The organism is Streptomyces sp. NPDC030838, from assembly GCF_055572035.1.
This window is the reverse complement of sequence record NZ_JBVIED010000020.1, coordinates 53,097-166,574: the sequence shown is the minus strand read 5'-3', so window position 1 is coordinate 166,574 and position 113,478 is coordinate 53,097. Positions and strand designations below refer to the sequence as shown.

Genomic DNA, 113,478 nt, shown 5'->3' with positions numbered 1-113,478 from the left:
TGACCGCGAGCAGACCGGGTGTGGCCAGCTCCCGCAGCGCGTCCTTCGTACAGATGTCGACGACCTTCCCGTACTCCGGTTTCTCGCTGTAGTCCATGATCCCGGGATGCTCGCGGAACTGCCGCCGCACCTCGAACACCACCGAACCCGCCGAGCGCGACACGGCGTTGATGGCCAGTCCGGAGAAGAGGAAGACGACCGCCGCGCCCGCGATCAGGCCGACGAGGTTGTTGGGCTGCGAGATGTCCATCGCCAGGCTCAGCGGCGCGCCCTCGCCGGCCAGCTTCTCGCCGACGTCGCGTGCGCCGGTGGTGATGGCGTCCCGGTACGACCCGAAGAGCGCCGACGCCGCGAGCACGGCGGTGGCGATGGCGATGCCCTTGGTGATGGCCTTCGTGGTGTTGCCGACGGCGTCCAGGTTGGTGAGCACCTGCGCGCCCGCCCCGTGGACGTCGCCGGACATCTCGGCGATGCCCTGCGCGTTGTCGGAGACCGGCCCGAAGGTGTCCATCGCGACGATCACACCGACCGTGGTGAGCAGTCCGGTGCCGGCCAGCGCCACCGCGAACAGCGCCAGCATGATCGACGTACCGCCGAGCAGGAAGGCCCCGTAGACGCCGAGGCCGATCAACAGGGCGGTGTAGACGGCCGATTCGAGGCCGACCGAGATACCGGCGAGGACGACGGTGGCGGGGCCGGTGAGCGAGCTCCTGCCGATGTCCCGCACCGGGCGGCGGTTGGTCTCCGTGAAGTAGCCGGTGAGCTGCTGGATGACGGCGGCGAGCACGATGCCGATCGCCACCGCGACCAGCGCGAGGATCCGCGGGTCGCCGGCCTTCGCCAGGATCGCCTCGTCGGTCACCCCGTCCAGCTCTGAGTACTTCCCCGGCAGATAGACGAAGACCGCGACCGCCACCAGCGCCAGCGAGATCACCGCGGAGATGAAGAAGCCGCGGTTGATCGCGCTCATCCCGCTGCGGTCGGCGCGCCGCGGGGCGACCGCGAAGATGCCGATCATCGCGGTGATCACGCCGATCGCGGGGACGAGCAGCGGGAAGGCCAGGCCCGCGTCGCCGAACGCCGCGGTGCCCAGGATCAGCGCGGCCACCAGGGTGACGGCGTACGACTCGAAGAGGTCGGCCGCCATGCCCGCGCAGTCGCCGACGTTGTCGCCCACGTTGTCGGCGATGGTCGCGGCATTGCGCGGATCGTCCTCCGGAATGCCCTGCTCGACCTTGCCGACCAGGTCGGCGCCGACGTCGGCGGCCTTGGTGAAGATGCCGCCGCCGACCCGCATGAACATCGCGATCAGCGCCGCGCCGAGGCCGAAGCCCTCCAGCACCTTCGGCGCGTCGGCCGCGTACACCAGCACCACACAGGAGGCGCCCAGCAGACCGAGCCCCACCGTGAACATGCCGACGACGCCGCCCGTACGGAAAGCGATCTTCATCGCTTTGTGCGAGACGGCGGTGAGATCCTTTTCCGGCTCACCCGGCGCGGGCGTCGCCTCCCGGGCCGCCGCGGCGACCCGCACATTGCTGCGTACGGCCAGCCACATGCCGATATAACCGGTGGCCGCCGAGAACGCCGCGCCGATCAGGAAGAACACCGACCGTCCGGCACGCTGATTCCAGTCGTCCGCGGGCAGCAGCATGAGCAGGAAGAACACGATCACGGCGAATACGCCGAGCGTGCGCAGCTGCCGGGCCAGATAGGCGTTCGCGCCCTCCTGCACCGCGGCCGCGATCTTCTTCATGCTGTCGGTGCCCTCGCCGGCCGCGAGCACCTGGCGCAGCAGCGCTCCGGCGACCAGGAGCGCAGCCAGCGCCACGGCCCCGATGACCACCACTATCGCTCGGTTGCCATCGGTGAGCACCGCGGCCGCGAGGGCTGTGGAGTGATCCAGCTGATCGAGCTGATCTGGAGAAGAAAGCCCCGCCATTCGTCCTCCTTGACGCTTGGGCTGAGCTCAAGATGTGGACGGATTCTAGAGATCTGTTCCGGATCAAAACAGTACGCGGGAAACGGAATCGGTACACCCCGACGGACTCCGAGTAATGCCCCGAAAGCATTGTGGGCCATTCGGGTGATCGGAAATTGATCGTGAATTGATTCACGAATTCTCGGGCGCCTTGCGCCGTCCGTGGGAAAAACAGCGAAGGCCCTGCTCGGCAGGGCCCTCGGAGGTCGTGCGGTGAGGAGGTGCGTCAGGGGAGCACCGCGGTCGGCGGGGGTGTGGTCGGCCAGGTCATACGGATGGAACCGCCGTCCGCGCCCGTGCTGACCTCCACGTCGTCGACGAGACCGCTGATGACCGCGAGGCCCATCTCGTCCTCCTCGGCCTCCGCGTCGGGCTCGTCGGCCGCGTCGGGCGTGCCCTCGTGCACCGGATGCGGAGCCTCGTCGCCGACCTCGATGGAGAACTGTTTCTCCTCCTCGATCAGGAGCACCCGCACCGGCGCGGTGATACCGCTGTTCTGGTGCAGTCCGACCGCGCGGGAGCAGGCCTCGCCGACGGCCAGCCGCACCTCGTCGAGGACGGCCTCGTCCACTCCGGCCTTGCGGGCGACGGAAGCGGCCACCAGCCGGGCGGTCCTGACATGTCCGGGGACCGCACTGAAGCGGAGCTCAACGGTGGCCATGCATCCCCCTCGGAGCTACGGGCGTGCTGTCGAAGGTCCGGGCCGCCGAAAGCCCGGACCCCCTTGCTTCCACTCTGCGGTCCGGGCCACGGCCCGGACCGGATCAGTCGGTGGCCGCCACCGCGTCCTCGACCGAGGTGTGAATCGGGAACACCTTGGTGAGGCCGGTGATACGGAAGATCTTCAGAATGCGCTCCTGGTTGCAGACCAGGCGCAGCGAGCCCTCATGGGCACGCACGCGCTTCAGGCCGCCGACCAGCACGCCGAGCCCGGTGGAGTCGAGGAAGTCCACGCCCTCCATGTCGACGACGAGGTGGAAACTGCCGTCGTTCACCAGCTCGACCAGCTGCTCGCGCAGCTTGGGCGCGGTATATACGTCGATTTCGCCACCGACCCTGACGATCGTGCGATCGCCCACGGTCTCGGTCGACAGGGACAGGTCCACGGATCCTCCAGCACCTTGCTATCGAGCGGTCGCCCTCGGGGCATCTCGGCTGCAGCCCCCAAGACGGTTCGCCAGCCGCGATGGCATTCAATCACTTACCGGCAGGCGTGCACGACGCCTTGGTCCCATTGTCCGTCACGCCGGTGACACACTCGGTGCCGATGGCCAAGAATCACCGATCCGATCGATCCCCGGCGGACCCCGTGTCCCGCCTCGCGCCGGGCACGCTCCTGGACCGGCTCGCCTCCGGGCCGAGCCGGGCTTCGCGCATCACTCATACGGAGCACTTGCCCCCGCGCGAGGGCCGCCATGCCGTCTGGCCGGACCGGATCCGCCCGGAGGTCATCGCCGCGGTGCAGGCGGCGGGCATCGCACACCCCTGGGCCCACCAGGCACGCGCCGCCGAGCACGCCCTGGACGGCGACTCGGTGGTGGTCGCCACCGGCACCGCCTCCGGCAAGTCCCTGGCCTATCTGGTCCCGGTGTTCTCCACCCTCCTGGACGGCTCGGAGGCCCCGAACGGCCGCGGCGCCACCGCCCTCTACCTGGCGCCCACCAAGGCGCTCGCGGCGGATCAGTGCCGGTCGGTGAAGGAACTTTCACAACCTTTGAGCCATGCCGTTCGGCCGGCCGTGTACGACGGCGACACGCCGTACGAGGAACGCGAGTGGATCCGCCAGTACGCCACCTACGTCCTCACCAACCCCGACATGCTGCACCGCGGCATATTGCCGTCCCACCCGCGCTGGTCCTCCTTCCTCAAGGCGCTCAAGTACGTCGTGATCGACGAGTGCCACACCTACCGGGGCGTCTTCGGCTCCCACGTCGCCCAGGTGCTGCGCCGGCTGCGCCGCCTGTGCGCCCGCTACGGCGCCGACCCGGTCTTCCTGCTGGCCTCCGCGACCGCCGCCGAGCCCGCGGTCGCCGCCCGCCGGCTGACCGGCCTGCCGGTGGTGGAGGTCGCCGACGACGCCTCCCCGCGCGGGGAGCTGGTGTTCGCACTGTGGGAGCCCCCGCTCACCGAGATGCAGGGCGAGAAGGGCGCCCCGGTCCGCCGTACCGCCACCGCCGAGACCGCCGACCTGCTCACCGACCTCACCCTCCAGGGGGTGCGCTCGGTCGCCTTCGTCCGCTCCCGGCGCGGCGCCGAGCTGATCTCGGTCATCGCCCAGGAACGGCTCGCCGAGATCGACCGCTCGCTGGTCCGGCGTGTCGCGGCCTACCGGGGCGGCTACCTCCCGGAGGAGCGCCGCGCCCTGGAACGCGCCCTGCACTCCGGCGAACTCCTCGGCCTCGCCGCCACCACCGCCCTGGAACTCGGCGTCGACGTCTCCGGCCTGGACGCCGTCGTGATCGCCGGTTATCCCGGCACCCGCGCGTCCCTGTGGCAGCAGGCCGGCCGCGCGGGCCGCTCCGGGCAGGGCGCCCTCGCCGTCCTGGTCGCCCGTGACGACCCCCTGGACACCTTCCTCGTCCACCACCCGGAGGCCCTGTTCGACCGGCCCGTGGAGTCCACGGTGCTCGACCCGGACAACCCCTACGTCCTCGCCCCGCACCTGTGCGCGGCCGCCGCGGAGCTTCCGCTGACCGAGGACGACCTGGCGCTGTTCGGGCCCGAGGCCGCCGATCTGCTCCCGCAGTTGGAGGCCGCGAAGCTGCTGCGCCGCCGCACCAGGGCCTGGCACTGGACCCGCCGGGAGCGGGCCGCCGACCTCACCGACATCCGCGGCGAGGGCGGGCGCCCGGTCCAGATCGTCGAATCGGGCACCGGCCGGCTGCTCGGCACCGTCGACGAGGGCGCCGCGCACAGCACCGTCCACGAGGGCGCCGTCCACCTCCACCAGGGCCGCACCTATCTCGTCCGCTCACTCGACCTGGACGACTCGGTCGCCTTGGTCGAGGAGGCGAACCCGCCCTACTCCACGGTCGCCCGCGACACGACGACGATCTCCATCCTGGAGACGGACACCGAGATCCCCTGGGGCGAGGGCCGCCTCTGCTACGGCTCCGTCGAAGTCACCAACCAGGTCGTCTCCTTCCTCCGCCGGCGCCTCATCACCGGCGAGGTCCTCGGCGAGACCAAACTCGACCTCCCTCCTCGTACGCTGCGCACCCGCGCGGTGTGGTGGACGGTCACCGAGGACCAGCTCGACGAGGCCCGCGTCAACCCCGAGATCCTCGGCGGCGCGCTGCACGCCGCCGAACACGCGTCGATCGGCATGCTCCCGCTCTTCGCCACCTGCGACCGCTGGGACATCGGCGGCGTGTCGATCCCGCTGCACCCCGACACGCTCCTGCCGACGGTCTTCGTCTACGACGGCCACCCCGGCGGCGCGGGCTTCGCCGAGCGCGCCTTCCACACCGCCCGCGCCTGGCTGACCGCCACCCGCCAGGCCATCGCCTCCTGCGAGTGCGACGCCGGCTGCCCGTCCTGCATCCAGTCCCCCAAGTGCGGCAACGGCAACGACCCGCTGCACAAGAGGGGCGCCGTACGGCTGCTCACGGTGCTGCTGCGGGGGGCGCCGGAGGAGAAGCCGCCCGGAGCGGAGGGACCGGAGGGTCCGAAGGGGCCATAGCACTCGGCAGCGCCTGCCGGAGGGGCGGAGCCGGGAAGGCCGGGGCCGGGAGTCCCGGTGCCGTTCCCGCCGGGCCCGCCCGCGCCCGGACCTCCGCCGCGAACGGCTCCGATCCCGCCGCCACCGACACGTCGGAGATCTCGCCGACGAGCGCGCACCGCACGAGCCGCGTGCCCTGCGCCCGCGCCACCCGGTCCGCCCGAGCGCAGGCCTCGGCGGTGCCGCGCGCCCAGTGGTCCGCCGCCGCGAGCGCCGCGAGGTCCGCGCCGCCGGCCGCGCGGTGCCGGGCCACCACCGCCTGCCCCAGAGCGAGCACGACGCCGAACACCACGCACAGCACGGCGATCACCCCGACGCTCCACACGGTGGCCGACCCGCGATCAGCCTCCCGAGTGCGGCCCCGCCGTCCTCGATCGGCCTCATGAGCATGGCCCCGCTGCCCCCGTTCAGCCTCACCGACGCGGCTCCGGCACCCTCGATCAACCTCACGGACGCGGCCCCGCCGTGCCCGATCGGCCGCACAGACGCGGCACTGGCACCCTCGATCAGCCGCACGGACGCGGCCCCGGCACCCCCGATCAGCCGCACAGGCGCGTCCTCGGCAGCCCCGATCGGCTCTCCGAAGGCCTCCCGGCCGCCCCGCATCGGCCCCTTGAAGGCGGCTCACGACGCTCCCTCCCCGTGTGCCGTCCCCTCCACCGACGCCACGGCCTCCTCGCGCACCTCGAACGGCAGATCGCCCAGCACCGGCGGCTCGACGGCCACCACGACCCTGACCTGGTCCCCCTCCCGGGCGACCGTGACCTTCGCGCCGCGGGGCGCCGCCTCCCGGGCCACCGCGGCGACCGCGTCGGCCGGGTCCTGGCGGGCCGCCGCGCGGGCGCCGGTGCGGGCCGCGTCCACGCACTGGATCTGCGCGGCCACCACCAGCAGGCCCCACACCAGCGCCATCGCGACCGCCACCAGCACCGGCAGCACCACGGCCGACTCCGCCGTCACGAACCCCTGGTCACGGCGGGCCCGCCGCCCCTCACATACCCGCATCGAGGGCCTGCTTCACGATGCTGTGCAGCTGCGCACTGACCTGCCCGCTGGTCACCACCTTGTAGAGCAGCACCGCGAAACCCGCCGCCGCGACGATGCCCACCGCGTACTCGGAGGTGACCATCCCGGCGTCCTTCCGGACACCGCCCATCCCGCGCACCGCACCCACCAGGGCCCGCACCCACACCCGTACCACCTTGCTCATTCCAACCTCCGTGAGATTCCTCGTGCTTGTCCTCGTCCGTCCCTGGATCGCCGCCGCTCATCCACCACCCCCGCCCATCACCTCGCCCGCCATCCCGATCACCACGGGCAGCACGCCGACCGCGAGGAACGCGGGCAGGAAGCACAGCCCCACCGGCGCCGTCACCAGGACCGCCGCCCGCCGGGCCCGTACCGTCGCGGAGCGCGCCCAGCCGGCACGGGCGTCGGCCGCGAGCCGGGCGGCCGGTCCGGCGGCGGGCAGCCCCGAGACATCGGCCCGTTCCAGCAGCCGCGCCAGACCCCCGGCGCCCGGGATCGCGCCCAACGCCCGCCACGCCTCCGTGGGTTCGCCGCCCAGCCGCACCTCCGCCGCGCCCCGCGCCAGCGCCTGCCCCACCGGTCCGCCCAGCGCCTCGCCCACGGCCTGCGCGGCCGTCACGGGCGCCGCGCCGGCGGCGACGCAGGCGGCCACCAGGTCGGCGGCTAGGGGCAGTTGCCGGGTGGCCGCGCGGGCGTCGGGCACCGCGCCGGCCGCCGTCCGCCGCTGTCGTCGGCGCCACCGTCGTAGGGCCACGGCCGCCACCAGCCCCACCGGGAGCCCGGTGAGCCCGCCGACCAGCGCCCACCCGGCCCCTGCCACGGCCACCTCGGGCAGCAGACGCCGCACCGCACGAAGCACGTCCACACGTGGCCTCGCGGTCCGGGTCTCCCAGGTCCCCAGGGGGAGCAGCTCCGCCAGCCGCCGCCGTACCCGACGCCGGCGCCGCACCGCCGCCGCCCGGTGCACCAGCCACCCCAGCACCAGCGCGACCCCCAGGAGCACCCCCAGCCTGTGGACAACCTCCGCGCTCATGCCGCCTCCTCCGCTCCCCGGACGATCCGCAACACCCACCACAGCCCCACGGCCTCCAGCACCGCGCCGAGCACCAGGCAGGCCAGGCCGGGCCCCGTGTGCAGCAGCACGTGCAGGGGGTCTGCGCCGAGGGCGGTGCCCAGGAGGAGGCCCAGGGCCGGGAGCGCGGCGAGCATCGCGGCGGTGGCACGGGCACCGGCCAACTGGGCGCGCAGTTCGGCGCGTTGATCGCGTTCGGCGCGCAGGGCCGCCTCCAGCCGGTCGAGTCCGGCCGCGAGGCCCGCGCCGTGGTCCACGGCCACCCGCCAGCACGCGGCGAGTCCCAGCAGACCGTCGGCCCCCGGTTGCCGGGCCGCCACGGCGAGCGCCCCCGGCACCTCGCCGCCGAACCGGGCCGCGGCCAGCACCGCCGCGTGGGCCTCGGCGAGCCCTCTGGTGTCCCGCGCGGCCCGCAGCAGCGCCTCGCCCGGCTGCCGCCCGGCCCGCACCTCCCCGGCCAGCGCCCCGCACAGGGCGATCACCGCGTCGCCCCGGCGTTCCCGGGCCCGCCGTGCGTCCCGGGCCAGCCGCGCCCGGCGCAGCAGCGGCACCCCGGCCGCCCCCGCGACGACCGGCAGCACCGAGGAGCCCAGCACCGCCAGCAGCAGACCGACGACCGCCGCCCACCACTCGGCCCGGAACCGCCCACGCAGCCGCCGCGGTAGATCCGCCCGACGCCACCACGGCACCGGCGGCCCGGTACCCACCGTCCCGCCGCCCGCGAGCAGCAGCCGCGCCCGGCGAGCCCCTGCGTGCGGGCCACCCATCGCCCAGGCCGCGGCCCCGGCACACAGCACCGCCGCGCTCATCGCCGTCTCCCCTACCGCCATCTCACCCATGTCCCGCTCCCTCGATCCCCGCGGCGGTCTCACGCACATCCCGCTCCCTCGGTCCCTCATCGCTCGACTCGTCCCACTCACCCCACTCGTCCCGCAGCAGCTCCCGCAGCCGATCCCAGCCCCGCTCGCGGACGAATCCCCGCGCGCCCCATCGCAGCGCCGGCATCGTCCGCACCAGCCCGGTCGGGTCCCGCTCCAGCACCCGCACCTCGGCGATCCGGCGCCGTCCGGTCCGGTCGCGCACCAGGTGCAGGACGACCGACAGCGCCGCCGCCAGCTGGCTGTGCAGCGCGGCCCGGTCGAGCCCCGCGGCGGTGCCCAGGGCCTCCAGCCGGGCCGGCACATCGGCGGCGGCGTTGGCGTGCACGGTGCCGCAGCCGCCTTCGTGACCGGTGTTCAACGCGGCCAGCAGATGGACCACTTCGGCACCGCGCACCTCCCCGACGACCAATCGGTCCGGCCGCATCCGCAGCGCCTGGCGCACCAGGTCCTCGAGCGTGACCAGGCCCGCGCCCTCCTGGTTGGCGGGCCGGGTCTCCAGCCGGACGACATGCGGATGGTCCGGCCGCAGCTCGGCGGAGTCCTCGGCGAGCACGATCCGCTCGCCCGGCCCGACCAGCCCCAGCAGCGCGCTGAGCAGGGTCGTCTTGCCGCTGCCGGTGCCACCGCTGATCAGGAAGGACAGCCTGGCCCGCAGCAGCGCGCGCAGCACCCGGTCACCGCCCGGCGGCACGGTGCCCGCCGCGACCAACTCGTCGAGCGTGAACGCGCGCGGCCGGACCACCCGCAGCGCCAGACACGTGCAGCCGACCGCGACCGGCGGCAGCACCGCGTGCAGCCGGGTCCCGTCGGGCAGCCGGGCGTCGACCCAGGGCCGGGCGTCGTCGAGCCGCCGCCCCGCCACGGCGGCCAGACGCTGCGCGAGCCGTCGTACGGCGCCCGCGTCCGGGAAGGCCACGGAGGTCAGCTGCAGTCCGCCGCCTCGGTCCACCCAGACCCGGTCCGGGGCCGAGACCAGGACGTCGGTCACCGACGGATCGGCGAGCAGCGGCTCCAGCGGTCCGCTGCCGACCAGCTCGGACCGCAACCGCTCGGCCGTGCCGAGGACTTCGGCGTCACCGAGCACCCGCCCCTGTTCGCGCAGCGCCTGCGCCACCCGCGCGGGCGTGGGCTCGGCCCCGTGCTCGGCCAGCCACTGCCGTACGCCGTCCAGCAGCGGCACGGGAAGGGCCGGTGCACCGCCCGACGCCGCCCCGGAGTACCCGCCGTTCATGCCGCCCCCGCCTCGACCAGCGCCCGCTCCCAGAACTCCTTGCAGAACCGCGCCAGCGGCCCGCGTCCGCCCGCGGCGGGCGGCGTCTTGCCGTCGACCGCGCGCACCAGCCCGGATTCGACCGGGACTTCTCCGGCGAGCGGCAGTCCGAGCAGCCGGGCCACCTCGCGGTCGTCCAGGCCGGGGGCGTACGGCCCGCGGACCGCGACCCGCAGATCGCGCAGCACCATGCCGACGGCGGAGGCCACCCGGCCGGCCGCGGCGACGGCGCGCAGCTCGGCGGGGACCACGAGGATGCCGATGTCGAGCTGGGCGAGGACTTCGGCGACGCCGTCGTCGATCCGGCGGGGCAGGTCGACGACGACCGTGCCGCCGCGGCGCCGGGCGGCGGCGAGCACCGCCCGCACCGCCTGCGGGGCAATGGCCAGGCAGTCGCCCCGGTCCCAGCTGAGCACCCGCAGCGCGTGCAGCTCGGGCAGCGACTCCTCGAGGGCGCCGCTGCCGACCCGGCCGCGCGAGGCGGCGAAGGCCGGCCAGCGCAGGCCTTCGGCGGTCTCGCCGCCGAGGAGGACGTCAAGCCCGCCGCCGAGCGGGTCGGCGTCCACCAGCAGGGTGCGCAGGCCCTCCCGCGCGGAGGTGACGGCGAGGGCACACGCGAGCGTGGAGGCTCCGGCGCCGCCCCGGCCGCCGATGACGCCGACGGTGAGCGCCGGCCGGCCGACGCCCTCGGCGACGTCGGCGATGCGGTCGACCAGCCACTGCTCGCCGTCGGGCAGCATCAGGACGTGGTCGGCGCCGATCTCCACCGCACGCCGCCATACCCCGGGGTCGTCCTGGTCCCGCCCGACGAGCACCACCCCTCCTCTGCGCGAGGTGCCGCGCACCCGCCGCGCGGCGTCGTCGCCGACCAGGACGAGCGGCGCGGCCTCCCAGCCGCCGCCGCGCTCGGGTGGCCCGTGATGGACCTCGGGTGTGGCTCCGGCCGCCGCGCACAGGCGCAGCAGGTCGTCGAGGAGTTCGGCGTCCTCGGTGACGATCAGCGGCCTGCCCGGCCGCCCTCCGGCGGCGGACGGCTGGTCCTGTGTGCTGGTTCCGGCCATGGCGGATGTCCCCCTTCGCTGCCCGACTGCGTCGCTCGCGGACCCCGGCGGGCCCGCGTTTGCGACCGATGAAGAACCGGTGATGCGGCCCGCCCATATGAGCGGCCGACGGAAACCGGCCATACACGCGCCACAAACGGAACCGGCCAGGAACTAGCCGGAGCGAGGCGCGTGGGAATCACGATGCGGCGAACGCGGAAATGATGTGGATCTTGGTCGATAACTGTGGACAACTCGATGCCTGTGAATATCGCCGTCACCCATACCGGTGAGCGCCGGACGCCTCCGCACCATCTCCTGTGCGACTGCCGCAGAGCAGTCCGATGGCTACACAGCGTGACGGATCAGACGCATACGGAAGAGGCGGTCGCAGTCGCCCGAAGGCGCCGCCACCGCCGCGCTGTGAAGGGAAAAACCCACCCGGACATGCGACGACCCCCGCCGGGGGGGAGAGCGGGGGTCGTCCCCACGGCCGACTCGGGGGGGGAGGAGTCGGACCGGGTTAGCACGGTCGCGAACGATCCGTGACTTCCATGGTGTACCCGAGAGCCCTCTCAGGCAAACCCACGCGCCCCACCTTACGCCGAATGGGCTGCGCCTATGCTCAGGATCGTGGAAAACCACTCCTTGCCCCGCACAGCGGCCTTCTTTGACCTGGACAAGACGGTCATTGCGAAGTCCAGCACGCTCACCTTCAGCAAGTCGTTCTACCAAGGCGGGCTGATCAACCGACGGGCCGCCTTGCGTACCGCATATGCCCAGTTCGTCTTCCTCGTCGGCGGTATGGACCACGACCAGATGGAACGGACGCGCGAGTATCTGTCCCGGCTCGTCCGCGGCTGGAACGTCCAGCAGGTCAAGGAGATCGTCGCCGAGACCCTGCACGACCTCATCGACCCCCTCATCTACGACGAGGCCGCCTCGCTCATCGAGGAGCACCACACCGCCGGCCGCGACGTGGTGATCGTCTCCACGTCGGGAGCCGAGGTGGTCGAACCGATCGGCGAGCTGCTGGGCGCCGACCGGGTGGTGGCCACCCGGATGGTCGTAGGTGAGGACGGCTGCTACACCGGCGAGGTCGAGTACTACGCCTACGGCCCCACGAAGGCGGAGGCGATCAGGGAACTCGCCGCGTCCGAGGGGTACGACCTGGCGCGCTGCTACGCGTACAGCGACTCGGTGACCGACCTGCCGATGCTGGAGTCCGTGGGCCATCCGCACGCCGTGAACCCGGACCGCGCACTGCGCCGGGAGGCCGTCGCACGCGGCTGGCCGATCCTCGATTTCCACCGTCCGGTCCGGCTCAAACAGCGCATCCCCGCCTTCTCCGTACCGCCGCGGCCCGCCCTGGTCGCGGCGGCGGCGATAGGAGCGGCGGCGGCAACCGCGGGCCTCGTCTGGTACGCCAGTCGGCGCCGGACAGCCATTTAGGTCCTGTTTGAACCTAAAAGTAAAGAAGTAGAGCCACCACTTCCGCTTGCTCACGTGCTGGAGTACAAAGGACTCAACGGCCCGCGAGACCAAGGACATCCGAGAGGATCACCTTAGATACGCAATTGGCCCCACGGACCGAAGCATGAACACCGGGCACCCACGCGACGTCGACCCGTCGATTACGGGCCAGCCGCACCAGGTAAGGGCAAAGATCCCGACCTGATGGGCGACATTTCGAGGACGCTTGGTAACTCGGTGATCATGCCAGCGGCGGTACGAATCCTCGTACCGCCGCAACCCCGTTACCGGCCCCCTCGGGGGCCGTTTTCACGCCGCGCCGCGCTGCAGCGCCTCGCACACCGCCGTCGACTCGCGCGCGCCCAGCCCGACCGCCTTGCCGCAGTGCGCGATCCAGGCCGCCATGCCCTCCGGGGTGCCGGACAGATAGCCGTCGAACGCCGCCAGATAGGCGTCCCGCCCCAGCTCGGCGTGGCCGACCTCGGCCGGACAGACGGACTTCGGGTCCAGGCCACTGCCGACCAGGACGATCCGCTCGGCCGTGCGCGCGACCAGGCCGTTGTGGGAGACGAAGGGGCGCAGCGCGAGCAGCTCGCCATGCACGACGGCGGCGGTGACCAGCGCCGGAGCCGAGCCTCCCGCGATGATCAGCTCGGACAGCCCCTCCAGGCGCGCCGACACCTCGGCGGCGCTCGGCAGCGGCTGCTCGATCAGCGGCTCGTCGACCGGCTCGCCCTGCTGCCGCGGTCGGCCCACCTGGTCGGCGTTGTCGGCCGCCGCCACCAGGTGCAGGCGGGCCAGCACCCGCAGCGGGGACTGCCGCCAGATGGACAGCAGCTGCCCGGCCTCGGCGGTCAGCCGCAGCGCCGCGCCCATGGTGCGTGCCTCGGCGTCACCGCTGAAGTCGGTGCGTCGACGCACCTCCTCCAGGGCCCAGTCGGCGCCGGACAGCGCCGCCGAGCCGCGGGCGCCGCGCAGGGCCGCCTCGGAGGTGATCTCGTTGCTGCGGCGCCGCATGATCCGGTGCCCGTAGACCCGGTCCACGGCTTTGCGTACGGACTCCACGGACTCGGCCACCCCGGGCAGTGCGCCCAGAGCCGCGAGAGGATCGGCGGTCGCGCCTGTCGTACTCATGAGTACGACATTACGCACCCCGGGCCCGGACCCCACGAAGGAGTGGTCTTCTTCACGTCGGGCCCGCGCGCGGGGGGACCGCGCCACTACTCTTACTGAACATGAAAATTGCTTTCGTCGGGAAGGGCGGGAGCGGTAAGACCACCCTGTCCTCCCTGTTCATCCGCCACCTCGCAGCCACCGGCGCGCCGGTCGTCGCGGTCGACGCCGACATCAACCAGCACCTGGGGGTCGCGCTCGGCCTCGACGAGGCGGAGTCCGCGGCCCTGCCCGCGATGGGCGACCACCTGCCGCTGATCAAGGACTATCTGCGCGGCGACAACCCGCGGATCCCCTCCGCCGCGACGATGATCAAGACCACGCCGCCCGGCGAGGGCTCGCGGCTGCTGCGGGTGTGCGAGGACAACCCGGTCTACGACGCCTGCGCCCGGCCGGTGGAACTCGACGGTGGCGCCGTCCGTTTGATGGTCACCGGCCCCTTCACGGAAGCCGACCTGGGGGTCGCCTGCTACCACTCCAAGACAGGAGCGGTGGAGCTGTGCCTGAACCACCTCGTCGACGGCCCCGACGAGTACGTCGTGGTCGACATGACCGCGGGGTCCGACTCCTTCGCCTCCGGGATGTTCACCCGCTTCGACATCACGTTCCTCGTCGCCGAGCCGACCCGGAAGGGGGTCTCCGTCTACCGCCAGTACAAGGAGTACGCCCGCGACTTCGGCGTCGAGCTGAAGGTCGTCGGCAACAAGGTGCAGGGCCAGGACGACCTCGACTACCTGCGCGAGCAGGTCGGGGAGGACCTGCTCGTCACGGTCGGGCACTCCGACTGGGTGCGCGCCATGGAGAAGGGCCGTCCGCCGCGGTTCGACCTCCTGGAGGACGTCAACCGCCGCGCCCTGCGGACCCTTCAGGAGGCCGCCGACGCGACGTACGCCACGCGCGACTGGGAGCGCTACACGCGCCAGATGGTGCACTTCCATCTGAAGAACGCCCGGTCCTGGGGCAACGAGCGCACCGGGGCCGACCTGGCGGCGCAGGTCGACCCCGGCTTCGTGCTCGGCGAGAGCGTGGCGGCGAACGCGTGACGGCCGCGCCGACGCCCCTCCCCCAGCCGCCGGTCCTGGTCCGCTAGCCCATGTCCGCCGGTGCCCCGGGGACGCCCTTCGGGGCCGGGGCCGGGCGGCCGGAGAGGAAGGACGCCCAGCCCTGCTTCGGGGCCTCGCCGACCTTCAGCGTGCGCAGCTTCGCGAGGGTCTGCGGGTCCTGGGCGTCCAGCCAGTCGGCCAGCTGCCGGAAGGAGACACAGCGCACCTCGGCCTTGGTGCACACCTGCTCGATGACCTCTTCGACGGCGCGCATGTAGGTGCCGCCGTTCCAGGACTCGAAGTGGTTGCCGATGATCAGCGGAGCGCGGTTGCCGTCGTAGGCCCGCCGGAAGCCGGCGAGCAGGCCGTCACGCATCTGGTCGCCCCATACCTCGTACTTGTCCGGGTCGCCCTGGGTGGTGGTGCCGGACTGGTTGACCATGAAGTTGTAGTCCATGGTCAGCTGCTCATAGGAGTGCCCGGGGAACGGCACCAGCTGCATCGACAGGTCCCACAGGCCCTCCTTCTTCCCCGGCCAGACCTGGTCGTTGACCCCGCTGGTGTCGTAGCGGAAGCCCAGCTCGCGGGCGGCCTTCATGAAGTTCTCCTGGCCCTCCAGGCAGGGGGTGCGGGCGCCGATCAGCTCCTTGTCGTAGTCGAAGGGCAGGGGCGCCTCCTTGGTCATCCCGGTGTGGGTCTTCCAGGACCTCACGAAGTGCTTGGCCTGGGCGATCTCGTCCTTCCACTCCTCCACCGACCACTCGCCCACCCCGCCGCCCTTGCCGCAGAAGTGGCCGTTGAAGTGGGTGCCGATCTCGTTGCCCTCCAGCCAGGCCAGCCGCAGCTGCTTGACGGTGTCGGCGATGCCCTGCCGGTCGTTGAAGCCGATGTCGGAGCGGCCCGGTGAGTGCTGCGGCGGCCTGTAGAGGTCGGCCTTGTCCTCCGGCAGCAGATACACCCCGCTGAGGAAGTACGTCATCGTGGCGTTGTTCGCCTTGGCCACCTCGCGGAAGTGGGAGAACAGCCGCTGGCTGTCCTCGCCGGCACCGTCCCAGGAGAACACCACGAACTGCGGCGGCCGCTGGCCGGGCTTCAGGCGCTCCGGCCTGGGCAGATGCGGCTGGGCACCAGTGAACGCGGTGGAGCCGTCGCCGATCAGCCGGAGCGGGCCGTTCGGGGCCTGGGCCGCCTCCGGCTTCTGGGGCCCGGGTGCGCCCTCCTTCGCACCGTCGGGGCCGGCCGAGCAACCGGCGAGCGACACGGCGCAGACCGCGGCGACCACGGCACCCGCGGCGATCCTGTGAGTGGCGGCCATCTTCCGCCCACCTTCTTCCTTCTCTCGGGCCAACGCCGCTGCGGCGTTTCGAGCGATGTGCAGCTGGATGCACCGATGTGCCGGGAAAGCCCGACAGCGCCGCCAAGGTCGCACGGGACCGAGAAGGAATTAGTACGACAAGCCGATCAAAGGCTCAGTTCACTCTCCGGAGTGATTAAGTGACCCATTTGCCGGGATAATCCATGCCTGACCTTTACTCTGCATTACGATTCGTTTACTGAGAGTTGATTCATCCCGCCGCTGCACGCCGTGATCCACGGCCGCGACCGACCCGCCGCCCGGCGGGACCAACCTGTTCCGCGACCGCTGCCCCCGGAGGAGACGGGAAACATGTCAGCCTGCGTCCCCACGCGCCCCACCGACCCCCACCAGTCGAACCGCGACCACCAGCCGCACAGCCCGCCGGCCCGGCGCCACCGCCGCTTCCGGATCGCCGGCGCCGATGTGTCGGCCGCCATCGCGGTCTTCCTGATCGCCCTGCCGCTGTCCCTCGGTATCGCCCTGGCCACCGGCGCCCCGCTCCAGGCGGGCCTCGTCGCCGCGGCCGTGGGCGGCCTCGTCGCCGGCCGGTTCGGCGGCTCCCCGCTCCAGGTGAGCGGCCCCGCCGCCGGGCTCACGGTCGTCACCGCCGATCTCATCCACGTCTACGGATGGCGGACGACCTGCGCCATCACCGTCCTCGCCGGATTCGCCCAGCTCGGCCTCGGCTGTCTGCGCGTGGCCCGCACCGCCCTCGCGGTCAGCCCCGCCATCGTGCACGGCATGCTGGCCGGCATCGGCGTCACCATCGCCGTCGCCCAGCTGCACATCGTCCTCGGCGGCACCCCGCAGAGCGCCGTACTCGACAATCTGCGCGCGCTGCCCGCCCAGCTCGCGGACCTGCACCCCGCCGCCCTGTCGATGAGCGCGCTCACCCTGGCCCTGCTGTTCCTGTGGCCCCGGCTGCCCGGCCGGGCCGGACGGATGCTGCGCATGGCGCCGGCGCCGCTGATCGCCGTCGCCGGGGCCACCGCGACCGCCTCGCTCGCCGGGCTCACCCTGCCCAAGGTGGAGCTGCCGTCCTGGAGCAACCACGCGCTGGCCGGACTGCCGGAAGGGCCGGTGCTCGGCCTGATCGCGGCCGTGCTCACCATCACGCTGGTGTGCAGTGTGCAGTCGCTGCTCGGCGCGGTCGCGGTGGACAAGCTGGCCGCCGCCCGCCCCGGCCTGACCGGCCGGGTGCCGCGCTCCGACCTCGACCGCGAACTGCTCGGCCAGGGCGCCGCGAACATCGTCTCCGGCGGCCTCGGCGGACTGCCGATCGCGGGCGTCGCGGTGCGCAGTACGGCGAATGTGAACGCGGGCGCGGTCAGCCGGAACTCCACGATGCTGCACGGCGTTCTCGTAGTGATCGCCACGCTGCTGATGGTCCCGCTCCTGGAGCTGATCCCGCTCGCCACGCTCGCCGCCCTGGTGATGGCCGTCGGCATCCAGATGGTGTCCCTGCACCACATCCGCACGGTGACCCGCCACCGCGAGGTGCTGGTGTACGCCGTCACCACCCTCGGCGTGGTGCTGTTCGGCGTCCTGGAGGGCGTGGCGTTCGGCATCGCCGTGGCCGTCGCCGTCGCCCTGCACCGCCTCACCCGCACCCGGATCACGCACACGGAAGAGGAAGGAGTCCATCACGTCCATGTCAGAGGCCAGTTGACGTTCCTCGCGGTGCCCAGGCTGAGCCGAGCGCTGCATCTCGTCCCCCAAGGCACCGACGTCGTCGTGGAGTTGGACGGCTCCTTCATGGACCACGCGGCGTACGAGACCCTCCAGGACTGGCAGAACACGCACACCGCCCAGGGCGGCACCGTCGAACTGACCGGCCGCCGCGCCGGGATCCGCATCGCCGAGCCGGGCACTCCCACGGAGGACCCCTCCGGGACGAGTGAGGGAGACCCGGCGAGTTCCGCCGACTGCCGGTGCCGGCCCTGGACGCCGTGGCGCAACCACCAGTGCGAGTGGGACCGGCCGGGGGCCGAGGAGGCGCCGGGCGCGGGAGCGCACACGGGTCAGGGCAGCGGCTCCCACGGGCCCGAGGGCGCAGACTGCTCCGACGGCTCCGGCCACTCGGCCGAGTCCAAGGACTCGCGGAGGCCAGGGGGCTCAGAGGGCTCGAAGGGCTCGCAGAGCACGGCCACATCCACCGCAGCGACACCGGCCGACACCTCCGCCGCGCCCGGCGGCCCCGCCCTCACCCCGGGCACGACCCCGGCCACAGGTCCGAGCACCCGCGCCGGAGGTCATCAACTCGCCCGTGGCATCAGCGCGTTCCAGCGCAGGACCGCCCCGCTGGTGCGCGGCGAGCTGGCCCGGCTGGCGCGGGAGGGGCAGCGGCCGGTGCAGCTCTTCCTCACCTGCGCCGACTCGCGACTCGTCACCTCGATGATCACGTCCAGCGGCCCCGGAGACCTCTTCGTGGTGCGCAACGTGGGCAACCTGGTGCCGCTGCCCGGCGAGGAGAGCGGCGACGACTCGGTGGCGGCGGCCATCGAGTACGCGGTGGACGTGCTGAAGGTGCGGCACATCACCGTGTGCGGGCACTCCGGATGCGGGGCCATGCAGGCGCTGCTCAGCTCCGAGCCCGGCGGACCGCAGACGCCGCTCAAGCGGTGGCTTCGGCACGGGCTGCCGAGCGTGGAGCGGATGGCCGACGACAGCAGGCCCTGGGCGCGGCTCGCCGGGCGGCGGCCGGCCGACGCGGTCGAGCAGCTCTGCCTGACCAACGTCGTCCAGCAGTTGGAGCACCTGCGCGCCCACGAGTCGGTGACCCGCGCCCTGCGCGAGGGCGCGCTGGAGCTGCACGGGATGTACTTCCACGTGGGCGAGGCCCAGGCCTATCTGCTCACCGAGGCGTCCGGCGCGGAGGTCTTCGACCACGTGGCCGAGGCCGAGGATCTACGCAGCCCGGCGTAGCCCGCCGCCCCGCCCACCCGTGCCGACGCGTCGCGCACACCTGCGAGTCCCCGCTCAGCGGTGGCCGGACGGCTCCGCCGAGCGGGACTCCTGGTCACGGACGGGATTGCACGGGGCGATCTCGCCGCGGACGCCGTAGAAGCTGACGACCCGCTGGACGCTCCCGTCGGGCTGGCGCTGCCCGATCCTCTCGAAGGCCAGGGAGTCCCCGCGACGCAGGTTGATCGTCCAGATGGGCCCGTCGCCGCCGCTCCGGTCGAAGTGGCCGGAGATCGTCTCACCCCGGGGATGGGTGCACTGGTAGCCGTTCGGCACGTCGTCCACGGCCACGTGGATGCCCTGCTGCTTCAGCCGCTCGGCGAGCCCGTCCTGCAGGCCGCCGCCGAGGGAGATGTCGTTCACGGTGACGGTCACGGTGCCGTCCGGGTGCGGTTCCACGGCGTAGGCGGGCCTCTCGGCCGGGGAACCCGGCATCAGCACCCACGCGCCCGCGACGGCGGCGCAGACCAAGGCGACGAGGCCGAGCCGCGGCGCGGTGACGGCCGTACGACGGCGGCCCCGGGCGAGTGCCGGGACGGCCGCGGGGTCACTCGCCTCGCCCGCACGCCGGTCGATCTCGCGGCGCAGTTCCTCGAGCAGCCGGTCCTCGAAGGTCGTCCTGGTGGTCATGCCTCTCCCCCGGTTCCTCCGGCGACGTATGACAGGGATGTGCCGGGCGGCCCTCCGGCGGGCTCACGCGCCGCCTCCGCCCGCAGCGCCTTGCGCGCCCGGTGCAGCCGCACGCGCGCCGTCACCTGGCGGATGCCGAGCGCGGCGGCCGCCTCGGTGACCGTGAGCTGGTCGACCGCGATCAGCTCCAGCACCGCTCGTTCGCCCTCCGGCAGCCGGGCCAGCGCGGCGAGGGCGCGGCGGCCGGGCGACTCGGCGTCGAGCTTGTCCTCCAGGCGGGCGATGTCGTCGGCCTCCAGCAACCGCCGCCCGGAGATGCGCAGATCGCGCCGGGTCTCGCGGGCGCGGCGCCGGTGCTCCGAAGAGACGACGTTCCGCGCGATGCCGTACAGCCAGGCGCGCTCGCTGCCGAGCCCGGGGCGGTAGGTGTGGGCGGAGTCGAGGACCGCGAGGAACACCTCGGCCGTGAGGTCGGCAACCGTGTGGACGTCGGCGACACGCCGGGCCACGAAGGATGTCACGGCGTCGACATGGCGGCGGTAGAACTCCTCGAAGAGCTCGGGGTCCCCTACCGCCTCCGCGGGCCCGCCCCGTATGCCATCCACTGGCTGTCCCCTCTCGTCGGTTCTCGTCGGTTCTCGTCGGTCTCATCCGTCGCCTCCGATGCCGTCGGTGGCGCTTCACCCGTACTTGGCCGCGCATGTGAAAGGCGTTACAGCCGCTGAACTCGACGCCCGCCCCATCCGTGGGTACGGATGACCGCGACCGCCGTAATCGATCACCGCACAGGACCGAGCCACAGGTCTAAACCAATTTCCCGACGACCCTTGTCATCGGACCCTCGGGTCTGATGAGCTGTGGCCTGGGACACAACGGACACCCTGGGAAAGGGAGATGTCGTGAGCAACGAAAGCCTGGCCAACCTGCTCAAGGAAGAGCGCAGGTTCGCACCCCCCGCCGACCTGGCCGCGAACGCCAACGTCACCGCGGAGGCGTATGAACAGGCCAAGGCTGACAGGCTCGGCTTCTGGGCCGAGCAGGCCCGACGGCTGAGCTGGGCCAAGGAACCGACCGAGACGCTGGACTGGTCGAACCCGCCGTTCGCCAAATGGTTCAAGGACGGCGAGCTGAACGTCGCGTACAACTGCGTCGACCGGCACGTCGAGGCCGGCCACGGCGACCGCGTCGCCATCCACTTCGAGGGCGAGCCGGGCGACAGCCGCGCGATCACCTACGCCGAGCTGAAGGACGAGGTCTCCAAGGCCGCGAACGCCCTGCTGGAGCTGGGAGTTCGCAAGGGCGACCGGGTCGCCGTCTACATGCCGATGATCCCGGAGACGGCCATCGCCATGCTGGCCTGCGCCCGGATCGGTGCCGCGCACTCGGTGGTCTTCGGCGGCTTCTCGGCGGACGCGCTCGCGACCCGGATCCAGGACGCCGACGCCAAGGTCGTCATCACGGCCGACGGCGGTTACCGGCGCGGCAAGCCGTCCGCGCTGAAGCCGGCCGTCGACGAGGCGCTCGGCAAGGTGGACAACGTCGAGCATGTGCTCGTGGTGCGCCGTACCGGCCAGGAGGTGGCCTTCACCGAGGGACGGGACGTGTGGTGGCACGACGTCGTCGGGCGGCAGAGTGCCGAGCACACGCCGGAGGCGTTCGACGCCGAGCACCCGCTGTTCATCCTCTACACCTCCGGTACGACGGGTAAGCCGAAGGGCATCCTGCACACCTCCGGCGGCTACCTCACCCAGGCGGCCTACACCCACCACGCGGTCTTCGACCTCAAGCCGGAGACGGACGTCTACTGGTGCACGGCCGACGTCGGCTGGGTCACCGGCCACTCGTACATCGTCTACGGCCCGCTGGCGAACGGCGCGACGCAGGTCATGTACGAGGGCACCCCGGACACCCCGCACCAGGGCCGGTTCTGGGAGATCGTGCAGAAGTACAAGGTCACGATCCTCTACACGGCGCCCACGGCCATCCGGACGTTCATGAAGTGGGGCGACGACATCCCCGCCAAGTTCGATCTCAGCAGCCTGCGCATCCTGGGATCCGTCGGCGAGCCCATCAACCCCGAGGCGTGGATCTGGTACCGCAAGCACATCGGAGCGGACAGGACCCCCATCGTGGACACCTGGTGGCAGACCGAGACCGGCGCGATGATGATCTCGCCGCTGCCGGGTGTGACGGAGACCAAGCCGGGGTCCGCGCAGACGCCGCTGCCCGGCATCTCCGCGACCGTCGTCGACGACGAGGCCAACGAGGTGCCGAACGGCGGCGGTGGCTATCTGGTGCTCACCGAGCCGTGGCCGTCGATGCTGCGCACCATCTGGGGCGACGACCAGCGGTTCATCGACACGTACTGGTCGCGCTTCGAGGGCAAGTACTTCGCCGGAGACGGCGCGAAGAAGGACGACGACGGCGACATCTGGCTGCTGGGCCGCGTCGACGACGTCATGCTCGTCTCCGGGCACAACATCTCCACCACGGAGGTGGAGTCGGCGCTCGTCTCGCACCCGTCCGTCGCCGAGGCGGCCGTCGTCGGTGCCGCGGACGAGACGACCGGGCAGGCCATCGTCGCCTTTGTGATCCTGCGCGGTACGGCGGCGGAGACCGAGGACCTGGTCGCCGAGCTGCAGGGCCACGTCGGCGCCACGCTCGGCCCGATCGCCAAGCCCAAGCGGATCCTGCCGGTGGCCGAGCTGCCGAAGACCCGCTCCGGCAAGATCATGCGCCGACTGCTGCGCGACGTCGCCGAGAACCGTGAGCTGGGGGACGTCACGACGCTGACCGACTCCACGGTCATGCAGCTCATCCAGGCGAAGCTCCCGGCGGCGCCCAACGAGGACTGACCTCATCCCGCCCCAGGGGTGCCCGGCGCCGGGCGTGCCGGGCACCCCTGCCGCGTCTACGGTGGACGGAGGTGGCCACTGCCAGGTGGCCACTCTCATCACGTTTAGCTAAACTAAACAAATAGGTGCGCCGGGAAGTCTGGTCGGCAAGCGTTCCATGCTGCCCACCCACCGGAGGTCTCCCGTGTCCGCGCCCCCCGCCCCCCGCAAGGCCTTCGGCCGGCTGTCCCTCCCCGAGCGGACCTTCGTCGCGGACGCGCTGCGCACCGAGACGGTCGGCGGTGTCCTTCTCCTCGTCGCCGCGATCACCGCTCTCATCTGGGCGAACGTACCCCTGCTGCATGACAGCTACGAGACGGTCGCCCACTTCCACATAGGCCCGGAGTCCCTCGGCCTCGACCTCTCCGTCGCGCACTGGGCCGCCGACGGACTGCTCGCGATCTTCTTCTTCGTCGCCGGCATCGAGCTCAAGCGCGAACTCGTCGCCGGTGATCTGCGCGATCCCCGGGCCGCCGTCCTCCCGGTCGTCGCCGCGCTGTGCGGCATGGCCGCACCGGCGCTGGTCTACGCCCTGACCAGCAGCGCCGGCGGTGGCTCCCTGGCCGGCTGGGCGGTCCCCACGGCCACCGACATCGCCTTCGCGCTCGCCGTGCTCGCGGTCATCGGCACCTCGCTGCCCAGCGCCCTGCGCGCCTTCCTGCTGACCCTCGCCGTCGTCGACGACCTGTTCGCCATCCTGATCATCGCGGTCTTCTTCACCAGCACGATCGACTTCGCCGCCCTCGCCGGCGCCGTGGTCGGCCTCGCCGTCTTCTGGCTGCTGCTGCGCAAGGGCGTACGCGGGTGGTACGTGTACGTCCCGCTGGCGCTGGTGATCTGGGCGCTGATGTACAACAGCGGCATCCACGCCACCATCGCCGGTGTCGCGATGGGCCTGATGCTGCGCTGCACCACCCGTGAGGGTGAGGAGCACTCCCCCGGCGAGCACATCGAACACCTCGTACGGCCGCTCTCGGCCGGCCTCGCCGTTCCGCTGTTCGCCCTGTTCAGCGCCGGTGTGTCGCTGAACGGCGAGGCACTGGCCGGGGTCTTCACCCGCCCGGAGACGCTGGGCGTGGTGCTCGGTCTGGTGGTCGGCAAGACGCTCGGCATCTTCGGCGGCACCTGGCTGACGGCACGTTTCACCCGGGCCTCGCTCAGCGACGACCTCGCCTGGCCGGACGTGTTCGCGGTGGCGACCCTGGCCGGCATCGGATTCACCGTCTCGCTGCTCATCGGCGAGCTGGCCTTCGAGGGCGACGAGGCGCTCACCGGAGAGATCAAGGCCGCCGTTCTGACCGGCTCCCTGCTCGCGGCGGCGCTGGCCACGGTGCTGCTGAAAATACGTAACGCCAAGTACCGCAGGATGTGCGAGGCCGAGGAGCGCGACGACGACCTCGACGGCATTCCGGACATCTACGAGGAGGACGACCCGGAGTACCACCTGCGGATGGCCGCCATCCACGAGCGCAGGGCCGCCGAACACCGCCGGATCGCTCAGGAGAAGGCCGCCGCGCGCCACGCGCTTGCGGAAGTGCCGGGCGGGGCAGGCGAGGAGAACGACGGTCCGGCATGATCTGACGAGACGGTACAAAAGACGGGACCGTCACCAGTCAGGCAGGAAGAGGGAGACCCGATGAGCGCACCCGACGGCAGCCCGGTCGGCGCCGAACGCAGCATCGGCCAGCTGTTCGCCACGGCGACGACCGAAATGTCCGCGCTGGTGCACGACGAGATCGCACTGGCCAAGGCCCAGCTCCGACGGGACGTCAAGCGGGGTGTGACCAGCGGCGGCGCCTTCATGGCGGCCGGGGTGCTCCTGCTGTTCTCGCTGCCGATGCTCAACTTCGCGCTGGCGTACGGCATTCGGACCTGGAGCGGCTGGAACCTGGCGATCTGCTTCCTGCTGTCCTTCGCGGCGAATGTGCTCGTCGCGGTCGTCCTCGTGCTGATCGGCGTCGTCTTCGCGAAGAAGGCGAAGAAGGGCCGCGGCCCGCAGAAGGTCGCCGCGTCGGTGAAGGAGACCGCGGGCGTCCTGCAGAAGGCCAAGCCGCACCCGCGGCCCGAGCTGCCCGCGGACCGCGTGCCCGAGGCCATCGAGCCTGTGGCACGCTCGTCGTCATGACGGAACCCGACACTCCTTCGGCCCAGCCGGCCTCGGTCGTACGGCTCGACCTGCCCGGCGGACACGAGGTGACCCACCGGGACGTGGCCGCCAACGGCGCCCGCTTCCACATCGCCGAACTGGGCGACGGGCCGCTGGTGATGCTGCTGCACGGCTTCCCGCAGTTCTGGTGGACCTGGCGGCACCAGCTGGTGGCGCTCGCCGACGCCGGGTTCCGGGCCGTCGCCATGGACCTGAGGGGCGTCGGCGGGAGCGACCGCACCCCGCGCGGATACGACCCGGCCAACCTCGCCCTCGACATCACCGGGGTGGTCCGCTCGCTGGGCGAGCCGGACGCCGCGCTGGTCGGGCACGACCTGGGCGGCTATCTGGCGTGGACGGCGGCCGTGATGCGGCCGAAGCTGGTGCGGCGGCTCGCGGTCGCCTCGATGCCGCATCCGCGGCGCTGGCGCTCGGCGATGCTCGCCGACCCCAAGCAGACCGCCGCCGGCTCCTACATCTGGGGCTTCCAGCGGCCCTGGATCCCCGAGCGGCAGCTCGTCGCGGACGACGGGGCGCTGGTCGGGCGGCTGATCCGGGACTGGTCCGGGCCGCGGCTGCCGGACGACGAGGCGGTGCGCACGTACCAGCGCGCGATGTGCATCCCGTCCACCGCGCACTGCTCCATCGAGCCGTACCGCTGGATGGTCCGCTCCCTCGCCCGTCCCGACGGCTTCCAGTTCAACCGGCGGATGAAGCGGCCGGTGCGGGTGCCGACGCTCCATCTGCACGGCTCCCTCGACCCGGTGATGCGCACCCGCAGCGCGGCCGGCTCCGGCGAGTACGTCGAAGCCCCGTACCGCTGGCGGCTGTTCGACGGCCTCGGCCACTTCCCGCACGAAGAGGATCCGGTCGCGTTCTCCAACGAGCTGATCAACTGGCTCAAGGACCCCGAGCCCGACCGGTGAACGGCGCGTGCGCCGCGCCTGAGCCCGACCGGTGATGCCGCTGGGCGGCCTCCCTGCGTGACCGCGCCGACGCGCCCGGTATCCGGACGGGAACGGCTGTCCTACGAACGGCCACATGCCCGGCGCATAGGCCAATTGGGCGGCCCCGAGGCGGTTATCGACCTTGGGGCGGGGGCACACGTCGGGGTATGGGCTGGACGCACGACTACAGTGACGCAGCAGCACGCAATCGCCGCTCGGGCAACGCCCTGAGCTCCCACCAGCGGGGTGCGCCGCAACTCGCGGGCACCGACCCGCGGGTGGGCATTCCGCGCATTCTGCGCCGCCGGGCCCGCTGGGTCTCGGTGCGGCTGCGTCACCCCCGCGGGTGACCCGCCGCGCGCCTCACAGCGCGCAGCTGTCCGTACCCACCTGCTGATTGGCCGTACGTCCCGCGGCGATGTCCTCCCGGATCTCGTCCAGGGTCAGCGCGTAGCCCGTCTCGGCGTCGTCCAGGGACTTCGCGAACACCACGCCGTAGACCTCACCCTCCGGGGTGAGCAGCGGGCCGCCGGAGTTGCCCTGGCGGACGGTCGCGTACAGCGAGTAGACATCGCGCCGGACCGTGCCGCGGTGGTAGATGTCCGGGCCGTTGGCGGTGATACGGCCGCGCACCCGCGCCGCGCGCACGTCGTACGCGCCGTTCTCCGGGAAGCCCGCGACGATCGCGCCGTCGCCGCTCGCCGCGTCGTCCTCGGTGAACTTCAGGGCGGGCGCCCGCAGGTCGGGCACGTCGAGTACGGCGATGTCGCGCTCCCAGTCGTAGAGGACGACCGTCGCGTCGTACCGCTTGCCCTCACCGCCTATCTGCACGGTGGGCTCGTCGACGCCGCCCACGACATGCGCGTTGGTCATCACGCGGCGCTCGGCGAAGACGAAGCCGGTGCCCTCCAGGACCTTGCCGCAGCTCTGCGCGGTGCCCACGACCTTGACGATGGAGCGCTGGGCACGGGCGGCGACCGGGCTGCCCGCGAGCGCCTGGTCGGGCGGCCGGACGTCGGTGATGGGCTCGTTGGCGAACGGGCTGAAGACCTGCGGGAAGCCGTTCTGCGCCAGCACCGAGGAGAAGTCCGCGAACCAGGTGTCGGCCTGCGCGGGCAGCGCGCGGGAGACACCCTGGAGCACCTTCGAGTTGCGGACCTCCTTGCCGAGCGTCGGCAGCGTGGTGCCCGCCAGGGCGGAGCCGATCAGCCAGGCGACCAGCAGCATGGCCGCCACATTGACCAGGGCGCCGCCGGTCGCGTCCAGGGCGCGGGCCGGGGACCAGGTGATGTACCGGCGCAGCTTGTTGCCGAGGTGGGTGGTCAGGGCCTGGCCCACGGAGGCGCAGACGATCACGACGACCACCGCGACGACGGCGGCCGTGGTGCTCACCTCGGCGCTGTCCGTCAGCGCGTCCCAGATCACGGGCAGCACGTAGACGGCGACGAGGCCGCCGCCCAGGAAGCCGATCACCGACAGGATGCCGACGACGAAGCCCTGGCGATAGCCGACGATCGCGAACCACACGGCAGCGATCAGCAACAGGATGTCCAGCACGTTCACCGATTCAGGCCTCGCCTCTTCACTCTCCGGTCCTGCCGGCTCGGCCGGGGGTCCGGCCCGCCGCGACGCGGCAATCGGGCACAGCGTCCCCCGGGAGAACACAGCACGGCGCCCACCCTGTCATGCGCGCCAGTCGAGCGGGACCAGCCTGTCCCGGTCCCAGGGGCGCTCCCAGTCGGCGTAATGCAGCAGCCGGTCGATGATCCCGGCCGTGAAACCCCAGACCAGAGCCGATTCGACCAGAAATGCCGGGCCTCGGTGACCGCGGGGGTGAATGGCGGTGGCGCGGTTGTCCGGGTTCGTGAGATCCGCCACGGGGACGGTGAACACGCGCGCGGTCTCGTTGGGGTCCACGACACCGACCGGGCTCCGCTCGCGCCACCAGCCCAGCACCGGGGTCACGACGAAGCCGCTCACCGGGATGTACAGCTTGGGCAGCACACCGAAGAGCTGGACGCCGGCGGGATCCAGGCCGGTCTCCTCCTCGGCCTCGCGCAGCGCCGCCCGCAGCGGCCCGTCGCCCTGCGGATCGCCGTCCTCCGGATCCAGGGCGCCGCCCGGGAAGGACGGCTGCCCGGCGTGCGAGCGCAGCGTGCCGGCGCGCTCCATCAGCAGCAGCTCGGGACCGCGGTCGCCCTCGCCGAAGAGGATCAGGACGGCGGACTGGCGGCCCGCCCCGTTCTCCGGCGGCAGGAAGCGGCTCAGCTGGAGCGGCTCCACGGTCTCCACGGCGTGCACCACCGGATCGAGCCAGCCCGGCAGCCCCTCCTTGCTGACCACCACGGCTTCGCCCCGCGTCTCACTCGCCCGGCTCATCGCACCCCCGTCGTCCTGCCGCTTTCAACGTCCGAAGGCCCCGAGATCGTTCCGGACGCCCTCCCGGGGTGTTCCCCCGTTCGACGGCTCACCCGGCCGCCCCCAGCGGCGGGGCCGGCTTGCCGCCCGCGTCCAGGTACGACCGCGGGGGGTTCAGGCGCTGCCCGGGGAAGCCGCCCTTCTCGTACTTGAGCAGCTTCTTCGCCTTCTCCGGGTCCGTCTCGCCCTCGCCGTACGCCGGGCAGAGCGGGGCGATGGGGCAGGCGCCGCAGGCGGGCTTGCGGGCGTGGCAGATACGGCGGCCGTGCCAGATGACGTGGTGCGAGAGGTCCGTCCAGTCGCTCTTCGGGAAGAGCGCGCCGACGGCGGCCTCGATCTTGTCCGGGTCGGTCTCGTCGGTCCACTGCCAGCGCCGTACGAGCCGCTGGAAGTGTGTGTCCACGGTGATGCCGGGGTGGCCGAAGGCGTTGCCGAGGACGACGAAGGCCGTCTTGCGGCCGACGCCGGGCAGCTTCACGAGGTCCTCCAGGCGGCCCGGGACCTCACCGCCGAACTCCTCCGTCAGCGCCTTGGACAGCCCTATCACCGACCTGGTCTTGGCCCGGAAGAACCCGCAGGGCCGCAGGATCTCCTCGACCTCCTCCGGGTTGGCGGCGGCCAGGTCCTCGGGGGTCGGGTACTTGGCGAACAGCGCGGGGGTGGTCTGGTTGACGCGCAGGTCGGTGGTCTGGGCGGAGAGCACCGTGGCGACCAGCAGCTGGAACGGGTTCTCGAAGTCCAGCTCCGGGTGGGCGTACGGATAGACCTCGGCGAGTTCCCGGTTGATCCGGCGGGCGCGGCGGACCAGGGCCGTACGGGACTCCTCGCGCGGCGGCTTCGGCGCGATCGTCTTCGCGGGCGCCTTCCTGATGGCGGCGGTGGCCTTCTTGGGCGCGATCTCGACCTTCTTGAGGGTGGCTTTCCTGATCGGGCCCTTGGAGGCGGGGGCCTTCGTGGCAGGAGCCCTCTTGGCAGGAGCCTTCTTGGCAGCGGCTTTCCCGGCCGCGGTCTTCTCGGCCGTCGCCTTCTTGGCGGCGGCGGCCTTCTTGGCGGGAGCCGCCTTCTTCGCCGGAGTGGCCTTCCCCGCTGCCGTCGCCGTCTTCTTCGCCGTGGCTGTCTTCTTCGCTGTCGCCGTCTTCTTCGCCGAGGCCGACTTCTTCACAGCCGCCTTCTTTGTCGTTTTTGTCGCCTTTGCCGTTTTTCCCTCACCGCCGGAGGCCTGTTCGCCCACAGCGGAATCGCGACGTACAACCACCCGCGCAGCCCCCTCGGCCTGTGCTCTCACCGGCGATTTGGACACCCGGCCAGCCTAAGGCCCCGCACTGACATCTGCCCGGGACCCGGAAGATCGGCGCCCAATTGGACCCCTGCCGCTTACCACGGGACACCAGTGCGGCATCCTTGTGACAGATCACACTGTTTGGACCGTCCGGCAAAATGGGCACCACGGTCCCCTGGTACAAGGGGGAGCAAGATCCCCTGAGCAGGTCGACAAGGAGAGAACTCGTGGACGACGTTCTGCGGCGCAATCCGCTCTTCGCGGCGCTCGACGACGAGCAGGCCGCGGAGCTGCGTGCCTCCATGAGTGAGGTGACCCTCGCGCGGGGTGACTCCCTGTTCCACGAGGGCGACCCGGGCGACCGGCTCTACGTGGTCACCGAGGGCAAGGTCAAGCTCCACCGCACCTCGCCCGACGGCCGCGAGAACATGCTCGCCGTGGTCGGCCCCGGCGAGCTGATCGGCGAGCTCTCGCTCTTCGACCCGGGCCCGCGCACGGCGACCGCCACCGCGCTCACCGAGGTCAAGCTGCTCGGCCTCGGCCACGGCGACCTCCAGCCCTGGCTGAACGCCCGCCCCGAGGTGGCCGCCGCGCTGCTGCGCGCCGTCGCCCGCCGGCTGCGCAAGACCAACGACGCCATGTCCGACCTGGTCTTCTCCGACGTTCCGGGCCGTGTCGCACGCGCCCTGCTGGACCTGTCGCGCCGCTTCGGCGTGCAGTCCGAGGAGGGCATCCACGTCGTCCACGACCTCACCCAGGAGGAGCTGGCGCAGCTCGTCGGCGCCTCCCGCGAGACGGTCAACAAGGCGCTCGCCGACTTCGCCCAGCGCGGCTGGCTCCGCCTGGAGGCCCGCGCGGTGATCCTGCTGGACGTGGAACGCCTGGCGAAGCGCTCGCGCTGACACCGGCCTCCTGAGCCTCTACGACGACGGGGTCCCGCCTCTCACGAAGCGGGACCCCGTCGCCGTACGCGCACACCGCGCGGGGCTAGATGAGCCCGTGCTCCTCCAGGTACTCCAGCTGCGCCCGCACCGACAGCTCGGCCGCCGGCCACAGGGAGCGGTCCACGTCGGCGTAGACGTGCGCCACGACCTGCGCGGGCGTGCGGTAGCCGTCCTCGACGGCCGTCTCGACCTGGGCGAGGCGGTGGGCGCGGTGGGCGAGGTAGAACTCGACGGCGCCCTGGGCGTCGTCCAGGACCGGGCCGTGCCCCGGGAGGACCGTGTGGACGCCGTCGTCGACCGTGAGGGACCTCAGGCGGCGCAGGGAGTCCAGATAGTCGCCGAGGCGGCCGTCGGGGTGCGCCACGACCGTCGTACCGCGGCCGAGGATCGTGTCGCCGGTCACGATCGCCTGGTCGGCCGGGAGGTGGAAGCAGAGCGAGTCCGCGGTGTGGCCGGGCGTCGGGACGACGCGCAGCTCCAGGCCGCCCACGCGGATCACCTGCCCGGCGGCCAGCCCCTCGTCACCGAGGCGCAGTGCCGGATCGAGGGCACGCACGCGCGTGCCGGTCAGCTCGGCGAAGCGGGCGGCGCCCTCGGCGTGGTCGGGGTGGCCGTGTGTCAGCAGGGTCAGGGCGACACGCTTGCCGGCCTGCTCGGCCGTGTCGACGACGTGCCTCAGGTGCCCCTCGTCCAGCGGGCCCGGGTCGACCACGACGGCCAGGTCGGAGTCGGGCTCGGACAGGATCCAGGTGTTGGTGCCGTCCAGGGTCATGGCGGACGGGTTGGGCGCGAGGACGTTGACCGCCCGCGCGGTGGCCGGGCCGGCGAGGACCCCGCCGCGCGGCTGGCCGGGAAGGGCGCTTGCGTCGGTCATGCCGGGCCTCCCCCGGTCGCGGTGGGGATGTGCTTGGTGAACTCGTCGTGCCCCGGCCAGGAGAGCACGATCTCCCCGCCCTCCAGACGGGCCTGTGCGAGGACGGGAGCGAGGTCCCGGGCCGGGGCGGCGGCCAGCGCCTCGGCGGCCGTGTCATAGGGCGTCAGCTGGCGCAGGGTGGCGATGGTGGGCGGCATCATCAGCAGCTCGCCCTTGTCGTACGCCGCCGCGGCGTCCGCGGGCCGGATCCACACCGTGCGGTCGGCCTCCGAGGAGGCGTTGCGGGTGCGCTGGCCCTCGGGGAGGGCGGCGACGAAGAACCAGGTGTCGTAGCGGCGGGGCTCGAACTCGGGGGTGATCCAGCGGGTCCAGGCGCCCAGCAGGTCGGAGCGCAGCACCAGGCCGCGGCGGTCCAGGAACTCGGCGAACGACAGATCGCGGGCGACGAGCGCGGCGCGGTCCGCCTCCCAGTCGTCGCCGGTGGTGTCGCCGACGACCGTGTCGGGAGTGGGTCCGGCCAGGAGGACGCCCGCCTCCTCGTAGGTCTCGCGTACGGCCGCGCAGACGATCGCCTGGGCGCCGTTCTCGTCGACGCCCAGCCGGTCCGCCCACCACGCGCGCGTGGGGCCCGCCCAGCGGACGTGGCGTTCGTCGTCCCGCGGGTCGACGCCGCCGCCCGGATAGGCGTACGCGCCTCCGGCGAAGGCCATGGAGGCGCGTCTGCGCAGCATGTGCACGGCGGGGCCGCCGTCGGTGTCCTTCAGGAGCAGCACCGTGGCCGCGCGCTTCGGAGACACCGGGGTGAGGGTGCCGTCCGCCAGCGCGCGGATGAGCTCCGGCCACTCAGGGGGGTACCACTGACCGTTCGCCATGGCCGGAGGCTATCCCGGAACGCGTGCATGTTCGAGAGGCAAACGATCACCCTCCTCCTGGCGGCGCCTACGGCTGCGTCAGCTCCACCTGGATCTCGACCTCCACCGGCGCGTCCAGCGGCAGCACCGCCACGCCGACCGCGCTGCGCGCGTGGACGCCCTTCTCGCCCAGGACCTCGCCGAGCAGCTCGCTGGCGCCGTTGAGGACGCCCGGCTGACCGGTGAAGTCCGCGGCCGAGGCCACGAAACCGACGACCTTCACGACCCGCGCGACGCGGTCCAGGTCGCCCGCGACGGACTTGACGGCCGCCAGCGCGTTGAGCGCGCAGATGCGGGCGAGGTCCTTGGCCTCCTCGGGCGTGACCTCGCCGCCGACCTTGCCGGTGACCGGCAGCTTGCCGTCCACCATCGGCAGCTGGCCGGCGGTGTACACGTACGGGCCGGACTGCACGGCCGGCTGGTAGGCGGCCAGCGGCGGGACGACGTCCGGCAGCGTCAGGCCCAGCTCGGCGAGCTTCGCCTCGACCGCGCTCACGCCTGCTTCTCCCGCTTCAGGTAGGCCACCAGCTGCTCGGGGTTGTTCGGGCCGGGCACGACCTGGACGAGCTCCCAGCCGTCCTCGCCCCAGGTGTCCAGAATCTGCTTCGTGGCGTGGACGAGCAGCGGCACGGTTGCGTATTCCCACTTGGTCATGGGGCGACTGTAGCCGCTGTTGCCGGAGCGCCCCGCGGACGGCCACGGAGGACGTTATCCACAGCCTCCCGATTGGCTCGGGCGCGGACTGGTTACGCTCGAAGGCGTGAGCAGGCTCCAGGTCGTCAGCGGCAAGGGCGGGACCGGAAAGACGACGGTCGCCGCCGCCCTCGCGCTGGCCCTGGCCACGGAGGGGAAGCGGACGCTCCTCGTCGAGGTCGAGGGTCGGCAGGGCATCGCACAGCTATTCGAGACGGAGGCGCTGCCCTACGAGGAGCGGAAGATCGCCGTCGCTCCCGGGGGCGGGGAGGTGTTCGCCCTCGCCATCGATCCCGAACTGGCCCTTCTGGACTACCTCCAGATGTTCTACAAACTGGGGAGCGCCGGACGGGCCCTGAAGAAACTCGGCGCCATCGACTTCGCCACCACCATCGCGCCCGGCCTGAGGGACGTGCTCCTCACCGGCAAGGCGTGCGAGGCGGTCCGGCGCAAGGACAAGGCGGGTCGGTTCGTCTACGACTACGTCGTGATGGACGCGCCGCCCACCGGGCGCATCACCCGCTTCCTCAACGTCAACGACGAGGTGGCGGGGCTCGCCAGGATCGGCCCGATACACAATCAGGCACAGGCCGTGATGCGGGTGCTGAAGTCCGCCGAGACGGCGGTCCACCTGGTGACGCTGCTGGAGGAGATGCCGGTCCAGGAGACCGCCGACGGCATCGCCGAACTGCGCGCCGCCCGGCTGCCGGTGGGCCGGGTCATCGTCAACATGGTCCGGCCGCAACTGCTCGACGGGGCCGACCTGGACTTCGTACGCACCCTCCCGCGCCCCGAACTCGCCCGCTCGCTGTCGGCCGCGGGGCTCGGCGGCGCCCGCCGCGGCCAGCACGCCGAGCGGCTGGTGGACCCGCTGCTGGAGCAGGCGCGGGAGTACGCCGAGCGGTACACGCTGGAGCACGAGCAGCGGGCCGTCCTCGGCGAGCTGGGCCTGGCGCTGCACGAACTGCCGCTGCTCGCCGAGGGCATGGACCTGGCGGGCCTCTACGAACTCGCCACCGAGCTGCGGAAGCAGGGGATGACATGAGCCCGGAGCCCACCCCGCCCCACCATCACCTGGCCCCCGCGCGCGTGCTCGACGTCGACCCGCTGCTCGACGACCCGAGGACCCGGATCGTGGTGTGCTGCGGCTCCGGCGGCGTCGGCAAGACGACCACGGCCGCGGCGCTGGGGCTGCGCGCGGCGGAGCGCGGCCGCAAGGTCGTCGTGCTCACCATCGACCCGGCGCGCCGGCTCGCCCAGTCCATGGGCATCGACTCCCTCGACAACACCCCGCGCCGGGTGAAGGGCGTCGAGGGCGACGGCGAGCTGCACGCGATGATGCTCGACATGAAGCGCACCTTCGACGAGATCGTCGAGGCGCACGCGGACCCCGAGCGGGCGGCCGCGATCCTGGGCAACCCGTTCTACCAGTCGCTCTCGGCGGGCTTCGCGGGCACGCAGGAGTACATGGCGATGGAGAAGCTGGGGCAGCTGCGCTCGAAGGACGAGTGGGACCTGATCGTCGTCGACACCCCGCCCTCGCGCTCCGCGCTGGACTTCCTCGACGCGCCGAAGCGGCTCGGCTCCTTCCTGGACGGGCGGCTGATCCGGCTGCTGACCGCGCCGGCCAAGCTGGGCGGCCGCGCCGGGATGAAGTTCCTGAACGTCGGGATGTCGATGATGACCGGCACCCTGGGCAAGCTGCTCGGCGGCCAGCTGCTGAAGGACGTCCAGACGTTCGTGGCCGCGATGGACACCACCTTCGGCGGCTTCCGCACCCGCGCGGACGCCACCTACAAGCTGCTCCAGGCGCCCGGGACGGCGTTCCTGGTGGTCGCGGCGCCGGAGCGGGACGCGCTGCGCGAGGCCGCGTACTTCGTGGAGCGGCTGGCGGCGGAGGACATGCCGCTCGCCGGGCTGGTGCTCAACCGGGTGCACGGCAGCGGCGCCGACCGGCTGTCGGCCGAGCGGGCGCTCGCCGCCGCGGAAAATCTTGAGGAGCCCCGCATTGTGGATCAGGGGGGAGGGAAAGCTGGACTTCGTAACTCTCGTGACACGTACGGCAGTTCGGCTCCCGACGAAGGCTCCCCCGCCGACCCGGACGAGGCCGCCGTACCGGACGACGACGGCTCCCCCGCCGACCCGGGCCCCGAAAGCACCTCCGAGGAGGGCACCGGACGCACCTCCGAGGAGGGCACCGGCGAGGAGCGGTCCGTCGACCGGCTCACCGCACGCCTGCTGAGGCTGCACGCCGAGCGCATGCAGCTGATCGCCCGTGAGCAGCGCACACGTGACCGCTTCACCGCGCTCCACCCCGAGGTGGCGATGGCCGAAGTGGCCGCGCTGCCCGGTGATGTGCACGACCTCGCGGGACTGCGGGACATCGGAATCCGGCTGGCCACCTACCGGCCGGAGCCTGCGGACAGCGAGTGAGACGGGCGAGGGCGCGAGTGAGGCCCGAGTGAGTCAGGCGAGGCGCGAGGAACGTCGTCAGGGACCGCCCCGTACCTCCAGGAGACCCGCACCTCCAGGCCCCCTGCCTCCAGGACCCGCACCGCGAGCCCCCAACGGCCGACGGCACCGAAATCTCCGTCGGCCAGAGCCCCGCAGGGCCCCGCTCAGCTGACCGCCGCGTAGTTCTCGTACACCTGGTCGTCGTCGAGAGGCACCAGTCCGGCGCCCCGCTCGTACTCCGTACGCGCCGTCTCCAGCAGCCGGCGCCAGGAGGTCACGGTGGGCCGCCTGCGCAGCAGTGCGCGGCGCTCCCGCTCCGTCATGCCTCCCCACACGCCGAACTCGACGCGGTTGTCGAGCGCGTCGGCCAGGCACTCGGTCCGCACCGGGCATCCGGTGCACACCGCCTTGGCCCTGTTCTGCGCTGCTCCTTGAACGAACAGTTCATCCGGATCGGTAGTGCGGCAGGCCGCCTGCGCACTCCAGTCGGTTACCCAGCCCATACCGGCGCCGTCCTCTCCCGAATCGAGGCTCCCCCACGGCGGCAGCGGCATATTCACCGCCGCCAGTTGAGGACGTTACGGAAGGTGGGCACAGCGCAACACCCCCTTCGGGCCCAATCTTGAATGGCCCGAACGGACTATGCGTAAGCGGCAGATCACCCGGGGGAGTGAGCGTGCGACATGCGCGACAATCCCGGCATTTCGGGATGATTCAGTTGCGCCACAACGGACGCCAGGTGACACACAAGGCGGATTCGGACACGCACCCAACACGCCCCCGACACCCACCTGGACGAGGCTCCGGGAAGTCGCCGGGTAGGAGAGGGAACGATTCGCCATCACCGGACGTATTGATACGTGGCCCCACTGCTGTGACAGTTGAGAGCAGCTTAGGCCAAGGCATATACGCGTGTCCGGCGAATGAGAACGTAGGCTGCCCTCATGGCAAAGAAGCGCTCGGGCGGGGGTCTGTCGCCAACGCAGCAGGCCGCCAAGTTCCTCGGTGTCAGTGTGCTCGCGGGAGCCGTCATGGCCGGCATCGCGCTGCCCGCCGTGGGCGCGCTGGGGCTCGCGGCGAAAGGTTCGGTCGAGGGGTTCGACGAGATCCCCGCCAATCTGAAGACGCCGCCGCTCAGCCAGCGCACCACGATCCTCGACGCCAACGGCGACCCCCTCGCGACGGTCTACTCGCGCGACCGCACGGTGGTCGACCTCCAGAACATCTCGCCGTACATGCAGAAGGCGATCGTCGCGATCGAGGACGCCCGCTTCTATCAGCACGGCGCGATCGACCTGAAGGGCGTCCTGCGCGCCCTCAACAAGAACGCCCAGAGCGGCGGGGTCGCCGAGGGCGCCTCCACACTCACCCAGCAGTATGTGAAGAACGTCTTCGTGGAGGAGGCCGGCGACGACCCGACGAAGGTCGCGGAGGCCACCCAGCAGACCCTCGGCCGCAAGATCAAGGAGCTGAAGTACGCGATCCAGGTCGAGGAGGAGCTGGGCAAGAAGAAGATCCTCGAGAACTACCTGAACATCACGTTCTTCGGCCAGCAGGCCTACGGCGTCGAGGCCGCGTCCCAGCGGTACTTCTCCAAGCACGCCAAGGACCTCAACCTCCAGGAGGCCGCCCTCCTCGCCGGCATCGTCCAGTCGCCGAGCCGGTACGACCCGGTGAACGACGAGGCGGAGGCCACCAAGCGCCGTAACGTCGTCCTGCAGCGCATGGCGGAAGTCGGCGACATCTCCCAGGCGGACGCCGACCGGGCCAAGGAGACCTCGCTCGGCCTGAACGTCAGCCGCCCGAAGAACGGCTGCATCACCGCGGTCAAGGGCGCCAGCTTCTTCTGCAAGTACGTCGAGAAGGTCTTCCTCAACGACCCGGTCTTCGGCGAGACGAAGGAGGAGCGGGCCAAGCTCTGGAACCAGGGCGGCCTGACCGTCCGCACCACCCTCGACCCGCAGGCTCAGGAGTCGGTGCAGGACTCGCTCGCGGACCACGTGAACCAGTCGGACTCCGTCGCCGCGGCCGTCACCCTGGTCGAGCCCGGCACCGGCAAGATCCTCGGCATGGGCCAGTCGAAGCCGTTCGGCTACGGCGACAACGAGACCGAGATCAACTACTCCGTCGGCAACGACATGGGCGGCTCGAACTACGGCTTCCCGACCGGTTCGACCTTCAAGCCGTTCGTGGCGGCGGCGGCCCTGGAGGAGGGCCGGCCGGTGACCCAGGAGTACTCGTCGCCGTACGACATGGAGTACCCGAGCCCCGTCCAGACCTGCGACGGCAGGCCGTGGGTCAACACCGAGCGGGCACGCGTCGAGAACGAGGACGAGTCCGAGGTCGGCCCGTACCGGCTGAAGGAGGCCATGGAGAAGTCGGTCAACACCTTCTTCGTCCAGATGATCTCCGACATCGGCATGTGCCCGGTGATGAAGATGACCGACGGGCTGCACGTGGTGCAGGGCAACGGCGAGAAGCTGCCGGAGGTGCCGGCGATCTCCCTCGGCTCCAAGGGCATCTCCCCGCTGACGATGGCGACCGCGTACGCCGCGTTCGCAGCCCGCGGCATGTACTGCACGCCGATCGCGATCGAGTCGATCACGCAGAAGATCGGCAAGGAACAGAAGTCCCTGGAGGTGCCGAAGTCCACCTGCTCCCGGGCCATGTCCGAGAAGACCGCGGACACCGTCAACACGCTGCTGCGCGGCGTGGTCGACTCCGGTACGGGCCAGCAGGCCGGCCTCACCAGCCGCGAGAGCGCCGGCAAGACGGGTACGACGGACGAGCGCCGCAACGCCTGGTTCGTCGGCTACACCCCCAACATGTCCGGCGCGGTCTGGGTCGGCAGCGCCACTCAGCAGGTCAAGATGGTCGACATCACCATCGGCGGCCGGTACCACTCCAAGGTCTACGGCGGTGAGGTCCCGGGCCCGATCTGGCGCGACGCCATGTCCGGCGCGCTGGCGGACAAGGAGGCCCCCTCCTTCAACCTCGTCGACATCCCCGACGGCGGCGACCGGGACCGGGACGAGGACCGCGGCGACAACGACAACGGCAACGGCGACAACCCGGGCAACGGGAACGGCAACGGCGGCGGCCTGATCGCCGGCCTCACCAACGGCGGCACGACCGGCGGCCCCGAGCCGGAGCCGTCGTTCTCCATCCCCGAGGGGTGGTTCGAGGGCGGCGACAACGGCGGGAACAACGGGAACGGCAACGGCGGGAACGGCGGGAACTGGCCGTAGCGGTCCGCCGTAACGGTCCGGCGTGAGCGATACGACGACGGGGGCGCCCTCACTGGGAGGGGCGCCCCCGTCGTCGTATGTACGGACGCGAATGCTCGGTGGGCCGGGAGCCCTAAGGGCCTGGGGTAGCCGTATGACTCAGCCGGCGAGGGCCGTATGACTCAGCCGGCGAGGAGCTTCTTCACCGCGGCGGCGACCCGCCCGCCCTCGGCCTGGCCCGCCACCTTCGGGTTCACGATCTTCATGACCGCGCCCATGGCCCGCGGCCCCTCGGCCCCGGCGGCCTTGGCCTCCTCCACGGCCTGGGCGACGATCCGGTTCAGCTCGTCGTCGCTGAGCTGCTTGGGCAGATAGGTGGCCAGCACCTCGCCCTCCGCCTTCTCCCGCTCGGCCTGCTCGGCACGACCACCCTGCGCGAACGCCTCGGCCGCCTCCCGCCGCTTCTTGGCCTCACGGGTGATCACCTTCAGCACCTCGTCATCGGAGAGCTCGCGCTTCTCCTGACCCGCGACCTCCTCCTTGGTGATCGCGGCGAGCGTCAGCCGGAGCGTCGAGGAGCGGAGCTCGTCACGCTCCTTGATCGCGGAGTTGAGGTCTTCCTGAAGCTTCGACTTGAGCGTGGTCATGGGGTTGATTGTCGCAGGTGTACACGGCCCGACGCCCGCTCATTTACGGCGGCCGACGCCCGCGTACGGACCGACCGCCGGGTCTGACACGATGGGCGCATGCGCGCGCGATACGGAGTTCCCCTGGGAATCGCGGCGGTTGGCGCCGCCGGACTGCTCTACTCGGCGGGTTTCGAAGCCCGCTCCTTCCGCCTGCGACGGGTGACGGTCCCCGTCCTGCCCGCCGGAATGCGCCCGCTGCGCGTGTTGCAGGTCTCCGACATCCACATGGTCGGCGGCCAGCGCAAGAAGCAGCGCTGGCTGCGCTCGCTGGCGGGCCTGCGCCCCGACTTCGTGATCAACACGGGGGACAACCTGTCGGACCCGGAGGGCGTCCCGGAGGTCCTGGACGCCCTGGGCCCCCTGATGGAGTTCCCCGGCGCCTACGTCTTCGGCTCCAACGACTACTACGGCCCCAAGCTCCGCAACCCCGCCCGCTACCTCGTCGAGAAGGTGCAGGGCCGCCACGGCCTGAACGGCAACCCGCCCGCCGTCGGCGCGGTCCACAACCCGTGGGAGGACCTGCGGGACGGCTTCGACGCGGCCGGCTGGCTGAACCTGACCAACACGCGCGGCACGCTGAAGATCGACGGCGTGTCGGTGGAGCTGACGGGCCTGGACGACCCGCACATCAAGCGGGACCGGTACGACCGGGTGGCCGGCGGCCCCTCCGGCACGGCCGACTTCTCGATGGGCGTGGTCCACGCTCCGTACCTGCGCGTCCTGGACGCCTTCACCGCCGACGACTACCCGCTGATCCTCGCCGGCCACACCCACGGCGGCCAGCTCTGCATCCCCTTCTACGGCGCGCTGGTCACCAACTGCGACCTGGACACGGACCGCGTGAAGGGCCTCTCCACGCACACGGCGGAAGGCCGTACGGCGTACCTGCACGTCTCGGCGGGCTGCGGGACGAACCGCTACACGCCGGTCCGGTTCGCCTGCCCGCCGGAGGCGACGTTGCTGACGCTGGTGGGGCGGGGCTAGCGGGACGAGGCCGGGCCCAGGTACGGCCGGGGGCCCGGGTGCGACCGGGCGGGGTCCCCCACTCGGCCCACCCGAATCGCCCGTTTCGCCCTGCTTCCTTAGCGTGAGGGGCATGACCGCCCCGATACCCAGGGACATCCCGGACCTCCCCGCGATCCCGGGCATGCCCGCGCTGCTGCCCTCCCCTGTCCCCGCCACGGCGGTGGTGGCCCCCGTACGCCGCCCCCTGACCGCGGCCTTCCGCGTACTGACGGCGCTGGCCGCCGCGGCGGGCGTAACGATCTACATCCTGCTCGGCAGCCCCGTGAGGGTCCTCAGCTACTTCACCATCCAGAGCAGCATCCTGCTGGCGCTGGTCCTGCTGCTCTCGGCCCGCCGCGCCTGGACCGCCCGCCACCCACTGCCGAGCGCGCTGACCGGCGCGGTGCTGCTGTACGCGGTGACCTCGGGCCTGGTCTACCACCTGCTGCTGGTGCACGCGGCGACCCCGTTCACCATGACGGAGCCCGCCGCCGCACAGACCGCCTGGCACACCGTGGCCAACCACCTCCTGCACACCGCGGTACCCGCGGCGGCGGTCGTGGACTGGCTCCTCCTGACCGCCCCCGGCAGCCTGCGCCTGCGCCAGGCCCCCACCTGGCTCCTGTACCCCCTCGCCTACCTGGCGTTCTCCTTCGCCCGCGGCGAGCTGCTCCTCCCCGGCACCCCGGCCCGCTACCTCTACCCCTTTCTGGACGTCGAGGTCCACGGCTACAAGGGCGTCCTCGGCAACGCCCTCCTCCTCGGGCTCTCCATCTACGGCGCCGCCGTCCTCCTCGTGGCCCTCGACCACGCCCGCCCCAACCCGGTCCGCCACCGCTCCAAAACCGGATTTCGTCTCAGGCCGCCAGTGGGCTAAAGTAAACGACGTCGCCGCGACAAGCAGCGACATCGGGGTGTAGCGCAGCTTGGCAGCGCGCTTCGTTCGGGACGAAGAGGTCGTGGGTTCAAATCCCGCCACCCCGACAGTGCAGTAGCAGGTGAGCCACCTAGGAACATTCCTAGGTGGCTCACCTGTTTTGTGTGCGTGGGCGCGCGATGTGCGGGGGCTGGGTTGGCGGCGCGCCGCGTGACACCCGATTGGTGCCATCTGGCGCCACCCGGTGCCATCCGGTGCCACCCCACGGTCCCCGTAGGCGCATGAATACGTCCGGCACCACGGTAACCCCCGTCGCCCGCTCCACGTTTCCGCAGGTCAGAGCTATTACGAGAACACTCGGGCCGCACCAGGCGCCATTCAGGCTTGCGCGTGGCGCCACAGTGGTGCCATGATGGCGTCATGGACCTCACCCCGTATGTCGACACCCTCCGGCGCGAACTCGCCGTGGCCGCCGAAGCCGGTGGCGACGAAGCTCGCGCGCTGGCCGAGAGGCTTACTGCTCCCCTGGAGTCGGCGACGCGGCTGACCATGCTCAATGTGCTGTCCGCCGCGATGGACGAGATCACCCGTGAACTCGCCCCCGGCTCGGTCGACGTGCGGCTGCGCGGGCTTGACCCCGACTTCGTGGTGACGCTGCCCGGCGGCGGTGTAGAGCCGGCCGCGCCTGTCGAACCGTTCAGGGCCCCGGCGCCGGCCGACAGTGACGAGGGCGGGACCGCGCGCGTCAATCTGCGTCTGCCGGCCCAGCTCAAGGCGCGCGCCGAGGAGGCCGCCGCCCGTGAGGGGCTGTCGGTCAACGCCTGGCTGGTGCGCGCCGTGTCGGCCGCGGTCGAGGGCGGGGCCCGGCCGCGACCGGCGGAGAAGACTCAGACGCTCGGACAGAGCTTCACCGGCTGGGTGCGCTGACCGCGCCTGACTGCAGCACTTCATTTCACCCACATCACGTCCCACCAGGGGGGACGCCGCAACGACCCAAGAGGACGGGACAGCCATGCCTTCTTTCGACACTCCCGAAGCGATCTCGGTCACGGCGCGGGTGGACGCCGGTTCCATCCAGTTCACCGCGGGCGACCGTGCCGACACCGTCGTCGAGGTGCGGCCCCGCGACGCGAAGAAAGATCTGGACGTGCGGACGGCCGAGCAGACGGAGGTCACGTACTCGAGCGGTGTCCTGTCCGTCAGGACGCCCAAGGCCAATCTGTTCGGCCGTACGGGCGTCGTCGACGTGACGGTCGAACTGCCCACCGGCTCAAGCGTTGACCTGACCGGCGCCTGGACCCAGGTGCTCGGCGAGGGCCGGCTTGGCGACGTACGTATGAAGACGTCGACCGGGGACGCGCGCTTCGACGCGACCGGCCCCCTGCACCTGACCGCATCGCACGGCTCGATCACCGTGGACCGCGTCGAGGGCAGGGCCGAGATCACCACCAGCTCCGGCAGCATGCGCGTCGGCCTCCTCGACGGACCCGCCGTCCTGAAGAACTCGCACGGCAACACGACCGTCGATGCCGCGACCGGCGAGCTGCGGGTGAGCGGCGCCAACGGCGACATCGAGATCCGGCGCGCCGAGGACTCGGTCACCGCCACCACCGCACACGGCACCCTGCGCGTGGGCGAAGTGGTCCGCGGCACCGTCCAGTTGGAGACCTCCTACGGCGCGATCGAGGTCGGCGTCCGCGAGGGCACGGCCGCCTGGCTCGACGTCAGCTCCGGCTCCGGACAGGTGCGCAACAGGCTCACCGCCTCCGAGGCGCCGGAGACGACCGAGGACACCGTCAAGGTCCGCGCCCGCACCAAGTACGGCAACATCGACATCCTTCGCGCCCGGGGCTGAACAACGGCTTCGCCGACTCGCCCGTCCCAGCCCATCCCGCCTCACCCCATCCCAGTCACTTCAGCCTTCGAACGGGGGGCTCCATGCCTTCTTTTGTCATGCCTAAGTCAAGGCGTTCCGACGGTCCGCAGTCGTCGCCCGCTGCCGTCTCCGCCGTCGGACTGCGCAAGTCCTACGGCGACAAGACCGTCCTCGACGGCATCGACCTGCGTATCCCGGCCGGGTCCGTGTTCGCGCTGCTCGGGCCCAACGGCGCCGGCAAGACGACCGCCGTGAAGATCCTCTCCACCCTCATCGCCGCCGACGGCGGGCAGGCCCAGGTCGCGGGCCACGACCTCGCCGCCAACCCGCAGGCCGTGCGCGCCGCGATCGGGGTCACCGGGCAGTTCTCCGCTGTCGACGGGCTGATCACCGGCGAGGAGAACATGCTCCTCATGGCGGACCTGCACCACCTGTCCAAGCGCGAGGGCCGCCGGGTCAGCGCTGAGCTGCTGGAGCGGTTCGACCTCACCGAGGCCGCGAAGAAGCCCGCCTCCACCTACTCCGGCGGCATGAAGCGCCGCCTCGACATCGCCATGACCCTCGTCGGCAGCCCGCGGATCATCTTCCTCGACGAGCCGACCACCGGCCTCGACCCGCGCTCCCGCCACAACATGTGGCAGATCATCAGGGAGCTGGTCACGGGCGGGGTGACCGTCTTCCTCACCACCCAGTACCTCGAGGAGGCTGACGAACTCGCCGACCGCATCGCAGTGCTCCACGACGGCCGTATCGCCGCCGAGGGCACCGCCGAAGAGCTCAAGCGGATCGTCCCCGGCGGCCATGTCCGGCTCCGGTTCACCGATCCGACCGCGTACCAGTCCGCCGCCTCCGCGTTGCGCGAGGCCTCCCGGGACGACGAGTCCCTCACCCTTCAGATCCCGAGCGGCGGCAGCCAGCGCGAACTGCGTTCCCTCCTCGACTGGCTGGACTCCGCCGGTGTCGAGGCCGACGAGCTGACCGTGCACACCCCCGACCTCGACGACGTCTTCTTCGCCCTGACGGAGGCTGTCCGATGAGCTCCCTGTCCCTCGCCGTACGCGACTCGTCCACGATGCTGCGCCGCAACATCCTGCACGCCCGGCGCTACCCGTCCCTCACCCTGAACCTGCTGCTCACGCCGGTCATGCTCCTGCTGCTCTTCGTCTACATCTTCGGCGACACCATGAGCGCGGGCATCGACGGCGGTGCCGACCGGTCCGAGTACCTCGCGTATCTCGTACCGGGCCTGCTGCTGATGACCATCGGCAGTACGACGATCGGCAGCGCGGTGTCCGTCGCCATGGATATGACCGAGGGCATCATCGCCCGCTTCCGCACGATGGCGATCCACCGGGGTTCCGTCCTCATCGGACACGTCGTCGGCAGCGTGCTGCAATGCGTGATGAGCGTGGTCTTCGTCGGCGCCATCGCGGTGGCCATCGGCTTCCGGTCCACGGACGCCACCGCCCTGGAGTGGATCGCGGCGTTCGGGCTGCTCACGGTGTTCGCCCTGGCGCTCACCTGGATCGCCGTCGGCATGGGCCTGTCCAGCCCGAACCCCGAGGCCGCCAGCAACAACGCGATGCCGCTGATCTTCCTGCCGCTGATCTCCAGCACCTTCGTCCCGGTCAACGCGATGCCGGGCTGGTTCCAGCCGATCGCCGAGTACCAGCCGTTCACGCCGGCCATCGAGACCCTGCGCGGGCTGCTGCTCGGCACCGAGATCGGCCACAACGGATGGCTCGCCGTCGCCTGGTGCCTGGGGCTCGCGGCGCTCGGCTACGTCTGGTCCAAGTCACTGTTCAACCGCGACCCGAAGTAGCCGCCACAGCCGCGATGTGGGTCGTCACAGGCCCACGTCGCGGCTGCTGATGTCCGCCAGGGACTCGCGGCGGATCAGCAGGCGGGCGATCCCGTCGCGTACGGCGGCCACGGGTGGGCGGCCGACCAGGTTGTAGCCGGAGGCCATGGACAGGTGGTAGGCGCCCGCGACGGGGACGGCGAGCAGGTCGCCGGGGCGTGTGTCGGCGGGGAGTCGGGCGTCGGCGGCCAGGATGTCGCCCGCCTCGCAGTGGCGGCCGACCACCGTCATACGGGCCGGGGCCGCGGTGCTGTGGCGGCCGATCAGGCGAGGGGCGTAGCGGACGCCGTACAGGGCGGGGCGCGGGTTGTCGCTCATGCCGCCGTCGACCGCTACGAAGACGTGGTCGCCCGTGTGCTTCACCGACAGGACGCGGTACAGGGCGACTCCCGCCGGTCCCACGATCGCCCGGCCCGGCTCGATGATCAGGCGCGGGACCGGGAGGCCGGCCGTGCCGCAGGCCTCCGTCAGTTCCGCGCGGACCTTGCGGGCCAACGTGGCGAGGTCGAGGGCCTGTTCACCGGGACGGTAGGCGATGCCGTGGCCGCCGCCGAGGTCCAGCTCGGGCAGGACCAGGCCGTGCTGCTCGTACAGGCGGCTCATGAGGCCGACCATGCGGCGTACGGCGGCGAGGTAGGGCTTGACGCTGGTGATCTGGGAGCCCAGGTGGCAGTGCAGACCGGTGAGTTCGAGCTGCGGTTGGCCGAGCAGACGGGCGATGGCGTGCTGGGCGTAGCCGTCGGCCATGGACAGGCCGAACTTCTGGTCGTCCGTGCCGGTACGGATCTTCTCGTGGCCGCCCGCGCAGATGCCGGGGACGACGCGGACCATGACCCTCTGGTGTCCGCCCGGACCCACGGCCGCCGCCAGTCGCGCGATCTCCGACGGGCTGTCGATGACGATGCGTCCGACGCCCAGGCGCAGGGCGGTGTCCAGGTCTCGGGGGGACTTCGCGTTGCCGTGCAGCACGATCCGGTCGGCCGGGAAGCCGGTGGTGACGGCGAGTTCGAGTTCGCCGGCGGAGCAGACGTCCAGGCCCAGGCCCTCCTCGTCCATCCAGCGGGCCATGGCCCGGCAGAGGAACGCCTTGGCGGCGTAGAGGACTTCGGCTTCGGGGAAGGCGTCCCGGTAGGTACGGCAGCGGTCGCGGACCTCGGTCTCGTCGAGGACGTAGACGGGGGTGCCGAAGCGGTCGGCCAGCTCGGCGAGCGGTACGCCGCCCACCGCGAGGGCGCCGCGCACCGGCTGGGTGGTGGTCCTGGGCCACACCGACAGGTCGCCGGTCCTGATCGGGGCGGTGGGTTCGTGAACCGTGGTCATCGTGTCCGCCCCTCTCAGGCCGTTCGCAGCGTCGAGGTCCCGAAGGTGACCGGCGTGACCGGCGCGGGGGCCGGGGCGGTGAACTGCGGGTCCACCGTGACGGTGGTGATGCCGAGCGGGGCGGTCAGCGCGCGCAGGGCGGGTTCGGCGAGGCGGATCCAGGTCTGGTCGGCGCCGAGGGTGGCGGTCAGCCGGTGCGCGGAGGTGAAGCCGACGGCCGTGCGCTCGCCGAGCGGAGTGCGGAAGATCCGGGCCGCACACCCGGAGAAGCCCGGCCGGACCGGGACGTACAGAGGTCCGGCCGGGGGTCCATCGGAGGGTTCGGAGGGGTCGGGGTCGTCGCCGTACAGAAGCCCTGCCATGGGTGCCTCCCGAAAGGCAGCGAGCGAGTGGTCCGGAACGCCCCGGCCGCGGGGAGGCGGGCCGGGGCTCGCCTTCGACGCTATGCCCGGTGTTGCGGGGGTCCCTGCCGGGCCCTGACGAGACGCTGACGTCGCTGCGCACGACCTTGACGGAGTGCTGACGCCGCGACTCGACTTGCCGCATCCCGCACATGTACTGAGCCGGGGCGTGGCGGCCAGTGGTGTGGCCAGGGCACCTGCGGGGGCGGTGGTCGTTGGGTTCTGTGGTGCTGGTGGGGGACCTTGGGTTGACGGCGGTGGTGGTCGGGCGACCGGGCCGTGGGGTGGCGTGGGGGTCCGCGCACCTCGTGTTCCGGACGGGAGGAGGGCAGAGTCTTGCCACGGACGGATACCGCCACGGCGTCGAAGGGGTAGGTTTTCGTGTTCGGGGGCATGGACATCGGATTCGGGCGGGACGTGTCGAGGTCCCATCTGCGGCTTGGCACCAGTGGTCCGGCCGTCAGCGGCGTCGCCGCCGGTGGTTCCGGGGACGCGTGGGAGGGGCCGGCGCGGGAGCTGGCCGACGTGTTGTTCGCCTCGTTCTCCCGGCGGGACCAGCGGCAGAAGGGCGAGCAGTATCTGCGTGGCCTGCTGAGAACCAGGGGGCGCAAGTCCATCCGCAACATCGCCGCCCATGTCGGCGGTCCGGCCGCCGAGCAGAGCCTGCACCACTTCATCAGCAGTTCCACCTGGGACTGGATGCCGGTGCGGGAGGCGCTGGCCGCCCATCTGGAGCAGGTCGCGGCTCCGCATGCGTGGGTGGTGCGGTCCATGCCGATCCTCAAGGCCGGTGAGCACTCCGTCGGGGTCGATCAGGTGTTTGACCCCTGTCTGGGGCAGGCGTTCCGGGGGCAGCACGCCTTCGGCGTCTGGCATGCCTCCGAGACCTTCAGCGCTCCGCTGCACTGGCGGTTGCACCTCCCCCAGACCTGGGTGCAGGACGACAACCGGCGCCGCCGGGCCGAGGTGCCCGAGGGGATCGGTGAGGAGACGGAGGAGGAGTGCGCTTCCGCCGCCGTACTGGAGACCATGACGTCCTGGCGGGTTTCGTTGCGGCCCGTGGTGCTCAACGTCCATGTCGCGCGTGTCGCCGCCACCGTCGGCCGGTTCACCGAGGCGGGCGTGCCCGTGATCGTACGGGTCGGCGGGGCGAGCCGGCTCACCGTGCGCGACCCCGCCCTGCCCGGCCACGGCGCCGGGCCCCTCGGCGCGGAGCAGATCCTGATGGCGGTCAGGGGACTCGGCCGGCCGGTCGAGTGGACCGACCCGGCCGGGCCGTCCCGCCCCCGCCGTGTCTCGACGGCCGTCACGGTGCGGGTGGGCGCGGCGAGCACGTCCGCGCGCCTGAGCCGGACCGGCCCCGGCTCCGCCGACCTCGTGCTGCTGGGCGAGTGGGAGGCCGCCGGGCGTGCGCCCTCGGCGATGTGGGTCACCAACATGGCCTCTGTACCGGCGAGCGCCCTGCTGCGCATGACCAAGCTGGCCGCACGGGCCCGCCATGACCTGGAAGAGGTGGGGGAGCGTGTCGGGCTCAAGGACTTCGAGGGGCGGTCGTTCCGCGGCTGGCACCGCCATGTGACGCTGGCCTCCGCGGCCCACGCGGTGGTGGCGCTGGCGGGCGACAGCATGGCCGACGGCCTCGCCGAGCAGGTACGTCTCACCGAGCAGGTGCGGCGGTCTGCGTGACGGCCGGCGCGTGTGCCGTGATTGTCGGCGGGTAGCCGTGACGGCCGGCTCATCGTCTGTCGGGCGGTCCTCACCGTCACGTCCGCTACACGCCCCGGTGGACCGCCTCCCGGGTCCGCAGCAGGCGCAGGGCCAGCTGGATCTCCAGGGCGTTCGCCGGCTGTTGCCAGTCGGGGCCCAGGAGTTCGGTGATCCGTTGCAGACGGCGGGCGATCGTGTTGGCGTGGACGTGGAGGTCTGCGGCCGCGCGCGTGGGGCTGCTGCCGGAGGTGAAGTACGCCTCCAGGGTGCGGACCAGGTCGGTGGAGCGCCTGCTGTCGTAGTCGAGCACCGGGCCCACGACGGAGTCGATGAAGGTGTCGGCGTCGTGGTCGTCGGAGAGCAGCAGCCCCAGGAAGCCGAGGTCGCGCGCGGACGCCGCGCCGCCCGTGGCGCCCAGGGAGACCAGGGCGTCCAGGCAACGGCGGGCCTCCTGGTGGGCCTTGGCGACCGAACCCAGACCGGCGGCGACGCCCGCCGCCCCGACCGTGACCGGATGGCCTAGGACGCGGGAGAGCTCGTCGGCCGCCGTGCGCGCCGCGGCCGATGGGTCCTCGGCCGGCAGCAGCAGGACCAGGCACTCGCCGCGTACGGTCTTCAGGCCGCGGTGCCGGTACGCGTACGAGGAGGCCCATACGGCGGTCTCCCCCTGCTTGGCGGCCTCGGGGCGGACGACGAGGACGGCGTGCGGGCGCTCCGGGTCCACGCCGAGGCGCCGGACCCGCTCGATCATGCGGCGCGGAGGCTGGGCGCCGCCCGCGAGGAGCGCGTCCAGGCACTCGTCGCGCGCGGGTCCGGCCGCCGCCCCGGCGCTGTGCGCGAGCAACTGCATCTGAGCCGCCGTCTGGCCGACGGCGTACAGCAGGCGGTGCTCCTCCTCGCTGAGAGGGGTGCTCCGCTGCACCAGCAGGACACCCGGGGCGTCGACGCCCGTGGTGACGTGGGTGGCCCATACGGTGTCCGTCAGGGCGACCGGTGCCTCGATCGCCTGCGACTCGGCGAGCGCCCTGACCACCCGGTCCGGGGTGGCCGAGGGGATGTCGCCGGTCCCGGCCAGGGTCCGTCCGTCGGCGTCCCGCAGCAGGAGCACGCCCCGCAGTTCGCCGCGGGCCAGTTCGAGGACGTCGTGCAGGGTGCTGCCGGTGAGGAGCATCCCGGACAGCCGGGCCTGTATCTCCGTCAGGTGCTCGAGACCGGCCAGGCGCACCGCCAGGCGGCACCGCTCCTCCTCCGCCTCGGCCTGGCCGGCCCGGAGGCGTTCCAGCCGCCGGGTCTCCTCGATGGCGGACGCCGCCAGGACCGCGAGCGAACTCAGCAGGCTGACCTCGTCGGGAGAGAAGTGCCGGCGTCCTCGTGACGCCCCGTAGAGCGCGCCGACGGAGGTGCCGTCGTGGGTCAGCGGCACGGCGAGGATCGCGTGGAGGCCTTCGGAGTCGACCACCTCGTCGATCGCCGGGGCGTGGGAGAAACGGTCGTCGGTCAGGTAGTCGGGGGTCCACAGGGGCGCCTGCGTCCGCAGGACCCGCTCGCCGAGGCCGAACCCGGTCGCCAGCTCCAGGCCCACGCTGCTCGCGGTGATCTCGCCCTTCGAGGTGTGCACGTACGAACCGCCGTCCGGCAGGCTCAGACTGACCCACGCCATGTCGAAGTTGAGCAGCCGACGGGCCTGGCTCGTCACGGTGTTCATCAGGTCGTCGAGACCGTCGCGGAACGCCATGCCCTGGCTGGTGTCGATCAGGGCCATGAGCCCCGCCTCGCGTCTGCGCCGCTGCTCCAGCGACGCGTGGACGTCCAGCGCCAGCCGGACCGCCTGCTCCAGTTCGTCCAGCCGTCCCTGCGGTGTGCCCTGGTGCCGGGCGAGCCGGAGCAGTTCCTCGAGCCGGGCGGGGGGCGCCTCCTGGGCGAGCAGCTCCAGGACGGCGAGCGCCGGAGAATCCGTCGAGGCAGCGTCCGGATCCACCAGTGCCCCTTACACAGAAGATGAGACCAAGCCAGATGACGATACGTACATTCGTTTGCACGAGGCAAGCGGAAGCCGGTCTGCCGAGGCACTCGGGGTGTGGTGGTAGCACCGGTGAGGTGCCCTCGCGGTGTTCCGGGAGCACCTTCCTGTCGGTCTGCTGTGTGAAAAATGATGTCTCTGGGGGCTGAGGGGAACGGCACCCCGCTGTGGCAAGGGGTGAGGATGACAGAACTCAAGAGCTACGTGCGGTCGTTGGAGCGCAGCCGGAGCGCGCTGACCCGTGCGGACCGGCCGAGGACGTTCGCGATGGCGGGCCGGGAGTGGGATCTGCTGGAGGGCGTGTTCGCGCCGCCGTTCTCGGCCACCACCCAAGTGGCCATGGAGATCCTGGGACTTGTCGGAGACGGGGAGCCGCGCTACCGCCGAGACGGGTCGTTCATCGAGATCGGGTCCGGCACGGGCGTCATCGCGGTGTCCGCGGCGCTGGCCGGGGCCGAGCGGGTGGTCGCCACGGACATCAGCGCGGTCGCCGTGGAGAACAGCCGGCTGAACGCCGAACGGCACGGGGTCGGCGATCGCGTACGGGCCCTGCACGGCGACCTGTTCTCCGCCCTGGACGCCGACGAGCGGTTCGACACGGTGTACTGGCACTCCAACTTCGTTCTGGCGCCGGAGGGTTACCGCTACGAGTCGCTCCACGAGGCGGCCTACGTCGACCCGGGATACCAGGCGCACCGGCGCTATCTGGTCGAGGCGCCGCTCAGGCTGACCGCGGGCGGCCGGGCGCTGTTGCAGTTCAGTGACCGCGGCGACCTGGACCGCCTGCACGAACTGGCCGCCGCCTGCGAGCGCGAGCTGACCGTGCTCTGCCGGCGCGCCTTCGCCGAGGGCCCGGAGACGATCGAGCACATCCTCTACGAGATCACGCCTGCTTCCTGAACGGCCGTACGGATCAGGGACGTCGACCGCCCCGTCCGGTGCTCCGACGCCGTCCGCACCGTCAACACGTCACGGAACCAGAGTGCGCACGCTCCTCATAGACAACTACGACTCGTTCACCTACAACCTCTTCCACTACCTGGCCGAGGTCAGCGGACGCGAACCGGTGGTCCTGCGCAACGACGACCCCCGCTGGCACCGAGGGCTCCTCGCGGAGTTCGACAACGTTGTGCTCTCGCCCGGACCCGGGAACCCGTCGGTGGACGCGGACTTCGGGATCTGCCGCGAGATCCTGGACCACGCCGACCTGCCGCTGCTCGGCATCTGCCTCGGCCACCAGGGCCTGGCCCTGGCGCACGGGGCGACCGTCTCCCGGGCACCGCAGCCCTGCCACGGCCGGGTGTCATCCGTACTGCACGACGGATCGGGGCTGTTCGAGGGCCTGCCCTCGCCGTTGGACGCGGTGCGCTATCACTCTCTGGCGGTGACGGACCTGCCGGACGAGCTGAGGGCGGTGGCCTGGACCCCGGACGGCGTCCTGATGGCCGTCGAGCACCGGGAGCGCCCGAGGTGGGGCCTGCAGTTCCACCCGGAGTCGATCCTCACCCGCCACGGCCGCGACCTCCTCCACAACTTCACCCGGCTGAGCGCCTCCTGGCACGCCGAGCGGGGCCGGGGCCGCCGGGAGACGCGTACCGATGCGGTGGCCGCCCGGCCGGAGTCCGGTGGCAGGTCCCCTGCGTCGAGTGCTGCTCCCGGGCGCTCGCTGCGGGTGCTCAGTGAGAGCGTGGAGACCCGGTGGAGCGACGAGGTGGCCTTCGACCGGCTCTTCCGGGGAGGCCCGTACGCGTTCTGGCTCGACAGCAGCAGGCCCGACGCCGGCATGGGCCGGTTCTCCGTCATGGGCGACGCCTCCGGGCCGCTCGCCCGCGTCGCGGAGGCCGATGTGCGCAGCCGTACCGTCACCGTGCGCTCCGCCGCGGGGACCCAGGTGGTGTCGGGCGCGTTCCTCGACTGGCTGGACCGCGACCTGCGTTCCGTCCGCGTCCAGGTCCCCGAGCTGCCCTGCGACTTCGCCCTGGGCTGGGTCGGCTACCTCGGCTACGAGCTCAAGGCCGAGTGCGGTGGCGGCACCGGCCACCCGTCGGAGGATCCCGACGCCGTCATGGTCTTCGCCGACCGGGCCGTGGTCCTCGACCACGCCACCGGGACCACGCATCTGCTGGCGCTCGCCGAGGAGGACGGCGACGGGGCGGCGGCCCGCGACTGGCTGCGTGCCACGGCGGACGCGCTGGCCGCGGTGGCGGGCCGGGCCCCGGAGCCGGGCCCGGCCTCCGCACCGCTGCCCGGCATCCGGCTGCGCCACGACCGCGAGGCGTATCTGCGGATGATCGCCCGCGCCCAGGAGGAGATCGCCGCGGGCGAGACGTACGAGGTGTGCCTGACCAACATGGCCGAGGCGCACGGGGACGTGGACGTCTGGGAGGCGTACCGCTTCCTGCGCCGCCACAGCCCCGCCCCGTACGGCGCGCTGCTCGGCTTCGGTCCGCTGTCCCTGCTCAGCACGTCCCCCGAACGCTTCCTGCGCGTCGACGGCGACGGGATCGCCGAGTCCCGGCCCATCAAGGGCACCCGGCCGCGGGGGGCGACCCCGGCCGAGGACGCCGCGCTCATGGCGGACCTGCGCGCCGACGAGAAGGACCGCGCGGAGAACCTGATGATCGTCGACCTGGTCCGCAACGACCTCGGACGGCACGCCGTCACCGGCTCGGTCGAGGCCGACGACATCTTCCGGGTCGAGACCTACGCCACCGTGCACCAGCTGGTGAGTCCGGTCCGGGCGAGGCTGCGCCCGGGGTCCGGGGCGGTGGACTGTGTGCGGGCGGCCTTCCCGCCGGGCTCGATGACCGGCGCGCCGAAGATCCGGACCATGCGCCTGATCGACGAGCTGGAGGCCGGTCCGCGCGGTGCCTACTCGGGCGCCGTCGGCTACTTCTCCCTGACCGGGGCGGCCGACCTCAGCGTGGTGATCCGCACCGCCCTGGTCACCCCGGGCCGGATCCGCTACGGCGTCGGCGGCGCCGTCGTCGCCCTGTCGGACCCGGCCGCCGAATACGAGGAGACCGCGGTGAAGGCGGCGCCCCTGCTGGCGCTGACCGGCTGCCCTTTCCCGGGCCGCCACCCGGAGTCGCTGCCCGCGTGAGGGACGCGGCACGGCCGGCGAGGAGTGCCGCGGCAAGGCCGCACACCCCGGACCGGTTGTGCGGCAAGGCTGCGACCGTGCCGCACAACCGGTGATCCGGCGTTCCGGGGCCGGCCGCCGACAGCCGGTCCCGAGGTGCGTGCCGCTCCGGCCGTGCCGCGGTCGACGGGGGAAGTTCGCCCGCGACACGGCCCGGCGTCGGCACGCACCGCTCACCGGGCCGACCCTCCCCCCGGCGGTCCGCTCCGGGCAACGCGGGCCCGCGCACTATGTCAGGTCGACGGCGGACCTGACAGACAACGGCCGCGGACGGGCGGCGCGGCGCGGCGGGCGGCGATGCTGTGCACCGGCGGTCACCGTGCCCGGCGTACGACGACCGCTCCGCACGAAGTCGACGACCGCCCTTCCACACAGGAGAGCCCATGACCCGCAGTGGTGACCTGATCCTCCGGCTCCTGGCCGAGGCCTCCTCCGGTCCCTCGCCCGACGGCGGCATCACCGGCCTGTGCCGCCACGCCGAACAGGAGGGCCAGTACTGGTTCTTCGGCGGCCGGGGCGGCGAGACGGCCCTGCTGTACGACGCGGTGGACGACACCGTCGTCCTGCCGGCCGCGTCGCTCGCCTGGCACTGGCCGCTGCTGATGGGCACGCCGATCGCCCGGGGCGCCGGCGCCTGCTACACGACGTACCACGCCCCGCACGGCTACCACTGGTTCTTCGCGGGCGATCAGGTCCTGCAGTACGACAGCGTCGAGGGGGCCGTGCTGCAAGGCCCGTGCCCGGTGGGTGATCTGTTCCGGTTCTCCGGCGAGGCGGCCGGGTTCGCGCAGGGCGTCGACGCGGTCTGCCCGCCCGGACCCAGGGACGGCCTCTTCTGGTTCTTCCGCGGTGACAGGGCGCTGCAGTACGACACCCGCGAGGGTCGGGTCACCGAGCCGGTCCGGCCGATCGTGGCCTACTGGCCGGGACTGGCCGGGACGGTCTTCGCGAACGGAATCGACACCTGCCACACCACCCACCACGCGCCGGACGGCCGCCACTGGCTCTTCTCCGGTGGCCTGGCCGCCCGCTACGACAGCGCGCGGCATACCGTGGAACACGGTCCCGCCGGGTTCGCCGAGCTGTTCCCGGCCCTGCGCGAGGACCTGGCCACGTCGCGTACCGACCTTGCGATTTCCTGAGGACACCGCAGGTCACAGGCCTACTTGACGTACTCCGGCGCACTTGACGGAGTAGCACCTTCCCCTTTGAGCCATTCCGGCGCGCACCACATGATCGGCCACTAGCGCAGGGTGCCGAGATTCTTCAGCCGAGGGGGAAGCGCTCGTGACAGTCGCCACCGGTCCGGCCACGCGAATATCCGATGTCGTCGCCACACCTCCCGAGACGGTTGCGATCGCGCTGCTGAAACCGGCCGACTCGCCGCGCTCCCAGCGGCAGGACGACGGCCATGTCCGCGAACTCGCCGAGTCCCCGCACGACTTCGAGCCGATCCTGGTGCACCGGCCCACGATGCGGGTCGTCGACGGCATGCACCGGCTGGCGGCCACCCTGCTGCGCGGCCGCCGGGAGATCCAGGTCCGCTGGTTCGACGGCAGCGAGGCCGACGCCTATGTGCTGTCCGTGCAGTTGAACGTCCGGCACGGCCTGCCGCTGTCCCGCGCCGAGCGCCGGCTCGCCGCGGTCCGCATCCTCACCTCCCACCCGCACTGGTCCGACCGGGCGATCGCGGAGCGCACCGGGCTCAGCGACAAGACGGTGGGCCGGCTGCGCCGCTGTGCGAGTGCGGAAATTCCGCAGTTGGACCGCCGGATCGGCCGGGACGGCAGCGCGCGGCCGGTCAGCAGCGCCGAGGGGCGGCGCCGCGTCGCCGCCCTGCTGGCCGCCGATCCCGAGGCGTCCCTGCGGGAGCTGGCCCGCAAGTCCGGACTGTCCCTGGGGACGGTCCGGGACGTACGGAACCGGCTGAACCGCGGGCAGGATCCGGTGCCCGAGCGTCAGCGGGAGGCCGTCCGCGAGCAGGAGCGCGGCGTCGCCCGCGGGCGGGAGCGCGAGGCCGTCCGGCCGCCCGCGGCCGACGTCCCGCGGATCCCCCGGCGGCCCTCCCCGCCCGATCCCCAGCGGGCACCGGGGAGCCCGGACCTGCGGAAGCTGGCCAAGGACCCCGCGCTGAAGGCCTCGGAACCCGGCCGTCTGCTGCTGCGGGCCCTGTTCAGCACGGAGTTCACACCCGCCCAGTGGGAGCGGATCACGGCGACGCTCCCCGAGTACTGGGCCCCGCTCGTCCGCTCCCTGGCGGCCCGCCGCGCCGCGGAGTGGAACGCCCTGGCCGACGCGCTCGCCGGACATTCGAAGAGCGCGGCATGAGCGGCCGCGTCGGCTGAGTAAACCGAAGAAAGCCCGCCCACTGTGTGGGTGGGCTTTTCGTCGTGCCCGCGGAAACAGCGGCACCGAATTGTGCGGTACGAGTTTCCTTTTCCGGCCACAGAGCGCCCGCTAGGCTCGACACAGTCCGAGTCGAAGACTTCTTCGAACACTCTTCTCGGGATTTCCGTTCGCCATCTCGAACCGAAGGGGAACACCGTCATGTCCGAATTCACGCTGCCCGAGGGCTTCGCCGACGAGGCGGAGTTGCGCCGTCACAACCGGGCGATCGTCGAGCAGTACATGAACACCAGGGGTGAGGACCGGCTCCGCCGTCACCTGCTGTTCACCGAGGACGGCAGCGGCGGGCTGTGGACCAACGACACGGGCAAGCCGATCATGACGCACGGCCGGGACCGGCTCGGTGAGCACGCGGTGTGGTCGCTGAAGTGCTTCCCCGACTGGGAGTGGAAGAACGTCCGCATCTTCGAGACCCAGGACCCGAACTTCTTCTGGGTGGAGTGCGACGGCGAGGGCAAAATCCTGTTCCCCGGATATCCCGAGGGCTACTACAAGAACCACTTCCTCCATTCCTTCGAATTCGAGAACGGGCAGATCAAGCGACAGCGCGAGTTCATGAACCCGAACGAGCAGCTGCGCGCCCTCGGAATCCCGGTGCCCGCCGTCCGCCGCGAAGGCATACCCACCTGACCACCGCTGGAGGTAACCATGCACAGATATGTCGTCGTGGACGCCTTCGCCACCGAGCCCCTTCAGGGCAATCCCGTGGCGGTCTTCTTCGACGCCGACGACATCCCCGGCGAGCGGATGCAGCGCATCGCCCGGGAGATGAACCTCTCGGAGACCACGTTCGTCCTCGCCCCGCGGAACGGCGGGGACGCCCGGATCCGTATCTTCACCCCGGTCAACGAGCTGCCCTTCGCCGGCCATCCGCTGCTCGGCACCGCCATCGCGCTGGGCGACGAGACCGGGCGGAGCGAACTGCGGCTGGAGACGGCGATGGGGACCATCCCCTTCGACGTGGACCACGCGGACGACCGGGCCGTGGCCGCGCGGATGCGCCAGCCGGTGCCCACCTGGGAGCCGTTCGAGAAGGCCGACGAACTCCTCGACGCGCTGGGCGTGAAGAGCTCCACGCTGCCCGTGGAGATCTACCGCAACGGCCCCCGGCACGTCTTCGTCGGCCTGGAGAGCCTCGAGGCGCTGTCCGCCCTCCACCCGGACCACCGCGCGCTGTCCCGGTTCCCGGACATGGCGGCCAACTGCTTCGCGGGCTCGGGCACCCAGTGGCGCAGCCGTATGTTCTCGCCCGCGTACGGCGTCGTCGAGGACGCGGCGACCGGGTCCGCCGCCGGCCCGCTCGCCATCCATCTGGCCCGGCACGGGCTGGCCGAGTACGGGCGGCGCATCGAGATCCTCCAGGGCGTCGAGATCTGCCGCCCCTCCCTGATGGTCGCGTGCGCCGAGGGCACGTGCGACCGGATCACCTCGGTCGACGTCGGCGGCAGCGGCGCGGTCTTCGCCCACGGCACCGCACGGATCTGACGTCCGACACAGCAACTCCGACACCGAAACGGAGCCACTACCCATGAGCACAGGCAGGTCGGAAACCCTCACGGGCACCGTCGACATCGCCTTCCCCGAGTTCCTCGCCCCGCCCGCCGACCCGGTGCCGCTGGTCCGCGCATGGTTCGACGAGGCCGTCCGGCTCGGCGTGCGCGAACCCCGCGCGCTGGCGCTGGCCACCGCGGACGAGCGCGGGCGCCCCTCGACCCGTACGGTCGCCCTCAACCGGATCACCGACGAGGGGTTCGTCTTCGCCACCCACGCGGACAGCCAGAAGGGCCGTGAGATGACGGCCAACCCCTTCGCGTCGGGTGTCCTGTACTGGCGTGAGACCAGCCAGCAGATCATCGTCAGCGGCGCCGTGGAACGGCTGTCCGAGGCGGTCGCCGACGAACTGTGGTTCTCCCGCCCGCCGTTCACCCACCCCATGTCGGTGGCGTCCCGGCAGAGCGAGGACCTGCTCGACCTGGACGCGCTGCGCGCCGAGGTGGACCGGCTCGCCGCGGACGGCGGCCCGCTGCCCCGGCCCGAGCGGTACGCCGGATTCCTGCTGCGCTTCGACACCGTGGAGTTCTGGGCCAACGGCACCGACCGACTGCACGAGCGCCTGCGCTACGACCGCGCCGGCAACGGCTGGATCTCCCGCCGTCTGCAGCCCTGAGCCCGACCTGACATAGTTCCCCGCCGCCCGTGGCGGGCCCTTCGCCGCGCGCGCAGACTCGATCCCCGTGACGCCCTCCACAAGCGTCCACAGGGAAATGGAGAAGCCCGGCGCTCGGGATACGCGAAGTGTTTTCTCCGGAAACCAAGGAGACGCAGTGGCTGACGACGCCGAAAAGGTGGCTGCCGCCTATTTCCAGGCGTGGCGTACGCGGGATTTCACCGCCCTGCGTGCGCTGCTGGCCGACAAGGAGTTCTCGTACACGGGTCCGCTCGCGCGGCTCGACGACGCCGACGCGTGCCGGGAGTCCCTGGCCCGGATGGCGTCCGTCACCACCGGCCTCGTGATCCAGAGGACCTTCACGGCCGGTGACGACGTCACGACCTGGTTCGACCTGCACACCACCATCGCCGCACCCACCCCCGTGGCGAACTGGATGCGGGTGCGGGACGGGCGGATCACCGAGATCCGGGCCGTGTACGACCCGCGGGCGCTGCTGGCGTCCGCGGACCTGCCGCCGGAGGCCCGGGGTGACAAGGACTCGGCAGGCGCCGGAGAAACAGCCCGGGAAATCGTCGACCAGAAGAGAGGGAATGACACGATGACCACCGCTCGCGAACGTGCCCAGACCCCTGAGGACCTGGCCCGCATCTGGGTCGAACTGGCGAATGCCGGAGACGCCGAAGGGCTCGCGGAACTCTATGAGCCCGACGCGGTCATGGCCTTTCCGATCGGCAACACGATCGTCGGCCGCGAGGCGATACGCCGGGCGTTCGAGGAAATGCTGAAGAAGCAGTCCCACTACGCGATGGAGGAGTCGCTGCCGACGCTGCGCCACGGCGACCTGGCCCTCACGTCGACGATCGCGGCCGACCACAGCATCGGCCGCTACCAGGTGGCCCGCCGGCAGCCCGACGGCACCTGGCTGCGCATCCTCCACTCCTCCGGCTACCTCGCCTGACGGCCCGCGACCAGAAGGGCATCACCGCGATGAACGACACCACCGCGACCGCCGAGGCCTACACCACGGGCCTGCTGAGCAAGGACCTGCCCACCGAGGGGACCCGGCTGCGCCTGCTGGAGGAGAGCTACGACCCGGCCACCGTCAAGGTCCTCCAGCAGCTGGACATCGCGCCGACCTGGCGCTGCCTGGAACTCGGCGCGGGCGCCGGCTCCATCGCCTACTGGCTCGCCGACCGCGTGCCGCGGGGCGGCGTGGTCGCCGCCGACATCGACCCCCGCTTCCTCGACGCCGACCGCGCCCCGCACCTGACCGTGCGGCGCATGGACGTCAACGAGGAGGACTTCGCACCCGGCTCGTTCGACCTGGTGCACGCCCGCGCGGTGTTCATGCATCTGCCCCAGCGAGAGGAAGTGCTGCGGCGGGCCGTGCGGTGGCTCGCCCCCGGCGGCTGGCTCGTCCTGGAGGACGTCTACTTCCTGCCGGCCGAGGACTCCCCGTACCCGGAGTGGCAGCGGGTGCAGCGGGCCTGGCTGGACGCCCTCGCCGCGCAGGGCATCGACCTGGCGTGGGCGCGCCGGCTGCCGGCCAAGCTGGCCGCGGCGGGGCTCACCTCCGTGGGCGTGTCGGTCACGCCGGGCGGGCTCGGCATCGACGCCGTCCAGGACGAGTTGCTGCGTATCCGGCTGGTGCAGAGCGGCCGGAGTCTCGTCGAGGCCGGTCTCGCCACCGAGGAGCAGGTCGAGCGGGCGCGCGCACTGGTGGAGAGCGGCCCCGCCCCCGACGTATCGACCTTCATCTATTCGAGTTGGGGCCGGCGGCCGGCCGACTGAGCCGGCGGGCCCCGCGACCCATGTGATCGGAAAGGAAAGCCGTGACACAGGCACAGAGCACACGGAACGGTCGTGCCCCGTCCAGCGGGGTCATCGCGTGGCTGGCGTTCGCGACCATGTTCGTCATCGGAACCGACACGTTCCTCGTGGCCCCCATGCTGCCCACGCTGGCCGCGGAGTTCGACGTGTCGACCAGCGTCTCCGGGTGGATGGTGAGCGCCTACGCCCTCGGGTTCGCGCTGTTCGCTCTGGTGGCCGGGCCGCTGTCGGACGGCCGGGACCGGCGGGGCGTGCTGCTGCTCGGGTTCGCCGGGTTCGCGGTGGCGACGGCGCTGTGTGCCGCGGCGCAGGGCCTGTGGACGATGATCCTGTTCCGGTTCCTGGCGGGCATGTTCGCCGCGCTCGTCACCCCGCAGATCTGGGCGTCCATCCCCGTCCTGGTGGCCCCGGACTCGATCGTGAAGACCATGGGCATCGCGGGTGCGGGCATGTCCATCTCGCAGGTCGTCGGCGTGCCGGTGGGCGGCTGGCTGGCGGCGATCTCCTGGCACGTGCCGTTCCTGGTGGTGGCGGGGCTGTCCGGCATCGCCTGGCTGCTGCTGTTCCGGGTCTTCCCGTCCGTGCCGTCCTCCCGGACGGCGGGCGAGAACACCGGAATCCTCGGGACGTACGCCCAGTTGTTCCGGTCGGCGACCTTCACCTGGTACCTCGTGGCCTATCTCGTCTACCAGACCGGCGTGTTCGAGACGATCTCCTTCATCGGCTCCTGGCTGGACCGGGACTTTGGCCTGGGCGTCAGCGCGGTCGGCGCCTCGATGATGGCCCTCGGCGTGGGCATGGCCATCACCTCCATCTTCGGCAGCCACCTCATCCGCCGGATCGGCGAACACCGCACGCTGGCACTGGTGTTCACCGTCCTGGTCGTCGTCTACGCCGCGGTGCCGTTCGCGCCCAACCTGGGGCTGGCGCTCACCGGCCTCGCCGTCGGGTCCGCCATGCTCGGGCTCGCCTACCCGATCTTCATGAACATGCTGCTGTCGCAGACGACGGCCTCGCGCGGCACGGTGTCGTCCCTGTCGACCACCGCGCTGTACGCGGGGACGACGATCGGCGGCCTGGTCGGCGGTGTGCTGCTGAGCGAGTTCGACGGCTTCAAGGGGGTGGCCGGCTTCACCGTCCTGGCCCTCCTCGTCGCCGCGCTGATCTTCGCGGCGGCCGGTGCCTTCCGGGCTCCGAAGCCGGTGGCGCCGTCCCAGGGCACCTCGGCCGAGGCCGAGACGACGGCGGTGTGAGCCTGCCGCCGCGTCGCCGACCGGGTCCATGACCGTGCGTGCTCCCCTCCATTCCGTGCGCGAGTGGAGGGGAGCACGCACGGCCATGCGTCCCGGCACCGACACCTCAACGACTCACCACATCTCGCACATCACTCGGCCATGACCAAAGGGGGAGGCATGTCCGGCCATGACGAGTTGCTCAGTGAACTGGGCACCCAGCTCTTCGCCTCGCTGCCGCGCAGCGACCAGCGCAGGATGGCGCTGACCTACGTACGGGGCCTGCTGACCGCGCGCGGGCGCAGGTCCTTCCGGAACATGGCGGTCTGCCTCGGCGGCCCGCGGCTCGAACAGAGCCTGCACCATTTCGTCAGTTGCTCCACCTGGGACTGGGCGCCCGTGGCCCGCGCGGTGGCCGACCTCATGACACCGGTGGCCCCGCCCAGCGGCTGGGTGCTGCGGAGCCTGGTCACACCGCGGGAGGGAAACAGCACCGTCGGGGTGCACAGACGCTTCCTCCCGGGGAGCGGGCAGGTGGTCAACGCCCAGTACGCGGTCGGCCTGTGGGCCGGCTCGCCCGCGGGCTGCTATCCGCTCGCCTGGCGGCTGCTGCTGCCCCCCGAGTGGCTGGAGGACGACGTACGACGGACCCGGGCGTCGATCCCCGACGGTCGCGTGTCCGAGACCCCGGTGGAGTGCGCCACCGCGGCCTACCTGGGCCTGCCGGCCGACCTGCGGGGCACACTGCCGGTGGTGATGGACGTGTGCGGTCCGGACATGGACACCACCGCGGCGGTCCACCGGCTGCGCGCGGTCGGGGCGCCCTTCCTGGTGCGGGCGTACCGCACCCTGCATCTCACGGTGTCCGACCCCGCCCTGTGCGGGCTGGGCCCGGGTCCGGTCTCCACGCACAAGATCCTGGCGGCGGCGGAGAGCCTGCACGGGCCGCCGACGGATCCGGGGCCGCACGGCGAGGACCCGCCGCGCACCCTGGCCGCGGCGGTACGGGTCCGCTCTCCCCACCACCCCGTGGCCCAGCCGCCGGACGGCGGCCACGACCCGTACGACCTGCTGCTGCTCCGTACCCGGACGGGTGACGGGCAGCAGCCCGACGAGGTGTGGCTCACCGACATGGTCGACGCCGACCCGGCGGCCCTGGTGCGGCTGACCGCCCTCGCGCGGCAGGTCGACGGCGCCTTCGGAGGCGTCACCGAACGCATCGGCATACGGGACTTCACCGGTCGCTCCTACGGCGGCTGGAACCGCCACACCACCCTGGCGTCGGCGGCGCACGCCATCGCGCTGCTCTCCGGCGAACGGGCGGACCTACCGTTCGTCCCCGCATCCATGGCAGAGTCTGAACCGTCACCCGCACGCCGCAGGCCCAACTCCCTTACTGCACCTAGCAGTTGAGGCCGCGAGCCACCGCCGGGTCACCGACTCGATCCCCTCAGATCCCCTCTGAGCGCCACGTCCGCACCGCACCGGCACCGCGCCTTCCCTTCACCCCAGCCGACAAGGAGTGCCATGTCGCGTCGTCTGTTCACCTCGGAGTCCGTGACCGAGGGTCACCCCGACAAGATCGCCGACCGGATCAGCGACACCATCCTCGACGCGCTGCTGCGCGAGGACCCGACCTCCCGGGTCGCCGTCGAGACGCTGATCACCACCGGTCAGGTCCATGTGGCCGGCGAGGTCACGACCAAGGCCTACGCCCCGATCCCCCAGCTCGTCCGCGACACGATCCTGGACATCGGCTACGACTCGTCGAAGAAGGGCTTCGACGGCGCCTCCTGCGGCGTGTCGGTGTCGATCGGCGCGCAGTCACCGGATATCGCTCAGGGGGTGGATACGGCGTACGAGTCCCGGGTCGAAGGTGCCGCTGCAAGTGGAGAGATCGATGAGCTGGACCGGCAGGGCGCCGGTGACCAGGGCCTGATGTTCGGCTACGCGACGGACGAGACGCCGACGCTGATGCCGCTGCCGGTCTTCCTCGCCCACCGCCTGTCCCAGCGCCTCACGGACGTGCGCAAGAACGGGACCATCCCCTATCTGCGCCCGGACGGTAAGACCCAGGTCACCATCGAGTACGACGGCGACAAGGCGGTCCGCCTGGACACGGTCGTCGTCTCCTCCCAGCACGCGTCCGACATCGACCTCGACTCGCTGCTGACCCCGGACATCCGCGAGTACGTCGTCGAACCGGAGCTGAAGGCCCTGCTCGACGAGGGCATCAAGCTGGACACCGAGGGCTACCGGCTGCTGGTCAACCCGACCGGCCGCTTCGAGATCGGCGGCCCGATGGGCGACGCCGGCCTGACCGGCCGCAAGATCATCGTCGACACGTACGGCGGCATGGCCCGGCACGGCGGTGGTGCCTTCTCCGGCAAGGACCCGTCCAAGGTGGACCGCTCGGCGGCGTACGCGATGCGCTGGGTGGCGAAGAACGTCGTGGCCGCGGGCCTGGCCTCCCGCTGCGAGGTCCAGGTCGCCTACGCCATCGGCAAGGCCGAGCCGGTCGGCCTCTTCGTCGAGACCTTCGGCACCGCCCTGTACCCCGAGGAGGCGATCCAGAAGGCCGTCACCGAGGTCTTCGACCTGCGCCCCGCCGCGATCATCCGCGATCTCGACCTGCTCCGCCCGATCTACGCCCGGACCGCGGCCTACGGCCACTTCGGCCGCGAGCTGCCCGACTTCACCTGGGAGCGCACGGACCGCGTGGAGGCGCTGCGGCGCCATGTGAACGGATGACGGGGACCGGTCCGGCCATGACCCCGCACGCCTCCCCGCAGTCGCCGGTCTCCGCGCGGCGGCCGTCCTTCTCCTTCGAGTTCTTCCCGCCGAAGACCGAGGCCGGCGACCGGGCCCTGTGGCATCTGATCCGCCGAGTGGAGTCCCTGTCGCCCGCCTTCGTCTCCGTGACGTACGGCGCCGGGGGCTCCTCCCGGGACCGCACCGTCGAACTGACACGGCGGATCGCCGCCGAGACCACCCTGCGCCCGGTCGCCCACCTGACCGCCGTAGGACACTCGGTGGCCGAACTGCGGCAGATCATCGGCACGTACGCGGACGCGGGCGTACGTGACGTCCTCGTGCTGCGCGGGGACCCGCCCGGCGGTCCGAACGCTCCCTGGCGCCCGCACCCTTCGGGCCTCCGGCACGCCCACGAACTGGTCACCCTGGTCAGGCGGTCCGGCGCGTTCAGCGTCGGGGTGGCCGCCTTCCCCGAGCGGCACCCGCGCTCCCCCGACTGGGACACCGATATCCGCCACTTCGTCGCCAAGTGCCGGGCGGGCGCCGACTACGCCATCACCCAGATGTTCTTCGAGGCGGAGCACTACCTGCGGCTGCGCGACCGGGTGCGGGCCGCCGGCTGCGACATCCCGATCGTCCCCGAGATCATGCCGGCCACGGACGCCGCACAGATCCGCCGCTTCGCCGAACTCAGCGGGGCGTCCTTCCCCGAGGACCTGGCCCGCCGGCTCGAAGCCGCCCGGGGCCGTCCCGCCGAAGGCCACCGCATCGGAGTGGAGCACGCCACCGCCCTGGCCGAGCGGCTGCTGGCCGAGGGCGCCCCGGGGCTCCACTACATCACGCTGAACCGCCCGGCGGCCGCGCTCGCCGTGCACGCCAACGTCACAGCAACCCTCCCCACAGGAATCCGGAACGCACCGGGAACCCCAGCCGTCCAGGAGTACCCATGCCCTCCCAGTCCCAGCCGCCCGCCGGTACCACGCCCCCGCACCCGGGCCCGGACCGCGGCGGCGCACGGCTCGCCGTCACCGGTTCCATCGCCACCGACCATCTGATGAGGTTCCCGGGGCGGTTCGCCGACCAGCTGATCGCCGACCGGCTCGACCACGTGTCCCTGTCCTTCCTCGTCGACGACCTCGAGGTCCGGCGCGGCGGTGTGGCCGCGAACATCGCCTTCGGCCTCGGCTGCCTGGGCACGGCGCCCCTGCTGGTCGGGGCGGTCGGGGACGACTTCGGCGAGTACGAGGTGTGGCTCAAGGACCACGGGGTCGACACCGAGCACGTCCGGGTGTCCGCCACGCGGCAGACCGCGCGGTTCATGTGCACGACGGACGCGGACCAGAACCAGATCGCCTCCTTCTACGCGGGAGCGATGGCCGAGGCCGCCGCCATCGACCTCGGCCCCCTGCTGGCCCGCCCGGGCGGCGTCGACCTGGTCCTCGTCTCCCCGAACGACCCGGCGGCGATGGTCCGGCACACCGAGCAGTGCCGCGAGACGGGAACGCCGTTCGCGGCCGACCCCTCCCAGCAGCTCGCCCGGCTCTCGGGCGACGAGGTGCGCCGGCTCGTCACCGGGGCACGCTGGCTGTTCACCAACGAGTACGAGGCCGCGCTGCTGCTGGAGCGCACCGGCTGGTCCCGGGACGAGGTGCTGCGCCGCGTCGGCACCTGGCTCACCACGCGCGGCGCGGCCGGGGTACGGGTCGAGTCGGCCCAGGGCGGAACCCTCGATTTCCCGGCCGTCCCGGCGACGGCGACCGCCGAACCGACCGGCGTCGGCGACGCGTTCCGGGCCGGCTTCCTCGCCGCCGTCAGCTGGTCCCTGACCCCGCGGGAGGCGGTCCCGCTGGGCTGCGCCCTGGCGACCGCGGCCCTGGAGTCGGTCGGCCCCCAGCAGTACGACCTGCGCCCGGCCGACCTCCTGTCCCGCATCGCGGCCACCTACGGCGACGACACGGCCGACCGGTTGGCGCCGTACCTGCGACCGCTACGGTGGGGGGTTTGAATCCTCCCCTCCCTGGGGGGAGGGGATTCCTGGCTCAGGCAGCCTCTGGGAGCAGCGCTCCGGGAGGTCTTACGCCCTCGGCACCAGCCGGGTTGAGACCAGCCCGGAGGAGCATCACGCGGGCGGAGTTCTTGTCCCTGGGGGATATGGCTCCGCACGCGGTGCAGGTGTAGGTACGTTCGGACAGCGGGAGTGCGTGCTTGGTTCTCGCTCCGCACGATGCGCAGTCCATGGTGGTGTGCGCAGGGTGCACGAGGCGGACGTCCCGCCCGTGCTTGCGGCCCATCTCGATCAGAGCCTTCTTCGTGGCGCCGATCGCGGCATCCGCCGCCTTGCGGGCCATCGACGTCCTGGCGAGGAACTTCGGGCGGAAGTCCTCCACGGCGATGGCGTCGTGGTCGGTCACCACGCGCTTGGCCCACTTGCGGCCGGTGTCCTGCCGCTGCCGGGCCACCTTCTTGCACGCCTTCGCGCGCAGGTGCCTGGCCTTGCGGTAGCCCTTCGAGGCTGTCTGCCCCTTCTTCGGTCTGCGGCGGGCCATCATCCGGTCGTACCGCGACACCTTCTCCTGGGCCTTCCGGCCGTGCTCGGCGTGGGGGAGATCGTGGACGTCGCTGGTGGTGGTCGCGGTCTCCTTCACGCCCCAGTCCACACCGATCACCGCGCCGGTCGCGGGAATCGGCTGGACCTCGACGGGCACGACGAAAGAGGCGTACCAGTGGCCGATGCTGTCGCGGTACACCCGCACGCTGGACGGGGCGGCGGGCAGTTCACGCGACCACACCACCCTCAGCACGATGCCGCCCGCCAGGTGCAGACGGCCGTCCTTCAGACGAAAGCCGCGCCGGGTGTAGTTCAGCGTCGGGTCCGCCTCGCGCTTCCTCTTCCACCCCGGCATCCCGGCCCGCCGCCTGAGAGGCAGGCGGTCCCTGATGTCCTTTTGTGCCTTCGCACGCGCTCTGCCGAAGTCCCGGATGATCTGCTGCTGCGGCACCGAACTGCCCTCGCGCAGCCACGGCGTGCGCGCGCGGGCCTCGGTCAGCATCCTGTCGAGCTGTGCCGGGCCGCAAGTCTGCCCGCCCTCGGGGTGCGCCTTGTTGTCCGCGTGCACGGCCCTGGACTTGGCCACGCACTCGTTCCACACCCACCGGCACCGGTCCCACTCCGCCAGCAGCGCCGCGCGGGCGGTCGACGACACACGCAGCCGGTACGTGTACCGGGCATGCCCGCCCTCCCCAATCTCTTTCACCACCGGCACGACATCGCCCCCGCCCCGCCCGCGCGACCCGGCTTCCACGACGAGACCGTACGTGCGAGACCCGCACATCCGTACCCGCATCACGTCGGAGTCACCGCAACCAGCGACCATAGGAACCTACGTTCGCTTCTCCCGCTCCACCGGTGGTCCAGCGGGCGCTCCGCGCCCCAGAAACCGGACACGGCAACGCGCCGCGTCGCCGTGACAGGATGCGATTCCTCCCCGGCGTGAACGCCGTGGCATCCTCGTAAGAATGCAGGTGAACGGGGGATCGATACGAACGGTGCCGTGCGCGTGGTGCGGCACACCGGTGCCGCAGCGCAGGCGATGGCGCACCCGGCGGTACTGCAGCAAGGCGCATCGCCGCAGGAACCGGATCGTCGAGGCGGTCGGGAACTTCCTGGACAGCATCAGCCCTTGAGGTGCCATGCTGGTCCGGTGACGACGCTTTCGGACCTGGTCCTGCTCCGGCGGGCGCGTGACCGGATGGACCGTGACTACGCGGAGCCGCTGGACGTGCCCGCGCTGGCGCGGGAGGCGCACATGTCGGCCGGGCACTTCTCGCGGAGTTTCCGCGCCGCGTTCGGGGAGACGCCGTACAGCTATCTGATGACGCGCCGGATCGAGCGGGCCAAGGCGTTGCTGCGGCGCGGGGATCTGTCGGTGACCGAGGTCTGCTTCGCGGTGGGTTGTACGTCGCTGGGGTCCTTCAGCTCGCGGTTCACCGAGCTGGTGGGCGAGACCCCGAGCGCCTACCGGGCGCGTGGTCACGAGGAGGGCGCGGACATTCCGGCGTGTGTCGCCAAGGTCCTCACGCGACCGGTCAGGAACGGAGAAGCGAAGGGCGCCGCCCGGCCGTAGCGTGTGCGGCATGGACATCAAGCTGTCGCAGTGCTTCATCGCCGTGGACGACCACGACAAGGCGCTCGCCTTCTACCGGGACGCGCTCGGTCTGGAGGTCCGCAACGACGTCTCGTTCGAGGGGATGCGGTGGGTGACCGTCGGCTCGCCCGCGCAGCCCGACGTGGAGATCGTGCTGGAGCCGCCGGTCGCGGACCCGAACGCCTCGGTGGCGGACCGGCAGGCCATGGCGGAGCTGATGGCCAAGGGCCTGCTGCGCGGGGTGATCTTCTCGACCGACGACTGCGACGCCGTCTTCGAGCGCGTCCAGGCGTCGGGCGCCGAGGTGCTGCAGGAGCCGGTGGACCAGCCGTACGGGGTCCGCGACTGCGCCTTCCGCGACCCCGCGGGCAACATGCTGCGCTTCGCGCAGCGCCGCAGCGGATGACTTCCCCGGCAACCGTGACCCGCAGCCCCGTCCGACCTCTGGAGAACCGATGACCCTCGCCACCGGCACCCACCCCCAGTCGTCCGTCCCGCACATCGCCGACAGCCACGATCTGATCCGCGTGCACGGGGCGCGGGAGAACAACCTGAAGGACGTCAGCGTCGAGATACCGAAGCGCCGGCTGACGGTGTTCACCGGGGTCTCCGGCTCGGGCAAGAGCTCGCTGGTGTTCGACACGATCGCCGCGGAGTCGCAGCGGCTGATCAACGAGACGTACAGCGCCTTCGTGCAGGGCTTCATGCCGACGACGGCCCGGCCGGAGGTCGACGTCCTCGACGGGCTGACCACCGTGATCAGCGTGGACCAGCAGCGGATGGGCGCCGACCCGCGGTCCACGGTGGGCACGGCCACCGACGCCAACGCGATGCTGCGGATTCTCTTCAGCCGGCTCGGCGACCCGCACATCGGGCCGCCCAGCGCGTACTCCTTCAACACCGCCTCGGTGCGGGCGGCCGGTGCGATCACCGTCGAGCGCGGCGCCAAGAAGGCGGTGAAGGCGACGTACGAGCGCACCGGCGGCATGTGCCCGCGCTGCGAGGGGCGGGGCTCGGTCACCGACTTCGACCTGACGCAGCTGTACGACGACAGCAAGTCGCTCAACGAGGGCGCGCTGACCATCCCCGGCTACACCCGCGACGGCTGGTACGGGCGGATCTTCAGCGGCTGTGGCTTCTTCGATCCGGACAAGCCGATCCGTGAGTTCACGAAGAGGGAGCTGCACGACCTGCTCCACAAGGAGCCGACGAAGATCAAGGTGGAGGGGATCAACCTCACCTACGAGGGGCTGATCCCGAAGATCCAGAAGTCCTTCCTGGCCAAGGACAAGGAGGCGATGCAGCCGCACATCCGGGCGTTCGTGGAGCGGGCGGTCACCTTCACCACCTGCCCGGAGTGCGACGGGACGCGGCTGAGCGAAGGGGCCCGGTCGTCGAAGATCAGGGGAATCTCCATCGCCGACGCCTGTGCGATGGAGATCCGGGATCTCGCGGAGTGGGTCCGCGGGCTGGACGAGCCCTCCGTGGCGCCGCTGCTCACCGCGCTGCAGAACACCCTCGACTCGTTCGTGGAGATTGGTCTCGGTTATCTCTCGCTGGAGCGGCCGGCAGGCACGCTGTCCGGCGGTGAGGCGCAGCGCGTGAAGATGATCCGGCATCTCGGCTCCTCGCTCACCGATGTCACATACGTCTTCGACGAGCCGACCAGCGGTCTGCACCCGCATGACATCCAGCGGATGAACGAGCTGCTGCTGCGGCTCCGCGACAAGGGCAACACGGTGCTGGTCGTGGAGCACAAGCCGGAGGTGATCGCCATCGCCGACCACGTCGTGGACCTGGGTCCCGGCGCGGGTACGGCGGGCGGCACCGTCTGTTTCGAGGGCACCGTGGAGGGGCTGCGGGCGAGCGACACCGTCACCGGGCGGCATCTGGACGACCGGGCGTCGCTGAAGGACTCGGTGCGCAAGCCGACGGGCGCGCTGGAGATCCGCGGCGCGACGGCGAACAACCTGCGGGGCGTCGACGTCGACATCCCGCTCGGGGTGCTGACCGTCGTGACCGGCGTCGCCGGGTCCGGCAAGAGTTCGCTGCTGCACGGGTCGATCCCGGCCGACGCGGGAGTGGTGTCGGTCGACCAGGCGCCGATCCGGGGGTCGCGGCGCAGCAATCCGGCGACGTACACCGGGCTGCTGGACCCGATCCGCAAGGCGTTCGCCAAGGCCAACGGCGTCAAGCCGGCCCTGTTCAGCGCCAACTCCGAGGGCGCCTGCCCCACCTGCAACGGCGCCGGGGTCGTCTACACCGACCTGGCGATGATGGCCGGTGTCGCCACCACCTGCGAGGACTGCGAGGGGCGGCGGTTCGAGGCGTCGGTGCTGGAGTACCGGCTCGGCGGGCGGGACATCAGCGAGGTGCTGGCGATGCCGGTGACGGAGGCCGAGGAGTTCTTCGGCGCCGGTGAGGCGCGCACCCCGGCGGCCCACAAGATCCTCACCCGGCTCGCCGACGTCGGCCTCGGCTATCTCACCCTGGGCCAGCCGCTGACCACGCTGTCCGGCGGCGAGCGGCAGCGGCTGAAGCTGGCCACGCACATGGCCGAGAAGGGCGGGATCTACGTCCTCGACGAGCCGACCACGGGGCTGCATCTCGCCGACGTCGAGCAGCTGCTCGGTCTGCTGGACCGGCTAGTCGACTCCGGCAAGTCGGTCATCGTCATCGAGCACCACCAGGCGGTCATGGCCCACGCCGACTGGATCATCGACCTCGGCCCCGGCGCCGGCCACGACGGCGGCCGCGTCATCTTCGAGGGCACCCCGGCGGACCTGGTCACCGCCCGCTCCACCCTCACGGCGGAGCATCTGGCGGAGTACGTCGGTTCCTGAGCGAGACGCCCCTTCCGCCGGGATGTGACACGGCGCACATCCCGGCGGCGGTGATTCCCGGCCCGGCGGGCGGTCATGAACGGCGACGACATCGCACCGCACACAGACGGGACACCATCGCCATGACCGCAGCCGCCGTGAAGGGCCCCGCGAGCTACTTCCCCTCGATCGAGAAGAAGTACGGCCGTCCGATCGCCGAGTGGAAGGAGATCATCCGCTCCTCGGGGCTGACCCGGCACATGGAGCTGGTCGGCATGCTCAAGGCCGAGCACGGCCTGGGCCACGGGCACGCGAACGCCCTCGTCGCGCACACCCTCGCCGAGGGCCTCTAGGCCTTCGGCGAGGGCCTCCAGGCGCTCACGCCCGCTCCTTCGCCACCGCCTCCCGTACCGCCGGTGCGATCTCCTGGCCCCAGCGGGACAGGGCGGCGGGGTCGGGGGCGCCGTGGTCGGGGGCGAAGAGGGTGAAGCCGGAGGCGTCGTGGGTGAGGACGGCGTCGGTGAGTTCCTCGGTCCACTGGGCGACCGAGCCGCCGAGCCAGCGGCCGTCGGGGTCGCGGGGAGCGGGGAGCGGGCGGTCGGTGATCCGGCCAGGGAAGTTGAAGATCGTACGGATGGCGCGTGGGTCGCGGTCCACCGCGGCGGCGGCCTGGTCGACGATCGGCCGCGAGGTCCGGTAGCGCTCGCTGCGCCAGTCCGCCGCGTGGCCGGGTATCCAGCCGTCGGCCACGCGGCCGGTGGCGGCCAGGGACTTGGGGCCGACCGATCCGGTCCACACCGGGGGCGCGGGCACGGGGGCCGGCTCGATGCCGTCCACCCGGTAGTGACGGCCGTGGAAGGTCACCGGGGAGCCGCCACCGGACAGCATCTTGATCAGCGTGATCGCCTCCTCGAAGGCGTCCACCGCCTCGGCGGGCGACAGCCGCGGTACGCCCAGGTCGGCGATGCGGTCCCACAGCCCGCCCGCGCCCATCCCCAGGACCACCCGCCCGTCGGTGAGGGCGGACAGCGAGGTGATGGTGCGCGCCAGGACGGGGGCGGGGCGGCTCGGGAGGTTGGTGACGTTGGCGAATCCCGCGATGTGCCGGGTGCGGCCCAGCAGGAAGCCGAGGGCGGCGTACGCGTCCAGCCGGCCGCCGAGGTAGGGGTGGTCGGAGAGGGAGAAGTGGTCGAGGCCGTCCCGGTCGGCCTGCTGGACCATGCGCAGCAGCTGCGGTGCGTCGTCGACGCCGCTGTGCGCGCCGAAGCCGAAGACGACCGGCCGCTCGGACATCGACCGAGATGCGAATGCGTGGTCCAGCATGGCTCTACCCCCGAGGACGCCAATAAGTTCGTATCACGAACCATATTGGTTCGTGGTACGAACTGCAATCGTGCGTCCGGCACCGGTCCCTCCCCTCGCGGGGACCGGGGCCGGACGTTCGGGTGGCGTGCTAGCGCTGCGTGGCGGAGTGGCTACCGCTTCGGATCCGGTCGAGATCCTGCCATTCGTGACCTGGCAGGAGGAGGTTCCGGCGTCCGGAACCGGGATAAGCCGCAGGTCAGACGTATAGAGTGAGTTTTCCGGTCCGGATGTCCAGTGCGGCGGAAGTAAGGGGTGGAGGCCTTGGGTTCCGACTCAGGGGCGCGCACAGCCTTCGCTGAACGGCTCGCGCTGCTGTACAAGGAGGCCGGCAACCCACCCCTGAAGCGGGTCTCCGAGGCGGTCGTCCGGCTGGAGCGGATCGACGAGCGGGGGCGGCCCGTACGGGTCTCCGCGCAGCGGATCAGCGACTGGCGCCGGGCGAAGAACGTGCCCGCCCAGTTCGCCGCGCTCGCGGCCGTGCTCCAGGTGCTGATCCCGCAGGCCCGCCGGATCCGGGCCGTGCCGGTGAGCCCGGGGCTGTACGACGTGGCCGAGTGGCAGCGGCTGTGGGAGCGGGCGGTGGCCGACCCGGTCGCCGAGCGGCCGGCCGCCGAGGCCGAGGAAGCGCCCCAGGACGATCTCCCCGCCGGCGTGTGCCCCTACCGGGGCCTGGCCGCCTACCGGCAGCAGGACGCCCGGTGGTTCTTCGGGCGGGAGCGCAGCACCGAGGCGCTCGTCGCCCAGCTGTGCGCGGTGGAGGAGAACGGCACCGGCGGTCTCGTCATGCTCGTCGGCGCCTCGGGCGCCGGGAAGTCCTCGCTGCTGAACGCCGGTCTGGTGCCCACGCTGCGGGACGCCTGGGCCCGGCAGGTGCTGCAGCTGGTGCCGGGCGCCGACCCGCTCGGCGAGCTGTGCCGCCGGATCCCCGGGCTCACGGAGGTCGTGGCGGAGGCGGTGGGCGGGGAGGACTGCCCGCCGGAGTTCGCGCGGGCGGTGCGCGAGGCCTTCGCCCGGTGGGCCGGGTCCGGGGCGCGGCCGGTGCTGATCGTGGACCAGTTCGAGGAGGCGTTCACCCTCTGCGCCGAGGAGGCCGACCGGCGCACCTTCGTCCAGCTGCTGCACGCCGCCTGCACCCCCGGCGGCCCCGACGAGCCGGCGCCGGTGCTGGTGGTGCTCGGCATACGGGCCGACTTCTACGAGCAGTGTCTGCGCCACCCCGAGCTGGCCGACGCGCTCCAGCACCGGCACATGGTGCTCGGTCCGCTGACCACCGCCGAGCTGCGGGAGGCGGTGACCGGCCCGGCGAAGGCGGTGGGCCTGGAGCTGGAGCCGGGTCTCGCGGAGCTGATCGTGCGCGAGGTCGGCGCGGACGGGGCGCGCGGGGCGCACGACGCGGGCGTGCTGCCGCTGCTCTCGCACGCCCTGCTCGCCACCTGGCAGCGGCGCAAGGCCGGCCGCCTGACGCTGGCCGGCTACCGGGCGGCGGGCGGCATCCAGGGCGCGGTGGCGGCGACCGCGGAGCGGGCCTGGTCGGGTCTCGACCCGGCGGCGCGCACGGCGGCGCGGCTGCTGCTGCTCCGCCTGGTGCGGGTGGGCGAGGACACCGCCGCGACCCGGCGGCGCGGCACCCGGCGGCAGCTCGCGGAGGAGTCGAGCGACCCGGGCAAGACGGAGGAGTCGCTGGAGGCGCTGGTGCGCGCCCGGCTGGTGACCCTCGACGCGGACACCGTGGAGATCACCCATGAGGCGCTGCTGCACGCCTGGCCCCGGCTGCGCGACTGGATCGACGAGGACCGGGGCGGCAATCTGCTGCGCCAGCGCCTCGAGGAGGACGGCCGGGCCTGGGAGGCCTCGCACCGCGACTCGGCGCTGCTGTACCGGGGGTCGCGGCTGGAGCAGGCGGAGAGCTGGGCGAAGTCGGCCGGGGACACCTTCCTGACCCGGGGTGCGGTGGAGTTCCTGGCGGCCTCGGTGCGGCTGCGCCGCCGTATCGCCTGGATCAGCCGGGGCGCGGTCGCGGCGCTGGTGGCGCTGGCGCTGGTGGCGGTCGGGGCGGCGGTGGTGGCATGGCAGCAGCGGGACGACGCGGTGTTCGAGCAGGTGGTCGCCGAGGCGGACCGGGTGCAGTACACGGACCCGTCGCTCTCCGCCCAGCTGGACCTGGTGGCGCACCGGCTGCGCCCGGACGACGCCGGGACGAACAACCGGCTGATCTCGATCGTCAACGCCCCGCTGGCCACCCCGCTGCTCGGCCACACCGGCGCCGTCTATCTCACCTCGTTCAGCCCGGACGGCCGCACCCTGGCCACCGCCAGCTACGACCGCACCGTACGGCTGTGGGACGTGACCGACCCGACCCGCCCGAAGCCGCTGGGCGCGCCGCTGACCGGCCACCGGAGCTGGGTGAGCAGCGCGGTGTTCAGCCCGGACGGCCGCACCCTCGCCGGCGCGGGCGACGACGGCACCATCCGGCTGTGGGACGTGACCGACCCCGCGCGGCCGAAAGCCCTCCAGACGCTGACCGGGCACCAAGGCACGGTCTATCTGGTCGCGTTCAGCCCGGACGGCCGTACGCTCGCCTCCGCCAGCGAGGACCACACCGTCGGCCTGTGGGACGTACGGCGGCCGGGGCGGGCGAAGGCCCTCGGGAAGCTGACCGGGCATCAGGCCGCCGTGCGGTCCGTGGCGTTCGCGCCGGACGGGCGGACGCTGGCGGCCGGGGGCGACGACCACACGGTCCGGCTGTGGGACACGGCCGATCCGCGCCGCCCCGAGCCGCTCGGAACGACGCTGACCGGGCACACGGACACCGTGCACTCCGTGGCGTTCAGCCCCGACGGCCGCACCCTGGCCAGCGGCGCCGCGGACGACACCATCCGCCTCTGGGACCTGGCCGACCCCAAGGACGCCGCCCAGCTCGGCGCCCCGCTCACCGGGCACACCGGCCCCGTCTGGTCGGTGGCGTTCAGCCCCGACGGGCGCACCCTCGCCGCCGCCAGCGCGGACAGCACGGCGAGCCTGTGGAACGTCAGCGATCCGGCGTACCCCTCGCAGGTCGGCGAGCCGCTGGCGGGCAGCAGCGGGGAGATGTACGCGCTCGGGTTCAGCCCCGACGGGCGCACGCTGGCCACCGGCAGCGGGGACAGCAAGGTGCGGCTGTGGTCGGTGCCGACCTCGGACATGATCGGCCGCAGCGGGGCGTTCCGCCCGGACGGGCGGGTGCTGGCCACCGCCGCGCGGGACGGGAAGGTGCGGCTGTGGGACGTACGGCGGCCGGACCGGCCGGTGCGGCTGGGCCGGGCGTTCATGCCCGGGGACGGCGGTGACCGCTCGCTGGCGTTCTCCCCCGACGGGCATCTCCTCGCCGTCCTGACGGCGAAGCGGTCCGTGCACCTGTGGGACGTCACCGATCCCGGTCACCCGGTCTCCGCCGGGCCGCCGATCGCGCTGCGCACCCGTTTCATGGGCCCCGACGCGCTGGCCTTCGCCCCCGACGGACGCACCCTGGCGACCGCCTACGACGACCGGACCATTCAGCTGTGGAACGTCGCCGACCCCTCCCGGGCGGTCCCGCTCGGCGCTCCGCTCACCGGGCACCGGGGCTATGTCAACGCGCTCGCCTTCAGCCCGGACGGGCACACGCTCGCCAGTGGCAGCGCGGACGGCACCGTCCGGCTGTGGAACGTGACCGACCCGCGCCGCGCCGCCCCTCTCGGCACACCGCTCACCGACCACCGGGGCCCGGTCAACGTGCTCGCCTTCAGCCCCGACGGGCACACGCTCGCCGGCGGCAGCGACGACGACACGGTCCGGCTGTGGGACCTCTCCGTCCCCGCCGAGGGCGCCCGCGCGGCCGCCACGCTCACCGGGCACACCGAGGCGGTGGTCTCGCTGACGTTCAGCCGCAACGGCCGCACCCTGGCGAGCGGCGGCAACGACAACACGGTCCGGCTGTGGAACGTGGAGAGCCCGGCGGACGCGGCACCGATCGGCCAGTCGATGAGCCCCAACGCCAAGACCGGCAACTTCCTCTCCTTCAGCCCCGCGGGCCACATGCTGGGGGTGTCCAGCGGCACCGACACCGTGCGGCTGTGGAACCTCGACGTCGACGCGGCGATCGGGCACATCTGCTCGACCACGCGGGGCGTCCTGACACGGGAGAGGTGGAACGAGTACCTCCCGCGCCTCTCGTACGACCCGCCGTGCGACAACTAGAGACGGCCGGATACACCCGGACGCGTGATCCCGCTCACACCCCGTCGACGGGCCCGAGCAGTCGGCTCCCCTCGCGCAGGCCACCTTGTTAGGCTGGGTGACAGCCCGATCGCTGGTGTATCCCCCGTCACCAGCGATCGGGCGCTTCCATGTCCGGCGGACGGCCGCCCTCCGCATAGGCTGGGGCGGTGTCCCAGGGGTACGAAGAGACAACGGACGTACGACGACCGCGGCGCACCCCGGCCGTCCGCGACAACAGCCGCCACCAGTGGGAGAAGGACCGCGCCCGCCGGCCGCGCCCGGCCCGCGCGGGAACCGGCGCCACCGAGCGCGACACCGGCCTCGCCACCGACGACCTGGTGTTCTCCGCGTCGTACCGGCAGACCGGGGCGACCCGGGAACTGGCCGAGGCCTTCGGCGTACCGGAGGGCACCCCACTGCTGGAGCGGACCTACCGCACCCGGCACACCACCGAGCCCGCCCCCTTCGGCCTCGTCACCTCCTACCTCCGCCGCGATCTGATCGAGGCCAACCCGGAGCTGCTGGACGAGGCCAACGAGCCATGGCCGGGCGGCACCCAGAGCCAGCTGCACACCGTCGGCATCGAGGTGGACCGCGTCGAGGAACGCGTCACCGCCCGCCCGCCGACCCCGCAGGAGGCCCGGGACCTGCGCATCCCGCCCACCACCCCGGTGCTCCTGCTGCGCAAGACGTCGTACGACATCCACGGCCGCGTGGTCGACGTCGCCTTCCTGACGCTGCCCGGCGACCGCACCGAGCTGCGTTTCACGACCCGTCTGGAAAGGTGGTGAGCGCCTCCGTGACCGGGCGCGTCATCGTCGTCACCGCCGTGCACGCCCCGTCGGCGCGGTTCCTGCCCGAGGCCTACGCGTCCCTGCGCGAGCAGCGGCTGCCCGCCGGGTGGGAGTGGCGGTGGCTGATCCAGGAGGACGGCGAGACGGACCAGGTCCGCCCGTACGTCCCCGACGACCCGCGGGTCTCCTTCCGCCAGGGCCGGCCCGGCGGCCCCGGAGTCGCCCGCACCCTTGCGCTCGCGCGCGCCGACGGGGAGTACGTGAAGGTCCTCGACGCCGACGACCGGCTCACCCCCGGCGCGCTCGCCCGCGACCTCGCCGCCCTGGAAGCGGACCCCGCCCTCGGCTGGGCCACCTCCCGCGTCCTCGACCTGCTCCCCGACGGCTCCACGGCGGGCTTCCCCGGCGACCCCGACGAGGGCCCCATCGAACCCGGCACCGTCCTCGCCCACTGGTCGGCCCACGACTACCGCGCCCCCGTCCACCCGGCCTCCCTCTGCGCCCGCCGCGACCTCCTCCTCGCCCTCGGCGGCTGGATGGCCCTGCCCGCGTCCGAGGACACGGGACTGCTGCTCGCCCTGGACGCGGTCAGCCGCGGCTGGTTCACCCACGAGCCCGGACTCCTCTACCGCAAGTGGGAGGGCCAGGTCACCGGCCAGCCCGCCCACGTGGAGACGGCGGAACGCACGGCCCGCATGGCCGTGGCGGAGGCCCGGGCGCGGGCGCTGGCGGAGTGCGGGTGGCGGTGGCCCGTCACTCGGTGAGGCCCGCTCACTCGGTGAGGCTGATCGCCTGGGACGGGCAGCCCTCGGCCGCCTCCCGCACCTTCGGGTCGTCGTCGGTCTCCTCGCGGCCCGGCAGGACGGCGCCGAAACCGTCCACCACGGTGAAGACGTGCGGCGCGCGGTAGACGCAGTCGCCGGAGCCGTAGCAGCGGTCGGGGTCGACGGAGACCTTCATGTGCGCCCTCCAGGCCGGTCGCGAGTCAGCTGGTCGTCACCGCTGAACTGCCCTGCGGGCGCGGTCGCGAATCCGGTCAGGAGGCGGTGCCGGCCGTCGTGAGCCAGTGCGCCAGCCGGCGGACGGTGGTCTCGTCCAGGTGGTCCACCAGGGTGCGCACGGCCGTCCAGTCGTCGTCCGTGAGGTCGTAGAGGCCCGCCTTGCCGAGGCCCGCCATCAGGACCTGGTGGCGCCGGTCTGTCATGCGTTCCGCCAGCTTGGTGGGCTCGCGGGGCGGGGCGGCGGGTGCCGTCCGGGCGGGCGCGGCTGTGTCGTGGGTGTCGTCGGTGTCGTAACGGTGCCACGCGCCGTCCTTCGGGCCCCACAGCGCGAGGGCGGGGTGCTCGCCGCGGGCCCGCAGCGTCTGGGTCATCTCGCCCAGCGCGTACTGGACCGGCCCGCGGTACGGGGACTCGGCGCACACCCGCCAGGAGGCCGCGGCGGGCTGGTGGATCAGCAGGACCCAGCGGGGCGGGCCGGGGGGTCGGTGGTCTGTCGGCACGTCGCTCATCCCTTCCCGGACGGCTTGGCGCGGCGACCATAGCTGACGCTCCGTCAGAATTCCAGAGACGGCCTGTCTCGGGCGTACGTTGATCCGGGCCGACCGTCGATCCTGGGTGGGGAAATGAGCACGCAGACCTACTTGTCCGACCTGTTCTCGCTCGACGGACGGGTCGCCCTCGTCACCGGGGGCAGCTCCGGCATCGGGCGGGCCGTCGCCGGGGCGCTGGCCCGGGCCGGGGCGCGGGTCGTGGTGGTGGCGCGGCGGAAGGAACAGCTGGCCGCGACCGTGGACGAGCTGGTCGCCGACGGCTGCCGGGCGGGTTGGGTCGCCGCGGACCTCGGCAGCCGGGAGGGCGTCCGAGCGGCCGCCGAGGAGGCCGTGGCGGTGTTCGGGGAGCCGGACATCCTGGTGAACTCCGCGGGGATCAACCTCCGTCCGCCGTTGAGCGAACTCGGCGACGACGTCTGGGACGCCACCCTGGCCGTCAACCTGGAGGCGCCCTTCCTGCTCGGGCAGCGGTTCGGGCCCGGCATGGCCGAGCGCGGCTTCGGGCGGATCATCCACATCAGCTCGCAGCAGGCGCACCGGGCGTTCGTGCAGAGCGGCGCCTACGGCGTGTCCAAGGGCGGTCTCGAGTCGCTGGCCCGGTCGCAGGCGGAGGCCTGGTCGCCGTACGGCGTCACCTGCAACACGCTCGTGCCGGGCTTCGTGATGACCCCGCTCAACGAGCGGCTGTCCTCGGATCCGGAGAAGGCCGCCGCGCTGGCCGCGCGCACCATGATCGGCCGCAACGGCCTCGCCGAGGACTTCGCGGGCGCGGCGGTGTTCCTGGCGAGCCGGGCCTCCGCGTACATCACCGGACAGTCGCTCTTCGTGGACGGCGGGCTGTCGGTCCACTGATCCACCCCGGAGTGTCACCCCGCGCCACTACCATCGCCGTAGCCAACACAAGTGTGTGGACTACTGATTGACGGCTCGTCAGGGCTGCTCGGGGAGCTGGGATGGGGAGCGGCGGTGCGCTCGCGCGAGCGGGGCGCGTACGGGAAGCCCTGCGCGGCCGGGGCGTGCCGTGGGCGGCCGCGCTCCTCGCGGGCTGGCTGGTCTGTCTGCCGCTGCTCGGGCCGTACGGGGCGCTGCTGGGCCTGCTGCCCGCGCTGGCCCTCTTCCATCCGGCCTGGGAGACCCTGAGTCACGCGGTCCGGCACCGCCGGACGGCGGGAGTGCGCCCCGGCTGGTCCTGGCGGCGCTGCCGGTCCGCGCCCGCCCTCGCCGCGCTCGCGGCCTGCGCCGTGCTGTACGGCCTGGTGGTGTGGACGCTGTGGCCGTCGCTGGGCGCCGGATTACGGGCCCTCGCCGTGGCCGCCGGGCTGTTCGCGACCGTCGGACCGGCGGCGGCCGCCGGCATCACCTGGCGGCACACCGAGCCGCCGCGCGTCCCCGACCCTCCGTCGGTGGCCCGCTGGGCGCTGTACGGCGCGGCCGGGCTGGGCGCGGCGGCCTGGGTGGCGCGGACCGGTGTGCTGGTCGCGGCGTACGGCGTCGCGGACCCGCCGGAGCGCCACGGGCGGCTGCTGGAGGTGCTGCGGGAGGCCGACCGGCAGTTACAGGCCACGGTGTTCGCGCCGTCGGTCACCCAGGAGTACTGGCCGCTGCTCGTCGCCGCCGCCGGGCTGATCGCGGGCGGGATCGCCGCCGCCCTGCGCGGACCGGCCCTGACCCGCATCCCGGCCACCGGACGCGCGCCGCGCCCGGCGGGCCAGGTCTTCCTCAGCTACGCGCACGCCGACACGGCGATCGCCGAACGGTACGTCGCCGCCCTGCGGGCCGCCGGTCAGACCGTGTGGATGGACACGGACGGCATCCGCCCGTCGCGGGAGTGGCGCACGGAGCTGTCCGACGCGATCCGGGCCAGCGACGCCGTGATCGTGCTGATCTCCCGCCCCTCGCTGGACTCGCGGTACTGCTGGGACGAGTGCCGGCAGGCCCTGGAGCACGGCAAGCGGATCCTGCCCGTGCTGATCGACGGGGACCTCGCCGCCGAGGGCGTCACCCGGGCCATGCGCGCGGCCGACTGGGGAGAACTCACCCGGTTCCAGCGGCTGTCGATGCACCGCCCGGAGGAGTTCGCGCCCGCCGTGCGCGAGACGCTGGCGTTCGTGGCGAGCGAGCACGACTGGGTCGCGCTGCACACCCGGCTCGGCGAACAGGCCCACCTCTGGCAGCACCACGGCCACTTCCCCGACCGGCTGCTGCGCCGGCACGAACTGGCCGAGGCGGAGGCGTGGCGGGCGCACCCGCCGGCCGTACCGGACTTCGGCGCCGAGCCCACCGCCGAGCAGCTGCGGTTCATCGAGGCGAGCCGGCGGGCGCTGCGCCGCCGCACCCGGCGGCTGGTGACCGGGACCGCGGTCGCGCTCGCCTTCGTCGCGGCGGTGGCCTCGTTCGCCGTCGCCACCCAGGAGGACCGGGAGCGGCAGCGGCGTGAGGCGCTGTCCCAGAGCCTGGCGCAGGCCGCGGACTCCCGGCCGTATCCCGGCATGGCGGCGGCCGCCCGGCTCGCGGCGGCCGCGTACGGGCAGGCGGACACCGCCGCCGCGCGCGACGCGATGCAGGAGCAGCTGGTCCGCTTCCAGCACGCGGGGCCCCGACTGGCCGCGGGCGGCGCCGGGTTCAGCGCGGACGGCTCGACGTACGCGGAGAGCAGCGCGGGCCGGACCCGGATCTGGAACCTGCCGGAGTGGACCCCGCGCCGCACCCTGCCGGGCGAGCTGCCGCACGATCCGGCGCGGGCGCTGAGCGCGGACGGCGGCCGGGTGCTGCTCTTCGACGGCGCCGGGCGGGCGCGGATCGCCGACACCCGCACCGGGCGGACCCTGGGCCGCGGGCCGGAGGCCACACCGGGGCGCCTGCCGCCGCGTGGCGGACTCACCCCCGACGGGCGGCGGTTCCTGGCCTCCACGGGCGACGCCACGGCCGTCCTCGCCCGCGTCGACGGCCGGGGCGCGCCCCGCGGGCTGCTCTGCTTCGAGCCATCGCTGAGCCCGCACGGCCGGTACGCGTGGTGCGCGGTGGACGGGCCCGGCGCGGACAACGCCACCGGCCGCCTGGTCTCCGTCGGCGACGGCACCGAGGTCCGCTTCCCGCTCCGCCCGATGCTCGCCGGCTGGACCGCCGACGACCGGCCGGTCGTCACCCTGCGGCCCGGCGGGCAGGAGACCGCGGTCCAGGTCCTGGACCCGGCCGGGCCCGACGCCGCCTGGTCGGTGCGCACCGGCGGCGGCTGGGAGGTCGCCGCCGTGTCCCCGGACGGCACCCGGCTGGCCGTGAGGACCCTGGAGCACGTCAACCGGTTCGAGGTGTGGGACGTCCGGCGCGAGGTTCGCCTCGGCACCGTGGAGACGCGCGAGCTGGCCGAGCGCGGGCTGCCCTGGGACGTCGCCAACGTCGGCGAGGAGGCCCTGGCGACGCTGGTGGAGGCCGAGCCGGTGCACGGCATGCCGGTCGCGTCCTTCGACGACATCACCACCGTCTGGTACAGCCCCGACCGGCGCGCCGCCGTCGTCCGCACCGCCGAGGGCAGGTGGGCGTGGCGGCTCGACGGCTGGGGGCGCGTGGTCGACCGGGTCGCGGCCCCCGGCCTCGGCTCCGCCGAGGTGGAGGGCAGCGACCTCAGCGCCGACGGCCGCACCCTCGCCGTCGCCGACTACGGCGGGCGGCTGCTGCTGTACGACGCCGGCGGCGGGCGGCCGCGGAAGGAGCGGCGGCTCGCGGGGCACGGGGTGAACGTGGCGTACTCCCCCGACGGGCGCACCCTCGCCGTCGGCGAACTCGTCGGCGACGAACGCAACGGTATGCGCGTGCAGATCGGTCTCTTCTCGGCCGCGTCCCTGCGCCGCACCGGCACCCTGCGCAGTCCGAGCGGGCTCGACGGGCGCGCCTATCTGGTGGGGCTGGCGTTCTCCCCGGACGGCGCGCGGCTCTACGCGGCCGAGTCCCAACTGGGCGGCGTGCGCGAGTGGTCGCTCGCGGACCGGCGGCTGGTGCGCACCTACCAGACCCCGAACTACCTGGACGGCATGGTGCTGTCCCCCGACGGCCGCACCCTCGTCACCTCCGACCGCCAGACCACCGTGACCCTCTGGGACACCGCCACCGGCCGGGAGCGCTACCGGCTCCCCTACTCCGGGCACCGGGTGGCGTTCTCCCCGGACGGGCGGCGGATCGTCACCACCGGCGCGCTGGACGGCGAGGGCGTGGCCGTCTGGGACGTCGCCGCGCGCCGCCGGACCGGGCCCGTCCTGAACCTCGCGGGCGACGACGGCACCGTCCGGGACGTGACCTTCACCCCCGACGGACGGGCCCTGCTGGTCGTCACCCAGTCCGTCGACCTCACCGACCTGGAGAAGCCCGCGACGATGTCGGTACGCCGCTGGGAGCTGGGCCGGCAGTCGGCGCCGGGACCGGTGCTCGCCGGACTGCCCAGCGCGGAGGGCCCGTTCCACACCATGCCGGACGGCCGGGGCGTCATCGTCCCCGGCACCGACGCGATCGTCCGCATCACCACCGACCCGGCCGCCTGGCAGCGCTCCCTGTGTGACCTGGCGGACCGGTGGATCACTCCGGCCGAGTGGCGCGAGCGGGCACCCGAGGCACGCTATCCAGCGGACTGCGCGCCGCCGGACGGGGACTGAGCGGACACGGACCGGCCGGGCGCGTATCCGACGGACGCCGTGACCGTACCTAGGCGACCGGTTGGCCGGGGCCGCCGGTTTCCTGCCACTTCACCATCCACGCCTCGTTCTGAATCGAGATGACGTGCTCGGCGTGGGCGACGAGGCGGGCGCGGGACTCCGGGTCGGCAGGCGGTTCGCGGCGCCAGCGGGACCAGGTCCGCTCCAGCTCCTGGGCGGTGCGGGAGAACTCCAGCTCCTGGTAGTCGTAGTTGGCCGCCGCGGCGTGCGCGGAGACCGCCATCCCGGCGGTGGCCGCGACCGCCAGCCAGCGCCCGGCACCGGCGTGCTCGAAGGTGCCGCTCCACGCCGCGAGCACCACCGCCGCCAGTCCGAACGCCAGCTCGGCCGCGCGGACGACGGCCAGCCTGCGCCGGTAGCTCTCGGCGCGCGGCCGGTAGTAGCCGTCGATCTGCGCCCGCACCCGCAGCTCCATGTACGAGGCGAGCCCGTCCACGGCGGGCAGCGGACGCCCGGCCGGCGCGGACCGCCCGACGACGTACCGCTCCAGGTCACCGGCGTCGGCCAGCACCTCGTCGGTCCGCTCGACGAGGTGCCGCGGCCGCTCCTCGGTGGGGTCGGCGAGACAGCTGTACACCTCGCTCTTCAGCGCCTCCGACACCGAGCGCAGCCGTGTCCAGTCCCGGATCCGCTCCGGTGTCGCCCACTGCCCGGCGAGGGTGGCGCAGCCCGCGGTGACCGCCGCCGCGAACGCCAGGGCCTTGCCCACGCCGGGACGGTCGTCCATGACCAGCGCGGCGCCGGTGCCGAGCGCGGCGAAGGCCAGCCCGCACAGCAGCGCGGTCAGCCGGGCCGCGGCGATCCGCGCCTTGGCCCGGTTCGCGGCCTGCGACCAGCGGGCCTGGTCGGCCCATATCCGGGCGACGTCGGAGGAGTCCGGCGAAGTCGTCGTCCCCGTAAGAGAGTTGTCGTGTTCCGGTGCCATCCGTTCATTGTCGGTGCCGAGGACGGCCCGCGTCCGTCAGTTGTTCCAGGTCTCGTCGTAGGGATGGCGCGGCGCCGGGACCGGCCGGGCGCGGACGACCTCCAGATACGGCACGGGCCGCCCGTTCACGGGGTCCTCGGCGCGGCGGTCGGTGGCGGTGCCGGTGACCTCGAGCCAGCCGTCGGGCTCCAGGACGGGCGGGACCCGCCCGGTGAGAGCGATCTTGACCGGCTGGGCGTCCGCGGCACAGCAGTTGAGGGTCATCCGGACGAGGTAGGGGGTGCCGTCGGGGGCGAGCGCGACGAAGCCGGTGACGCGGACGCGGCGGCCGTCGAGGGAGCGGCCGTGGTCGTAGACCGCGCGGGCCGCGAAGTCGGCGAGCCCGATCCGGACCGGCTCGCCCGGCGGCAAGGGGGCGAACGCGGGCGGCCGTTGCAGCGCGGTGCCGGTGCGCAGGGCGCTGTACGAGCCGAGGGCGGGCGGGGCGACGAGGACGAGGGCGAGGACGGGGAGGAGCAGCAGCCAGGAGACTCCGGGCGCCCCATGGGCTCCGTCCCGGCGTTCCCGGCGCGCGTACCAGGCCGTCGCCGCCGCCGTCGCGACCAGCACCGCACCGGACGCCAGCAGCAGCGGCCGCAGCCCCTCCTTCACATACCGCAGGGAGACGTCACCGGCGCCGGTGTGCAGCACCACCGCGCCCAGCAGGAACAGCACCGCCGCCTGCGCCGCCCGGCTCACAGCAGCACCGCCCCGGTCAGCACCGCGCCCGCCACGGCCACGGCGAAGGTGGCCGGGGCGAAGCGGAGCGCGAAGCCCCGGCCGAACGTGGCCGACTGCATCGCGATCAGCTTCAGGTCGACCATCGGGCCGACGACCAGGAACGCCAGCCGGGCGGTCGGGCTGAACTGCGTCAGGGACGCGGCCACGAACGCGTCCGCCTCCGAGCAGACCGACAGCACGACGGCCAGCAGCGCCAGGGCGAGCACCGCCACCACCGGGTGCTCCGCCGCCGCGCGCAGCCAGTCCTCCGGTACGACCGCCTTCAGCGTGGCGGCGGCCGCCGCGCCGAGCACCAGGAAGCCGCCCGCGTGCAGCACGTCGTGCCGGACCGACCCCCAGAAGGCCGCGCCCCGGCCCTGCCCCTCGTACCCCGGCCGGGAGGGCGGCCGCAGCCAGTCGGCGCGGCCGGCCCGCTGCCACAGCCAGCCCATCGCGCACGCCACCAGCAGCCCGGCGGCGAACCGGGCGAGGACCATCTCCGGCGCGCCCGGGAAGGCGACCGCCGTCGCGGTCAGGACGACCGGGTTGATCGCGGGCGCGGAGAGCAGGAAGGCCAGCGCGGCGGCCGGGGTGACGCCCCGGCGCATCAGCGCGCCCGCCACCGGCACCGAGGCGCACTCGCAGCCGGGCAGCACCGCCCCCGCGAGACCCGCGACCGGTACGGCCGCCGCCGTACGGCCCGGGAGGGCACGGGCGAAGAAGGACGGCGGTACGAGGACGGCGATCGCCGCCGAGAGCAGCACCCCGAAGACCAGGAAGGGCAGCGCCTGGACGACCACCGCGAGGAACACCGTCGTCCAGCTCTGCATGACGGGGGCGGCCAGAGCGCGGCGGACCGGGTCCTGGGCGAGGAGCAGCAGGGGCAGGAGGAGGGCGAGCAGGAGGGAGGAGTCGAGACGCCGGGGCTCGTCGTGACGCGGGGGGTGAGTGGGGGTGGTGTCGGTGGTGTCGGCCACGTGGGTCAGTACGTCGGTAGGTGAGCGGACGTTCAGTCAGTTCCTGGAACCACTCGTCCCTTTGGGGCAGTGTTTCCTCACATGGGGAGCAGCGTTCCGAATCAGGGTCAGCCAGGTGACGCGACGGCGCACATGGTGGTGTGCGGCGACGACGGGCTCGCGCACCGGCTCGCCGCCGAGCTGCGGATCGTCTACGGCGAGCAGGTCACGCTCGTCGTCCCGCCCTCCGGCCGCCGGGTGCGCCAGCCGGTTGTCGGACGGGCGCGCGCGGCGTCGGCGGCGCTGCTCGACATGGTGAACGCCGCGGTGGGCCGGGGGAACGGGAACGGGGGCGGCAACGGCAACGGCGCTCCCGGGGCCTCCGGCGCCTCGGGGGCTTCCGGGGCCGAACGTGTCATCCAGGCCACCGAGTTGACGGATGCGGTGCTCGCGGAGGCGGGCGTGCAGCGCGCGGCGGCACTGGCCCTGGTGTACGACGACGACGAGACCAACATCCGCGCCGCCCTCGCTGCCCGCCGCCTCAACCACCGGCTGCGGCTGGTGCTGCGCCTGTACAACCGGCGCCTCGGCCAGCACATCGAGGAACTGCTCGACCAGGCCGCCACCCTGGCCCTCGGCGAGACCGCCACCGGCTTCGACGCCTCGACGACCGTCCTCTCCGACGCCGACACGGCCGCGCCCGCGCTGGCCGCCACCGCGCTCGCCGGGACCGGCAAGGTCGTCCAGACCGAGGGGCTGCTGCTGCGCGCGGTGGAGCGGCAGCCGCCGGCACCCGGCGAGGTGGCCGACCCCGGGCTTGCCACGCTCGCGCTGCTCTCCGCGACCAGCAACGACCCGGCCGGCGCGGACGGTTCGGAGGGCAGCGGGGAGCAGGGGCCGCAGCTGCTGCCGGACGCGGCGACGGTACGGGCCGCGACCGGGCGTGGCGCGGTGGTGCTGGAGCAGGTGTCGTACTCCGGGCCGTCGCAGGGCAGCGGGCGCGGCGGTGCGCTGCCGTTCGCCTCGCTGTTCTCACGGCGGCTGCGGTGGTCGCTGTTCGGGCTGGTGGCGTGTGTGATCGCGCTGGCCGTGGCGCTGAAGGTGGTGACCGGCGAGCATCTGCTCTACGCCACCTATGTGACGCTCCTCGACCTGTTCGCGATCAACGAGCCCGCGCTCCACCAGTCCACCGCCCGGCAGGTGCTCCAACTGCTCTCCGGGCTGGTCGGTCTGCTGCTGCTGCCGGTGCTGCTGGCCGCGGTGCTGGAGGGCCTCGGCACCTTCCGGAGCGCGTCCGCGCTGCGCAAGCCGCCGCGCGGGCTCGGCGGGCATGTCGTGCTGCTCGGGCTGGGCAAGATCGGCACCCGGGTGCTGACCCGGCTGCGGGAGCTGCACATCCCGGTGGTGTGCGTGGAGTGCGACCCGGAGGCGCGGGGGCTCGCCACGGCCCGGCGGCTGCGGGTGCCGGTGGTGCTGGGCGATGTCACCCAGGAGGGCGTGCTGGAGGCCGCCAAGATCCACCGGGCGCACGCCCTGCTCGCGCTGACCAGCGCGGACACCACCAACCTGGAGGCGGTGCTGTACGCCCGGTCGGTGCGGCCGGATCTGCGGGTGGTGCTGCGGCTGTACGACGACGACTTCGCGACCGCGGTGTACCGCACCCTGCGGGCCGCGCACCCGCACGCGCTCACCCGCAGCCGCAGCGTGTCCCATCTGGCGGCGCCCGCGTTCGCCGGGGCGATGTTCGGGCGGCAGATCCTGGGGGCGATTCCGGTGGAGCGGCGGGTGCTGCTGTTCGCCGCGGTGGATGTCGGCGGGCATCCACGGCTGGAGGGGCGGACCGTGGCGGAGGCGTTCCGGCCGGGGGCCTGGCGGGTGCTGGCGTTGGACACGGCGGCGTCGGATCGTGCGGCGGCGGAGGGCGGCGACGACGAGGCCGCCGGCGCCGGCCGGCCGTCCGGGCTGGTGTGGGACCTGCCCGACGGCTATGTCCTGAAGGACGGTGACCGGGTGATCCTGGCGGCGACGCGACGGGGGCTGGCGGAGCTGCTGGGGCGGCGGAGCCGCGAGCGCACCGGGGCGTGAACGGGGCGCGGGCCGGTCACGCCCCGTCCTGGGTCCAGGGGCGGAGTCCCCTGGACCCCCGTCAGTCGGTGACCCCCTTCAGATGCCGCTCCGCGAACTCCAGCTCCAGCCGCACCTGCTTGATCCGCTCGTCCACGACGAGGGAGCCGTGCCCGGCGTCGTAGCGGTAGACCTCGTGGACCGCGCCGCGGGCCTCCAGGCGCCTGACGTAGTTCTCGATCTGACGGATGGGGCAGCGCGGGTCGTTGACGCCGGCGGAGATGTAGACCGGGGCCTTGACCTGGTCGACGTAGGTCAGCGGGGAGGAGGCCTCGAAGCGCTCGGGGACCTCCTCGGGGGTGCCGCCGAGGAGGGTGCGGTCCATGGCCTTCAGGGCCTCCATCTCGTCGTGGTACGCGGTGACGTAGTCCGCGACGGGGACGGCGGCGATGCCCAGGGTCCAGGCGTCGGGCTGGGTGCCCAGGCCCAGCAGGGTCAGGTAGCCGCCCCAGGAGCCGCCGGTGAGGATCAGGCGCCGAGGGTCGGCGAGACCCGAGCCGACGGCCCACTCGCGGACCGCCGCGATGTCCTCCAGCTCGATCAGACCGACCCGGTGCTTCAGGGCGTCCGTCCAGGCGCGGCCGTAGCCGGTGGAGCCGCGGTAGTTCACCCGCACCACCGCGTACCCGTGGTCCACCCAGGCCGCCGGGCCGGCGGCGAAGGAGTCGCTGTCGTGCCAGGTGGGGCCGCCGTGGATGTCGAAGACGGTGGGGAGCGGGCCGGTCGCGCCGGCCGGCTTCTGCACCAGGGCGTGGATCCGGCCGCCGGGGCCCTCCACCCACACGTCCTCGACCGGGACCGAGCCCGGCGACCTCATGCCCGGCGGGTCCAGGACGACGCCGCCGCGGGTCGACCGCACCGCGGACGGCTCGGCGGCCGACGACCACAGGTACTCCACGCTGCCGTCGGGCCGGGGCGTGGCGCCGGAGACCGTGCCGGGCGGGGTGGGGATCTTCTCCAGGCGGCGGGTGGCGAGGTCGAAGCGGAAGAGTTCGCTGCGGGCCTCGAAGCTGTGCCCGATGAGCAGACCGGAGCCGTCCGGATACCACTCCGCGCTCACGTCGCCGGGCAGCTCCAGGGCGAGGTCGCTCTCCTCGCCGGTCGCCACGTCCCACACCAGCGGCTCCCAGCGGCCGCGCCGCTGGTGGCCGATGAGCAGCCGGGTGTCGCCGTCCACCGGGGCGAAGCCCAGCACCTCCAGGCCCAGCTCCTTCGTGCCGTCCTTGGTGTCGTCCAGCTCGGCGACCGTGCTGCCGTCCGGGCGCAGCACGCGCAGCGCCGAGTGCATCGCGTCACCGTGCTCGGTGTGCTCGACGGCGATCAGCGTGCCGTCGTGCGAGAGGTCGCCGACGCCCGCGGACTCGCGGTGCCGGTAGATCTCCACCGGCGCCTCGCCGGTGCGCGCTAGGTGGATCGTGGTGCCGTCCTCGTCGGTGGAGCGGCCGATCACCGCCGTACGGCCGTCCCGGCCGAGCGCCAGGCCCGCCGGGTAGGACGGGTCGAGGCCGGGAACCGCCAGTTCGTCCTCGCCGCCCTCGAAGGGCTGGCGGCGCCAGACGCCGAACTCGTCGCCGTCCTTGTCGTCGAACCACCAGATCCAGGCGCCGTCCGGGGAGAGCACGCCGTCCGTCGTGCCGTTCGGCCGGTCGGTGACCTGGCGCCGGTCGCCGGTCGCGCGGTCCCAGGCGTACAGCTCGTACGTGCCCGTCGCGTTGGACACGAACAGGGAGCGCTCCGGGGCGTCCTGCGCCCAGTCGGGCAGCGACACCCGCGGCGCCCTGAAGCGCTTCTCCCAGTCCGGCATGTCCTCGGTCCGCTCCGGCGCGGCGACCCCGTTGCTCTCAGTCATGCCCCCATACTGCCCGCTCCCGCCGACAATTCGCTGGCGAGGCCCCCAGCCTGTGGATAACTTCGGGATCATGTCCGCGCCCCAGCCCACCGTCACCTCCGCCGCGCCCACCGCCGCCTCCGCCGCGCCCACCGACTGGCGCGACGCCAACCGCGCCCTCTGGGACGAACGCGCTCCCCTGCACGCCGCCAGCCCGTACTACGACCTGGACGGCTTCCGCGCCGGAGACGACCCCCTGCGCGCCTTCGAGATCGCCGAGGTCGGGGACGTGACCGGCCGTTCCCTCCTCCACCTCCAGTGCCACATGGGCCTGGACACCCTCTCCTGGGCCCGGCGCGGCGCCGCCCGCGTGGTCGGCCTGGACTTCTCGGCCCCGGCCGTGGAGACCGCCCGCGGCCTCGCCGCCGACCTCGGCTTCGGCCAGGACCGGGCGGCGTTCGTCACGGCCGACGTGTACGACGCGGCGGAGGCGGTGCCGGACCCCTCGTACGACATCGTCTACACCGGCACCGGCGCCCTGTGCTGGCTGCCCGACATCCGGGCCTGGGCCGAGACGGCGGCCTCGCTGGTCGCGCCCGGCGGGTTCCTCTACCTCGCGGAGTTCCACCCGATCACCGACGTCCTCGACGACGAGACCGGCTCCCGCGTGGTGCGCGACTACTTCGACCGCGACGCCCAGGTGTACGACGAGCCGGGCACCTATGCCGACGAGACCGCCGAGACCGTGCACAACCGCAGCGTGGAGTGGCAGCACCCGCTCGGCGAGGTGGTCTCCGCGATCGCCGCGGCCGGGCTGCGCGTCGAGTTCCTGCACGAGCACGACATCTCGCTGTTCGGCCGCTTCGGCTCCTTCCGGCAGCACCCGGACGGCACCTACCGCTTCCCGGCGGGGCAGCCGAAGGTCCCGCTGATGTACTCGCTGAAGGCGAGCAGGCCCTGACCCCCGCGGCGGGCCCGCCGCGCCGCCCCCGTACCGTTGAGGGCGTGTACCGGTTTCTGCTGACGCCCCGCTGGTGGGGCATCAACGTCTTCGTGCTGCTCGCCATCCCCTTCTGCGTGTTCATGGGGTCCTGGCAGCTGAGCAGGTTCGAGGACCGGGTCGACGGCCATCGCAGCGCGGAGCGGCAGGCCGCCTCGAACCAGCGGGAGGCGGCCCGTCCACTGGCGGAGCTGCTGCCGGTGAACAAGGCGACCGCGGGCAAGCAGACCACGGCGACCGGCACCTATGGCGAGCAGCTGCTCGTCCCCGACCGGAAGCTGGACGCCAAGCGCGGCTTCTACGTCCTGACCCTGCTGCGCACCGACGACGGCAAGGCCCTGCCGGTGGTGCGCGGCTGGCTGCCCGGCACCGCCGACCCGGCGAAGGCGCCCGCCCCGCCGTCCGGTGAGGTCACGGTCCGGGGTGCGCTCCAGGCGTCGGAGATGCCCGGCGAGAACGGGGTCAGCGCGGCGGGCGGGCTGCCGTCCGGGCAGACCGCCGCGATCAGCGCGGCCTCGCTGGTCAACCTGGTGCCGTACGACGTCCAGGACGCCTGGGTCACCCTCAACAAGGCCGACTCCGGGATGAAGACGGTCCCCGTTGCGGCGACCCCGGACACCGGGCTCGATCTGAAGGCGTTCCAGAACCTCGGCTACACCGGCGAGTGGTTCGTCTTCGGGGGCTTCGTCGTCTTCATGTGGTTCCGGCTGCTGCGCCGCGAGCTGGAGTTCGCCCGGGACGCGGAACTGGGCCTGGTCCCGGACGAGCAGGAGCGCGTCTCCAGCCCGTCCGGCGTGTGAACGGCGTCCGCGACTAGGAGGCCGACAGCAGCCCGGTGTGGTAGACCGTGCCCGCGCAGGCGTTGGTCACGGTCACGCCGGTCGACGCGCCCGCGTCGGCGGTGTACGACAGGGCCACGCTGCCGTCGGCCGTGCCGTCCTCGGTCACCAGCTGGGGCGCCGTACCGTCGCCGCCCGTGGAGCTGCCGTCCGGCGGCGGGGTGGACTCGGTGGGCGTCGGGTCCGGGCTCGGCTCGGTGCCGCCGTTGCCGCCGCCGTTGCCGCCACCGCCGGTGGGGTCGTTGTTGGTGGGACAGGCGTCGGACGGCACCCAGGCGAACTTCACCTCGTACGCCGCCCCCGGCAGCAGCACCAGCTGCGGCACTTCCAGGGACGGGTCGGGCAGGCCGGCCGCCGGGTCGCCGGCGACATGCCGGGCCTGGCCGATCCTGGCGGGGTCCGCGGCGCCCTGGGCCAGCGGGGTCAGCGTGCCGGGGCCGCTGACGGTGCAGCTGCTGCCGGAGATGTTGGTGATCCGGAAGGTGCCGTAGACGGTTCCCACGGAGTCCGGGGCGTCGGCCCCGCCCGTGGCGCCGAGCTGGTCGACGGTGCACGCCGCCGTGGACTCCGAGCTGGGCACCGACGGACCGGCGCTGCCGCCGGAACCGCTCTCGCTGCTGCCGCCCTTGCCCTTGTCGTGCTCCTGCTTGCCGTCCTTACCCTTCTCCTCCGTCTTGCCGGAGGAGCCGCCGGAGCTCTCGCCCGCACCCTGGGTGCTCTTGCCCTCGCCGGTGCCGCCCTGGGCCTGGGAGCCGTGGCCGGCGATGGAGGGGTTGGCGTCGCTGCCGGTGGCGTTGGAGACGTGCACCAGGGCCGGGACGGCGGTGCCGACGAAGAGGGCGGCGGCCGCCATGCCGACGACGGCCTGCCGCTTGCGCGCCCGCCGGGCGGGCACCGCCCGCCGCAGGTGCTCCAGCGTGCCGTCGCGCGGCTCGATGTCCTCCACCGCGCCGTGCAGCATCCTGCGCAGTGCCAGCTCGTCCGAGTCGAGCCCGTCGGGGCCCTGGTCGTCGGGGCCGTGGTTCACAGTTCCGTTCCCAGCGTGCGGTTGCTTCGGCTCATGCTCATGCGCTTCGGCCGTCTCGGCCGTCTCGGGCGTCGCCTCGGTCGGGTCGCGCGATTCGTACGGCTCGTGCGGGACCCGCAGGTGCCGGCGTCCCTGGTCCTCGGGGCCTGTCATGCCGGTGCCTCCATGGCCACGCGGAGGGCCGCGATGCCGCGAGAACCGTACGCCTTCACCGAGCCGAGGGATATGCCGAGGGTCTCGGCGACCTGGGCCTCCGTCATGTCCGCGAAGTAGCGCAGCACCAGGACCTCGCGCTGGCGGCGCTGCAGGCCCTTCATCGCCTTGATGAGGGAGTCGCGCTCCAGCTGGTCGTACGCGCCCTCCTCGGCGCTCGCCATGTCCGGCATCGGCTTGGAGAGCAGCTTCAGGCCGAGGATGCGGCGGCGCAGGGCCGAGCGGGACAGGTTGACGACCGTCTGCCGCAGATAGGCGAGCGTCTTCTCCGGGTCACGGACCCGCTTGCGCGCGGAGTGGACGCGGATGAACGCCTCCTGGACGACGTCCTCGCAGGAGGCGGTGTCGTCGAGGAGGAGGGCGGCGAGTCCCAGCAGGGAGCGGTAGTGCGCGCGGTAGGTCTCGGTCAGGTGGTCGACGGTGGTACCGGCGGCCACGGTCTCCTCGGCGTACTCGGCGCCGTCACGCTGGCTGGGTATGCGGGCGGGCCGCGCTGCGGGCATGGGCGCGATCACCGGCATGCCGCCGGGCGCGCCGGGCATGCGGGTGCGAAGCGGCCGACGGGCCGGCCGAAGGGCCGTGCCGCGCGTCGGCGCCGGGAAGTCGAGAACCTCTGCCACGCCAGTTGGACGTGCTTCCCCCCGTGAGGGTTGTACGTGCCGAGCGTCACGTTCGATCTCGCGTCAGGCAGCACAGCCGACGGTGCCCCAATTGCCCTCATGCGTCCCGCTCTTCCCCTATGTTCCATACGAACGACGCGTCCCCACGCCTCGTTCACGGCGTCCCCACACCCCGGAAGGGTGACCGCATAGACGCTCCCCGCCCTCCGCGCGGTTGCGGAAGACGGGGAGGAAATCTCTTACGCAGATCCTACAAATGGTTCCGGCCATCGCCGGGACTTTTTCCGTGAGCGGAAGCTCTCACGAAAACTCCGTCGCCACCAGTTCCGCGATCTGCGCGGTGTTCAATGCGGCACCTTTGCGCAGATTGTCCCCGCAGACGAACAGTTCGAGCGCCGTCGGATCGTCCAGCGCCCGGCGCACCCGCCCCACCCAGGTCGGATCGGTGCCCACCACGTCGGCGGGCGTCGGGAACTCCCCGGCGGCCGGATTGTCGTAGAGCACCACACCCGGCGCGGTGGCCAGGATCTCGCGCGCCCGGTCCACCGTGACCTCGTCCTCGAAGCGGGCGTGCACGGTCATCGCGTGCGCGGTGACCACCGGCACCCGGACACAGGTCACCGCGACCGGCAGCCGCGGCAGCCCGAGGATCTTGCGGGTCTCGTCCCGCACGGTCAGCTCCTCGGACGACCAGCCGTCCTCGCGCGGCTCCCCGGCCCACGGCACCACGTTCAGCGCCACCGGCTCCGGGAACGGCCCGGTCCGGTCGCCGACCGCCCGGCGCAGATCGCCGGGGCTGGTGCCCAGCTCCGTACCGGCGACCAGGGACAGCTGCTCGCGCAGCGTCTCCACCCCGGCCCGGCCGGCCCCGCTGACCGCCTGGTACGACGACACCACCAGCTCGCGCAGCCCGGACTCGGCGTGCAGCGCGCCCAGCGCGACGATCATCGACAGCGTGGTGCAGTGCGGGTTGGCGACGATCCCGCGCGGCCGGATGCGCACCGCGTGCGGGTTGACCTCGGGCACGACCAGCGGCACGTCCGGGTCCATCCGGAAGGCGCCGGAGTTGTCGACCACGACCACGCCCTTGGCGGCGGCGATGGGAGCCCACTGCGCGGACACGTCATCGGGTACGTCGAACATGGCGATGTCGATCCCGTCGAAGGCCTCCTCCGACAGGGCCACGACCTCGACCTCCTCGCCGCGCACGGCCAGCTTGCGGCCGGCCGAGCGCGGCGAGGCGACGAGTCGGACCTCGCCCCAGATGTCCGCGTGCTGGGACAGGATCTGGAGCATGACCGCGCCGACGGCCCCGGTCGCTCCCACGACCGCGAGCGTCGGCCTGCCGGTCATCGTCCGGTGCCTCCGTAGACGACGGCCTCGTCACTGTCGGAGTCCAGCCCGAAGGCGGTGTGCACGGCGCGCACGGCCTCGTTGACGTCGTCGGCGCGGGTGACCACCGAGATACGGATCTCGGAGGTCGAGATCAGCTCGATGTTCACACCGGCGTCGCTCAGCGCCTCGAAGAACGCGGCGGTGACCCCGGGGTTGGTCTTCATACCGGCCCCGACCAGCGAGATCTTGCCGATCTGGTCGTCGTAGCGCAGCGAGTCGAAGCCGATGCCGGACCGGTTCTTCTCGAGCGCGTCGATGGCCTTGCGGCCCTCGGTCTTGGGCAGCGTGAACGAGATGTCCGTCAGACCGGTGGAGGCGGCGGACACGTTCTGCACGACCATGTCGATGTTGATCTCGGCATCGGCGATCGTGCGGAAGATGGCGGCGGCCTCACCCGGCTTGTCGGGCACGCCGACGACCGTGATCTTGGCCTCGGAGGTGTCGTGCGCGACACCGGAGATGATGGCCTGCTCCACCTGCTTGTCCCCTTGGTTGATCGGCTCGCTGCTGACCCACGTGCCCTGCAGCCCGCTGAAGCTGGAGCGGACGTGGATCGGGATGTTGTAGCGACGGGCGTACTCCACACACCGGTGGAGCAGCACCTTCGACCCGGACGAGGCCAGCTCCAGCATGTCCTCGAAGGAGATCCAGTCGATCTTCCGGGCTTTCTTCACCACGCGCGGGTCGGCGGTGAACACACCGTCGACGTCGGTGTAGATCTCGCACACCTCGGCGTCGAGCGCCGCGGCGAGGGCGACGGCGGTGGTGTCGGACCCACCGCGCCCCAGCGTGGTGATGTCCTTCGTGTCCTGGCTGACCCCCTGGAACCCGGCGACGATGGCGATGTTGCCCTCGTCCAGCGAGTCCCGGATCCGGCCCGGCGTGACGTCGATGATCCGCGCTTTGTTGTGGACCGAGTCGGTGATGACACCTGCCTGGCTGCCGGTGAACGACTGGGCGCTGTGGCCCAGGTTTTTGATCGCCATGGCCAGCAGGGCCATGGAGATCCGCTCTCCGGCGGTCAGCAGCATGTCGAGCTCGCGCCCGGCAGGGATCGGGGAAACCTGCTCGGCGAGATCGATCAGCTCGTCCGTCGTGTCGCCCATCGCGGAAACCACGGCCACCACCTGGTGCCCGTTCTTCTTCGCTTCCACGATCCGCTTGGCGACGCGCTTGATGCCCTCGGCATCGGCTACGGAGGAGCCTCCGTACTTCTGCACGACAAGGCCCACGTGCGCTCCTCGCTCGATGTGTGTTCGTTCCGCGTGTACGACGGTGTACTGCGGGTCGGCTCAGTCTAACGAGCGTCCGAAATCCACCTCTGCGCTCCCGCATGGTGAGACGTCGGGCGCCGTCCAGGACACCCCCTGCCCAGACTCACGGATTCAATGCACGAGTGTTCACAGGAGCACAACGCGAGCCCAACAGGAGTACACAGGAGTGAATTAACTTTCAAGCACTAAGGTTCGCCCCGTGCGCGTACTGCTGGTGGAAGACGACGAGCCCGTGGCCGAATCCCTGCGCCGCGGCCTGAAACGCTACGGCTTCGACGTGGCCTGGGTGACGACGGGCGAGGCGGCACTACGACACGACGGGCCGTACGACGTCGTCCTCCTCGACCTCGGCCTGCCCGACACCGACGGCCTGGACGTCTGCAAGGCGCTGCGCGAGCGCGGCGACGTGCCGATCATCGTGATCAGCGCGCGCAGCGACGAGACCGACCGGGTGGTCGGCCTGGAGCTGGGCGCCGACGACTACGTCTCCAAGCCGTTCGGCGTACGCGAGGTCATCGCCCGCATCCGAGCGGTGCTGCGCCGTACCCAACCGCGCACGTCGGCGGAGACGGGCCCGGACCGCTACGGCACCCGCCTCACCGTCGACCGCAAGGCGGCCCGCGTCCGCCTGGACGGCGAAGAGGTGCCCCTGGCCCCCAAGGAGTACGACCTCCTGGCCTTCCTCACCGAGGAACCGGGCGCGCTGATGACCCGCGAACAGATCATGGAAGCCGTCTGGGACGCCAACTGGTTCGGCCCGACCAAGACGCTGGACGTCCACGTGGCGGCCCTGCGCCGCAAGCTGGCGGGCGCGATCACCATCGAGGCGGTCCGCGGTGTCGGCTTCCGCCTGGAGATCGCCGGGGACGGCGACAACGCCGGCGGTACGCCCCGATGATCCGCCAGCTCGTCCGCAGCTACGTCCTGCTGGTGGCGGTGGCGATCGCCCTGTTCACCGTGCCCGTGGCTTTCACCCTGACCTCGCAGATCCGGGGCGACACGGAGGACTCGGTCCAGCGCGAGGCCAAGACCATGGCCCTGCTGCTGGGCGACGGCGGCACGTCGTCCTGCCAGGCCCTGGAGGAGATGGCGAGGGCGTACGGCAAGGAGACGCCCGGCGAGGTGGAGGTGAGCACGCCGGGGAGCTGCGCGCGGGGTCTGCCGCGCCCCGCCCGGGACGCGGCTCTGGCGAAGGCCCTCGATCAGGGCCAGCCCACGACCGACTGGGGCTCCTCCTTCATCTGGGGCCCCGAACTGGTCATCACGGTGCCCGCGCGGACGCCGGCGGGCGAGGGCGGGGAGGTGGTCGGCGCCGTACGCATCGTCTACTCCACACACGCCCTCACCGACCGCCTGTGGACGATCTGGGGCTTCCGCGCGGTGCTGGCGGTGGTGGTACTGGGGGTAGCGGCCCTGATCGGCGTCGGGGTCGCCCGCCGTCTGACCCGCCCGCTCCGCCAGCTCAACGACATGGCGAGCAGGTTCAGCGACGGTGACCTGACGGCCCGCTCCCCCGTGACGGGCCCCCCGGAGACCCAGACCCTGGCGCGGACCTTGAACCAGGGCGCGGAACGCCTGGACACCCTGGTCGCCGCACAACGCATCTTCGTGGCGGACGCCTCCCACCAGCTCCGCACGCCCCTGACGGCGCTGCGCCTGTCCCTGGACAACATCGCCGACGGCGTGGACGACGAGTTCGTCCGCGAGGACGTCGAACAGGCGACGGCGGAGGTGGTCCGTATGAGCCGCCTGGTCAACGGACTGCTGGTACTGGCGAGGGCGGAGGCGAAGGTGACAGCGGCGGAACCTGTGTCTTTGCGGGAGATCATCGAGGAACGCCTGTCGGTGTGGAGGCCGGCCGCCGACGAGCGCGGAGTCACCATCGCGCTGAGGGGGAGCGCCGACGACCGGCCGCTTGTGCTGGCGGCCCCGGGCCACCTGGAGCAGGTCCTGGACAACGTCCTGTCCAACGCGCTGGAGGTGTCCCCGGACGCCGCCACGATCACCGTGCGGATCGACACCGCTCCGGAGGAAGTCGTCCTCTCCGTCCTGGACGAGGGCCCCGGCATGTCCGACGCGGAGAAGTCCCGCGCGTTCGACCGCTTCTGGCGGGGCCAGGGCCTGACGGGCCGCTCCGGCTCGGGACTCGGCCTTGCCGTGGTGAAGCAGCTGGTGACGGACGACGGCGGAACGGTGACGCTGTCCGACGCCCCGGGCGGCGGCCTGCGCGTCTCGATCAGCCTTCGGGCATCGCCGAGGAGTGGTGGTTGACGATCAGCCACTCGCCGTCGCGCTTCTCGTAGGCGTAGGTGTAGCGGGCCTTGACGACGCGCTTGTCGCCGGTGGCAGGGTCGGTGAGCGTGAACTGGTACACGCCGGTGTCGATCGCCGAGTTGCCGTCCAGGACGTTGACGACAGTCTGGATCTTCTTCCCGACCGGCTTGTTGTGCAGGAAGTGCTCGAAGTAGTCGACGATGCCGGCGCGGTCGGTGCGGACCTTGTTGGAGACGGTGGGGAGGAGGACGGCGTCGGAGGCGTACAGGCCGGCGACGGTCTCGGGGTCGCCGGCCTGGAGCGCAGCGTTCCACTCCTCGAAGAGGCCGGCGATCTGCGCCTTGCTCGCCCTCTTCTCGGCCCGCTCGGAGCCGGCGACGCCGACTCCGGCGGTGACCGTGGCGGCGGTGGCGAGGGCGGCGACGGTAACGACGGCTGCGCGTATGCGGGTCTTGCGGGTCATCACATCTCCGGTGTGTGAGAGGGGAGTTGCTTCCGGTGCCTCGGAAGTGACTCCAGACTCGCTTTGCGCTGGTTAGCGGGGGTGCAGCGGAGATGCAGGGGGGAGGAAGGGGTTGTGCAAGGTGCGGAGGGTGGTCAGTCGGGCGCGGTGAGCAACAGAGCGAACTCGTCGCGGAGTTGGCGGACGTAGGGGGTGTCACCCAGGAGGCGTTCCCAGTCGGCGAGGAGAGGGATGGCGATCTCGCGGGCGCGGGTGGGGTCGTCTGCCTGCTCCCAGAGAAACCTGGCGAACAGGGTCCGGGCCTGGAGCGTGAGTCTGTCCGTCGCGCCGCGGACGCGTTTGCGGCTCTCGACCAGTTCCCCGTACATGGCCACGGCTCCCTGGACGTCCCCAGCGGCCATCCTGGCCCACGCCAGCGAATGCCGTACTTCCCAGGTGACATTGCTGTCCCGGCCTGTCGCGGACACCGCCCGGTCCAGCAACTCCTCCAGCGCGTCACAGGCCGGTCCGGCGAAGCGGCCGACGTCCTCCCTGGCGCGTTCGACCAAGGCCTCGCCCCAGACCGACCATGCCTCAAGAGTCGTCGCGGCGTCGGTGCCGAGCGCTCGTTCCGCCTTTCTGGCGTTTTTAGCGGCGAGTGACAAGGCGTCTCTCAGCCGCCCGGCCTCCCGCAGCTCGTTGGCGAGCCTCGCCCTCGCCCAAAACGTCTGTGGATCCCGGCGCCCGAACGCCCGCACATGGTAGGTCACGTTCTGTTCGAACAGCCTGATCGCCCGCTCCTCGTCACCGGCACGCCCGTACGTATACGCCAGGCGATCGCGCATCTCCAGCGTGATCCCATGACGCGGTCCGCACACGCGCTCGGCTGCCGCGAAAGCTCGCTCGGACAGAACGATGGAGCGCGCGATGTCGAAATGGAGGTGGATGCTCGCCCCCAGCAAGAACAGATATGCCGCGAAAATCCCGTCGCTCTCCGGCCCCGTGCACGAAGTCAACGCGTCGAGATGCGTGAGCCACTTCCCCTCTGCCGCCACGTGACGCACCGCCACCCCAGCTTCGAACAACAGCCGGGCGGCCGTGTCAGCGTGTTCCACGCCTTCGGACCGAGCCACCGCCTGCACCAGCCGGTGCACCGAGATCGTCCCGTCCTCGTGCAGACTGATCATGCTGTGCGCCGCCAGCCGGCGGATCGCCTCGGTCACGTCGGGCGGGCTGCCCAACGGTTCGAGATACGTACGGGGGATCCCGTCAGGCGCCCACCAGGCGATGGTCCGCAGGACGTCACCCGCGAGCGGCGTTTCCGCCAGGCGATCCAGCGTCACGTGCCACACCCGGGCCACGGTCCGCTCGCTGCTCCCGCCTTCCGCCGCGCTGGCGAAGATCTGCTCCGGATAGCGTGCCAGCAGATCCGCGTACTTGTCGGCCGTGATCCCCGCCTCCGCGCAGTAGGCGGCGGCCTGTTCCACGGCGAGCGGAAGGCACCCGAGTTCGCGGCACAACTCCTCCGCATCGGCAGCGGACCCACCCTGGATACGCGCGAAAAGCTCAGTCGCCTCGGCGAGTTGGAACACATCCAGCGACAGCGGCTCGGCGATGCCGTGCCACCCGCTCGCCCTCCGCGTGGTGACGAGGAACCGCCCGCCCGTGGCCCGAGCCAGCAACGGCTTCACATCCGCCGGGTCGGAGACGTTGTCGAGCACGAGCAGCCAGCCCTCGTGCGCCGCCAGCCACTGCACGGCCCGTTCCCTCAGCGTCTCCCGGGACAGGACGTCACGCAGCGCGGGCTGCAGCGCGACCGCCAGTTCGGCGAGTCCGGCGTCGAGGTCGGCGGGCGTCTCGGCGTTGATCCACCACACCGGGTTGAAGACGTCCGTACGCCCCGCCGCCCACCGGGCCGCGAGCGTGGACTTTCCGATGCCGCCGAGCCCGTGCACCGCCTGCACGACGACTCGGCTCGCGTGCCGGCACGCCTTGTCCAGCAGCCGCAGTTCCCGCCCTCGCCCGACGAACAGGCCGGTCCGCTCGGGCAGATGGACCAACCCGTCCGGCGCGTCCTCCGGTAACGCGAACGCGTCCGCCGAAGCGGTCACGCGGTGGGTCCGTCGCCGGTGTTCGCCTGGCGGATGTCACGCCCGGCGGCGATGGAACGGTCCCCGGAGGCCGTCACGTTCCGCACCTGCGGCTCGTCGGCCGGTCCGGCGGGGGCGGGAGGCGCGGGCGGATTCGGCAGTGTCACGGTGTTGTTGTCGCCCGTCGTGACGAAGCCGATGTCCCGCCCGGCGGCAACGGCCCGTACGCCACTGGCGGTCACGTTCGTACCGGGCCCGGCCCCAGGCTCGGACGTCCCCCGCACCAACGCGAAGATCGTCACCGCCAGCCCCAGCAGCCCCGCCACCCCACCGGCCACACTCGCCCAGGGGTCCGCCCCGTCGACGTCCACCACAGCCCCGACGACCAGCCCCACCGCCCCCAGCACGCAGAGCCCGATCCCGGCCCACATCAACGCTTTCCGCTGCGCCGTCATACGGCCATCATCGCGCCAGTGACGGCAAGGGGGCAGGGTTTCGGTGTCTCAGTCCGCGAACTCCTTGAGCGGTTCGGTGTCGAGGGAGAAGTTCACAGGCTCGGGAAGCTCCACGGTGGTGCCGAAGGGCTTGTTGAGCTGCAGCCGGTAGCGGCCGTCCTCGGGATCGCTGAAGACGGTGACGGTGCCGTCGTCGCGGTCGATGAGGAGGTAGACGGGAATCCCCGCGGCTGCGTAAGCGTCAGGTTTCTCGACCCGGTCGCGCTGATGTGTGCCGGTGTCGTACGACGTGACCTCCACCGCCATGAGCACGCCCTCCGCCTCGGACCAGTCCCCGTGCCCCTTCGGGAACCCGAAGGGCGCCAGAACGCCGTCCGGGCGCGCCCGGCCCTTCCGGTAGCTCTCGACCTTCATGCCGCGTTCCCCATAGAGCCAGAGCTCGGGGCGGTGCTGCATGCACAGCCTCTGCAGCCAGGCGATGATGTGGTCGTGATTGCCGTCGGTCACCGGCTTGACCTGGACCTTTCCCCCAATGAACTCCAGCCGCACGGTCTCCGGGGCATGGCGTTCCAGTTCCTCGAACTCCTCGACGGACATCTGCGGCCGGTGCTGCTCGGTCCTGGGGGTCATGGCGTCGCCTCCTCGACTCCATGGTGCCCTGACCGGCGCGTCCTGCACGCTCACCGCAGGCCCGCCGCGCGCCTGAGGGCGTTGACCTTCTCGGTCACGTCGATGACCTCGTCCGCGCCGGGCAGGAAGGTGGCCGGGACGTAGCCGTACGCCGGTCCTTCCGCCTCGATCAGCGCCAGGCACTCCTCGCACAGGCCGCGTGTGATCTTCGTGGTCCGCTCGTCCGCGTCGCACAGACCGCAGGCCATGATCACTCGGGAGACCCGGGCACGGCGGGCGGCCTTCTGCCGGACCTTCGCCTTCTTCGGGGGCATCTTGCTCTCCAATCGCTTGCGGGCGAGACCGCCCGGGTTGCTGACGGCGGACGGCAACCCGTCCGTCAGGGCCTTGGTGATGTCGTGAGGGGTCGCGCCACGGGACAGCCACTCCGCGGCGAGGGGTTCGAGGGAGCGGCAGTCGCCCTCGGACAACGGCATACGGGCGTCGGCGGTCCGGACCTCGGCGAGGGCACGGTAGGCGGTGCTGGGCTGCTCAGCGGTCTGCTCCGGTTCCGGGGCCGGCTGCTCCTCGGCACTCTCCACGCGGGCCAGGCCCGACACGTAGTCCTCGGTCACGTCCTTGCCGTCGCGCTCCCGCACGAAGTCCGCCCACCACTCCTCCGACCTGCGGGTACGCGACCAGTACGTCCGCGTCACCCAGCGCATCGAGTCGTCCTCGACGGTGATGTGCTCCTTGATCCAGCGCAGATGGCCCGCGAGCACGATGCGGCCCAGTGAGGTGCGGACCGCCTGCTGGCCGTAGCGGGGGTGCTGCGCCGCGATCGCCTTGTAGCCCATCGCGTGGCCCTCTTCGAGGTGGTCCACGAAGACGGCGATCTCCCGGTCGCGGGGGCTCAGATGTGCGAAGTCGGCGTCCGCGTGCGGGTCTTCGTCACCCGCGGAGCGCTTGCCGTAACCCGTTTTGGCCATGGGGTGGGACGGGGACGGCAGGGCGGGACTAGGGTAGGTGCAAGCCACCATCGGAGAGGTTCCTTCGATGAGTAGGGCGAGGCCCCGGGGCCGGTGTTGCAGCACCGACCGGGGCCGATCTATTTGCCGCGAACCTAGAGCGGCTTTACGTTCCGGCGCAAGCCGATCACGGAACGTCACCCTTTCGAGGTAGAGCGCCTTAACTCACGTACAGACTTGGTTGGTTGGCAGGTCTCCAACCCGATCCAGAACCCATGGAGGGGCTCGGAACTCGGGGCTCAAGCCTCGGGGTGAACTGCGGCGATGAACGCGTCCCAGGCGGGCGCGGTGACGTGGAGCCGAGGGCCGGCGGGAACCTTCGAGTCACGGACGTGGACGGTGTCGGAGAACGCAACCTCGACGCAGGCGCCGCCTTCGGAGTCGCTGTGGCTCGACCTGATCCACGTCAGCTGATCACTCATGGCGGTCCACCATTCGCTCGATGAAATGGGCCGACTCATCGGGGCTGAGAGCCTGCGCACGGATCATGCTAAGCCGCTCGGTCGCACGGCTTACAGCCGCCGGGTCAGCCGAAAGCTGGCTGCCCAACTGTCCTTCTGAATAGGCGAACCGCTCATGGTCGCGGGTCTCCAAAAACACCACGGGTCCCATGAAGGCCACCGAGACGGCCCTGTCGAACGGGAGCACCTGGAGTGTGACATTGCCCAGCCGGGAGGTCTCCAGCAGGCGGTGCAGCTGTTCATCGTCCACCTGCGGACTGCGTAGCGCGGCCTCATAGACGACAAAACTGAGGGACACCGGCGGCTTGCGCTCGGTGAGGATTGCCTGCCGCTCCATACGGGCCATGACGCGCTCCCCTGCAGTCTCGCCATCCAAGGGCGGCACGTGGTTCTCGATGAGGGCTTTCGCGTACGTCTTGGTCTGCAACAGCCCAGGTACGTACGTGACCTCGTACCACCAGAGACTGATCGCCTCCCTTTCACGCTCCATGAACTCCTGCGCCCGCGCCGGGAACTTCTCCCGGGTCAGATAGTCCTTCGCCGCACTCAGCATCCCCTCCGCCCCGCACAACTCGTCCGCCACGTCCAGGACGCGGGCCGTCGGCATCCGTACACCCTGCTCCATCGCCTTGATGGTGTCCGGGGAGTAGTTCGACGCGGCAGCCAACTGCTCGCGGCTGACGTTCGCCTTCGTGCGCCAGCGCTTCAACTGGTTTCCGATGAAGCGCCACATGGCAGGCGACTGGGACACAGAACGCACCTCCGACCGGTACACCGCGGCGTGTAGCACCTGAGTCACTACCGAGCGTAGCCTCGCGGTCGGCACCGTATGGCCATGACGAACGCAATTCACCGCCCCGACTGGGTCCCGGCCGCCGGCCACCAACTCCGTGTGACCGGTGTGCACTTCGACGCCGTACGGATCGAAGGCGTGCGAGGGGAGCAGGTCGCCGAGCGGCTGATCGGGGCGGCCGACGGGGACGCGGGACCCATCGTGTGCGAGGCGAGCGGGCTGCGGTGGATGTACTTCCTGCTGGCGCCGGGGGAAGTGCGGCGGCACCGGTGGCCGCTGGGGGTGCAGCAGTTCGGCGGGAGAGGGGTGCGGACCGTCACCTACATCGGGATTCCGGCGCTGGAGGGGAACACTTGGCCGCTGCGGTGGTACAGCGTGCCGACTCCGGAGACGCCGTACGTCGATCCCGCCGGGCTGCTCGACGCGGTGCGGAGCTGACCGCGTCCGGGATGTGATCCAAGTTTCATCTATCTGGCGTATCTTTGGTAAGGCTTACCTCACAGGCCCCTCCAGTCACGACAGGAAACACCATGCGCACCACCCCCCGCGGCCTCGTCACAGCAGCCGCCCTCGTGCCCCTGCTGACCGGGTGTTTCGCCTCCGGCGAGAGCGCGTCGGGCGGCGCGGCCGACGCGGGTGGCCGGGTGCGCGTCGCCCTCGCCGTGCCGCCGGTGCAGGCGCTGTCGCCGTACAGCAATGACGCCACCGTCCTGAGCAAGCTCTCCGTCGCCGAGGGACTCACCGCGCTGGACGAGAGCGGCGCCGCCGTTCCCGCGCTCGCGAAGTCCTGGACCCGGAAGAACGCCACCACTTGGACCTTCGAGCTGCGCAAGGCGACCTTCCAGGACGGGACGGATGTCACCGCCGAGTCCGTCGTCAACGCTCTCGACCACGCCGGCGCCGCCAAGACCAAGCCCCGGGTCCTCAGCGACGTGACGCTGACCGCCGAGGCCGACGACGCCGACACCGTCACGATCAGCAGCGAAACCGCCGACCCGGTGCTGCCGCTGCGGCTCGCCAGCCCCGCCCTCGGGATCCTGTCCCCCAAGGCGTACGCGAAGGACGGCGCCGTCAGCCCGGTCGGCACCGGTACAGGGCCGTTCGAGATCACCAAGCTCACCGGCAAGACCAAGGCCGTCCTCGACCGCTACGACGGCTACTGGGGCGGCAAGGCCAAGGCGTCCGGCATCGACGTGACCTGGATCGCCGACGGCACCGCCCGCGCCAACGCGCTGCGCGGCGGCGACGTCGACATCGCCGAGTGGATTCCCACGGCTCAGGCGGAGCTGCTGGAGAAGGACACCCGGCACGAGGTGCCGTCCGTCCGGACCGACAGTCTCGTCCTCAACACCGGCAGCGGGCTCTTCACCGACGCCGCGCTGCGCGCCGCCGCCCGGCAGGCCGTCGACGGTTCCGCCCTCGTCGACTCGGTCTTCGGCGGGTACGCCGACCCCGCACAGGGCCTGTTCGGGCCGGCCGTGCCGTGGGCGGCCGACCGGCGCGTGGACGTGACCGGGCGCGTCGCGGCCGCGACCACCGCCCAGGTGAAGTCCGAGACCAAGGGCAAGACCCTGCGTCTGGCCACCTACACCAACCGCGCGGAGCTGCCCGAGGCCGCCGCCGTGCTCCAGCAGCAGCTGGAGAAGGCCGGGTTCACGGTGAAGCAGGACGTGCGCGAGTACACGCAGATGGAGGCCGACCTCCTCGCGGGCAAGTACGACGCGCTCGTCTTCTCCCGGGTGACGCTGCTGGACACCGGCGACGCCGTCGCCTACCTCGCCAGCGACTTCACCAGCGACGGCGTCTACAACATCGCCGGCCTGAAGGACTCCGGCGTCGACCAGGCCATCGAGTCCGCCGCCGAGGAGGGCGACACCGAGCGGCGGCAGCAGAAGATCATGCGGGCCGAGGCGGAGATCCTGCGCACCGACGCCGTGGTGCCGCTCGTCCACGAGAAGGTCGTCCAGGGCATCGCCACCGACGTCGAGGGGGTCATCCTCGACCCGCGCGAACGCGCCCTGATCGACGTCGACACCCGCCTGAAGTAGCGGCGGATGAGCGGCACTTCGGTCGGCGTCGCCGGACCCGGCGCGACCCGATGGCGCGCGGGCACCGGCCGGGTCGTCGCCGCGGCAGCGCTGCTGGCGGCGGTCGCCCTGCTGCCCTGGCTCTCCGGCACCGACCCGGCGCTGACGGTCCTGCGGGCGCGCTCCGCCGACCAGGACCCGACACCGGCGCAGCTGGCCGCCGTACGGGAGCAACTCGGGCTCGACGACGGCCCGTTCGCGCACCTCGTGCGGTGGCTGGCCGGGCTGCCGCGCGGGGACGCGGGCGTCTCCTGGGTGTCGGGCGAACCGGTCCTGCCCCAGGTGACGGCCGCCTTCGCGGTCTCGCTCACGCTCATGCTGGGCGCTCTCGTGGTCACCCTGGCGGTCGCCGCGCTGCTCTGTGCCCGCACACTGCGGCTCGGTTCCCGGCGGCGGCTGCACCGGCAGCGGGCGGGTGTCACGGCCGCCGTCCTGGCTGCGCTGCCCAAGTTCCTGCTCGCCTCGCTGCTCGCCACCGTGGGCGGGGTGTGGCTGGGGTGGTTCCCGTCCAGCGGCTGGGAGGGGCCGCAGTCGATGGTGCTGCCCGCGCTCGCCCTCGGCATCCCGTCCGGGGCGATGATCGGCGGCCTGCTCGACCAGGCGCTGCCCGCCGCCTTCCAGGAGCCGTGCGTACGGACCTGGCACGCCTTCGGTCACTCCTCCGGGCCCGTCGCCCGGCTCGCGCTGCGCCGCGCGCTGGCCGGGGTGCTCCCGCAGTTCCTGCCGACCGTCGTGGCGCTGGTCGGCGGCGCGGTGGCGGTGGAGAAGATCTTCAACATCCCGGGGCTCGGACGGCTCGCCCTGGACTCCGCCCTCGCCCAGGACCTCCCGCCGCTCCAGACGGCGACGCTCGTCCTCGTCCTCCTCGGGGTCGCCGCGGGCCTGCTCGTCCGGGCGCTCGGCCGCGCCCTGCTCGGCCCGGCCCTGCGCGACGGCGCGCTGCCCGCGCTGCGGCCGGCCGCCCTGCCGCGGCGCCGCTCCGCGCGCTGGGTCGCCGCGTGCTGCGCCGCCGCGCTGCTCGCCCTGGTGGTGGCGGGCCTGCTGCGGGACCCGCTGCACGTGGACACCGCGGCCCGGCTGCTGCCGCCCTCGGCCGTCCACCCGCTCGGCACCGACGCACTGGGCCGTGATCTGCTGGCCCGCCTCGGCCACGGGGCGCTGCGCACGGCGGGGGTGGCTCTCGCGGTCACGGCGGTCAGCACCGTGCTCGGTCTGCTGCTCGGCATGGCGGGGCAGGTGAGCGCGGGCCTGACCGAGGTGACGGCGACGCTGCCGGCGGTTCTCGCCGGTCTGCTGACCACCGCGGTGACCGGGCCGTCGGTGTGGGGCGCCGCGTGCGCGGTGTGCCTGGTGGCCTGGACGCCGTACGCCGCGCAGGCCGCGGCGCTGCTCGAACAGGAGCGGGCGAGCGGGCACATGCTCGCGTCGCTCTCCTTCGGGGCCGGTCCGGGCTATCTGCTGCGCCACCACTTCCTGCCCGCGGTGCTCCCCGCGGTCCTGCGCAACGCCCTGCTGCGGCTGCCCACCAACGTCCTCGTCCTGGCCTCCCTCGGCTTCCTCGGCCTCGGCGCGCAGCCGCCCGCTCCGGAGTGGGGCCGCCTGCTGTCCGAGAACCAGCCGTACGCCGAACTGGCGCCCTGGACCGTCCTGGGCCCGGCCGGTGCGCTCGTCCTGCTGTCCGTTCTCGCCGTGTCCGCCACTGCGGCGGGCCGGGGCGGGTCCGGACGCCGGGTCTGACGGCGCCTTACGGGGCCTGACGGGGCCTGACGACACCCTGGGGCCCTGCGGGATCATTCGTGCCGTGACGGATCTTCTGCTGTTCGGGATCGTGCTGCTCGGCTCGTGTGTGCAGTGGATCACCGGCATGGGCTTCGCGCTGGTCGCCGTGCCGGCCCTGGTGTGGGTGCTGGGGCCGGTGGAGGGAGTCGTGCTCACCAACTGTGCTGCCGGGGCCATTTGTGTCGTGGGGCTGGTGAGCGGGAGGCGGCGGGTGCGGGTCGCGGCCATGGGGCCGTTGTGTGTGGCGGCCGTCTGCACCGTGCCCGCCGGGGCCTGGCTGACGCGGCAGTTGCCGGAGCCGGTGCTGCTGGTGGTGATGGGCGGGCTGGTGACCGTGGCGGTGGTGCTGGTGATGCGGGGGGCCAGGGTGGCCGCGCTGGGCGGGCGGAAGGGGGCGGTCGTGGCGGGGGCCGCGGGTGGGTTCATGAACGCCGCGGCGGGGGTCGGGGGGCCGCCTGTGTCGCTCTACGCGCTCAACGCCGGGTGGACGGTGCGGGAGTTGGTGCCCAACGCGCTGTTCTACGGCGTGGTCGTCAACGTCGTCTCGGTGGCGGCGGGCGGGGTGCCCCGGCTGGGTGCGGAGCGGTGGGCCTGGGTGGTGGCCGCGATGGTCGCGAGGGCCGGCGCCGGACGGATGCTGGCCGGGCGTATGCCGGAGGCGTGGGCGCGCAGGCTGGTGCTGGGGCTGGCGCTGGGCGGCGGGCTCAGCGCCGTACTGAAAGGGGCGTGGGGGATGTGAGCCCCCCACACACCTGCCGGGCGTGCTACTGGAAGCGCAGGCCCAGCGGCCCCGCGATCTCCTGTTGCATGACCTTGCCGGCCTCGAACTCCAAGGTGTCGTCGCCGATGCCCTGGTCGGTGTCCAGGCCGTCCAGCTCCTCCAGGGGCTGGTTCAGGCGGACGTGGGCGACCACGGACTGCAGGGCCCGCAGGGTCGCGGAGGCCGTCGCGCCCCAGTTGGAGAAGTAGGAGAACTGCCACCACCACAGGGCCTCGGTCGTGCGGCCCGCGCGGTAGTGGGCCATGCCGTGGCGGAGGTCGGTGATGACGTCGGCGAGGTCGTCCGAGATACGGGCCGGGACCGGGGCCTTGCGGGGCTCGTAGGGGTCGAAGACCTCGGAGTAGACGTCGATCGGCTCCAGCATGCGGGCCAGGTTCTCGCGGAGTTCGTCCACGTCCGGCTCGGGGCCCGGGTCGGGTTCGTAGCGCTCGTCGGGGACGATGTCCTCGTGCGCGCCGAGGCGGCCCCCGGCGAGCAGGAGCTGGGAGACCTCCAGGAGGAGGAAGGGGACCGCCGAGTCCGGTTCGTCGCCCTTCGCGACCTCCGTGACGGCCACCAGGAAGCTTTCGATCTGGTCCGCGATCTGGACCGCGAAGTCGTCCGGGTCCTGCGTCGTGGAGTGCAGCGTGGCGTCAGACATCTAGGAGTCGTCTCCCCTCGAAGGCGCGGCCGAGGGTCACCTCGTCCGCGTATTCCAGGTCGCCGCCCACCGGGAGGCCGCTGGCCAGGCGGGTGACCTTGAGGCCCATGGGCTTGATCATCCGGGCGAGGTACGTGGCCGTCGCCTCGCCCTCCAGGTTCGGGTCGGTGGCCAGGATCAGCTCCGTGACCGTCCCGTCGGCCAACCGCGCGAGAAGTTCCCGTATACGCAGGTCGTCGGGCCCGACACCCTCGATCGGGCTGATCGCTCCGCCCAGGACGTGATAGCGGCCGCGGAACTCGCGGGTGCGCTCGATGGCGACCACGTCCTTCGGTTCCTCGACGACGCAGATCACCGAAGGGTCGCGGCGCGGGTCACGGCAGATGCCGCACTGTTCCTCCTGCGCGACGTTGCCGCACACCGCGCAGAAGCGGACCTTCGCCTTCACCTCCAGCAGGGCCTGGGCGAGACGCCGGACGTCCGTCGGCTCCGCCTGGAGGACGTGGAAGGCGATCCGCTGGGCGCTCTTGGGACCGACGCCGGGCAGCCGCCCCAGCTCGTCGATGAGGTCCTGGACCACGCCTTCGTACAACGGACTGCCGTCCTTCCTGGGGTGCCTTCACTACGTACGGTAGAGGGCCCGCGCCTGTCTTCGAAAGGCAGGACCCGGGGTGAGAACGTCAGAAGGGCAGGCCCGGGATGCCGCCGCCGCCCAGGCCCTGGGCGAGCGGGCCGAGCTTCTGCTGCTGGAGGGCCTGCGCGTTCTCGTTGGCCGCGTGGACGGCCGCGACGATCAGGTCGGCGAGGGTCTCGGTGTCCTCGGGGTCCACCGCCTTCGGGTCGATGACCAGGCCGCGCAGCTCGCCGGCGCCGGTGACCGTGGCCTTGACCAGGCCGCCGCCCGCCTGCCCGTCGACCTCCGTGTTCGCCAGTTCCTCCTGGGCGCGGGCCAGATCCTGCTGCATCTTCTGGGCCTGCTGGAGCAGCTGCTGCATGTTGGGCTGGCCACCACCGGGAATCACGATCAGCTCCTGCTTTCGTATGGCTCTCTCATATGGCTTTCTCCGCCTGGCACGAGCCTACGTGGTCCGCGCAGTCGTCGCCCCAGCACTCTTTCGAGTGAGTTCTCTCCGTGGCCTATACCTGATCAAGGCCCTCTTCCGGGCGGAAAAGCGGTGAAAGAGTCACCTTCGCCACCCATTGGGCGCTAGGAAGGGTCCGGCACGTCAGCATCCGTCAGCGTGAGTCGTGAGTAGGGAGTGCCGGGTGGGTCAGCCGGAGATGCAGCCCGAGGGGCCGCCCCAGGACGGGCGGGGCGAGGGGGCGGCCGGGCTGCGGCCGGGCGATCTGTCCGGGCGGGCGTTCCCGCTCGGGGACTGGGCCGAGCCCGCGCAGCGCCTGGACGAGCTGTACCGGTGGGTGGAGCGCGGCGCCCTGGACACGGCGGCCTGGTATCTCGCCGACCGGGTCTGGAAGCGGCGCGGGGCGCGGGCGCTGCGGGCGGGCGCGGCGGCGGGGGCGGTCGCGGGGGCCGCGCTGCCGCTGCTGGATCTGACCGGGGTGATGGGCGGGGTGGCGCCCTGGGGGTATCTGGCGCTGATGCTCGCCGTGGCGTGTGTGGGCGTGGACCGGTTCTTCGGGGTCACCTCGGGGTGGATAAGGGACGTGGCGACCGCGCAGGCCGTGCAGCGCAGGCTGCTGGCGTTGCAGTTCGACTGGGCCTCGGAGAGCGTGCGCGAGGTGCTGGGGCCGACCGAGGGGACGGCGAGCGAGGCGGCCGAGCGGTGCCTGGGGGTGCTGCGGCGGTTCTGCGAGGACGTGACCGAGCTGGTGCGTACCGAGACCGCCGACTGGATGGTGGAGTTCCGCACCGGGCCGGCGCCGCTGGGCATCCAGGCGGCGGTCGCGTCCGGCCCCCGGGTGGACGCCGGGGGCACGCACGGCCGGTTCCCGATGCCGCCCGGCCCGGCCCGGCCGAACATGCCGCGGCAGCGTCCGCCGGAGCCGCGGTGAGGCGTCCCTACGGGGCCTAGGGGGCGTGGGGGCCTGGGGGCCTGCGCGGTCACTGCCGGGTGTACGTCAGCTTCTCCCCTGTGCTCGTGTTCACGCGCTGGAGCGTGTCCTCCGACAGCAGGGTGATCTCCGTGGGCTCACCGGGGCTGCACGAGGAGCGCGGTTCGCCGACCGTCACCGTGGACGGACCGATCCGCAGCGGGCCGTCCGCCGGAGGCTCCGCGGTCAGTTCCGCCTCGAAGACGCAGTGGTAGTCGGCGCCGTCGGCGGTCAGGGACAGGACCGTGTCGCCGGGCTCGCCCTGCTGGATGGTCAGCGTGCGGGTGTGCACGCCGTCCGCGTTGTCGATCGTGGTGGCCCAGGTGCCGAGGTACGCCGCCGGGATCGCGCCGTCCGTCGCGACGGAGGCGGAGGCGGACGGGGAGGGTGACGTCGGATCGGGGCTCGTCGGGCCGGGGGTCGTGGGGGCGCCGGACGAGGTCGGGGTCGGTGACGGGGACGCCTCGGGGTCGCCGTCCCCGTTCATGAGGGCGTACACCGAACCGCCCGCCGCCAGCGCGACGACCACGGCCACGGCGACGAGCAGCGCGGTGGCCCGGCCGTTCCTGCGCGGCGGCTCCTGGAGCGGGGGTCCGTACGGCGGGGCGGAGCCGAGACCTCCGGCGCCGTGTGGGCCGGGGGCCTGGGCGCCGTAGGGGTTGGCGGGCGCGGGCTGGCCACCGTACGGCGGTGGCGGGTACGCCGGACCGGGCGGTGACTGCGGATGGCCGTAGCCCTGCTGGGGCGAGCCATGACCCGGCGGGGTGGATCCGTAGGCGTGCTGGGGCGAGCCGTGTCCCGGCCCCGGCTGGGGATAGCCGTAGCCCTGGTGCGGCGGGTGGCCCTGCGGCGGTGTACCGGCGGGGGCGGGCGCGGGCTGCGGGGCGCCGTAGATCGGGTGCGCGGGTGGGGTGCCGGGGGCGGTCGGGTGCGCGGGTGGGGTGCCCGGGGCAGTCGGGTCCGCGGATGGGTTGCCGGGGGCGGTCGGGTGCCCATGGCCGGCGGCCGGAGCGGGCGGGGTGCCGGGCGTGACGCCTGGAGCGGCCGGGCCCTCGGGCGTGGTCCCCGGGGCGGCCGCATGACCAGGCAGCATGCCTGGGGCGGCCGCGTGACCGGGCGGCGTACCGGGGGCGGCCAGGTGCCCGGGCGGCGTACCCGGGGCGGCGGGCTGACCAGGCGGCATACCCGGGCCAACCGACTGACCGGGCGGCGTACCCGGGCCGGCCAGGTGACCGGGCGGCGTACCCGGGGCGGCGGGCTGACCAGGCGGCATACCCGGACCAACCGACTGACCGGGCGGCGTACCCGGGCCGGCCAGGTGACCGGGCGGCGTACCCGGGGCGGCGGGCTGACCAGGCGGCATACCCGGGCCAACCGACTGACCGGGCGGCGTACCCGGGCCGGCGGGCTGACCGGCGGTGACCGTCGGGAGGTGGTCCAGCGGTGCGACGGCACCCGGGCCACTGGAGCCACCTGGCCCGCCGGGACCAGCCGGTCCACCGGAAGCACCCGACCCACCGGAACCACCCAGCCCACCGGAAGCACCGGATCCACCGGAACCGCCGGGGCCGCCGGGGCCGCCGGGACCAGCCGGTCCACCGAAAGCACCCGACCCACCGGAACCACCCAGCCCACCGGAAGCACCGGATCCACCGGAACCGCCGGGGCCGCCGGGGCCGCCGGGACCAGCCGGTCCACC

General features: G+C 72.4%; 102 protein-coding genes, 1 tRNA gene and 1 pseudogene (1 of these 104 cut by a window edge). 55 read left to right on the top strand and 49 right to left on the bottom strand.

Annotation, left to right across the window (positions count from 1 at the left end):
• The 3 genes from ACZ42A_RS36985 to bldG all read right to left on the bottom strand — a co-directional run.
• Positions 1-1,942: the 5' portion of a sodium-translocating pyrophosphatase gene (locus tag ACZ42A_RS36985; RefSeq protein WP_468531743.1), read on the bottom strand. Its footprint begins 473 nt before the window's first position; the window shows 1,942 of its 2,415 coding nt (coding positions 1-1,942); it begins with the start codon at positions 1,940-1,942; its stop codon lies off the left edge, out of view.
• 265 nt (positions 1,943-2,207) lie between these two features.
• Positions 2,208-2,642 carry an ATP-binding protein gene (locus ACZ42A_RS36980; RefSeq protein WP_468531742.1) on the bottom strand — a complete coding sequence of 145 codons (435 nt, stop codon included), beginning with the start codon at positions 2,640-2,642 and terminating at the stop codon, positions 2,208-2,210.
• Positions 2,643-2,745: 103 nt separating this feature from the next.
• Positions 2,746-3,087: an anti-sigma factor antagonist BldG gene (gene bldG / locus ACZ42A_RS36975; protein ID WP_043502848.1), complete on the bottom strand. Its 342-nt coding sequence runs from the start codon at positions 3,085-3,087 to the stop codon at positions 2,746-2,748.
• Positions 3,088-3,167: 80 nt separating this feature from the next.
• Here bldG and ACZ42A_RS36970 point away from each other — a divergent pair, with 80 nt between their 5' ends.
• Positions 3,168-5,663: a DEAD/DEAH box helicase gene (locus tag ACZ42A_RS36970; protein ID WP_468531741.1), complete on the top strand. Its 2,496-nt coding sequence runs from the start codon at positions 3,168-3,170 to the stop codon at positions 5,661-5,663.
• On the opposite strand, the gene ACZ42A_RS36965 is transcribed toward ACZ42A_RS36970, so the two are convergent.
• From ACZ42A_RS36965 to ssd, 7 genes are all read right to left on the bottom strand, one after another.
• Positions 5,587-6,027, bottom strand: a complete 441-nt coding sequence (locus tag ACZ42A_RS36965) for an Rv3654c family TadE-like protein (protein ID WP_468531740.1) — start codon at positions 6,025-6,027, stop codon at positions 5,587-5,589. The two genes, ACZ42A_RS36970 and ACZ42A_RS36965, sit on opposite strands and share 77 nt — an antisense overlap.
• A gap of 299 nt (positions 6,028-6,326) precedes the next feature.
• Entirely contained in the window at positions 6,327-6,707 is a 381-nt protein-coding gene (locus ACZ42A_RS36960; protein ID WP_468531739.1) for a TadE family type IV pilus minor pilin, read from the bottom strand.
• Positions 6,694-6,912: a DUF4244 domain-containing protein gene (locus tag ACZ42A_RS36955; RefSeq protein ID WP_468531738.1), complete on the bottom strand. Its 219-nt coding sequence runs from the start codon at positions 6,910-6,912 to the stop codon at positions 6,694-6,696. The genes ACZ42A_RS36960 and ACZ42A_RS36955 overlap by 14 nt, the downstream gene beginning before the upstream one ends.
• Positions 6,913-6,969: 57 nt before the next feature.
• Entirely contained in the window at positions 6,970-7,764 is a 795-nt protein-coding gene (locus ACZ42A_RS36950) for a type II secretion system F family protein (RefSeq protein WP_468531737.1), read from the bottom strand.
• On the bottom strand, positions 7,761-8,642 hold the full coding sequence (locus ACZ42A_RS36945; RefSeq protein ID WP_468531736.1) for a type II secretion system F family protein: 882 nt from the start codon (positions 8,640-8,642) through the stop codon (positions 7,761-7,763). The genes ACZ42A_RS36950 and ACZ42A_RS36945 overlap by 4 nt, the downstream gene beginning before the upstream one ends.
• Complete coding sequence (locus tag ACZ42A_RS36940; protein WP_468531735.1) at positions 8,635-9,915, bottom strand: TadA family conjugal transfer-associated ATPase; 1,281 nt, start codon at positions 9,913-9,915, stop codon at positions 8,635-8,637. Before ACZ42A_RS36940 ends, ACZ42A_RS36945 begins: the two co-directional genes overlap by 8 nt.
• Positions 9,912-11,015 (bottom strand): septum site-determining protein Ssd, encoded by a 1,104-nt coding sequence (ssd, locus tag ACZ42A_RS36935; RefSeq protein ID WP_468531734.1) that lies wholly within the window; start codon positions 11,013-11,015, stop codon positions 9,912-9,914. Before ssd ends, ACZ42A_RS36940 begins: the two co-directional genes overlap by 4 nt.
• 600 nt (positions 11,016-11,615) lie before the next feature.
• Between ssd and ACZ42A_RS36930 the strand changes: the two genes are divergently transcribed.
• Complete coding sequence (locus tag ACZ42A_RS36930; protein ID WP_468531733.1) at positions 11,616-12,446, top strand: HAD family hydrolase; 831 nt, start codon at positions 11,616-11,618, stop codon at positions 12,444-12,446.
• Between the two features lie 330 nt (positions 12,447-12,776).
• Here the strand turns inward: ACZ42A_RS36930 and ACZ42A_RS36925 are convergent, their stop codons facing one another.
• Positions 12,777-13,601 carry a Fic family protein gene (locus tag ACZ42A_RS36925; RefSeq protein WP_468531732.1) on the bottom strand — a complete coding sequence of 275 codons (825 nt, stop codon included), beginning with the start codon at positions 13,599-13,601 and terminating at the stop codon, positions 12,777-12,779.
• Positions 13,602-13,702: 101 nt separating this feature from the next.
• Between ACZ42A_RS36925 and ACZ42A_RS36920 the strand changes: the two genes are divergently transcribed.
• Positions 13,703-14,683: an ATP-binding protein gene (locus tag ACZ42A_RS36920; RefSeq protein WP_468531731.1), complete on the top strand. Its 981-nt coding sequence runs from the start codon at positions 13,703-13,705 to the stop codon at positions 14,681-14,683.
• 43 nt (positions 14,684-14,726) lie between these two features.
• Here the strand turns inward: ACZ42A_RS36920 and ACZ42A_RS36915 are convergent, their stop codons facing one another.
• Positions 14,727-15,998, bottom strand: coding sequence for a polysaccharide deacetylase family protein (locus ACZ42A_RS36915; RefSeq protein ID WP_468531730.1), 1,272 nt, complete (start codon positions 15,996-15,998; stop codon positions 14,727-14,729).
• A 351-nt stretch (positions 15,999-16,349) separates the two neighbouring features.
• Between ACZ42A_RS36915 and ACZ42A_RS36910 the strand changes: the two genes are divergently transcribed.
• Positions 16,350-18,965, top strand: a complete 2,616-nt coding sequence (locus ACZ42A_RS36910) for a SulP family inorganic anion transporter (RefSeq protein WP_468531729.1) — start codon at positions 16,350-16,352, stop codon at positions 18,963-18,965.
• Positions 18,966-19,019: 54 nt separating this feature from the next.
• Here ACZ42A_RS36910 and ACZ42A_RS36905 read toward each other — a convergent pair whose 3' ends face one another.
• Together ACZ42A_RS36905 and ACZ42A_RS36900 are read right to left on the bottom strand one after the other, a co-directional pair.
• Entirely contained in the window at positions 19,020-19,634 is a 615-nt protein-coding gene (locus ACZ42A_RS36905; RefSeq protein ID WP_468531728.1) for a flagellar basal body-associated FliL family protein, read from the bottom strand.
• A complete protein-coding gene (locus ACZ42A_RS36900) occupies positions 19,631-20,239 on the bottom strand; it encodes an RNA polymerase sigma factor (RefSeq protein ID WP_468531727.1) in 609 nt (202 codons plus the stop codon). Before ACZ42A_RS36900 ends, ACZ42A_RS36905 begins: the two co-directional genes overlap by 4 nt.
• 294 nt (positions 20,240-20,533) lie before the next feature.
• Between ACZ42A_RS36900 and acs the strand changes: the two genes are divergently transcribed.
• The 5 genes from acs (at position 20,534) to ACZ42A_RS36875 (ending at position 25,971) form a co-directional block, all read left to right on the top strand.
• On the top strand, positions 20,534-22,489 hold the full coding sequence (acs, locus tag ACZ42A_RS36895; protein WP_468531726.1) for an acetate--CoA ligase: 1,956 nt from the start codon (positions 20,534-20,536) through the stop codon (positions 22,487-22,489).
• A 184-nt stretch (positions 22,490-22,673) separates the two neighbouring features.
• Positions 22,674-24,104 (top strand): Na+/H+ antiporter NhaA, encoded by a 1,431-nt coding sequence (nhaA, locus tag ACZ42A_RS36890; RefSeq protein WP_468531725.1) that lies wholly within the window; start codon positions 22,674-22,676, stop codon positions 24,102-24,104.
• A gap of 60 nt (positions 24,105-24,164) precedes the next feature.
• Complete coding sequence (locus tag ACZ42A_RS36885) at positions 24,165-24,653, top strand: phage holin family protein (RefSeq protein ID WP_468531724.1); 489 nt, start codon at positions 24,165-24,167, stop codon at positions 24,651-24,653.
• On the top strand, positions 24,650-25,600 hold the full coding sequence (locus ACZ42A_RS36880; protein WP_468531723.1) for an alpha/beta fold hydrolase: 951 nt from the start codon (positions 24,650-24,652) through the stop codon (positions 25,598-25,600). The genes ACZ42A_RS36885 and ACZ42A_RS36880 overlap by 4 nt, the downstream gene beginning before the upstream one ends.
• Positions 25,601-25,788: 188 nt before the next feature.
• Positions 25,789-25,971, top strand: a complete 183-nt coding sequence (locus ACZ42A_RS36875; RefSeq protein ID WP_468531722.1) for a hypothetical protein — start codon at positions 25,789-25,791, stop codon at positions 25,969-25,971.
• A gap of 13 nt (positions 25,972-25,984) precedes the next feature.
• Here the strand turns inward: ACZ42A_RS36875 and ACZ42A_RS36870 are convergent, their stop codons facing one another.
• From ACZ42A_RS36870 to nth, 3 genes are all read right to left on the bottom strand, one after another.
• A complete protein-coding gene (locus ACZ42A_RS36870) occupies positions 25,985-27,184 on the bottom strand; it encodes a MarP family serine protease (RefSeq protein WP_468531721.1) in 1,200 nt (399 codons plus the stop codon).
• Positions 27,185-27,304: 120 nt separating this feature from the next.
• Positions 27,305-28,000 (bottom strand): NUDIX hydrolase, encoded by a 696-nt coding sequence (locus ACZ42A_RS36865; protein WP_468531720.1) that lies wholly within the window; start codon positions 27,998-28,000, stop codon positions 27,305-27,307.
• A gap of 88 nt (positions 28,001-28,088) precedes the next feature.
• Positions 28,089-29,201 carry an endonuclease III gene (gene nth / locus ACZ42A_RS36860; RefSeq protein WP_468531719.1) on the bottom strand — a complete coding sequence of 371 codons (1,113 nt, stop codon included), beginning with the start codon at positions 29,199-29,201 and terminating at the stop codon, positions 28,089-28,091.
• Between the two features lie 344 nt (positions 29,202-29,545).
• Between nth and ACZ42A_RS36855 the strand changes: the two genes are divergently transcribed.
• The gene (locus ACZ42A_RS36855) at positions 29,546-30,220 is read left to right on the top strand and encodes a Crp/Fnr family transcriptional regulator (RefSeq protein ID WP_029382547.1); all 675 of its coding nucleotides are present in this window, start codon (positions 29,546-29,548) and stop codon (positions 30,218-30,220) included.
• 85 nt (positions 30,221-30,305) lie between these two features.
• On the opposite strand, the gene ACZ42A_RS36850 is transcribed toward ACZ42A_RS36855, so the two are convergent.
• From ACZ42A_RS36850 to ACZ42A_RS36835, 4 genes are all read right to left on the bottom strand, one after another.
• Positions 30,306-31,136, bottom strand: a complete 831-nt coding sequence (locus ACZ42A_RS36850) for an MBL fold metallo-hydrolase (RefSeq protein ID WP_468531718.1) — start codon at positions 31,134-31,136, stop codon at positions 30,306-30,308.
• Positions 31,133-32,008, bottom strand: coding sequence for an NUDIX hydrolase (locus tag ACZ42A_RS36845; RefSeq protein ID WP_468531717.1), 876 nt, complete (start codon positions 32,006-32,008; stop codon positions 31,133-31,135). Before ACZ42A_RS36845 ends, ACZ42A_RS36850 begins: the two co-directional genes overlap by 4 nt.
• 67 nt (positions 32,009-32,075) lie before the next feature.
• Entirely contained in the window at positions 32,076-32,543 is a 468-nt protein-coding gene (locus ACZ42A_RS36840; protein ID WP_468531716.1) for a RidA family protein, read from the bottom strand.
• Positions 32,540-32,701 (bottom strand): DUF4177 domain-containing protein, encoded by a 162-nt coding sequence (locus tag ACZ42A_RS36835; protein WP_003975360.1) that lies wholly within the window; start codon positions 32,699-32,701, stop codon positions 32,540-32,542. The genes ACZ42A_RS36840 and ACZ42A_RS36835 overlap by 4 nt, the downstream gene beginning before the upstream one ends.
• A gap of 19 nt (positions 32,702-32,720) precedes the next feature.
• On the opposite strand from ACZ42A_RS36835, the gene bagA reads away from it, so the two are divergent.
• Both bagA and bagB read left to right on the top strand, forming a co-directional pair.
• Positions 32,721-33,785, top strand: coding sequence for an ATPase BagA (gene bagA / locus ACZ42A_RS36830; RefSeq protein ID WP_468531715.1), 1,065 nt, complete (start codon positions 32,721-32,723; stop codon positions 33,783-33,785).
• Positions 33,782-35,173 (top strand): ATPase BagB, encoded by a 1,392-nt coding sequence (bagB, locus tag ACZ42A_RS36825; protein WP_468531714.1) that lies wholly within the window; start codon positions 33,782-33,784, stop codon positions 35,171-35,173. The genes bagA and bagB overlap by 4 nt, the downstream gene beginning before the upstream one ends.
• A gap of 185 nt (positions 35,174-35,358) precedes the next feature.
• On the opposite strand, the gene wblA is transcribed toward bagB, so the two are convergent.
• On the bottom strand, positions 35,359-35,697 hold the full coding sequence (gene wblA / locus ACZ42A_RS36820; protein WP_063608098.1) for a transcriptional regulator WblA: 339 nt from the start codon (positions 35,695-35,697) through the stop codon (positions 35,359-35,361).
• Between the two features lie 441 nt (positions 35,698-36,138).
• On the opposite strand from wblA, the gene ACZ42A_RS36815 reads away from it, so the two are divergent.
• Positions 36,139-38,442: a transglycosylase domain-containing protein gene (locus tag ACZ42A_RS36815; protein WP_468531713.1), complete on the top strand. Its 2,304-nt coding sequence runs from the start codon at positions 36,139-36,141 to the stop codon at positions 38,440-38,442.
• 161 nt (positions 38,443-38,603) lie between these two features.
• Here the strand turns inward: ACZ42A_RS36815 and ACZ42A_RS36810 are convergent, their stop codons facing one another.
• Entirely contained in the window at positions 38,604-39,068 is a 465-nt protein-coding gene (locus ACZ42A_RS36810) for a GatB/YqeY domain-containing protein (protein WP_468531712.1), read from the bottom strand.
• 99 nt (positions 39,069-39,167) lie between these two features.
• Between ACZ42A_RS36810 and ACZ42A_RS36805 the strand changes: the two genes are divergently transcribed.
• From ACZ42A_RS36805 to ACZ42A_RS36775, 7 genes are all read left to right on the top strand, one after another.
• On the top strand, positions 39,168-40,094 hold the full coding sequence (locus tag ACZ42A_RS36805) for a metallophosphoesterase (protein ID WP_468531711.1): 927 nt from the start codon (positions 39,168-39,170) through the stop codon (positions 40,092-40,094).
• A gap of 112 nt (positions 40,095-40,206) precedes the next feature.
• A complete protein-coding gene (locus ACZ42A_RS36800) occupies positions 40,207-40,992 on the top strand; it encodes a Pr6Pr family membrane protein (RefSeq protein WP_468531710.1) in 786 nt (261 codons plus the stop codon).
• Between the two features lie 33 nt (positions 40,993-41,025).
• Positions 41,026-41,099 (top strand) — tRNA-Pro (locus ACZ42A_RS36795).
• Positions 41,100-41,412: 313 nt separating this feature from the next.
• A complete protein-coding gene (locus tag ACZ42A_RS36790; RefSeq protein ID WP_468531709.1) occupies positions 41,413-41,919 on the top strand; it encodes a toxin-antitoxin system HicB family antitoxin in 507 nt (168 codons plus the stop codon).
• 85 nt (positions 41,920-42,004) lie between these two features.
• On the top strand, positions 42,005-42,847 hold the full coding sequence (locus ACZ42A_RS36785) for a DUF4097 family beta strand repeat-containing protein (RefSeq protein ID WP_468531708.1): 843 nt from the start codon (positions 42,005-42,007) through the stop codon (positions 42,845-42,847).
• A gap of 98 nt (positions 42,848-42,945) precedes the next feature.
• Positions 42,946-43,905 (top strand): ATP-binding cassette domain-containing protein, encoded by a 960-nt coding sequence (locus ACZ42A_RS36780; RefSeq protein ID WP_468531707.1) that lies wholly within the window; start codon positions 42,946-42,948, stop codon positions 43,903-43,905.
• Positions 43,902-44,690, top strand: coding sequence for an ABC transporter permease (locus ACZ42A_RS36775; RefSeq protein ID WP_468531706.1), 789 nt, complete (start codon positions 43,902-43,904; stop codon positions 44,688-44,690). The genes ACZ42A_RS36780 and ACZ42A_RS36775 overlap by 4 nt, the downstream gene beginning before the upstream one ends.
• A 24-nt stretch (positions 44,691-44,714) precedes the next feature.
• Here ACZ42A_RS36775 and lysA read toward each other — a convergent pair whose 3' ends face one another.
• A complete protein-coding gene (gene lysA, locus ACZ42A_RS36770) occupies positions 44,715-46,049 on the bottom strand; it encodes a diaminopimelate decarboxylase (RefSeq protein ID WP_468531705.1) in 1,335 nt (444 codons plus the stop codon).
• A 14-nt stretch (positions 46,050-46,063) separates the two neighbouring features.
• The gene (locus tag ACZ42A_RS36765) at positions 46,064-46,411 is read right to left on the bottom strand and encodes an SAV_915 family protein (protein WP_468531704.1); all 348 of its coding nucleotides are present in this window, start codon (positions 46,409-46,411) and stop codon (positions 46,064-46,066) included.
• A 432-nt stretch (positions 46,412-46,843) separates the two neighbouring features.
• On the opposite strand from ACZ42A_RS36765, the gene ACZ42A_RS36760 reads away from it, so the two are divergent.
• Entirely contained in the window at positions 46,844-48,136 is a 1,293-nt protein-coding gene (locus ACZ42A_RS36760) for an IS701 family transposase (protein ID WP_468531703.1), read from the top strand.
• An 85-nt stretch (positions 48,137-48,221) separates the two neighbouring features.
• Here the strand turns inward: ACZ42A_RS36760 and ACZ42A_RS36755 are convergent, their stop codons facing one another.
• Positions 48,222-50,135: a helix-turn-helix domain-containing protein gene (locus tag ACZ42A_RS36755; RefSeq protein ID WP_468531702.1), complete on the bottom strand. Its 1,914-nt coding sequence runs from the start codon at positions 50,133-50,135 to the stop codon at positions 48,222-48,224.
• A gap of 225 nt (positions 50,136-50,360) precedes the next feature.
• Between ACZ42A_RS36755 and ACZ42A_RS36750 the strand changes: the two genes are divergently transcribed.
• The 14 genes from ACZ42A_RS36750 (at position 50,361) to ACZ42A_RS36685 (ending at position 65,716) form a co-directional block, all read left to right on the top strand.
• Positions 50,361-51,077, top strand: a complete 717-nt coding sequence (locus tag ACZ42A_RS36750; RefSeq protein WP_468531701.1) for a 50S ribosomal protein L11 methyltransferase — start codon at positions 50,361-50,363, stop codon at positions 51,075-51,077.
• A gap of 82 nt (positions 51,078-51,159) precedes the next feature.
• Complete coding sequence (gene pabB / locus ACZ42A_RS36745) at positions 51,160-53,280, top strand: aminodeoxychorismate synthase component I (protein ID WP_468531700.1); 2,121 nt, start codon at positions 51,160-51,162, stop codon at positions 53,278-53,280.
• Between the two features lie 422 nt (positions 53,281-53,702).
• A complete protein-coding gene (locus ACZ42A_RS36740; protein ID WP_468531699.1) occupies positions 53,703-54,461 on the top strand; it encodes a hypothetical protein in 759 nt (252 codons plus the stop codon).
• Between the two features lie 145 nt (positions 54,462-54,606).
• A complete protein-coding gene (locus ACZ42A_RS36735; protein WP_468531698.1) occupies positions 54,607-55,647 on the top strand; it encodes a ParB/RepB/Spo0J family partition protein in 1,041 nt (346 codons plus the stop codon).
• A 219-nt stretch (positions 55,648-55,866) separates the two neighbouring features.
• On the top strand, positions 55,867-56,355 hold the full coding sequence (locus ACZ42A_RS36730; protein ID WP_468531697.1) for a PhzA/PhzB family protein: 489 nt from the start codon (positions 55,867-55,869) through the stop codon (positions 56,353-56,355).
• Positions 56,356-56,373: 18 nt separating this feature from the next.
• A complete protein-coding gene (locus ACZ42A_RS36725; RefSeq protein WP_468531696.1) occupies positions 56,374-57,210 on the top strand; it encodes a PhzF family phenazine biosynthesis isomerase in 837 nt (278 codons plus the stop codon).
• Positions 57,211-57,253: 43 nt separating this feature from the next.
• Complete coding sequence (gene phzG, locus ACZ42A_RS36720) at positions 57,254-57,892, top strand: phenazine biosynthesis FMN-dependent oxidase PhzG (protein ID WP_468531695.1); 639 nt, start codon at positions 57,254-57,256, stop codon at positions 57,890-57,892.
• 157 nt (positions 57,893-58,049) lie between these two features.
• The gene (locus ACZ42A_RS36715; RefSeq protein ID WP_468531694.1) at positions 58,050-58,853 is read left to right on the top strand and encodes a nuclear transport factor 2 family protein; all 804 of its coding nucleotides are present in this window, start codon (positions 58,050-58,052) and stop codon (positions 58,851-58,853) included.
• Between the two features lie 29 nt (positions 58,854-58,882).
• On the top strand, positions 58,883-59,686 hold the full coding sequence (locus ACZ42A_RS36710) for a class I SAM-dependent methyltransferase (RefSeq protein ID WP_468531693.1): 804 nt from the start codon (positions 58,883-58,885) through the stop codon (positions 59,684-59,686).
• Positions 59,687-59,727: 41 nt separating this feature from the next.
• Positions 59,728-60,978 (top strand): MFS transporter, encoded by a 1,251-nt coding sequence (locus ACZ42A_RS36705; RefSeq protein ID WP_468531692.1) that lies wholly within the window; start codon positions 59,728-59,730, stop codon positions 60,976-60,978.
• Between the two features lie 159 nt (positions 60,979-61,137).
• A complete protein-coding gene (locus tag ACZ42A_RS36700) occupies positions 61,138-62,370 on the top strand; it encodes an IS701 family transposase (protein ID WP_468531691.1) in 1,233 nt (410 codons plus the stop codon).
• A gap of 114 nt (positions 62,371-62,484) precedes the next feature.
• Positions 62,485-63,708 carry a methionine adenosyltransferase gene (metK, locus tag ACZ42A_RS36695; RefSeq protein ID WP_468531690.1) on the top strand — a complete coding sequence of 408 codons (1,224 nt, stop codon included), beginning with the start codon at positions 62,485-62,487 and terminating at the stop codon, positions 63,706-63,708.
• 17 nt (positions 63,709-63,725) lie between these two features.
• Positions 63,726-64,766, top strand: coding sequence for a methylenetetrahydrofolate reductase [NAD(P)H] (gene metF / locus ACZ42A_RS36690; RefSeq protein WP_468531689.1), 1,041 nt, complete (start codon positions 63,726-63,728; stop codon positions 64,764-64,766).
• Positions 64,766-65,716 carry a carbohydrate kinase family protein gene (locus ACZ42A_RS36685; protein WP_468531748.1) on the top strand — a complete coding sequence of 317 codons (951 nt, stop codon included), beginning with the start codon at positions 64,766-64,768 and terminating at the stop codon, positions 65,714-65,716. The genes metF and ACZ42A_RS36685 overlap by 1 nt, the downstream gene beginning before the upstream one ends.
• Positions 65,717-65,750: 34 nt before the next feature.
• Here the strand turns inward: ACZ42A_RS36685 and ACZ42A_RS36680 are convergent, their stop codons facing one another.
• Positions 65,751-66,965 (bottom strand): RNA-guided endonuclease InsQ/TnpB family protein, encoded by a 1,215-nt coding sequence (locus ACZ42A_RS36680; RefSeq protein WP_468531688.1) that lies wholly within the window; start codon positions 66,963-66,965, stop codon positions 65,751-65,753.
• A 495-nt stretch (positions 66,966-67,460) separates the two neighbouring features.
• On the opposite strand from ACZ42A_RS36680, the gene ACZ42A_RS36675 reads away from it, so the two are divergent.
• From ACZ42A_RS36675 to ACZ42A_RS36660, 4 genes are all read left to right on the top strand, one after another.
• Entirely contained in the window at positions 67,461-67,835 is a 375-nt protein-coding gene (locus tag ACZ42A_RS36675) for a helix-turn-helix transcriptional regulator (protein WP_468531747.1), read from the top strand.
• A gap of 10 nt (positions 67,836-67,845) precedes the next feature.
• The gene (locus ACZ42A_RS36670) at positions 67,846-68,262 is read left to right on the top strand and encodes a VOC family protein (protein ID WP_468531687.1); all 417 of its coding nucleotides are present in this window, start codon (positions 67,846-67,848) and stop codon (positions 68,260-68,262) included.
• 49 nt (positions 68,263-68,311) lie between these two features.
• Entirely contained in the window at positions 68,312-70,699 is a 2,388-nt protein-coding gene (locus tag ACZ42A_RS36665; RefSeq protein WP_468531686.1) for an ATP-binding cassette domain-containing protein, read from the top strand.
• Between the two features lie 122 nt (positions 70,700-70,821).
• Positions 70,822-71,031: a DUF4287 domain-containing protein gene (locus tag ACZ42A_RS36660; protein WP_468531685.1), complete on the top strand. Its 210-nt coding sequence runs from the start codon at positions 70,822-70,824 to the stop codon at positions 71,029-71,031.
• A gap of 25 nt (positions 71,032-71,056) precedes the next feature.
• Here ACZ42A_RS36660 and ACZ42A_RS36655 read toward each other — a convergent pair whose 3' ends face one another.
• Entirely contained in the window at positions 71,057-72,001 is a 945-nt protein-coding gene (locus ACZ42A_RS36655) for an LLM class flavin-dependent oxidoreductase (RefSeq protein WP_468531684.1), read from the bottom strand.
• Positions 72,002-72,295: 294 nt separating this feature from the next.
• Between ACZ42A_RS36655 and ACZ42A_RS36650 the strand changes: the two genes are divergently transcribed.
• From ACZ42A_RS36650 to ACZ42A_RS36640, 3 genes are all read left to right on the top strand, one after another.
• Positions 72,296-76,258: an nSTAND1 domain-containing NTPase gene (locus ACZ42A_RS36650; protein ID WP_468531683.1), complete on the top strand. Its 3,963-nt coding sequence runs from the start codon at positions 72,296-72,298 to the stop codon at positions 76,256-76,258.
• Between the two features lie 188 nt (positions 76,259-76,446).
• Positions 76,447-77,070, top strand: coding sequence for a UTRA domain-containing protein (locus tag ACZ42A_RS36645; RefSeq protein WP_468531682.1), 624 nt, complete (start codon positions 76,447-76,449; stop codon positions 77,068-77,070).
• An 8-nt stretch (positions 77,071-77,078) separates the two neighbouring features.
• Positions 77,079-77,837, top strand: a complete 759-nt coding sequence (locus ACZ42A_RS36640) for a glycosyltransferase family 2 protein (protein ID WP_468531681.1) — start codon at positions 77,079-77,081, stop codon at positions 77,835-77,837.
• Positions 77,838-77,844: 7 nt separating this feature from the next.
• Here ACZ42A_RS36640 and ACZ42A_RS36635 read toward each other — a convergent pair whose 3' ends face one another.
• Both ACZ42A_RS36635 and ACZ42A_RS36630 read right to left on the bottom strand, forming a co-directional pair.
• A complete protein-coding gene (locus ACZ42A_RS36635; protein ID WP_468531680.1) occupies positions 77,845-78,033 on the bottom strand; it encodes a ferredoxin in 189 nt (62 codons plus the stop codon).
• A gap of 76 nt (positions 78,034-78,109) precedes the next feature.
• The gene (locus ACZ42A_RS36630; protein ID WP_468531679.1) at positions 78,110-78,583 is read right to left on the bottom strand and encodes a hypothetical protein; all 474 of its coding nucleotides are present in this window, start codon (positions 78,581-78,583) and stop codon (positions 78,110-78,112) included.
• Positions 78,584-78,697: 114 nt separating this feature from the next.
• Between ACZ42A_RS36630 and ACZ42A_RS36625 the strand changes: the two genes are divergently transcribed.
• Positions 78,698-79,477 carry an SDR family NAD(P)-dependent oxidoreductase gene (locus tag ACZ42A_RS36625; RefSeq protein ID WP_468531678.1) on the top strand — a complete coding sequence of 260 codons (780 nt, stop codon included), beginning with the start codon at positions 78,698-78,700 and terminating at the stop codon, positions 79,475-79,477.
• A gap of 101 nt (positions 79,478-79,578) precedes the next feature.
• Positions 79,579-83,268 carry a TIR domain-containing protein gene (locus tag ACZ42A_RS36620; protein ID WP_468531677.1) on the top strand — a complete coding sequence of 1,230 codons (3,690 nt, stop codon included), beginning with the start codon at positions 79,579-79,581 and terminating at the stop codon, positions 83,266-83,268.
• A gap of 49 nt (positions 83,269-83,317) precedes the next feature.
• Here the strand turns inward: ACZ42A_RS36620 and ACZ42A_RS36615 are convergent, their stop codons facing one another.
• Genes ACZ42A_RS36615 through ACZ42A_RS36605 form a run of 3 tightly spaced genes read right to left on the bottom strand, consistent with a single transcriptional unit; the run spans position 83,318 to position 85,989 of the window.
• Positions 83,318-84,253 carry a DUF4231 domain-containing protein gene (locus ACZ42A_RS36615; RefSeq protein ID WP_468531676.1) on the bottom strand — a complete coding sequence of 312 codons (936 nt, stop codon included), beginning with the start codon at positions 84,251-84,253 and terminating at the stop codon, positions 83,318-83,320.
• A gap of 36 nt (positions 84,254-84,289) precedes the next feature.
• Positions 84,290-84,991: a TIGR03943 family putative permease subunit gene (locus ACZ42A_RS36610; protein WP_468531675.1), complete on the bottom strand. Its 702-nt coding sequence runs from the start codon at positions 84,989-84,991 to the stop codon at positions 84,290-84,292.
• A complete protein-coding gene (locus tag ACZ42A_RS36605; RefSeq protein ID WP_468531674.1) occupies positions 84,988-85,989 on the bottom strand; it encodes a permease in 1,002 nt (333 codons plus the stop codon). Before ACZ42A_RS36605 ends, ACZ42A_RS36610 begins: the two co-directional genes overlap by 4 nt.
• Before the next feature lie 132 nt (positions 85,990-86,121).
• On the opposite strand from ACZ42A_RS36605, the gene ACZ42A_RS36600 reads away from it, so the two are divergent.
• A complete protein-coding gene (locus tag ACZ42A_RS36600) occupies positions 86,122-88,053 on the top strand; it encodes an NAD-binding protein (RefSeq protein WP_468531746.1) in 1,932 nt (643 codons plus the stop codon).
• Positions 88,054-88,114: 61 nt separating this feature from the next.
• On the opposite strand, the gene ACZ42A_RS36595 is transcribed toward ACZ42A_RS36600, so the two are convergent.
• Positions 88,115-89,941, bottom strand: coding sequence for a S9 family peptidase (locus ACZ42A_RS36595; RefSeq protein WP_468531673.1), 1,827 nt, complete (start codon positions 89,939-89,941; stop codon positions 88,115-88,117).
• A 70-nt stretch (positions 89,942-90,011) separates the two neighbouring features.
• Here ACZ42A_RS36595 and ACZ42A_RS36590 point away from each other — a divergent pair, with 70 nt between their 5' ends.
• The gene (locus tag ACZ42A_RS36590; RefSeq protein ID WP_468531672.1) at positions 90,012-90,881 is read left to right on the top strand and encodes a class I SAM-dependent methyltransferase; all 870 of its coding nucleotides are present in this window, start codon (positions 90,012-90,014) and stop codon (positions 90,879-90,881) included.
• Between the two features lie 44 nt (positions 90,882-90,925).
• Positions 90,926-91,720: an SURF1 family protein gene (locus ACZ42A_RS36585; protein ID WP_468531671.1), complete on the top strand. Its 795-nt coding sequence runs from the start codon at positions 90,926-90,928 to the stop codon at positions 91,718-91,720.
• Between the two features lie 13 nt (positions 91,721-91,733).
• Here ACZ42A_RS36585 and ACZ42A_RS36580 read toward each other — a convergent pair whose 3' ends face one another.
• The 4 genes from ACZ42A_RS36580 to ACZ42A_RS36565 all read right to left on the bottom strand — a co-directional run bounded on the left by ACZ42A_RS36580 (position 91,734) and on the right by ACZ42A_RS36565 (position 96,246).
• Positions 91,734-92,939 carry a hypothetical protein gene (locus tag ACZ42A_RS36580; protein ID WP_468531670.1) on the bottom strand — a complete coding sequence of 402 codons (1,206 nt, stop codon included), beginning with the start codon at positions 92,937-92,939 and terminating at the stop codon, positions 91,734-91,736.
• Complete coding sequence (locus ACZ42A_RS36575; protein WP_468531669.1) at positions 92,936-93,619, bottom strand: SigE family RNA polymerase sigma factor; 684 nt, start codon at positions 93,617-93,619, stop codon at positions 92,936-92,938. Before ACZ42A_RS36575 ends, ACZ42A_RS36580 begins: the two co-directional genes overlap by 4 nt.
• A gap of 300 nt (positions 93,620-93,919) precedes the next feature.
• The gene (locus ACZ42A_RS36570; RefSeq protein ID WP_468531668.1) at positions 93,920-94,972 is read right to left on the bottom strand and encodes an aspartate-semialdehyde dehydrogenase; all 1,053 of its coding nucleotides are present in this window, start codon (positions 94,970-94,972) and stop codon (positions 93,920-93,922) included.
• A complete protein-coding gene (locus ACZ42A_RS36565) occupies positions 94,969-96,246 on the bottom strand; it encodes an aspartate kinase (RefSeq protein ID WP_086170279.1) in 1,278 nt (425 codons plus the stop codon). Before ACZ42A_RS36565 ends, ACZ42A_RS36570 begins: the two co-directional genes overlap by 4 nt.
• Before the next feature lie 241 nt (positions 96,247-96,487).
• On the opposite strand from ACZ42A_RS36565, the gene ACZ42A_RS36560 reads away from it, so the two are divergent.
• Both ACZ42A_RS36560 and ACZ42A_RS36555 read left to right on the top strand, forming a co-directional pair.
• Positions 96,488-97,186 carry a response regulator transcription factor gene (locus tag ACZ42A_RS36560; RefSeq protein WP_468531667.1) on the top strand — a complete coding sequence of 233 codons (699 nt, stop codon included), beginning with the start codon at positions 96,488-96,490 and terminating at the stop codon, positions 97,184-97,186.
• Positions 97,183-98,559, top strand: a complete 1,377-nt coding sequence (locus tag ACZ42A_RS36555; RefSeq protein WP_468531666.1) for a HAMP domain-containing sensor histidine kinase — start codon at positions 97,183-97,185, stop codon at positions 98,557-98,559. Before ACZ42A_RS36560 ends, ACZ42A_RS36555 begins: the two co-directional genes overlap by 4 nt.
• Here the strand turns inward: ACZ42A_RS36555 and ACZ42A_RS36550 are convergent.
• From ACZ42A_RS36550 to ACZ42A_RS36520, 7 genes are all read right to left on the bottom strand, one after another.
• Positions 98,525-99,025 carry an SgcJ/EcaC family oxidoreductase gene (locus ACZ42A_RS36550; RefSeq protein WP_468531665.1) on the bottom strand — a complete coding sequence of 167 codons (501 nt, stop codon included), beginning with the start codon at positions 99,023-99,025 and terminating at the stop codon, positions 98,525-98,527. The genes ACZ42A_RS36555 and ACZ42A_RS36550 overlap by 35 nt on opposite strands.
• A 134-nt stretch (positions 99,026-99,159) precedes the next feature.
• Positions 99,160-101,115, bottom strand: a complete 1,956-nt coding sequence (locus ACZ42A_RS36545) for a tetratricopeptide repeat protein (RefSeq protein WP_468531664.1) — start codon at positions 101,113-101,115, stop codon at positions 99,160-99,162.
• Complete coding sequence (locus ACZ42A_RS36540) at positions 101,112-101,549, bottom strand: hypothetical protein (RefSeq protein ID WP_468531663.1); 438 nt, start codon at positions 101,547-101,549, stop codon at positions 101,112-101,114. Before ACZ42A_RS36540 ends, ACZ42A_RS36545 begins: the two co-directional genes overlap by 4 nt.
• Before the next feature lie 48 nt (positions 101,550-101,597).
• On the bottom strand, positions 101,598-102,179 hold the full coding sequence (locus ACZ42A_RS36535) for a Uma2 family endonuclease (RefSeq protein ID WP_468531662.1): 582 nt from the start codon (positions 102,177-102,179) through the stop codon (positions 101,598-101,600).
• 50 nt (positions 102,180-102,229) lie between these two features.
• Complete coding sequence (locus ACZ42A_RS36530) at positions 102,230-103,147, bottom strand: hypothetical protein (protein ID WP_468531661.1); 918 nt, start codon at positions 103,145-103,147, stop codon at positions 102,230-102,232.
• A gap of 278 nt (positions 103,148-103,425) precedes the next feature.
• Complete coding sequence (locus tag ACZ42A_RS36525) at positions 103,426-103,608, bottom strand: DUF397 domain-containing protein (RefSeq protein WP_468531660.1); 183 nt, start codon at positions 103,606-103,608, stop codon at positions 103,426-103,428.
• A complete protein-coding gene (locus tag ACZ42A_RS36520; protein WP_468531745.1) occupies positions 103,601-104,380 on the bottom strand; it encodes a helix-turn-helix domain-containing protein in 780 nt (259 codons plus the stop codon). The genes ACZ42A_RS36525 and ACZ42A_RS36520 overlap by 8 nt, the downstream gene beginning before the upstream one ends.
• A 96-nt stretch (positions 104,381-104,476) precedes the next feature.
• Here ACZ42A_RS36520 and ACZ42A_RS36515 point away from each other — a divergent pair, with 96 nt between their 5' ends.
• From ACZ42A_RS36515 to ACZ42A_RS36500, 4 genes are all read left to right on the top strand, one after another.
• Positions 104,477-104,878, top strand: coding sequence for a hypothetical protein (locus tag ACZ42A_RS36515; RefSeq protein ID WP_468531659.1), 402 nt, complete (start codon positions 104,477-104,479; stop codon positions 104,876-104,878).
• A gap of 92 nt (positions 104,879-104,970) precedes the next feature.
• Positions 104,971-106,488, top strand: a complete 1,518-nt coding sequence (locus ACZ42A_RS36510; RefSeq protein WP_468531658.1) for an ABC transporter substrate-binding protein — start codon at positions 104,971-104,973, stop codon at positions 106,486-106,488.
• Between the two features lie 6 nt (positions 106,489-106,494).
• Positions 106,495-108,264, top strand: a complete 1,770-nt coding sequence (locus ACZ42A_RS36505; protein WP_468531657.1) for an ABC transporter permease subunit — start codon at positions 106,495-106,497, stop codon at positions 108,262-108,264.
• A gap of 64 nt (positions 108,265-108,328) precedes the next feature.
• Positions 108,329-109,045: a TSUP family transporter gene (locus tag ACZ42A_RS36500; protein WP_468531656.1), complete on the top strand. Its 717-nt coding sequence runs from the start codon at positions 108,329-108,331 to the stop codon at positions 109,043-109,045.
• Between the two features lie 25 nt (positions 109,046-109,070).
• Here ACZ42A_RS36500 and ACZ42A_RS36495 read toward each other — a convergent pair whose 3' ends face one another.
• From ACZ42A_RS36495 to ACZ42A_RS36485, 3 genes are all read right to left on the bottom strand, one after another.
• Positions 109,071-109,727, bottom strand: a complete 657-nt coding sequence (locus tag ACZ42A_RS36495; protein WP_468531655.1) for a DUF5063 domain-containing protein — start codon at positions 109,725-109,727, stop codon at positions 109,071-109,073.
• Positions 109,720-110,319: a recombination mediator RecR gene (gene recR, locus ACZ42A_RS36490; RefSeq protein WP_351844681.1), complete on the bottom strand. Its 600-nt coding sequence runs from the start codon at positions 110,317-110,319 to the stop codon at positions 109,720-109,722. Before recR ends, ACZ42A_RS36495 begins: the two co-directional genes overlap by 8 nt.
• 88 nt (positions 110,320-110,407) lie before the next feature.
• Positions 110,408-110,749: a YbaB/EbfC family nucleoid-associated protein gene (locus tag ACZ42A_RS36485; protein WP_468531654.1), complete on the bottom strand. Its 342-nt coding sequence runs from the start codon at positions 110,747-110,749 to the stop codon at positions 110,408-110,410.
• A gap of 244 nt (positions 110,750-110,993) precedes the next feature.
• Between ACZ42A_RS36485 and ACZ42A_RS36480 the strand changes: the two genes are divergently transcribed.
• On the top strand, positions 110,994-111,740 hold the full coding sequence (locus tag ACZ42A_RS36480) for an SLATT domain-containing protein (protein WP_468531653.1): 747 nt from the start codon (positions 110,994-110,996) through the stop codon (positions 111,738-111,740).
• A gap of 49 nt (positions 111,741-111,789) precedes the next feature.
• Here ACZ42A_RS36480 and ACZ42A_RS36475 read toward each other — a convergent pair whose 3' ends face one another.
• Positions 111,790-112,872, bottom strand: coding sequence for a hypothetical protein (locus ACZ42A_RS36475; RefSeq protein WP_468531652.1), 1,083 nt, complete (start codon positions 112,870-112,872; stop codon positions 111,790-111,792).
• On the opposite strand from ACZ42A_RS36475, the pseudogene ACZ42A_RS36470 reads away from it, so the two are divergent.
• Positions 112,858-113,478, top strand: a pseudogene (locus tag ACZ42A_RS36470) (hypothetical protein); the annotation flags it as partial. The gene ACZ42A_RS36475 and the pseudogene ACZ42A_RS36470 sit on opposite strands and share 15 nt — an antisense overlap.

Bases quoted from the DNA above. Each gene is read 5' to 3' on its own strand.
- ACZ42A_RS36685 (WP_468531748.1), top strand. From the start codon at position 64,766: ATGAGGTTCCCGGGGCGGTTCGCCGACCAGCTGATCGCCGACCGGCTC.
- ACZ42A_RS36655 (WP_468531684.1), bottom strand. From the start codon at position 72,001: ATGCTGGACCACGCATTCGCATCTCGGTCGATGTCCGAGCGGCCGGTC.
- ACZ42A_RS36845 (WP_468531717.1), bottom strand. From the start codon at position 32,008: ATGGCGAACGGTCAGTGGTACCCCCCTGAGTGGCCGGAGCTCATCCGC.
- metK (WP_468531690.1), top strand. From the start codon at position 62,485: ATGTCGCGTCGTCTGTTCACCTCGGAGTCCGTGACCGAGGGTCACCCC.
- ACZ42A_RS36780 (WP_468531707.1), top strand. From the start codon at position 42,946: ATGCCTAAGTCAAGGCGTTCCGACGGTCCGCAGTCGTCGCCCGCTGCC.
- ACZ42A_RS36980 (WP_468531742.1), bottom strand. From the start codon at position 2,642: ATGGCCACCGTTGAGCTCCGCTTCAGTGCGGTCCCCGGACATGTCAGG.
- ACZ42A_RS36865 (WP_468531720.1), bottom strand. From the start codon at position 28,000: ATGAGCCGGGCGAGTGAGACGCGGGGCGAAGCCGTGGTGGTCAGCAAG.
- ACZ42A_RS36810 (WP_468531712.1), bottom strand. From the start codon at position 39,068: ATGACCACGCTCAAGTCGAAGCTTCAGGAAGACCTCAACTCCGCGATC.
- ACZ42A_RS36800 (WP_468531710.1), top strand. From the start codon at position 40,207: ATGACCGCCCCGATACCCAGGGACATCCCGGACCTCCCCGCGATCCCG.
- ACZ42A_RS36945 (WP_468531736.1), bottom strand. From the start codon at position 8,642: ATGGGTGAGATGGCGGTAGGGGAGACGGCGATGAGCGCGGCGGTGCTG.
- ACZ42A_RS36550 (WP_468531665.1), bottom strand. From the start codon at position 99,025: ATGACCCGCAAGACCCGCATACGCGCAGCCGTCGTTACCGTCGCCGCC.
- ACZ42A_RS36775 (WP_468531706.1), top strand. From the start codon at position 43,902: ATGAGCTCCCTGTCCCTCGCCGTACGCGACTCGTCCACGATGCTGCGC.
- ACZ42A_RS36675 (WP_468531747.1), top strand. From the start codon at position 67,461: ATGGACCGTGACTACGCGGAGCCGCTGGACGTGCCCGCGCTGGCGCGG.
- ACZ42A_RS36785 (WP_468531708.1), top strand. From the start codon at position 42,005: ATGCCTTCTTTCGACACTCCCGAAGCGATCTCGGTCACGGCGCGGGTG.
- ACZ42A_RS36540 (WP_468531663.1), bottom strand. From the start codon at position 101,549: ATGACGGCGCAGCGGAAAGCGTTGATGTGGGCCGGGATCGGGCTCTGC.
- ACZ42A_RS36740 (WP_468531699.1), top strand. From the start codon at position 53,703: ATGACCCGCAGTGGTGACCTGATCCTCCGGCTCCTGGCCGAGGCCTCC.
- ACZ42A_RS36530 (WP_468531661.1), bottom strand. From the start codon at position 103,147: ATGGCCAAAACGGGTTACGGCAAGCGCTCCGCGGGTGACGAAGACCCG.
- ACZ42A_RS36595 (WP_468531673.1), bottom strand. From the start codon at position 89,941: ATGACTGAGAGCAACGGGGTCGCCGCGCCGGAGCGGACCGAGGACATG.
- ACZ42A_RS36815 (WP_468531713.1), top strand. From the start codon at position 36,139: ATGGCAAAGAAGCGCTCGGGCGGGGGTCTGTCGCCAACGCAGCAGGCC.
- ACZ42A_RS36710 (WP_468531693.1), top strand. From the start codon at position 58,883: ATGAACGACACCACCGCGACCGCCGAGGCCTACACCACGGGCCTGCTG.
- ACZ42A_RS36805 (WP_468531711.1), top strand. From the start codon at position 39,168: ATGCGCGCGCGATACGGAGTTCCCCTGGGAATCGCGGCGGTTGGCGCC.
- ACZ42A_RS36505 (WP_468531657.1), top strand. From the start codon at position 106,495: ATGAGCGGCACTTCGGTCGGCGTCGCCGGACCCGGCGCGACCCGATGG.
- ACZ42A_RS36515 (WP_468531659.1), top strand. From the start codon at position 104,477: ATGGCCATGACGAACGCAATTCACCGCCCCGACTGGGTCCCGGCCGCC.
- ACZ42A_RS36930 (WP_468531733.1), top strand. From the start codon at position 11,616: ATGCTCAGGATCGTGGAAAACCACTCCTTGCCCCGCACAGCGGCCTTC.
- ACZ42A_RS36520 (WP_468531745.1), bottom strand. From the start codon at position 104,380: ATGTGGCGCTTCATCGGAAACCAGTTGAAGCGCTGGCGCACGAAGGCG.
- ACZ42A_RS36495 (WP_468531655.1), bottom strand. From the start codon at position 109,727: ATGTCTGACGCCACGCTGCACTCCACGACGCAGGACCCGGACGACTTC.
- bagB (WP_468531714.1), top strand. From the start codon at position 33,782: ATGAGCCCGGAGCCCACCCCGCCCCACCATCACCTGGCCCCCGCGCGC.
- ACZ42A_RS36590 (WP_468531672.1), top strand. From the start codon at position 90,012: ATGTCCGCGCCCCAGCCCACCGTCACCTCCGCCGCGCCCACCGCCGCC.
- ACZ42A_RS36620 (WP_468531677.1), top strand. From the start codon at position 79,579: ATGGGGAGCGGCGGTGCGCTCGCGCGAGCGGGGCGCGTACGGGAAGCC.
- ACZ42A_RS36955 (WP_468531738.1), bottom strand. From the start codon at position 6,912: ATGAGCAAGGTGGTACGGGTGTGGGTGCGGGCCCTGGTGGGTGCGGTG.
- ACZ42A_RS36760 (WP_468531703.1), top strand. From the start codon at position 46,844: ATGGACATCGGATTCGGGCGGGACGTGTCGAGGTCCCATCTGCGGCTT.
- phzG (WP_468531695.1), top strand. From the start codon at position 57,254: ATGAGCACAGGCAGGTCGGAAACCCTCACGGGCACCGTCGACATCGCC.
- ACZ42A_RS36570 (WP_468531668.1), bottom strand. From the start codon at position 94,972: ATGACCGGCAGGCCGACGCTCGCGGTCGTGGGAGCGACCGGGGCCGTC.
- ACZ42A_RS36790 (WP_468531709.1), top strand. From the start codon at position 41,413: ATGGACCTCACCCCGTATGTCGACACCCTCCGGCGCGAACTCGCCGTG.
- ACZ42A_RS36535 (WP_468531662.1), bottom strand. From the start codon at position 102,179: ATGACCCCCAGGACCGAGCAGCACCGGCCGCAGATGTCCGTCGAGGAG.
- ACZ42A_RS36885 (WP_468531724.1), top strand. From the start codon at position 24,165: ATGAGCGCACCCGACGGCAGCCCGGTCGGCGCCGAACGCAGCATCGGC.
- ACZ42A_RS36940 (WP_468531735.1), bottom strand. From the start codon at position 9,915: ATGAACGGCGGGTACTCCGGGGCGGCGTCGGGCGGTGCACCGGCCCTT.
- ACZ42A_RS36920 (WP_468531731.1), top strand. From the start codon at position 13,703: ATGAAAATTGCTTTCGTCGGGAAGGGCGGGAGCGGTAAGACCACCCTG.
- ACZ42A_RS36580 (WP_468531670.1), bottom strand. From the start codon at position 92,939: ATGACAGGCCCCGAGGACCAGGGACGCCGGCACCTGCGGGTCCCGCAC.
- ACZ42A_RS36730 (WP_468531697.1), top strand. From the start codon at position 55,867: ATGTCCGAATTCACGCTGCCCGAGGGCTTCGCCGACGAGGCGGAGTTG.
- ACZ42A_RS36510 (WP_468531658.1), top strand. From the start codon at position 104,971: ATGCGCACCACCCCCCGCGGCCTCGTCACAGCAGCCGCCCTCGTGCCC.
- lysA (WP_468531705.1), bottom strand. From the start codon at position 46,049: ATGACCACGGTTCACGAACCCACCGCCCCGATCAGGACCGGCGACCTG.
- ACZ42A_RS36880 (WP_468531723.1), top strand. From the start codon at position 24,650: ATGACGGAACCCGACACTCCTTCGGCCCAGCCGGCCTCGGTCGTACGG.
- ACZ42A_RS36660 (WP_468531685.1), top strand. From the start codon at position 70,822: ATGACCGCAGCCGCCGTGAAGGGCCCCGCGAGCTACTTCCCCTCGATC.
- ACZ42A_RS36950 (WP_468531737.1), bottom strand. From the start codon at position 7,764: ATGAGCGCGGAGGTTGTCCACAGGCTGGGGGTGCTCCTGGGGGTCGCG.
- ACZ42A_RS36630 (WP_468531679.1), bottom strand. From the start codon at position 78,583: ATGAGCGACGTGCCGACAGACCACCGACCCCCCGGCCCGCCCCGCTGG.
- ACZ42A_RS36555 (WP_468531666.1), top strand. From the start codon at position 97,183: ATGATCCGCCAGCTCGTCCGCAGCTACGTCCTGCTGGTGGCGGTGGCG.
- ACZ42A_RS36670 (WP_468531687.1), top strand. From the start codon at position 67,846: ATGGACATCAAGCTGTCGCAGTGCTTCATCGCCGTGGACGACCACGAC.
- ACZ42A_RS36725 (WP_468531696.1), top strand. From the start codon at position 56,374: ATGCACAGATATGTCGTCGTGGACGCCTTCGCCACCGAGCCCCTTCAG.
- ACZ42A_RS36625 (WP_468531678.1), top strand. From the start codon at position 78,698: ATGAGCACGCAGACCTACTTGTCCGACCTGTTCTCGCTCGACGGACGG.
- ACZ42A_RS36960 (WP_468531739.1), bottom strand. From the start codon at position 6,707: ATGCGGGTATGTGAGGGGCGGCGGGCCCGCCGTGACCAGGGGTTCGTG.
- ACZ42A_RS36700 (WP_468531691.1), top strand. From the start codon at position 61,138: ATGTCCGGCCATGACGAGTTGCTCAGTGAACTGGGCACCCAGCTCTTC.
- ACZ42A_RS36665 (WP_468531686.1), top strand. From the start codon at position 68,312: ATGACCCTCGCCACCGGCACCCACCCCCAGTCGTCCGTCCCGCACATC.
- ssd (WP_468531734.1), bottom strand. From the start codon at position 11,015: ATGGCCGGAACCAGCACACAGGACCAGCCGTCCGCCGCCGGAGGGCGG.
- ACZ42A_RS36970 (WP_468531741.1), top strand. From the start codon at position 3,168: ATGGCATTCAATCACTTACCGGCAGGCGTGCACGACGCCTTGGTCCCA.
- wblA (WP_063608098.1), bottom strand. From the start codon at position 35,697: ATGGGCTGGGTAACCGACTGGAGTGCGCAGGCGGCCTGCCGCACTACC.
- ACZ42A_RS36875 (WP_468531722.1), top strand. From the start codon at position 25,789: ATGGGCTGGACGCACGACTACAGTGACGCAGCAGCACGCAATCGCCGC.
- ACZ42A_RS36525 (WP_468531660.1), bottom strand. From the start codon at position 103,608: ATGAGTGATCAGCTGACGTGGATCAGGTCGAGCCACAGCGACTCCGAA.
- metF (WP_468531689.1), top strand. From the start codon at position 63,726: ATGACCCCGCACGCCTCCCCGCAGTCGCCGGTCTCCGCGCGGCGGCCG.
- ACZ42A_RS36475 (WP_468531652.1), bottom strand. From the start codon at position 112,872: ATGCTGCCTGGTCATGCGGCCGCCCCGGGGACCACGCCCGAGGGCCCG.
- ACZ42A_RS36765 (WP_468531704.1), bottom strand. From the start codon at position 46,411: ATGGCAGGGCTTCTGTACGGCGACGACCCCGACCCCTCCGAACCCTCC.
- ACZ42A_RS36905 (WP_468531728.1), bottom strand. From the start codon at position 19,634: ATGACCACCAGGACGACCTTCGAGGACCGGCTGCTCGAGGAACTGCGC.
- ACZ42A_RS36915 (WP_468531730.1), bottom strand. From the start codon at position 15,998: ATGGCCGCCACTCACAGGATCGCCGCGGGTGCCGTGGTCGCCGCGGTC.
- ACZ42A_RS36635 (WP_468531680.1), bottom strand. From the start codon at position 78,033: ATGAAGGTCTCCGTCGACCCCGACCGCTGCTACGGCTCCGGCGACTGC.
- ACZ42A_RS36925 (WP_468531732.1), bottom strand. From the start codon at position 13,601: ATGAGTACGACAGGCGCGACCGCCGATCCTCTCGCGGCTCTGGGCGCA.
- ACZ42A_RS36850 (WP_468531718.1), bottom strand. From the start codon at position 31,136: ATGACCGACGCAAGCGCCCTTCCCGGCCAGCCGCGCGGCGGGGTCCTC.
- ACZ42A_RS36835 (WP_003975360.1), bottom strand. From the start codon at position 32,701: ATGACCAAGTGGGAATACGCAACCGTGCCGCTGCTCGTCCACGCCACG.
- ACZ42A_RS36750 (WP_468531701.1), top strand. From the start codon at position 50,361: ATGACAGAACTCAAGAGCTACGTGCGGTCGTTGGAGCGCAGCCGGAGC.
- ACZ42A_RS36615 (WP_468531676.1), bottom strand. From the start codon at position 84,253: ATGGCACCGGAACACGACAACTCTCTTACGGGGACGACGACTTCGCCG.
- ACZ42A_RS36600 (WP_468531746.1), top strand. From the start codon at position 86,122: ATGGTGGTGTGCGGCGACGACGGGCTCGCGCACCGGCTCGCCGCCGAG.
- ACZ42A_RS36910 (WP_468531729.1), top strand. From the start codon at position 16,350: ATGTCAGCCTGCGTCCCCACGCGCCCCACCGACCCCCACCAGTCGAAC.